The organism is Paenibacillus amylolyticus, from assembly GCF_050990605.1.
GTDB lineage: Bacteria > Bacillota > Bacilli > Paenibacillales > Paenibacillaceae > Paenibacillus > Paenibacillus amylolyticus_H.
The window spans coordinates 2,766,179-2,881,521 of sequence record NZ_CP158832.1 but is presented as its reverse complement, the minus strand read 5'-3'; the positions used below and the strand labels follow the sequence as shown (position 1 = coordinate 2,881,521).

The following is a 115,343-nucleotide window of genomic DNA, read 5'->3' as shown; positions in this document are numbered from 1 at the left end:
CGCATTCAAGCTCGATGTCGGCCGGAACCGAAAAGCTTGTCCCTTTTTTGAGCTGGTGAATGACGGTTAGTTGGACTTCATGCCTCGCATGACCCCAGGACGCCGTACCCATGGCCATTTCGCAATCCAGCCATTCATTACCGTCGATATCTGTAAATCGGGATTTGTAAGCCTCTGCACAACATACGGGTGTATGCCCTGGAAATAAACGTTCAGGTGCTTTGGCTAAAGTGCTGCATCCGCTCGGAATTACCTTTTCGACTTGCTCCAACCACTCCAGATTACGGCTAAATCGTACGGCACGATCGAGCGTGCTCTCTTTTTCTTTCACCTTAAGTACCTCCCTGTTTATTGACGTTGTGCGTGAATTACCGAACTTTGGTTCCAGGCCAGCATCCATCGTAGATGCGATCCATCGTGATTACATTGCCATACAGATCGATGATCAGATCCTTGGCCCGATGAGCGTGTCTCATCTCAATCCAGTAACGGTTCTCCAGCAAACGGGCGAAATTGTCCACCAAGAACAGTAACCGATTCTCACTATGGATCAGTTCCTTGCCCAGTACCTGTGGCAGCCAGATGGCTCCGTTGGAATTGAAGCGATTGGAATAGTCGCGTACTTCGGCTATATTGGCAAATTCGGCTTCTTCCAGCTTGGTCCAGAACGTATCGGCATCACTACGAACTTCTGCAAGATCAATGCCCACAATCGGAAGATGCTGATATTCCCCTTGGCTTTCCAGCTGCGCTTTCAGATGACCGAAAACGAAAGGCCACACATCCGCCTCAATTTGACCGCCCCACTTTTTCCAGAAGCGTGCCAGATTGTTCTTGCGGTTGAAATTGCGGTGAATACCGCTGCTGCGTTCCCAGTGATAGGCTTGAATATTCGGGTTAATGACCGTATCGTATCCTGCAGCTCGTGCCCGCATCTGATAATCAAAATCCTCGTACCCGTTAAAGAATTTCTCATCGAGGTTGCCAATGGTTTCGTATACTTCTCGCTTCATGCCGAACATGGCGAACACCACCAGTTGAACGGAGAACGTTTCTTTCGGGATATCATCAGGGGATGCGTTCAGGAACAGGTGGCGGCCGATGGTGTCTGCAAAAGCAATGCCGCAATGCTGCACCCCTCCGGTTTGCGGATACAACAGAACGCCTCCAATCATGCCAATCGTAATATCACTGTCCAGTGTCTCTTTCATCATCGGTTGCCAGTTCGGCTCTAGAATCGTGTCAGAATCCAGGAAGAAAATGTACTCTCCCTTGGCTAGACTCAGTGCGCTATTAATCGACACGGCGCAACCGAGTGGAAAATCATGCTGAAGAATCTCGATGGTCACACCTTCTTTTATTTCTTGCTTCAGTTTATCCAGATGTTGAAAGACTGCTGAGCCGGAACCGTCGTTGATAAAAATAATCTGAGTGGATGGGCTTACCGTCCGGAGCAGCGAATCTGTGAACAGGTTCAGAATGTTATAGTCCTGGTTGACTGGCACAATAATGGTGTAAAGCATGGAATCCCTCCTGATTTGGGTTGATGGAATGAGTACTTGAACTGATTTTCAACTGCACCATTGCAGGTCGTTCTGCCTGACCTCCTCGCTTGAATATTTTGTCTTTATTTGGTAATGATTTGAATCTACTAGAAATTTATATCATTTTTTGTAAACTTGAAATCTTAAATTCTGAACCCTGTTAATATTTGAATATTAGTAAAAATCAAGTCCATGATGCCTGTACACTGAGAAAAGCTGTTGCAAACGCAAAAAAAACACCCTCAAAGAGTCTGTGTACCTAACGATACGTTTGACTGTTTTGGGGTGTTTCCCTATTAAAATCTAATATTTTTCCTTTTGGGGCTGACCTAGTGTTGCTTAAATCCGTGATAAAACGTCTCTACTACAAGCGCAGGAGCTGCTTTTCTCGCGATATGACCACTTACAACCTGCTGCCACGTCAGGAACATGATGGAATACAGCACATCGACAATCCAGGTTTTATCAAGATCGGAGCGGAAATAACCTTTCTGTTGTAACAGACCGACCGCATGCAGTACCGGTTCTCTCAGCTTCAGATCTGCTCCCTCAATCTCTGGATTATAGTTAATGGTGGTGTCATGAGCCAGAAAATATATTTTGTCGCCTAATGGAATTAGCGCCTCGATCAGCTCGGGTATGTACTTTTCACAGTGCTCTTCATCCAGTTGAATTTGTTGCATGGTCTCACTGACCACCTGGATTGCGCGTAATCCCAAATGAACCATGAGCTGTTCGCGGCTTTCCACATAACGATGTAATGTAGCGATCCCGATTTTGGCAGATTCAGCAATTTCATTCATGGAAGCATTCGGCTTTTCAATCAGCAACTTGGTGGCCTCGTCCAAAATGGAATGAAGCCTGGTTTGTTTAATTGTAGTCATTTCTTTTTTCATTGTATTACACCTCTTGGCGAGTATAGTTCAACAATTGATCTGTTTATCCATCATATGATTGGATTAGACTATAAAATTATAGCATACTTCCTCACGAAATCGCATTCTGAACGTAACAAGCCACCTCTTACATATGTGCTGAAAACATAAAGCTTAAAAGTCCTTCTTCCCATCGCAGGGTTCCAACTTCTTTAAGCATTAACCATCCACCTTCTGAGTCCCTACTCCTAATACGTTTAATTAAATTCAGACAGGAACATAGGCATCCTCAACCTCAACTTTACGTTCATTCCCCATCGTAATATATCTTACGTTAATGACATTTCCTTTCTGAAAGTGGGGAATATGTGTGATAGGAATATAGGTCTCTACAATTGTTGGAAAGGTTCGGCCGTCAACTTGGGTTACAGTCAAATCCAGTCGTACGCCAGGCCTTCCATCCATACTGGATGAAGTCTGTACAATATCATGAATGATTGCTTCTGCTGGAATTCCGTCCATCAGAATGCTCTTGCGAAGGTGATATTTCTCTTTATTGCTGCGCAGCAGTTTAAATACCATAATCGTAGTGATTGTACCTGTGATAAGCCCAAAGATAATAATAGCAACTATGGCAATGAGTGTGACTGTCATAATGACCTCCTTTTGTTAAGACTTATGTTAACTACTTCTTGTTTAGATCTCTTATTCCTGCCAATTTGCTTGAATGGGAAAGCTTTAACGTCAAAAAAGCCGCCTTAAAGGCGGCTTCCTGCTGTGTATGTTCAACTCAATCTACTTTCGCACCATACGAGCGTACAAACAGAACGGCTTGTTCACGATCCAAACGTACACCTTTGATATCCAGTGACTTTAGATCGATCCCTTCCAGATTAGCTCCTCTAAGATCAGCCCCTTGCAGCTTGGCTCTGCTCATAACGGCTCTTGTCAGATCACAGTCTCTCAAATCCGCTTTGGTGAAATCCGTGTCCGTAAAGTCAGCTTCAAAGAAACGAATTCCTCGCAAATCCTGTTTGCCTAATCGGGTATGTCTCAGATTTGTATAAGACCAATCGCCGTGACTTAATGTGATGCCATCCATTTGCGCACCTGAAAAGTCTGAGCCTGTCATCTTGCAGGAGCTGAATTTGGAAGCAAAAAGATTCGCACCACCGAAGGTGCAGTTCTCAAAAGCCGATTCCGTATGAATCGAACCATTCATGGAAGCGCCTTTGAAGTCACACTCAATGAAACGGCAGTTACTTGTTTCGATCTCTTCCATAGAAGCGTTCATAAATGTACACTGTTTAAAAACACAACTTATGAGTTCTCCATAGCGCAGATCACGCCCCTCAAAATGTACTGCTTCATATTCCTGATCCTTATATTGATACACTGGTCACACCCCGCATTGTATATTTCTCCGTCTTTCTTCATTAAAGAACTTTTTATACTATACCACACCCCTGTCAAGTACCTGCTTAATCACACACAAAAGTCAAGTTACTTTTTTTATGAGAATAATCTGAAAACTAAAAAAGGGACGCATAAAGCGGCCCCTCCAGCTCACACTTTTAACTGTTCCAATGTGGGCTTATATATGTGAAACTCTCCAGTTAGCTGCTTGTTCTATTCCCATCAGAAAGCATTACACCAGTATTTTGGACATTCTGTACAGGGATAGCGAAGGTTTATTGATTTCCCCTACTCTCTGGTATCCCAAACGTTCATACAGTTTAATAGCTAGTAGATTTTCCTTTTTAACCGTAAGTGAAGATTTGGACAGACCTTGTGTTATAGCTTGTTCCTCAGCAAAATGAATGAGCTGTGTTCCTACACCAAGTCCTCTGCTTTCTGGCAACGTAGCCAATGTCCCGATGTGGTACTCGTCGTTCTCCGCTTCTTTTAATGTCACCATGGAGTAGAACTCTTTCCAATGTTGGAGATTATACTTAATCAGGCTCCATTTACGAAGTTCAAACAGCTTGGAGAACGTTGGCAAAGCAAGTTTGTTCATTATAGTGGTCGGATAACACATGATCATGCCCAGCGTTTGGTTACCCATTTTAGCTTCATAAGCATATTGGTGACTGAATCGGTTCTGATTCGAACGCCATAACTTGTTAAATGTTTTCTCTATAATGCCTTTATCTTTGGTACCTGCAAGCGAATAGGCCATATATTCAAGTGCCATCTGATTTAGTTGCCCGCCGACTAATGATTGTGGACTGGCTTTTGTTATGGAAATCTTATTCATCGCTGTCACTCCTCTAGTTAGCTGAAATTGAATTAAAGCTGGGAAGCAGGTTGGTTGAATGATAACCCCTCAACGATCACATTCACCGTATCAATGGTTAATCCGGTCAGCTGTTCCACATGCAATCTCACATTGTTTTGCAATTCCCTGCAGACTTCATGCACTTTCGTTCCATAACAAACGACAACCTTTACGTTTATCTCCAGTCTTGATTCTACCTTGCGGATATATATGCCATTTTGTAGACTTTTCCCGCTCCACTTTTTGGCGATGCCTTCTACAAGTCCTGTCGACATGGAGGAAATCTCACTGGTAGTGTTCGCGATCTTGCCGACAATTTTGGAGATCACATCATCCGATATTTGAATTTTTCCCAAAACATTTTGAATGGACATCCTAGGTCCCCCTCTTTATACCCGCATTTTTGATATATTATAATATCATTTAATATAAATATAAATCATATAAAGTCCGATTTCAACTTTTGAATTCAGTCGTCCTCATTTCTACCGGTACATAGCAAAAAAACCGCGATCATCGCGGCTTCTTCTGGTCATACTATGGGAATTTCAATTGAATAAGGACAGGAATGTGGGAAGATGACTCGCTATCTGTTCTGCCTTCTTCTGCTGCCTCTGTTTCTTCTGCTTGTACGATCCACTGCCTGCCAATTAACGATTGTAGCAGTTCAATCTCTTGTGTGGTCAGACGAATATGCTTCAGTGACAGTTCATCTTGAACGTAATCCCGATCCACCTTACGGTCAAACCGGAAATCGAGCAATCGTTTCAACCCGTTAATATGCAAAAATTTGAACTCATAACCCTGACGTATCGCCATTTCCCAATCGTCTCCGATATCAGCTGCTGTCTGCAGTCTCTCATCAAAATCCATCCCGGGTTCCTTAACCAGAGGGAGCAACCGGGAAAAGTCTCCACGTTGTAAACAATCAATAATCACTTCTTTTGGTTCCCCACTTGTCAGAACATTCTCTACAAGAAGCCCTACAGGAATGGACAACTGAGTTCGACTCATTTCTCGCCCTCCTCATTCCCGAGATACTGATTGAACCAGGCATTCACCTGTTCGAAGCTATCAATCCGAAGTGAAGGTTTACCGCTTTTCAGCAAACTGTGGTTGGAACCTGGATAACGAATCAGTTTGGTCTTTTTGCCATATCGTTTTAACGTCGTATACAATTCTTCCGCTTGTGCAATCGGTGTCCGATAGTCCTGCTCTCCGTGCATGATCAGAAGTGGCGTCTCAATGTGATGTGCATGGGCAAGAGGCGACCGGGACCACAGAAATTCAGCATTTTCCGCCGGATTACCACCAATGACTCCCTCGACATAGGAAATTCCGATATCGCTCGTTCCATACATGGACAGCCAGTTGGAGATGCAACGCTGGGTTACAGCCGCCTTGAAACGGTGAGTATGCGCTATAATCCAGTTGGTCATTACTCCGCCATAACTGCCACCCGCTACACCCAGACGTGATGCATCAAGGAAATCATAGGTAGCCAGGGCATAATCAACGGCTTCCATCAGATCCCTGTAATCCCCTCCGGCAAAGTCACCTCGGCAAGCTCTTGCAAACTCCTGACCGAATCCAATGCTTCCGCGAGGGTTGATCCACAGCACAGCATAACCTTGTGCAACGAGTGTCTGCATTTCATGACTGTATGTTCCCGTATACATTGCGTGAGGTCCACCATGAATCTGCAAAATTAATGGCAGATTCCCATTGGTGTCACGTGTTTCCGGTGTGGCTAACCAACCTTGAAGTGGCCATCCATCGGAGGACTTAAACTCTACACGAACTGGCACATTTACGGCCAATTCAGCCATGAATTCATCATTTCTGCGGGTAAGTCTAAACATTTCCCCACTGTTGATATCCACTCGATATAACTCCCCAGGGTGTTCAGCAGTCAACGCAGCGACTACCAGCGATGAACCATCTGGTGTTAAGGTATACTGATACACATCCTTTTCACCAGCGCCCGTTACCATTTGACAAGCTCCATCGTCTTGAATGCGGTACACGTCCACATTCCCGTAATGCGTTCCGAGTACATACACACCACGTTCCGGATGATGGATATCCGAGATTGGAGAAGGTGATGCACCTGCTGACTTCATATCTCCCAGTGCTGCGTTACCAATGTGCATATCTAACTGTGGTGCAATTATCCTGGGTTCCCCCCGATGAACAGGGACAGCATATAAGCTGTTGTGGCTCCCACTCCCGTATTCGCGATCACTGGCGATCAGGATCAGCTGCTGCCCGTCGGATGAATAGGAGAACTGGCTTATCGCCAGACTGGAATCTGTCACTTTGAAGAGATCACGTTCTCCCAATCGAACGCTGTATATATCCGTAAAGTACAGCAAATCTGCATCAAGCTGCTCATCCTCTACTTGCTTCGAAATGAAAGAAAGCTGCTTGCTATCTGGCGACCATGCCGGAGCGCTGATATTCCATAGCCCGGAAGTCACCTGTGTGATCTCCCCGCTTCCGATCTCGTATATAAACAAATGGCTGTATTGACCGTCCCACCAGCCAGCCCCCTCCGCCTTCGGCGTTGTGCGCTCAAAGACTTTACCTCGCAGCAAAGGTGCTGGCTCCTGGTGGGCTTCAGCTTTCTTATGTTGCTCCTCCGGTTGCACCTTGCTGGTAAATGCAATATACTGCCCGTTTGGCGACCAGATATAACTCGAAATTTTACATGCGGGAGAGATCAGCATGACAGGTTCTTTTTTATCCGAATTGAGTCCCCATAGTCCCTTCCCCCCGTCCACGGAGCGAATGAATGTGAGCTGTGTGCCATCCGGCGACCAGGCAGGTGAAGAGTCCTTTGTACCATCAGAGAGTGCAATATCTTCATCACCATCCAGCGAGATTCCTCGAATTTGCGTGTTATATTCGTTTTTATCCTGATCTATGGTCTGTTCCACATAAGCCACTTGTCCGTTCGGGCTGACAACAGGCTGACTTATGCAACGGTAGTGACTCAGATCCTCCGGCATAATTGATCTTTGATTCATATTGACGGCTCCCTTCTCCATTTATTTATGGGTTGTATCCGTACGTGGATCAAGCACATCACGCAGCCAATCTCCAAGGAAAATAACACCGAGTACGGTAAATGTAATCGCTAGTCCCGGGAATGTAGCAACCCACCAGCTTGTAGCAACATATTGTCTGCCATCACTGAGCATACCTCCCCAGGATACATCAGGTGGTTTGATGCCCAGACCCAGGAAACTGAGTGAAGCTTCCATAATAATCGTCGTGCCGACATTCATCCCACAGATCACGATAAAAGATGAGAGGATATTTGGCAGAATGTGTTTCACAATCAGTCTTCCATTCTTCGCACCGATCGATCTGGCCGCATGAACAAAATCCCGCTCCTTGATACTTAGAACCTCACTTCTTACCACACGGGTGAATGGAACCCAGTTGGTCACCCCAATGACAAAAATCAACGTTGTAATACCCGGGCCAACAATCGCCATCACAACAAGCATGAACAGAATAGTCGGAATTGCCATGAATGCATCACCTACACGCATAATTACGGCATCCAGCCATTTCCCGTAGAATCCGGATACCAGCCCCAGAATTGCGCCAATGATGCCTGATACAATCACGGCACCCATCCCCACGATTAAGGAAACACGAGCACCATATACAATTCGACTCCACATGTCTCTGCCGAGATTATCGGTACCCAGCCAGTATTCGGCCGTTCCGCCCTCAAGCCATGCTGGTGGTTTAAGTCGGCCCAGCGGATTAACCGCCGCTGGATCATGACTCGTCAATAGAGGTGCACCTATGGCAATTAACACAACCAACAATACAAGCACAGCACCAAACATTCCGGTCTTGCTGATGATCAGTTGTTGCCAGATATAACGAAACCCCGTTGGTGCACGCCCATTGTCCTGTTCCTGTTCCTGTTCTGTACCCGGAATTGGCATTTCGTTGCTGCCTGTCATATGATTGCACCTCCTTCTAGTCGTATTTGATGCGCGGATCAAGTAACCTGTAGGCTACATCCGTCAAGATGTTAGTTAATACAACGATAACGGCAATGACAAACACCGCTGCCTGTACAATCGCCATATCATGTGTGTTGACTGCAACGACCAGCAATTGACCCAGTCCTGGCCAGGAGAATACCGTTTCCGTAATCAATGTTCCCCCGATCAGACTTGTAAATTGCAAACTCATAATCGTCACAACCGGAATCAATCCATTCCGAAATGCATGTTTTACAATGACAACCATTCGGCCAAGCCCCTTGCTGCGGGCTGTTCGAATATAGTCCTGGTTGAGAATCTCCAGCATGCTTGAACGAATCAGTCGAGTCATCTGGGCAGCCAGTCCAACACCGAGTGTAAATGCCGGCAAGATCAGATGTGATATTCCTCCGCGACCAGATACCGGCAATACGCCCAGCATGACGGAGAACAAGAGGATAAGCATAATCCCCATCCAGAAGTTTGGCATTGCCTTACCAATGACGGATATTCCTGAAATGATGAGATCGGTAAACGTGTTACGTTTAACAGCTGAAATGACCCCAAGTGGCACAGCCATAAGTACGGCAAAAAACATCGCGGCTACGGCCAGTTCAAAGCTGGCAGGCAATCTCTCCAGCACAAGCTCTAATGCAGGTTGATTGTAACGGAAAGACTGACCAAAGTCTCCCTGGATCGCACTGCCCAGAAACTTCACGTATTGCGTATATAAAGGCTGGTCCAAACCGAGTGCCTGCGTCAAGACAGCACGATCTTCAGCGGTAGCCGTTTCGGGCAACATTAGCGCAACCGGGTCACCGGTAACTCGAACCAAAATGAACACAATTATTGAAACAATGAACAACACCGGAATGATCTGTAGTAATGACTTAAGTACGTATCTGCCCATTCCTTGTTCACCTCCCTTGTTAAGAAAAAGAACGGCAGGAACATGGTTATCCAGTCCCTGCCGTTCACGGCCTTATCTTTTCAATGACCGGTTATTATACCCGATGTTACTGTGCAACAGGTGTAATCTCGTCAGCATAGAACATCTCGTCACTGCGCGGCGCGAAGTTCACTTTGGCATTGGTTCCGTAGACACCTTCCATCTGGTACAAATATACCGCTGGGCGTTCTTCAGAGAAAATCTGCTGCACTTGCTGATACTCTTTCTCCCGAACCGTTGGGTCCATGTTCACCAATGCAGATTGAAGCAGTTTTTCTACTTCAGGATTGTTGTAATCCGACTCACCTTTGGCTTCTTCCAACATATAACGATTGTAGTTATTCGAAGCATCGAACAAGGAGTTACCAATACCGATCATGAAGATTTCTTTGAATGATTTGGAGCTGTAACGTTCACTGAATGCACTTGCTTCCAGGACATCCAGATTGATTTTGAATCCGGCTTGTTCCAGCATCGCTGCAACAACTTCAGCCTGTTCTTTATACTGAGCGGAAACGGAGATGGTCATCTCGGCTTCACCTTCAGCATAGCCAGCTTCTTGCAGCAATTGTTTTGCTTTTTCTTGATCATAGAGTGACGTTTTGTACAATGAAGGATCAGCACCGAAGTTGCCTGGTGTTACGGATGTGCGGGTTACGATACCTGCACCGCCGGCAATGCTGTCTACAATGCCTTGTTTGTCGATAGCCAGATCAATCGCTTCACGGACTTTCGGATCAGCCGTGATGCTACCTTCTGTCTGACGGAAGATCAACTGAAGCACACGCTGGATTGGCGCTTTGACAATCTTTTTGTCTGCTTCACCTTCAATCCGGGCAATGTCAGTGGATGGAATGGAAGACGCAACATCTACACCACCAGCAAGCAATTCGGATACACGGGTGGAGGCTTCAGGAATAACGCGGAATACCACTTCATTCCATTTGGGTTCACCGTCGAAGTAGCTCTCGTTTTTCACCAGTTCCACACGATCATCTTTCGTCCATTTACTGAACTTGTAAGGACCTGTGCCTACCGGTTGCTTCAGGAATGCATCGAATCCTTTATCCGCAATATATTTTGCAGGCAGAATGCCAGCACCCATTTTGGACAAACGATTCAGGAGCAACGGATCTGGACCATCCGTGATGATGTCTACGGTATAGTCATCCACCGCTTTAACTTCTACAATATTTTTGAAATAACTGTTTTGTTTCAATGTCTCGTCCTTGGCTACGCGCTCCAGCGTGTATTTTACATCTGCTGAAGTGAATGGATCGCCATTGTGGAAGGTCACACCTTCACGCAGCTTAAATCTCCATGTTGTATCATCAACCTGATCCCATGAGGTCGCAAGTCCTGCAACTTTTTTCTGTTCACTGTCATTTTTAATCAGATAATCAAAAACGTTGACCAGTACCGCCTCACTTGATGTGTTGTTATTGTTGTGCGGATCAAAACTCTCAATATCTGTTGCCGCGGCAACGGTCAAAGTTGTACTTGCGCTTCCACTGCCCGTTCCTTCGGATGCCGAATCATCATTCGTGCTTGTCGTTTTTCCACCGCAGGCGCTGAGCACCATTACGATCGCCAGTAACGTGATCCATAAGCCTGTCCATTGTCTTTTTTTCATTGTGATTGCTCCCCCTCAGAAGTTGTATTCCGTGCCAAAAACTCAAGTGCTACTGCAGACAACATGCCCACTCCAAAAGGCATCGCTGTCTCATCAAGATCAAACATGGGATGGTGGAGTGGATAACGAGTACGTTCCTCATCATTACCAGATCCTAGTCTGAAAAACACACCTGGAACCTGTTCACAATAAAAAGCGAAATCCTCGCCCCCTGTGGAGGGTTTGATATAGGTCCATCCCTTCTCCGCATTAACCTCATCACAAATCTCTGTTAGCAGGTCAACCATGCCGAGATCATTGACGACAACAGGGTAACCATCGCCGTAGACGACTTCGCATCCTGCTCCGAAAGAATCACAGACCCCTTTGACAACCTGCTCAATCAAAGCTGGCATCCGTTCACGAATGGCAGGTGAGAGTGTACGAACCGTACCGATCATCTCCACTTCCGGGGCGATGGCTGTTCCCATGTAACCTCCGTTGATTTTGCCAATCGTGACTACAGCGGGTTCAAGCGGATCGACCATCCGACTGACGATATTTTGCAATGCGGTGATGACCTGAGCGGATACCGCAATCGCGTCAATGCCCTCATGCGGACGAGCTGCGTGGCCACCCTTGCCGAACACCTTGATAATCAAGGGATCTGCTGACGCGAACGCCACGCCCTGACTTACGCCCAAGGTTCCCGTGTTCTGTCCGGGTGTCATGTGTAACCCTGCTATCGCATCGACCTTCGGATTCTCCAGAACACCGTCCTGGATCATGGCTCTTGCACCTGCAAGTCCCTCTTCTGCTGGTTGGAAAATGAATTTGATGTTGCCTGATTTCGGTCTTCCAAGGCCAGTAAGCAGTTGGGCGGCTCCCATCAGGATAGAGGTGTGAGCGTCATGTCCACACAGATGCGCTTTGCCTTCTACTTGCGAGCGGTATTCCACCACTTTCTGATCCTGGATGGGCAAGGCATCCATGTCTGCGCGCAAGGCAAAGGTTGGTCCATCTGTCTCTCCGCGAAGCAGGCCTGTAACCCCGGTCTGTCCGACATTGCGCGTAACTTCCAGGCCCAAGCTTTCCAGATGCTCGGCTACGATAGCGGATGTGCGATGCTCCTCGTAGCCGATTTCAGGATGCTGATGTAAATCTCTGCGCCAAGCACTTAACTGGGCTTGTAGTGGCTGAGCCTTCTGTATTAGTTCTGAACGATTCATTCGCTGTCATTCCCTTCATTTTCGTCCGATTCAGAAACCAAACGGGCATAGATTGCATCCGCCGAGAATTCGATATGTCTTTTCATCGTCTCCTTAGATTTGATGCTATCATGGGCTTTCAATGCTTCAAGAATCTCCATATGTACACCGTGGTTGACAGTACGTATCCGGTCATCATAAGGCATCAAGTCGAGCGCCGGATTAATTTTGGTCCGGATCTGTCTGACGGCTCTCTCGCAGTATGGATTCCCCGAAGCCTTGGCGATGATCAGATGAAATTTCACATCCAGCGCCCTGAACCATTCCCTTGTGCAGTCTGGCTCTATACTTTGTTCCATGTAACCCTCAAGCAGCTCCAATTCGCCTGCGGTGATCCGCTCAGCAGCGAGATATGCTCCCTCCGGCTCGATAATGGTTCTATATTCAAACACCTTCAGCATTTGTGACCAATCCCGTTTAATTTCTTCTCTGGTCCGTTTATGCGAATTGGCTGTCAGAGGCAGTACAAATGTTCCGCCTTTGGCACCCACCCTTTTCTCAATCAAGCCTTTCTCTTCCAGTGAAGAGAGTGCCTCACGGACGGTTATACGGCTTACGTTAAAAATCTCTGCCAGATCTCGCTCGGCTGGAAGCTGTTCTTCACTCATCAATTCTTTCAAAATAATGGCTTCTTCCAGTTGTTCTCTAATGAATTCACTAACCTTTTTGGTGGACACTTTCTCAAAACGAAATGAAAACGTACTTGACATCTAAGCACTCCGATCTGTATATGGTCTAGACCTTATACCATTAATATAATTCCGACTAAACTTATATGCAATACTTTTTTTCAAGTAAATTCAACTTTTTTTCTCACCACCACCAAATTGAAGCATTTTACCAAAAAAAAGACGCATCTGCACGCAACAGATACATCTTCCCCTTAGTTGATTTACACCGTTCACTACGATGACAGAACAACCTTCCGATCGCTGTTATCCCCGGATTTCTTTGAAGCCCTTTTTGAAAGGGGGAAAATCCGGGGATAGCGTATGCTTCCGATGTAGCTTTCTTTCAGAAAGCTTGTAGGCGAACACTCCGCTTCTTCAGGTTTTTTCTGTCCTCTATAATTTCTTGTTAGCAAAGGGTCTGAAATCCTCCGTAACCGCAAGTTTATTGCTTCCCTTCAGGTAAAAGCTGTCATCCGCTTTCCAGGTATGGCTCTTTTTGTTCTGTCTGCGGTGATAGACATAATTGTAAGGAGAGGTCGCGTACGCTTTGAATCCTCTTTTCCTGCATTGTCTCAGGAAGGTCACATCTTCCCCTATGGAACGGTCTGTGAAACGGACTTTTTTCAATATCTTTCTTTTGAATAAAATAGTGCCCCCTTGTACAAATTCAACCGGTTTGTTCTTTTCAGCCGGAGATCTGACCAACAGTGTCTTGGACGCACCCAAGTAGACCAGGCACGAATGTTTGCCCACAATATCACTTTTGGTCCGCCTAAGTTCTCTCACCTGTTCTGTTAAATAATAAGGCGAATAGTAGTCATCATCATCAAATTTGGCAATCAACGAAAAGCGTGCCCTTGTCATGCCAGCGTTAAGGCTTTGTCCTAGAGAAATGCTCTCCGGAACTTGATATACATGAACGTTGGCAAGATTCCGAACCCTGTTTTGGTATAATGCCAGATTCATACGGTCATGATTCAGGACAATGATCAGTTCTTTGCTTTTATAACGCTGCCGACTGTAATTTTGCAGGATGTTGTCAAAAAATTGCGGCCGATTGGTACATACCACAATGGAAACACCATGACTCGTTTTGTGTTTAGTCAAGACATACCCTCTTTTCAGCTCATTTTTCTCTCATCATATGTGCCGAAATAGAGTCTGGTATGGGCCAATAGCTAGTAGCCATAACACCAAAAAACCCTCTGTCTCCAATAACGGGACAAAGGGTTCTGTAATCTGTTGGTTTATGTCTGTTCTATGCTTCGCTACCGTTATTCAAGTACACAGCCTTGCCTGTACGAGCAGATTCATAGAGTGCTTCCAGGATCTGAGATACAACCAGTGCTTGTTTCGGTGTGACCACCGGCTCTTGATCGTTCTCAATCGCTTCAATCCACTTTCTCATCTCCACATCTGGTGCGCTCTCGCTTTTACCATCGTAGAAAGCTACCCCACCTGCACTAAGTTCAATCTCGTTAGTATATAGACGGCTGAATTTCTCGCCATTGATGCGCAGTCCGTTCTTCATATCCGCACCCGCTTCGCTGCCACTCAAGCTACATTTGGCTTCATCCACCTCCAGTGAATTAAGTGCCCAACTGGATTCCAGCATGATCGTTGCTCCATTCTCCATCACAATCATGCCAAAGGCCGAGTCCTCTACGGAGAATTGTTTAGGGTCCCACGGGCCCCAGGCATTTGCTGCATCTTCACGTTGCGAAAGCTCATGATAAGTCGTGCCCAGAACAACTTTGGGTTGATAGTTATCCATCATCCAGAGCGTCAGATCGAGTGCGTGCGTACCAATGTCAATCAATGGACCGCCACCTTGTTTCTCCTCATCCAGGAAAACACCCCAGGTCGGTACCGCTCTACGTCTAATCGCATGTGCTTTGGCAAAATAAATATTACCCAGTTCACCAGCTTCGCACACCTTCTTCAAATACTGACTGTCTTCTCTGAAACGGTTGTTGTATCCGATGGTCAGTTTCTTGCCGGTACGCTCTGCCGCTTCCAGCATGAGCTGTGCTTCAGCAGATGTCTTTGCCATTGGCTTCTCACACATGACATGTTTGCCTGCTTCCAGGGCAGCAATGGAAATCTCGGCATGAGAAATATTCGGCGTAAGCACATGCACAATGTCAAGAGACTCATCCTTGAGCAATTCCTGATAATCGGTATAGACTTCAGCATCCGTAGAGCCATATTTCTGCTTGGCTTCATCTGCACGTTCCTGAACGATATCACAGAAGGCCACCAGTTCAACATTATCCAGTTTACTCAGACTCGGCAGATGTTTACCATTTGCGATTCCACCACAGCCAATAATTCCGATACGATATACTCTACTCATGTATATTCACCCTCACTTAAGTATTGGTTGTTTCATTTTGCGAAAAGCCGACGGGGTCATCCCCAGACGTTTGCGAAATACAGCATGCAAATAGTTGGCGTTATTGAATCCTGAAGCAAGAGCGATCTGTTCGATGGATACGTTACTTTCCTCCAGATTGCGGCACACGGCGCGCAGACGAATATCCTCCAGTACGCGGCTGAACGGCATCTCCGGTTGTACTTGGTAGAAGATTCGCTGCAATTGTCTGCTGCTAATATGAAGTTTCTCAGCTACATGCTCCAGCGTGACCACTGTAGGATGATTCGCTTCCATATACTGCACTGCATACTCATAACGATACGCCGACATGTCCCGTACAGGGGCTTCCGGCCGATTGCCTCCGGTGTCGTATGCTCGCACGGTTTTGAGTAATATGCTGATAACCAGTTGCTTGATCGACGTATAATAACCTAACAATTTCTGATCACATGCCTCATAGGCATCCAAAAAACAATGCATCGCCCGATGATAATCATTCACCGGAGTAAGCGGAAGCGTTCTTAGCTTTTCAATCGTTTCCTCGGATTCAGCTGCTTCCCAGGGATCGACATGTTCTCTTGGCTTGTGAACGATATCCACATGAAGACATAGTTCATCCATATCCTCTTTGGCGTCCGCCTCCTGATAATGAACGACACCCGGTCCAGTCAAATACAGCATACCTTCCGAAAGCGCATGTGACTGATCATCGAGAATAACTTTGCCTTTACCTCTCGGGATAAAATGAAACTCGAATTCCGCGTGATTATGGAAATCCACAACTCGGCCCGCTGGAAAAGAAGTCAGATGAAATCGCATCACGCGAATCTCATAATGTCCCCAAACCATTAGAATATCCAGTCTCTCCAGGAGATCCTGCCGCTCAAGCATTTTCTCATAAGGATACAGGCTCAAGATTGCACACCTCCTTGTATAACCTATATAAACTGAACTACAGAATATTTACACTTGCCACTACGATGACAGAATAACCTTCCAATCGCTGTTATCCCCAGATTTTTTTATTTCACTTTTTAAAGGGGAAATCCGGGGATAAAGGCGACCGCTCCGCTTTTTCAGGTTATTTCTGTCCGTTCATGTGTAATGTTTAGTTCAATTTATATAGTCCTTCAACATTGAAACTATCCCTTTAACTCACTTAGTGTAATTCTGCGCCTTTCCTTGGCAGAGAGATTCGCAGCTTCCATCAAACGGGTCAGCTCCATAGCAATCTGCACGTTTTCAGTTGCATCCGTATCATTTTGTATATGTGCGACCCACTGATTGAATGCGCTTTCTCTTTTGTCTGCCAAAGGAATTTCAGTCCAGTCATCATATTGTCCCTGCGCTGCTTTCGTGCGAATCAATAGCTTTTCTTCGGGTGTTCCGTACAGAAGCGAACCTTCCGTACCATGAACCTCAATCGTAAATGGAGAATGGCTGTTCACAAAACCAGCTTCGACAACGCCGACTGCTCCAGAATCCGTAAACAAGGTTGCGACAGCATTATCTTCCACGTCTTTGCCTGTAATATATCCAAAGTTCGCATTAACCGCTGTTACTTCCTGACCCAAAAACAGTTTGGCCAAATACATTGGATGGCAGCCCAGATCAATCAGTGCACCGCCCTGACAATCCTTCAGATCATAGAAGTGTTCAGGCAACCAGTTCGAAATCGCTCCATCATGGGATAACCGTGCTCTGACATACGTCACTTTGCCAAGTAATCCTTGGTTAAGCACATCCTGAATCGTTAGCGTATATCCTGCATTCAGGCGTGGTAAGGAGACTGTCATCTTGACTTTGTTTGCCTTTACCTCATTAAGGATTACATTGGATTCCGCCTGAGTCGAAGCAATCACTTTCTCGGTGAAAATGTGTTTACCTGCTTTTGCAGCAGCAGTGATCACCTCTTCATGAATGCGGGTTGGCGCATCTACAATAACGGCATCGATGTCATCCTTGGCCAGCATATCTTCGAGTGAAGCATAGAAGGGTACGTTTAAACGTTCAGCGGCTTCTTGTCCGCGCTTGGCATCTTCATCCCACACAGCGGCGATGACTGTATCCTCATGTTCCTGTGCCTGCTTGATGTAATCCCATGCGTGAACATGCCACAAGCTAATTTTCCCAATTCGAATGGTCAATGTATCTTACCTCCATACTATATAATATTCTGACATTTATCTATAAGTTATCACAGACTTAATGTATTTTTAATAGAAACTTACGACAATAAATGTATAAAATCACGACATGAGTATCATTAGGTATGTATGCAGTTTCCCATAACACTTTGGTGTGGGTGCACTTAACGGGCACATGACAAAACCTCCTGTTTCACACTACGGTGAACAGAAGGTTTCTATAGTTATAATGTTCAAAATCAACTTAACGCAACGCATACCCTTGTGTAACAATCTTGAACCCGGATACCGTCTGGCTGTCCTCTTCCAACGTATCCTTGACCCGTTCCAGCACATCGCTCTCATAGACAGAGGCGCACTCGAATCCAGGCTGAACGTCCAACTGAGCAGCTTCGGAATTCAGATTATACCAGCGAGCAATCACATCTCCGGTTTCCTCTGCGATCTTCAGTGTGGAGAAGGCCAGTGTCGAACCTTGTGCATTCCACGCCAGCCATTGCTTCGACAGAGGAAGGTCAACCTTGTGCCCATCAGCTTCGGCACGACCTTCCCGCTCAAACGTACGTGCTAATGCCCCTAGCTGTACAGTCGTCCACGGGATCGGATACACGTATGCGGATGCACATGCCCCTGACTGTGCAGCATCACCTGCAAATGGGATAATCGCATATTCCATGCTCTGAGGTCCCAGACATTGGGCTTCCGGTGTTTCAAACACACCCCAATCTCCCAGTTCCGAAGAGGCGCGCAGCAGCGTAATCGCAATCGTACTACCTTCTTCATGCTGTAAAATCTCGTATTCATTCAGCCCTTTGTTTGCAATCATTAATCCATAATCACCATTGGTCACATGTACAAATGCTTGCTGATGCTGCGCATTACTCGGATTCACCCATTCTTTGGCCGGTGTATTGGAACGTTTGGCAATTTCAAAGATGGAATCTGCATAATGATCCTCTGTCACCAATCCCGATGGAAAGAGTGCCCGCAGTCGATGATCCTTGGCCTGATTATTAAATTCAGATTTTACTTTAACCATATTACTGCCTGCTTCCAGCGTATACGTTGTCGTAATTACCAGCGGAACCGTGTTCTTCACCCGCTGTGCCTTCCGTTCTGTAAAAGGAACCATTTGGCGCTTCTCCAACTCGAACAGTTCATCTGCTCCAGCAGGAATGCCCCAGTGTAATACACTCTCCATGACTGCACGATACGGAGATTGCTCCACGATCCGCAGGTCTGCCTTCAGATGCTTCGTGGTCAGCGTCATCTCTCCGTCAGGCTGACGATAGACGTATTCATTGCCGATATCACCGGTATTTTCATATGAATTCAAGCCCCTGTATACAGCACCGGAGACCTTATCTTCAATCGTTGCCGTACCATTCTCTTCAATCGTCACCCGCAAATGACCGTTCTCCATCATCATTCCCTGAACCTGAACGAGTTCGCTCGTATCGGGCACTTCAACACTCTCAACAATCTCTGCTTGTTTCTCTACTGGAATGAGAGCATAAGTCTTATAACCCAGCGAAGGGACATCCAACGCCTGGAAGGTCACCCTTACTTTACGAGCCATATAAGGCTGTCGGAAGCGATCCTTCGGAAGTTCATAGCCGAAATGTGCACCCAAATCCTTGATTTCTGCCGAATACGTGTGTCCATCCGAATCGACCAGTTGATATGCCGGCAGTGCAGCTTGCTCCACTTTCTGCGCAAGTGCCTGGGGATTAGGACCTTCTGGGAAAAAGGCTTTGTCCACAATCAGATCCATTTCAATGATTCCATTTCGATTCCAACCACTCGTGTTGAACACGGTAAACGGCACCGCTTCCTCTCCCCAAGCCTCAGCAGGTTGCGCACGAATGGTTTCAGCAATCGCTTGCGCGCTCTGGGAAACCAATTTCTCTGCAAGCTGTCTGCTCTTGGCGAAGCGGGTCACCATCTCACGGTGAACCTCATCCACACTACATCCGCAGATGCTAACATGCGGGTGGTTCTGCATCAGCATCTTCCATGCATGTGTCAATAGATGATGAGGATAATCTTTAACCCCGGCTATATGGGCCATGGCGGCCAGTGGTTCGGCTACTTTTTCGAGCAACGTCTGCCCCTGCTGATTCAACTGTTTCAGATATACCCGGGCCGATGCCGTATTCACCAGAGTTCCCAAACCATCCGTGTGCTGACTGCGAAGTTCGCCTTCGATGGTCGCCAGATGTTCAGGGACATCTTTCGTAACCGCCTCAATGTAATTGTCAAAATTGGAGTGGATAAATTCCACATCAGGATACAGTGCAGCTGCCGTACGTAAAGCCTCGGGCAGATCCGTCTGGATCGGCTGGTGATCACAACCATTCATGAACAACAAATGCGGGGTCGAGGCGAATTTCTCGGCATCCTCCAGATTTTTATCCCAGTATACTTGAGCTTTCTCCGGATCAACCGGAACTTCCATCCCATTACAGTACCAATTCGCGAACAAAATACCGAGCACTTCCGAACCATCCGGTGAGCGCCAGATCATCTCGGAATAGGGAGATTCGTAACTGTCTGCATCAACCACCGCATTATTAAATCCCGTAGGCTTTACTCCGCGCCCAAAGATCGCGTTATGAATATCCGCCTGTTGCAGAATCTGCGGTGCCTGTCCCATATTTCCGAACGAGTCCGGGAAGTACCCCGTCTTGGATATCACACCGAATGGACGAGCATCACGATGCCCGATGAGCAGATTTCGCAAGTTGGCCTCGCTGCTGGTCAGAAACTCATCCTGTAACACATACCATGGGCCAAAATGAATGCGCCCTTCACGAATATAATGGTCAAGTCTCTCCTGCTGTTCGGGTCGAACCTGCAAATAATCCTCACGAATAATCGTCTGCCCATCCAGATGGAAATAGCGATATTCCGGGTCCTGATCGAGCGTATCCAGCAGTTTATCCATCAGCTCAATGAGAAGAACATGATGGTGTTCATAAGGCATATACCATTCACGGTCCCAATGGGTATGCGAGATGAGATGTGCCGTCTTTTTGGTTGTCATGTTGCGTACCTCCTGTCATTAACCTTTGGTTGCCCCGCCCATGCTGAAACCCTTGGACATGTAACGCTGGGAGAAGATGTACAGCACAACCGAAGGCATCGTATAAAGTAGTGAAAATGCAGCCAATCTGCCGTATTCAACCATGCCGTGGCTGCCGAAAAATTGATAAATGGTGACCGATGCCGGAAGTTTCTCCGGTGTCTGGAGCAGGATGTATGGCACAAAGAAGTTGCCCCAACTTCCCGAAAAGGTAAATATCGCTATCGTTGCAATACCCGGCAACATTAGCGGAGCCACAATTCGTCTCAAGCCATTCCATACGGACGCGCCGTCAATCCATGCCGATTCTTCCAGATCAATCGGCACCGAATCCATGAAGTTTTTCATCATCCAGATGCCATAAGGAAGTGAGGATGCGGTCAGGAACAGCATTGTGGCAATGATGCTGTTTTGCATTTTGAAGAACAGAAACATCTGAAATACCGGAACCATCACGGCCGTAATCGGAAGAGCTGTCATGAACAGAATGGATAACAGGAAGCTTTTTTTGAATCTCATTTCATAACGGGATAAAGGATACGCAGCAAGCACCGATACCAGAACAACCAATACCGCTTGCCCTCCCGACAGAATCAGGCCGACACCGAATGAACGAAGATTGCTCGCATCCCCGAGTACATCCTTGAAATTTTGAATGGTCCAGGTACTGGGCATTTTGATGCCCTGCTGTGCGTTCGGATCAAATGAAGCCAAGATGATCCAGAGCAGCGGCAATAAAAAACAGAGCCCTAGAAAAACTAGAATCCCGTATTGGATTTTGTGTTGAAGCCCATGTTTGACCATAGGGATCGAACCTCCTTCATGGTTACACTTTCACTTTCATGGATCGCATGTAGAACAGGCTGGCGATAATACCAATGAACAGCAGAACCAACGATATGGCTGTGCCGTATCCAAACTGATAGTTCACAAAGGCCTGGTTGTACATGAAGATTGGCAGGGTTTGTGTCGAAGTACCCGGGCCACCACCAGTCATCGTATAGATCAGCGTGAACACACCCAGTGTCTGTAGGGTAACCAACATCATGTTGGTCACGATGGACCCTTTTACCATTGGAATCGTAATGTGTCTGACAATCTGGAACCCGGTGGCACTGTCAATAATTGCAGCTTCTTCAACTTCCTTCGGAATATCATCCAGAGCGGATTGATAGACCATCATCGAGAAGGCTGTACCGTGCCAGATATTCGCAATAATGACACTCACCATAGGGAAACTGAATAACCAAGAGATGGGATTTGCCCCAAACCAGCCGAGAATCTGATTCAATGAACCATTGTCACTGAAAAAAGCAACCATACAGAATGCCACCACAATCTCGGGTGTCACCCAACCGGCAATGACGATGATGCCGATAACCCGGCGGAACGTCATATTTTTCTCTTTCATGAGAAGAGCCAGAATGAACCCAAGCAATACCTGACCAATCACTGCGGAGAAGATGAGAAAGACCAGCGTGCGCCAGACGCTTATGCGAAAGTCCGGATCATGGAACATATTAATGAAATTCTGGAATCCGACAAACTCCAGACTCTTGGCTGCCGCCCCGGTCAGAGCCATATTCGTAAAGGCAAAGCAGATCGTCAGAATGATGGGAACAATGAAAAACACAAGTAATAACAGTACGGAAGGCATGAGAAACAGAAATGAACCTGGTGCTTTCCTTTTCATAAGTCACTCTCCATTCGAACCGGAAAAAGGGGAGATTATGCCTCCCCCTCCGAATATATCGATATCCTTATTTCTCTTCGATGCTGTCCGCGCCAAGGGAACGGGATACGTTGTCCTTCAATTGCGTAATTCCGTCTTCCGGCGTCAGCTTGCCAGAGGCAATGCTCTCAACAATGCTTTGCAATTGGGCGGATACCGCTGCATATTGATCGTTCGCTGGACGGAAGTGGGCCACATTCAAGAGTTCCTGTGCTTCTTTCGTATATGGACGATCGGTATACCCTTCAACTTCTGTGGAATCATTACGTGGACTAAGGCTACCTTCCGCTATTACACGTGCAGTCGCATTTTCCTTATTCATCAGGAACTCGATGAATTTCCAAGCTTCTTCCTTGTTCTTCGCTTGTGCAGGAACAGACCAAGCCCATCCTCCAGACATTGTCGTTGCTCCAGGTTCTTCCCCATTTTGTGTTGGGAATGGCGCAAAGCCTATTTTCTCTTCGACGTTGGCAATTGGAGCAGCACCGTTCTCGGCCCATGTCGAACCTGCCCAGCTCCCATCAACTGCCATCGCCAGTTTATCCTGTGGGAACTGTTGCTGGAATGCAATACTGCCAGCTTGTCCATTCAGGGCAACCTGCATGGTCGGACCTGTTTTATCCGTGTTAAACACTTGATCTATGAATTTGAAGGAATCCAGCAGCCCAGGGCTGTTAACTACCCATTTTTTGGTAGTGTCGTTATACAGCGTATCCGCCGTACCATAAAGCAGCATTTCCAGCGTTTGCATGGTAACACCCTCACCGTTTGCTTTACCCACGATCATATTAAGCGGTGTCACACCTGGCAATTTTTGCTTGATGGTACGTGCTGCTTCGAGGACTTCTGCCCAGCTTGCAGGTTTGAAAGGAACTTCAAGTCCCGCCTGTTGGAACAGTTCCTTGTTGTACCAGATCCCGCGTGTATCCGAGGTAGCCGGAACGCCGTACACTTTGCCATCTTCGCCAGTAACCCCTGCCTTCAGGTTGTCGATGATGTGCTCTTCCCAATCAGGCCATCCCTGAACCTGTGTATCCAGTGGCTCCAGATATCCCGCAGCAGCGTCCGATTTGATGATGGATGTATCTTCGGCAATGACATCAGGCGCCGTGTCAGGCGATTTCATCTGCAAAACCATTTTGGACGTATAATCACCCTCACTAGCCAGTACAGGTGCAATGTTAATTTTGATATCCGGATTTTCTTTCTCAAATTGATCCACCAAACCTGATTGGAAGAATTTTGTAAGTGTATCTTCAGATCCTGAAGAACGGAACGAGACGGTTACTTCCTTCTTACCGTCACTGGTTGTGCCTGTGCTTGAGCTTCCGCCCGAACAGGCTGTAGTAAGAATGAGCAAGGATGTCATAACTGCTGCTACCGGCATTTTCAATGATATTTTTCTCATGATTCGCTCTCCTCTTGTCGGAATTCAACGAACTCCGAACGATATGATGTACTCGCAGGTTATCTCTTGCTTCCCTATCCTATTTCTGTACGCAACCCTATTTCTCTACGCGGAATCCGCAATAATCCATCATCAGTTCACTAAAGAGCATGTTGGACCATGAAAACCATGGGCGGGTATACTCATGTGGATCGTTAGCCGAAAAGCCTTCATGGGTAAGTCCGGTGCCCGCATCCGTCTGTTGGATAAGCTGGAGCAATCGCAGTTTTTCGTTGCGATCCGCTGTAGTCAGCCCCTGCATCGATAAAGCGATATGCCAGATGTACCCATCCGGTGTATGTGGACTACCGATTCCAGCTGCTGCTGTTCCCTCATAGTAATACGGGTTGTGTGAGGATAGAATGAATCGGCGTGTATTCTGATACACCTCGTCGTTCTCCTCCACATATCCGAGATAAGGTAAAGACAGCAGGCTTGGTACATTGGCATCATCCATCAAATTGTGATTGCCCTTACCATCCGTTTCGTACGCATATATGGTTCCATATTCCGCATGTTCAACGGTGCCATAATCCTGAATACCTTTGTTGATCTGTTCCTCCAACTGCTGAGCAGTCACTGCCAGCGTTTCATCTTCGAACACAGCTTCAGCAATTTCCTGTAGATATCGAAGCGCCACAACGGCGAACATATTGGATGGAATCAGATAACCATATTCACAGCGATCGTCGCTGGGACGGAATCCCGACCAGGTCATGCCTGTGTAGGCGGTTTCAGTACCTCGTCCCTCTCGGCTGAGCGTATCGGTTTCGGGAGCATCCAGACGCTGGAATGTATAGGGTGATTTTGTCTCATGATGCTGCTCCACTTGCCATAATTGCATGATAATCTTGGCTGCTTTGCGGAACGTATCGTTGAATTGAGTTGTTCTGCCCGTATTCTTCCACAAGAGGTAACTGAGCTGAATCGGATAAGCCAGAGAGTCGATCTCATACTTGCGTTCCCAGATCCAATCATTCATCTGCGTCAGGTCTTGCTGATGTCCTTTTCCACTCTCCGTCTCATTAAAAGCGTTTGCATAAGGGTCCAGGAGAATATAATTCAGTTGACGTTCAACCAGTCCAGCGATCATGTCGGCGATATCTTCATCCTCTGAAGCGAGAACCAGATAAGGTCTGACCTGAGCGGCAGAATCACGTAACCACATGGCAGGAATATCTCCCGTGATCACAAAAGTAGTTCCATCTTCTTTGCGCTGAATCGTGGTCAGCATCGTATTGGTAAAACAATTTTTGAACATTTGATTAAGTTCCGGATGATCTGGCATACGTTTGTTAACCTGATTAATTATGTCGTATATTGAAGGGGAAATTTCTTGATCATCTCTGGGTGTAAGCATGTTGTCCTCCTTATGTAATCCATTTTATTAACCGCTTTCATCATCCTAAAACTAACATAATGTTATGTCAATATATTTATTTGTATATTAGCATGTTTCTTTTATTTAAAACTCGGAATGGTATACCATTTAAAATGATTATCTCCTTTTTATACGCACAAAAAAGAGACCTCGTTTACACGAAGTCCCTTCTTGAACACAATTAAATACTGGCAGCTAAAATCAACCCTTTTGTTTCACCGTACTCGTCGATTTCCCCTTCACCAAGTGGGCAGGCAGAATGACTCTGTTCACTGCCATTTCGTTGTTCTGCATATTTTGAAGCACCATCTCGAATGCCTGTTTTCCCATATCAAACTGGCTTTGTCGCATATGTGTTACACGGCTTCCTTCGGCAGCGTTTGGACTGTCAAAACAAATGATGGACAAATCTTCCGGAATCCTCAGACCAAGCTGATCAGCCGCTTGTTCTGCAAGTAAAGCAATATGGTACTCCGCAGCAAAAAGTGCTGTAATCTGCGGGTATTTCTGTAAATGTTCCACCAGTGTTTCCACATCGCGGACCTCGACTTGAGGATCGAACACACTTGGCAATGTTGAAAGAAAAGATTCTAACCACAATTCCCTGTTCACCAGTACACCTTGATCATGATGTGCCTCAATGATGCCTTCAATTCGTTCTTCAATCGGTGTAGTGTTCGCCGGAGGCTGTGTCAGAAAAGCGATATGTCGGTGCCCGAGATCGAACAAATAATTCATCCCTTCTCGCGCCGCGCCTACATTATCCGTACTGACAGATGAAGCCGGGATGCCTTTCAAGTACCGGTCAATCAGGACAAACGGGAATTTGTTAACGACCAGTTTAAGAATCTCATCGCTGAAATACTCACCCTGTGCCGGGAAAATAATCAATCCGTCCACACCCAGTTCCAGCAGTTCCTGAATGCTCTGTTCCTCCTGCTCCGGAATCCCGAAGGATCTTCTAAGTACGAGAAAACAATCATGCTCTCGCGAAGCTTCTTCCATACCATATAACAGTTCTGTACCATACATATCACTGAAGTTAGTAATGACCAGACCAATGAGCAGTTTCTTCTCTGAATCTTTAACCGCAGCACGCGGAGCAGGTCTGTTAGATCTTTCTTGTAACACATCTGCTGTGTCGGCTACAAAAGAACCCCGTCCCGGTTGACGAACAATTAATTGTTCACTCGCCAGCATCTCAAGCGCCTTTTTCGTTGTAATCCGGCTCACTCCGAATTCATCACATAATTCCTTCTCCGAAGGGACTCGCTCACCCACTTGATATTGATGAAGCTGTATCCGTTCACGCAAGGATTCAAAGATCTGTTCATACATCGGCTTGGATGCCGAGTCTTTCCCCAATACAAACACCTCCATAAATACCCATACTTCTCATGTTCTACATCCTAATATATCATGTTATATTATTAAGTTCATTATTAAATTTATTTGGCGTAAATAACCATAGCCAAGTAATCTTAGATGTCAGAGTGATCGTGATACAACAAAAAGCCGACAAGCCCTGATACCTCGGCTTATCGGCTTCTTGCTTAGATGGTCAAAACGTATTAATCATCCCTATCATTCTCTGCATAATTAAGGTTGCAGACTCTCAGCGGACGGTGGACCTACTTCTGTTTCAGTCTCTTCAGGGCTCGAATCTGGTTCTGGAACGGATTGTTCTTGTGCTGCGCTGACGAACAATCGTCCAGCGGCTTCGGCTTCTACTTTGTTGCCAGCTGCATCCTGAGCACGAATTACAATGACTCCTCCCTCAAGAACAAGGGATGAAGGCGTTGTGTACGTACCCGTGTAACGACCTGGCTCAGTCTCCACCAATGGAATCTCTCCTGCCCCTTGGGCATTCAAATTCAGCGGTAACTGAATTCGAAAAGATGCTTGCAGACCAGGTTTACTGTCGAATGAAACAGTGACACTCTCCCCTGATGTGATTCGAACATCTTCAGCTGGCGTAATATTCGTAAGTTCTGGTAACGCCGTTTCCACATAGACGGTACGGGTTACGGTTGTTTTATTACCAGCAATATCGGTTGCTGTAATGGTAATCGTGTTCTCGCCTTCATTAACCAATACGCGGTGACTGAAGCTTCTGTCTTTACCCACTTGTACGGTTTGTCCGTTGACGGTTACCTTATCGAGGAATTGTTCCACGACATTCCCCGTTACGTGAACAACTTCTGCATTAATGCGATCCCCTTGAGCTGGCGTCACAATCGTCAACTGTGGTTTAGTCTGATCCAAAATGATGACAACGGGCAGTGAACGGTCGGTTGTTTTTCCGTCCACCACTGCCTCGGCAGTAATCGCATTGATGCCAGAACGGAGTTTCACACCGTATGAGAACTTCCCATTTGCCACAGTTGTTGTACCAGCCAGATCTTTGCCGTTGTAGATCTTGATCTGAGCGCCGGATGCCGGAGATGTTCCCGACACGGTGAAGGTTGATTGATTCGTATATGTGTTCGCTGGTGCTGTGAGCACAGGTGCATTTACCGGATATCTCACAACTGCACGAATCATGTAGTTACCTTCTTCGGCAGGTGAAGTGCTCCACGCTCCACCTACTCGCTGCCAGCTTCGTCCTGCATTTGGACCATCCTCATCGGTAGCGAGTCCCGGAGCGCTGGTTCCAGCTAGAGTCTGTACATACACGATATAGAAGTCACCCGTTACAATGACCGGTTCCGGGAATTCAACGGTTGTCCATTGATCGTTACGAAGTGCAGTACCGTCAAATGGTCCGGCCAGTTGTCGTCCCGGAGCTCCGCCAGCACCCGATGCATCATAGACGGCATATTGGAACGCTGTACCTCCAGGTACAGGCCATTCGGTGTTCCAGAAGCGGAACGATGCACCCGTCAGTTGAGCGGTCTCCAGCTCTGGTGTCATTCGAACTGCCCAAGCGTTATCCGCTGCGTTAAAAGCTCGTGCGTTCTCTGCTGTTCCATCATCATAAGCAATTTCCCCTGGAAAACCGATGAATGGTTTCAAAGCAACATTCGCCTCTGCCGTACCATTACCAGGTACAGTCACAGTGACGGTTTTACTGTAATAATCCGCAGCCCGGATGGATAAGGTATAGCTTCCTTCCAATACCTGAATAGCGAAGCTGCCATCTGAACCTGTGCGAACTTCACCTACGTTGGCATCCTCCACCACGAGAACGGAAGCATCAGCCAGTGGTTGTCCTGTCCGCTCATCCGTTACGACACCTTCAATCTGTCCATGCGGGATTGCCTCCAGATTAAAGTTGGCTTTGGCTCCACTGCCATCGGTGATCGTTACCTGCTGAGTTCGAGGATAATATCCATATGCCTCAGCTTTTAACGTGTAATCACCTGCTACGTGTGTGAAGCTATACTTGCCTGTAGCTGAATCCGTCTTCACCGAACGTCCGGTTTCCAGTACGGTAACCGTTGCACTTGCAGGCAGGCTTTGTGGATTAACCGAACCTGTTCCTGGCTTTTCAGCTTCCGGTTGTTGCTGTTTCGTTTTGTTGAACTCCGCTTTGTCTGTCCGCGTAATTTTGTACCAAGGGTTATCATAGGACGGTTTTGGTTTATCGCTGTTAAGCACAACGGCACTGTCCTCTGTGACCGTCTCCGCAGCAACACCCAGCACACGGAAATCATCAATGAACCAGCCTGTCCGCACAACACTGTTGTCTGAAGTCAGACGGAACCGGAATTGAACTGCATGACCGGTAAGTGCATCCAGATCATAAAATACCGGTGCCCATTGTTTACCGTTTGTACTATGTGAGAATTTGCCCAGTTCTGACCATGTCGTTCCACCATCTTTGGTGACTTCCACATATCCGTAATCATATCCGCTCTCAATCTCGTACCAATGATTAAACGTAAGTGTTCCTTCGGATACATCCGTCAAATCGATGACCGGGGATACGAGCGAATAATTGGAGCCATTCTCGTACGTATTGTCGAGATCAGTCGCCCACACATTCGGCGGAGAGACGGCGCTGGCAGGTCCCGTTACCGGAATGCCTCGTTCCCACTCATCTTTGGTTCCCGAATGCGTCCAGCCATGATCATCGCTGCCGTCGAAATGATCGATATAGATATCTTGAGGCACCTCTACTGTAATGGAGACCTCATTCGACTTGTCACTTTCATTGCCACTATAATCTAGTGCCGCAACGGTATAGTAATAGGTCGAATCCGTAACCGTAGCTGTATCCGTAAACGTTGTTCCAGTTGCAGTTCCAATGGATTCATAACCTGCACCGGCGGTTGTGGAGCGATATACCACATAGGATTCGAGATCCTCATCGCTCGGACCAGTCCAGCTCAAGGCTACATTGCCCAGAATATCAGCGGTTGCAGTCAATCCCGCAGGAGCTCCCGGTGCAAGATCATCCAATTCTTCAACTGCAAAATCATCAATATACCAACCAGCCTTTTGCACCGAGTTATCACTGGTCAGATTGAATTTGATAAATACCTGCTGTCCCGCGTATGCGCGAAGGTCCACATATTGTTTCTTCCAGTTCCCCCCCGTACCTGTGAAGCCTAACAACTCTTCGAACACATAATCGCTATCCTCGGAAGCGATATATACCTTGCCAAAGTCGATGTTATTCTCCAGATCATACCAGTGTTTGAAAGATAATAACGCACCTTCCGGACTCTCAGTAAGATCAATTGGTGGCGCAAGCAGATAGGCATTGCTATTCGCCAGATAAGTGCCTTGCAAGTTGGTTGCAATCACTTTGTCACCGGAGTGTGCACTTCCAGGACCACTGCTTGGTGCTCCCCATACCCATGTACTTCCGGTACCGCCAGTGGTAAAGCCCAGCTGATCTTCTTCAAAATCCTGAAGATATCCTGGTTGAACACCATTGGAGACAGCCACTTTGTATACCTGACTATCAAATCCGTTGTTGCCATAGTCATTCACGCGGATATAATATTCTACACCTTGTGGCTCAATGAGAAATGCCGGAATGGTTGCTGTGTACGTACCATCTTTGTTATCCCCGGCAATCCGATTCATCGGCAGATACACATACTGGTTGGTACCTGTCGTTTTGGCAAAAGCCTCAACCGAGACTACCGCGACATTATCTGTCACATGAGCCGTTAGTGGAATATCGATGCCTGTAAAGGCTGAATTGACAGGGGTGTGCGCCAGTACCGGCTCTTCCAGATCATCTCCGGCTGTAACGACTCTGCCAGAAACTGTGCCGATCCCTTCGAGTACAGAACCCACTGCATCAAGAGCATTAATAATGCCGTGACCATAGCCGTTATTAGGAGATGTTGGATACTGACTATCTGTTCTCGGCGTGGCTGTATCTGTAATGATTTGCTCCAGCTGATCCACTGTAAGGGAATGATTGGCCTGAAGCAGAAGGGCAGCAAGCGCAGTTGTATGCGGGCCTGCCATCGACGTTCCGTTCCAGCCTCCCTCATATACACCGCCTGGAACTGATGAACGGATATTCACACCAGGGGCAGATACTTCCGGTTTGATCTCGTCATATGGAGATGGACCCAGCAACGAGAAGGATGCCAAGTTACCATTGATATCTGTGGCTCCAGTGGCGAAACTTTCGGGATAGTTGGCCGGGTTCGCAACAGATCCAGGTCCGCCCGGGTTACCCAGTCTCACATTTCCGGCGGAGAATTCCGGGAAAATCTGAGCATCACGCCAGGCTTGCACCATTGGTCGGAACCATTCATCCAGTCCTGCGCCTCCGCCCCATGAGTTGTTGACGACATCCGGTGCAAGTTCAGGATGCAGATTACCTTCCGCATCCACCGGAGCAATCAACCATTGTCCGCCATCCAGAATAATGGCATCCGTTGTTTCCGGATTGAATATCCGCACACCAATCCATTTCGCACCGGGAGCAACTCCGATCTGATTGGTGCCATCTGCTTCAGAGCCAACCATCGTACCCATCGTGTGTGTACCATGCCCATCTCCATCCGCAGGAAGTGAAGCATTACTGTGCGGATCATACCAGCTCAGTTCGGGATCAACGATATTGCCCGAAGAATCCAATCCCCGCCATTTGCTGCGAAGCGCAGGGTGGGTATAGTCCACACCGCTGTCCAGATTGGCAACGACAATCCCTGTTCCATCGATGCCCCGATCCCACACGGCTGGCGCATTGATGTAATCCAGGTTCCATTCCACGTTCTCTGTCGCAAGCTTCTCCTTTGCAGCAGGCTCTTTGTCTTTGACTCCGACTGAAGAGTCTTTAGCTGGCGTTTGGACAGCATCTTTGCCTGGTGCCGCATTCGCCGGTTCTTTACTCACTTCAGCTTTCTGTAAGTATCTCGTCTCATTCGGTAGAATCTTCTCCACCTCAGGCAGCAGCGCAATCTGTTCCATGACTTCTTTGGTACTCGTTACTGCCAGTGAATTGACGATAAAATAGCTTTTATATTCTTTGACCTTGCCCAGGTCAACTTCCTTTTCCAGATAAGTTTCCAATGGATACTGTGTACGTGAGGCTGTTTCTCGCAGAGAGCTGACGACCGAATTCCGAACGGACAGCTTTGTGGCTGAAGCCGTTTGTTTGGCGATGGTTGCCTTTTCAAGGGCCTGTTTGGAGACTGCTGCTGTATCCACCTGTTCTTTCATTTTCACCAGATAGGTCACATATTCACTACCCTCAAATTCTTTGGTCAACTTGGCGTTTACTTTGGATTCCGAGACTTTGGCGAGTCCAGATTTCATATCCAATTTGGATGATGTGGAGTTTTCAGCTGAAACCGGATGAATGATCGAAAATGCAAGGAGAAGCGAGAGCCCCATGGAGATGGGCTTGCGTAACCGATTAATCTTTATCAAACTTTTCCACTCCTTTTACCCGGTTTTTTAATTTAGTCTGGTACATATGCCCTTCTCTGCAGAATAAAACGGTAAAACAACCTTTATTGCGGACGAAATAGATGCTCTGGATTTCACATAAAGCCTCACCTCCTTTACAGGTTGGGTTAGGGAACAATATGGATCAGAAGAGATAACAGATCAGTCTATGAATTTTCACTTGGAAGTTTAGGAGATTGAGTGTATCGGATAAATCATGAGAGTGAATGTCTATAAGCATTCATGTGGAAGGGTAATCAGGAGCGTTAGCAGAACGCTTGCAAAGGAGTAGTGAATATGAATTTTGATCGTAAATCGAGTGAGTGGAAAACCATTTAAATTACATATAATACTAATTAGGAATTTAATTGGATTTTATTGGTATAGTATAAAGTCATTTTTCGAGATATACAAGCACTTTTATTGAAAAATATAGAAAATAAGCATTTTAAAGGCTTTTATATATCTAATGTCTCTACATGTTTCTCTTTCTTTTCACAATTGCGAACAATTAGTAATTTCAAAAGGTTAAAGCAGTTCTTTATAACTATATCCCCTCTTTCACTTTGTGGTTGCTATCTCCAAAAAATTCAGTTCAGGTTACTCTAATATGGAAGATATGGTATTATATTAGATGCAGTTTTCAGAGGCATTTGAAAATCAAATGATATTATCTTTTTGCAGGAGGTATCCCTATGCTTAACAATCAATCCTTGCATTTTACGAAAAGGAAATGGAAAATGCTCACAACCGTTGTTCTTGCAATGCTGTTATTTGGTATGTCTGTTCTGCCTGCAATGGCCGCATCTCCCGGAAAAACCGTAAACGCATCGGCAAAACTGGCCTACAACCTCAAAGGACTCAAGTATGACCGTGTGGTGCAAAAGGCTTACATCGCAGATAAATACGTGTATGTTACTCAGCGTGTGGGCGGGACTTGTCATCTCTCCAGATTGCTCATAAAGGGCAGCGATGCTGTATACGTAGATAAAATGACCATCACAAACAGCGGTCATTGCCAAACACTGGATATGTATACGTACAATGGGGCCAATTATTTTTATTTTAGCTCAAAAGCCGATCCTTCCAAACCAGAGAATTGGTCACTCCAGGTAGCCCGACTGCAATTCGTGGCAGGCAAAACTGTGGATTATACCGATCTCCATCGGTTCACCTATATGAATTATGCCAACAAAACCGGTTCGAAACTGGGTGAAACCTATCGTGTGGATGGCGGTGGCAACAGCAACTACACCGTTTTTCGTATACAAACGAAGGAGAAAACCGTCACCTGGTCCATTTATGATACGGTCGCATTGAACAAGCTTCTGGATCATAACAAGCAGGTTCGAATGGACAGCGCAGCTGCGGTGAAGGCTGCTGTTACCAGCTTCACACAGTCGGGCAATGCCATTATCAGACCCAACGGATCTTTCCAGGGGGGAGACCTGCTGGGCAAAACGCAAATATTTACATCGGGCGGGGGCGAAGGGCAAACGCCTCAGATTGCCAAAATTTCAAGCTCAGGAGCATACCAATCCCTTGTAAAAATAACGAATGTCGGCAAGCATGAAATCGAGGGCGTTCAGACGAAGAACGGCAACGTATACTTCACCATCGTTTCCGATCCGGGAAACAAAGCGAACGGGCAAAAAATATACTACGTTCCCGACAGCACTTTCTAACACTCTCAGAACTTGAAGCAAACCAAAGAGCGCTATCCGGTGAGTAATAATACTCCTGGATGCGCCCTTTTCATATTAACTGTAGTAACAATTAACCTGGTTCCTTCATCCCTTAATCCAATTCTATCCTAAAAACCACAGGTGATTTGCTTTGCACTTTTGTTGTTGTAATGGTCAGAGCATCTTCTGTTCTTATCCATTCGGGTTTATCCTCGAAACCCAAAACTTCGATGTTCTTAATGATGCCTTGAAAATGATGAGAATCTTTCTTCAGCGATTTAATGTGGATCACTCCGTTATCCGGGTAGGCAAGAACCGTGGCATACAGACTGCTATCTTTTAACGTAAACCGTATATCTTCACTTGTAAATATCTTCGTATCTCCATCCGTGAATTGCCCTTCCTTCACCTCTGTTGGACCTTCGCCAAACGTCCGCCAGAATGATGTATCATAGATCGCTTCCCCATTCACTTCCAGCCACTTGCCAATGCTCAGCAAAATGTCGCGATCTTCTTCCGGTATGCTGCCGTCTGCTTTTGGTCCAATGTTCAGCAGCAAATTCCCGTTTTTGCTTACAATATCGACGAGATCCCGAATGATCTCCTCAGCCGTTTTATAGTTATTATTTTCCGTATAACACCATGAGTTTTTAGCGACAGCCGTATCGGTCTGCCAGAAATAAGGCTTAAGCTCAGCGAACTGTCCCCGCTCCACATCCGGAACGGCACTTCCAAACATATAAGCCTCATGTTTATAATTGATAGCTACAGGCACGCCCCATTCTTCACCTTTGTTATAATAATAGGCTGCAAATTTTTTAAGATAGGGTTTGAACGCAACCGTTTGAATCCACCAATCGAAATAGAAGACCTTCGGCTGATATTGATCCACCAGTTCACAGCATCGAATCAACCAGTCTTCCAGATACTCCTCGGTTGGAGGCGAACCATACAGATCATGATGATCCGGCTCAGGCATGGCTGGCCAATAGAAATCCCCGCGCTCCAGGGGTTCCTTAATATCTGAATCAAATTCCTTCCCGTGAGACATGAAGAACCAGTGCTCCGCGCGGTGAGACGATACACATAAGGTCAGCCCCTGCTTCTCATACGCAACCTTCATCTCACCCAGAAGATCCCGTTTGGGGCCCATTTCATATGTGTTATAGTGAGAGATAGAGCTCTTGTACATCTGAAATCCATCATGATGCTCAGCCACGGGCATAACATATCTGGCTCCAGCCTGTTTGAATAACGTTGCCCATTCGTCTGCATCAAACTTCTCTGCACGAAACATTGGAATGAAGTCTTTATATCCAAACTCCTTATGGGGTCCATACACCGCAAGGTGATGTTCATAAGCTTTTGTGCCTTGTATGTACATATTTCGCGAATACCATTCGCTATCATAGGCCGGTACAGAATACAGTCCCCAATGGATGAATATGCCGAATTTCGCTTTGGGGTACCATTCGGGAACTTGAAAAGCGCTAAGCGAACTCCAGTTGTCCTTGAATCTACCGCTCTCAATCGTTGCTTCGATCTGTTGCAAATATTCGTTTTTGTCCATGTGATGTTGTCATCCCTTCTGTTATCGTCTGTAGTTGTATTGTAGTGTTACGACCGAAGGATAAACATGCAGAACACTAACTTTTAGATGGACAATAATAACCTTGTATGGAGATGAAAAGTATGAATCATCAAACTTTGCTTACGAACTACCTGTCTAATCTCCAAGTCGAATTATTCATGGTCAATTACAATCGGTGCGATACGGATTGGAAGGATCTGGATTACACGCCCGATTACAGCAAGTTTTATTTCATATGCGAAGGTGAAGGTTGGCTCAAAATTGGGAATGAGGAGTATTATCCTGCGCCTAATCAGCTTATTTTAATGCCAGAGGGGATCAAACAGTCCTACTCTGCCATAAATGACCGGCCTTTTCTCAAATATTGGTGTCACTTTAGCGCGAAGGTTGGGGGAATCAATTTGTTTCAAATTCTTAAATTCCCACACATCTGTACGATAGATCAACCTGAGTTGATTCAAGCAATCTTCAGCAGTATCCTTACATATGCAAAATCCGATGAAGTCTATGCCCATATGATGGCCAAGAGCAAACTGACCGAGTTACTATCCCACTATTTGATGAATCTGGATCTGGATCAGATTTCTTTTATTAACGTTCCTGTCATGGAGAAACTGTCCACCATTCTGGCTTATATTGATTCCAACATCGAAGAGAATATTTCGGTTCAGGATCTGGCCCAGATCGCCTACATGCATCCAAATTATTTCATTCGATTCTTCAAGCAGCAGATCGGAGTTCCTCCGATCCTCTATATTGCTGGTAAAAAAATCGATAAGGCCAAGGAGTTGCTGGCCTGCACCCCGAACACAATAACTGCCATCGCCGAACATCTGGGTTTTAGTGATTTGTACTATTTCTCCAGACAGTTCAAAAAGCACACAGGGCTCACGCCAACGGAATACCGCAAACAAAAAACGGTACTGACAACGAAACATAGTCTATAAATAAGCTCAAATCAGAGAGAGTTCCCTCATTCGGAACTCCCTCCCACAGACTTGTTTCTGTTCGATAGTTCGTGCTGAGTTACTTTCTTGAGTTCTCTCAAATAAGCGTAACCATAGTTTTGATCAGGCTCAAGATATGCCCCTTCCGCCCACTCATTCCAGGCGTTAACAAAAAGATATTCACTTTTGTACAGCGTCCTCGCTCGTTCCATCTGTCTGGACAGATACAGCCCAAACTTCTCTGGGGTAGAACCAAGCGTACTCTGTCCATCAACACCTCTCCGCGGGGTATTATCCCAATTGACAAAAGCACCTGGATAGACAATTTCTCCGTTACGGTGTGGTGTTCGTTCGAGAATGGAGGACCATACCTTGTCGTAATTCACAGCAATATGCTGCTGTCCCTTGATGTTCATTTCGATCCAGATTCCATTCATATGTCCATGTGCAAACGTGTAATGCGGTTCGAATTCCATGCTTGCATCAAAGATCTGATGATTACATGTAGGGAACCCGCCAATGGTCTGCACAAAATGGATCCCTTTCAAGCCGTGCTTCAAAGCCAATTCACGCCAAAACTGAATCATTTCCTCGCATTGAGGAATACTGGCTGGCCGATAGATCAGAAACAACGGCTTACCTTCCACTCGAATATATCGTTTGTCCTTAAATACCTTAACCAAATAATTAAAATGTTCTTCCCAATCATCTTGATCCCCATAGTTCTGGGCCATGAGAATATCGGATTCCTGCCCATCCCATTTTCTTGTCCATGTTTCATTGGCCCAAGACAAACAAAATGGAAAATCAGGCTCCCCACTGTTCAATATTTCATCAACCGGTTTTTCCAATAAACGTTTACCTTTGAACCAATAATGATAATAACAGAATCCATAAACGCCATGATGTTTGGCTGTTTCTGCTTGCCACTTTCGTACATCTGGATCGGAAAGATCATAATAGTTCCCCTGAAATGGCTGGTTAGGCTGATGGTGACCCGAGTATAAAGGAGTGGCTTTTTTTACATTGGTCCATTCTGTAAAACCGTCCCCCCACCAACGGTCATTCTCCTCAATCCGGTGAAATTGGGGTAGATGCAGAGCAATAACCTTCAATCTGAACGCCTCCAATGCAGCAACATAATGCAGCCTGCACGCCTGTGATTTTTGATGGTTTATATAAAAATGATATCCAGCAGTCGCAGTGTTTTTTGCAGATGGGACTGATTGTATTTCATGTATGCCAAGGCATGACTGGCTGCCAGTCTTCTTGCATCAATACTCTGCCAGTAATGTTCAAACTTCTGAATGAGTTCTTCGCAGGAGGTGAATTGTTGGAAAATATTAAGGTCTACCACGTTACTTTGATTCGCCGATGGCCCTATGAGCTGAAACGTCCCACATGTGGCAATTTCCATCACGTGTTTGATCGATTCTCCACTATGAATAACGATTTTGCTTCCGTTATACAGCATCTGGCGAGCTTCATGACTGTGAACTGGGTAGAAATCTCCAAACTGAGTCCAACCCTTCCCATCCACCCGAACTATTTTGTCATTCAGAAGACCGGATGTGGCAAAAGTCGTTAGGATACTATCCGGTTCCGCATCTCCGATGATATAAACATCTGATTCGTACTCCAGGGGAACAGTTTGCGGACAGAATATATGGGGATCAGGCGGCATGAACAGTTCATACCGAGCAGAGCCTGCCAGATGTGGCTGAGGGTCACTCATTGACCATGAATTCTGCACAAACACGTGATCCAACCACGGCAGCATGGCATCGCTTTGACTTCCAGTTTGATTCGGAGACAACCAGATTACTTTTTTGGCGGTTGATGTTTTTAACGCTGTAATATTCTCATTTGGCAATTGTTCATCACTTCCAACAATCAGAATCAGGTCAACCTCCATAGCAGACAGACTGGCTGAGACGGATTCTATATATTTAATCTCATTTACATGCCTCACGAGATGTTTAAGGCTTTGTTCAATCAGTACACAGTGTGATGACATCTCCCGGTCATTACACGGTGTAATCAGAAGCACATTTAACTCCTTATAGAACACTTTGGACTTTACTCGGCTAGATGCATGTTCCTCCTGCATCATTTTCAACCATTGTTGCTTGAGATCCAACTGCTGTACTGCCATGTGTTTGCGCATGGATTTGAGTTTTCTGTTCAGTACGGCATGCATCTGTCTCAGAAATAACTGGTTTGCATCATGAACTGAACGATTCTTTTTTATGGACTTCACCTGCATTTTTGACTTCTTTCGGATAACAAACCCTCCCGTTCCATACGAAAACATCCTCTGCCTACAATATGCACAAAATCGTGGCATGGTTTCTTCTATTGACCGCTTCACTCGCTCTTCATCGCAAAACGGGCTTTATCTCGTACATATAATGTGTGGTCACCCGGGTCGGTTCAAATCTTGTCCTCATAGAATATAAGAATACTATATAGGAGATGATGTCATTGCCAACATTTGATAGTATTCTTGTCACCGGCAATCAGACGATAAATCAGGATTTACAGGTTAATGGTAATCAAACCGTTGGTGTCCATCTAAATGTCAATGGCAGTCAGACCATAGCAGGCAGCCTGCAAATCAACGCGAGCTCCTCGATTGTCAATCATTTGGGTGTAGGCGGAGTAATCCAAGCTGGAGATAGCGTTAAGGCTACTACACAATTAATGGCACTCAATCAGCCTACTCTTCCCGTGTCTCTGCCAACTCTACAACAGTTCAGATATTACAATCCTGGTGTTGCAGGTCAACCCGGTCTGGTCTTAACAGGAACCGCTGGCAACCAATATATTCTGTTCGTTGATGAGAGCAGTGGAACACCCCATCTTGCCATTCAGCCGGTATAATGCGATCCATCCACAGGCAATATCACCAAAAGAAGCGATACCCGTCTACACTCCGGATATCGCTTCTTTTGTTTTCTTTTCTGATAAAGCCTAGTTTAAATTCTTCGATTTATACATCTGTGATCAATACGGATAAGACACTCTTACTTTCAAGCTGGAACTTCACCAACACATTCTCGCACAGCTTAACCTCTACGTTGTCTGTCTTCTCCCCGTCATTGAAGAGGACTAATGCTACGGAACCATCGAGATTTTTAAAAGCCACAGAATAAATTCCATCATCACTGGACGTTGATTCAATCCGAACAGCCTTGGGACGGATCAAAGCACTAAAATGTGCCAGGGCATAATAATCAAGTGTATACGTAAGTTCCTTGGTTTGCTGATTCACCTGAACGATCCCACGACACGTACTGCGGCCAAATCCCGGAACGGTTGGCCCATTGTTCTCGTCCAGTGCCATATTCCAAAGTACCAACGACTTGCTGTAATTGCGCAGAATCTGAATCCCCGTTCTCATCACATTCGAGAAAGCCTGTTCAAATGGCGGGATCCACTCCCCTCCTGAGCCTTCGGTGAAATGCACTTCTTTGCCTGCAAAGGCTTCGTATACCTTCGTTTGAGCAGATGCATCACCCCCATACCAATGCCAGGCTACGCCATCTACTTCCTCTCCCGCTTGTTCAAGTACGGTCAGGGGATAGTCCGGTTGGTCCCAGTTGTGATCGTAACAGAGAATCTTGGTTTGTATATCGTTTTGCACAAAGGCTGGTTTAAGATGATTTTTGATAAAATCTGCTTGCGCTTCGGCTGGCATCAACATACTAGGATAATGTCCCGGTTCATAAAGCGCCTCATTCTGTGGTGTGATGGCATGGATCGGTAATCCATGCGCTGTATACGCTTGAATGTATTTCACAAAATATTCGGCATACACGGGATACCATTCCGACTTCAATTGTCCGGTAATCATGGAGCCACTCGTTTTCATCCAGCCGGGTGCACTCCATGGTGAAGCAAACAGCTTCAGTTCAGGATTCAATGCCAACGCCTTTTGCGTTAAAGGAATAACGTCCTCTTCATCGTGCGCAATGCTGAATTGGGTTAGTTCCGGGTCCGTTTGCTGTTCTGGCATATCGTTATAACTGTATACCGTTCTCGCATAGTCCGAAGCGCCCATCGGATTACGGATGACTGATAACCCGATCCCTTTCTCCGGATGGAACAGCCGGGACATGAGCTCATCCCGCTGCTCCTCATTCAAGATTTGATTAATCAGATAAGCGGAAGAATCGGTAAAAGAAGCACCAAATCCGTCCATCTCCTGATACGTTAGCTGATCATCCAGAAGAACGGTCGTTGTCTCAAGATCAGGGTCATGAGGTAACAATTGATCCGAGGACACGGGTACGAATAATTCATCTTCTCCTGTTGATTTGTACATTTTGAATGTAGTCATAGGATTCTCCTTTGTATTTCTATTATTGGATGCCCAGTTTCTCTTTGTTCAGTTTCATCTTTTCACTGCGTACCTTCACAATCTCTTCCCAACGGTTCTCACCTAAAAATGACTTGTAAGCAGCCAGTGCATTGTCATACGAGGCATCATCCTTGGAACGTACCATACTGACCAGTGTTGTATTCCACTTCGTATTGATTGCTGACAACGCACGAGCTTCAGGTGTACCTTGATCCGGGCTAATATTCTCCAGAATGAAGTGTGGTTTCAGCTTGCCTTTGCCCCACTCCTGCATCTGTTTAATCGCTTCCGGAAAAGCATCTGCACTGAGTGCTTTGTGGCGGTCATGACCGAAGAACATAAATTCACCCATCCGATAATCCTTTTTGAATTGATCTGCGTTATTCAGTTGCATGTCTTTCACTGCTGGCAATAATTCTACACTACCGTCGGCTTTGGTTTGGTAGGTTTCCCCCTCGATTCCGTAATTCATTAGCGTCTGTCCTTCTTCACTCAGCAAGTATGTGAATATCTGAATGGCCTTGGCCGGATCTTTACAGTCCTTGGAAATGAAATTAATCATCCACCCGGTTATTCCGGATTGATTCAATGTTGGTGCATTGCCTTTGGTGCTCTGCGGTCCATCGATAGCAACATATTCTTTGCCTGGATTGGCACTCATGTAGATTTGCAGGTTTCCTCCTTGTTGAGGTGTACCGTCAAGCAGCATGGTTGCATATTTACCGGACTTCACTTTTTCCTCAAAAGCCGTCCCATCATCGGCAAAACTGTCATCACTGATATTGCCATCTCGGTACACGGTGTTCAACGTTTTCAACCATGCGAGGTAATCTTCATCCAGATTGCGATCATAGAATTCTCCTGATTCGGTCTCCAGCGGGACGCCGATGAAATCTTGCAATGTATCCCCGAGTGAACCCGTTCCTTCACCAATGGAGTTGAATCCAAACGGTATCAGCGCAGGAAACTCCTGCTTAATTCGTTTCATCACACTCTGGAATTCCTCTGGCGTTCCAATGACCGGACTACCCAAAGCTTCGTACACGTCCTTACGAATGATAAATGCCGTTTTGGCAGGAATGTTACCGCTATCATAATCCTCCTGTGTATTGGAATAGTTCGGGTAACCATAGGTTTTACCATCCGCCAACTGGAACCAGTTCAATGTATCGGCAGCCGCAACTTTATTGAAGTAAGGATCATATTTTTCAGCCAGATCGTTCAGCGGCATCGCCCAGGTTGCAGCTTTTTGTACCACAGGAGAATTGGAGTCAAATACGGTCAGCAAGTCAGGCATATCTCCACCTGCGAAAAAGGTATTTAACTTGGTATCATCACCCGTGATGAATTTAATATTGATGTTCAGATCCTCTTTGATTTTCTTGGTGACAATGTCCTTGCCAAAATCGGTGTTCCACCAGTCTGCATTGACGTACCAGGTCAGATCGGTAGCCTCTTCTTTTTTATCCAACTGCCAAGCCGGCTTTTCCGGGTCTACCGTATAACGATCTTCTATGGACACCCAGTTGCCTTCACTGGAGCCCCCCGATCCACCGCTGCAACCTGTAATCATAATTACGGCTGTGAGCAGTGTTGCGAGCAATTTAATCCCTTTTTTTCCTGATGCCTTGTTCAACTTCAACATGTTTTGGTTCCTCCTCAAAATGGGGTGTGTGTTGCGCCTATTCCTTGACCGCTCCGAGCATCATTCCCGAGATAAAGTATCTCTGAACGATGGGATAGATCAGTACAATAGGTAATGTGGTTATGACAATGGTGGCTAACTGCACGCCTTTGGTCGTTGTTTCAATAACAGCCGAACCCCCGACATTTTGCATTGATTGTGTCTGGGACTGAACGATAATCTCGTACAACATCATCTGGAGTGGATACAGTGACTGATCGGTAATGTATAACTTGGTTGTCATGAAGTCGTTCCATTGCCCCACCCCATTAAATAGCGCAATTGTAGCCATGGCAGGCATGGAGAGTGGAATGAAGATTTTCAGGAAAATATGCCAATCCCCTGCACCGTCAATCTTGGCCGATTCTTCCAGGGAATCCGGGACATTCCGGAAGAAATTCATCAGAATCACGACATCATAGAAGCTGAACAACGCCGGAATAATGTACACCCAGAAGCTGTTTAATAATCCAAGTGATTTGATTAACAGGTATGTCGGGATCATGCCGCCCGAGAAGAACATTGTAATAACACCCATGGCAACGTATAATTTACGGCCTCTTATGTACTTTTTGCTCAAACCGTATCCAACCATGGCACAGAAGAACACATGTGTAACAACACCAATCGTTGTTTTGGACACCGATATGAAGAAGGCCTGCCAGATCCCCTGATCGTTGAATACCGCTCTGTAATTCTCCAGCGAGAATTCCGGTGACCAGAAGATGAATCCACCTTCCGCTAACGCTTTGCCTGAACTAAAGGAAGAGATGATGACATTCCAGAGCGGAACCAGAATAACGATTGTACAGATGATTAGCAATATCCTGTTTAACGTATCAAAGATCCGACTATCGAGATCTTCTTTTGCCACCTTTCCATTCACGCGGGATGCCTCCTTCTTACAACACAGATTGATTATCGTTTAATTTGCTTGTGATTTTGTTCGCCGTAACGAGCAGAATGACAGAGATGATTGAGACACCCAAGCCAACGGCCGTTGCATATGAAAAGTCACCCTGTGACATCCCCATACGATAGACATACGAGTTAATCACTTCCGCTTTATCGCGGTTTTGGGAGTTCATGAGAACCAGGGTCTGATCCAGATTGGATCCCAATAAACCGCTTACAGTTAGAATCAGATTTAGGCTGATGATGGATCTCATGTTAGGCAATGTGATATTCCAGATCTGTCTGAGACGGCTTGCACCATCGATTTTGGCAGCTTCATAATACGTAGGATCAATCTTTGCCATAATCGCCAAATACAGAATGGTTCCCCAACCTGCCTCTTTCCAGATATCCGATAAGGTAGCAATCCACCAATACTTGCCTGCATCCAGCAAAATGTTCTGCGGTTGCGAGATCACTCCCAGACTAAGCAACAACTGATTAAATAACCCCGTTGTTGAAAACCAGGTGATCAGCATTCCCCCAAGTACGATCCAGGACAAAAAGTGAGGTAAGTATGAAACCGTTTGCACGAACTTTTTGAAGCGTCCGCTGTTTAACTCGTAGATCATGATCGCGAGAATAATCGGAATGACAAACCCAATCCCCAGTTTCAAAAAGCTGATCCCCAGTGTATTAACAACGGCATCCCAGAAGTATTTGTCTGACAAAATGATTCTGAAATTATCCAGCCCCACCCAAGGAGCAGTGGCCAGCGTATCAATGACCGTGTAATTTTTGAAAGCAATCGTCAATCCGTAGATCGGGATATAACAGAAAATAATCATAAAGATAATGCCAGGGATAATCATCGATTGAATCTCCCATTGTCTCCGATAATCGACTATGAATTCTTTAATCCGTTGTCCGATGGGTTTCTTCCCATTGGGACTGATCGCATTTTTACCGGTTGATGTCTCTACGGCTAATTTATCCACGTTTTTTACTCCCCTCCGCCTTACATTTATTATAAAAACGTTTTTATTTTTCGCCATAAAAACCCCCTTTTGCTCACATCTATATATGTTTAACTGTACTTTTACACAAGAACGAAGAGGACAGAAACAACCAGAAGAAGCGAAGTGTTCGCCTTTATCCCTGGATTTTCTCCTTCATATAAGGAATTCAAAAAAATCTGGGGATAACAGCGATCGGAAGGTTGTTCTGTCATCGGAGTGGCAGTGTAAATCTTTTCAGTCGAACATATTTGTACGATAGTCTTTCCGGTCGATCTTCACATGGCTTGAACCTCTAACCACCAGCTCACCCGCCAATTTCTGTGCAGCCCCTTGTTCTTTCTCCTTGATCATACCCACCAGTTGATTGATTGCCAGGATCCCCTGTCTTGCAATTTGATTTCTTACCGTTGTGAGCGGTGGAGAAAAATACTGTGCAATATCAATATCGTCAAAACCCACGACACTAACATCTTGAGGTACTTCAAAACCCTCAGATTTCAACGCATGCATACAGCCAATTGCACTCAAGTCATTCCCTGCAAGAAATGCATCAGGCCGCTTGCCGGGGTGCAAATGAAGAAAAGATTTTATCGCACTATACGTGCTCTCCTCCTCAAAGTACCCTTGTATAATGTAATCTTCATCGATTGGAAGCTGGTACTCCCTCAAAGCAGCCAGATAGCCATCTCTACGCTGCACACTGTCAAACATCGTGTCCACGCCCGAAATATAAGCAATTTTCTTGTGCCCCAGTCCAATTAAATACTTGGTTGCTTCGTAAGCAGCCACATACGAGTCAAAAATGACACTTCCCATCGTATCGCTCTGATAGACCCGATCCAGAAAAACAGCCTTGATCTTGTCTTTCTCCATGGCGATAATATCTTGCTCATCGATCCGAAGCTCTTCGTAGATAATGACACCATCCACCCGCCGACCCAGAATATTACTCATAATAACGTGTTTATCCTTGGTCACAAATACATTCAAACCATATCCAAGACGATCACATTCACGAGACATCGACTCGACCAGCTTATAGAAATACGGACCCGATACACTTGTGGTGAAAAAACCGAGCATTTTGGTTTGACCGGACTTCAACAGCTTGCCATTCAGGTTGGGAACATAATTTAACCGCTCTGCCACTTTGAGAACATGTGATTTTGTCTCCGGATTCAAGACATCTACACCATTTAAAGCGTTGGAGACTGTAGATATGGATACCCCAGCTTCCCTTGCTACATCTTTGATCGTTATTTTTGCCATAAGTTTTGTTCCTTTGCTATAAAAACGTTTTTATAATGTTTAAATTATCATAAAACCGTTTTCATGGCAACACTTTAATTTGTGAGTTCAGACATCACATCGAGTAAATCTGTTGCAATTGCTCTTCCAGACGTTCCAAGCGAACAAAACGATCCTCTCGAATGTACTCTTTCTGCTCCACTATCATGAGCATGGTTGGAACAGTAAAAATAAGAAACTTGGACGCAACATCTTCCACTTCATTAGCATTAATGTGACCCAGGTATATTGCTGGATAAGGTTCAAGCAACGCCCTGATCTTTGGGAGTAAAGCGTGACATACACTGCACTCTGGACGAGATACATACAAAAAAACCAATTTATGTTGTTGAATAGCTTCTTCAACCATTTCTATGGATGTTAACTCATAAATATCTTTCATATAAGCTCAACCCTTTCAGTCATTCAATAGCTTGCTCATTTAAACTTCTTCTTTTCAAGTATAGCCTTGGTGCGTTAGAATCAAATGGAATATATCACCATTTATATTGATTTTTATTTCCAATTTCTCTTCCGAAGATAAGATTCAAATACAAAAGTTCCAAACGGCAGTAGACCGGCGAGTCCACCCATTAACCAGCGTGTTATCTTCCACTTTTTGACCAGAGCCAAATGTACTAGCGCAATAAGGTATAAAGGAAACAAAATACCATGAATCATGCCCATTACGGCTACAGCGGAAGAGATATCTGCAAAATATTTCAGAGGCATAGCAATAAAAATCAACAGAAGTAAGGATACACCCTCCCATATGCCCGCAATTCTGAATCGGCCTGTCACTGTCTTCATAAAGTCCATTCTCACCTTTCCCGCTAATCGTTTGTGAAATATGTAACTTGTAACATGATACATGCACCTCACGCCACATCTCCGTACAGATCTGTCGTTCTGAAGCTCATCTTCAGTATAACGTATGTGTCCGATTCGAAGATGCTTCAAATTTGAATAATTATTGAATCCATAAAACCAGATTTCCCTTTTCGGCCTTACGGATTCAAGTCGTCTCACGCTCAATCAGCTGGTATGTTAGCTGCTCTGTCTTCAACTCTGTTTTACCCAATACAGCCCACAAGTGATGGAAAGCCTGGGTAGCTTGCTCCGCAATCGGATTGTGTATGGTCGTGATTCCAAGAACACGGGAAAGCTCGATATCATCAAACCCCACAATGGCGAGTTGTTCCGGTACCTGAATATTCCGTCTCCGTGCTTCACTCAGAATGCCAATGGCTGCATAATCATTCGAACATAATACGGCCTGTGGAAGTTCTGGCTCCTCAGTCATTCTTTGCATCGCTTCTTCGCCATCGGAGGAGCTAAATATCGAATATTGATACGCTTCAGTCCACACAGCCATACCTCTGCTCTTCATGAAAGATTCATAGGCTTTACGGCGGCTCTGGGTATTCAGACTTTCAGCCCTGCCAAATGCATTGGCAATTCGATTGTATCCTCTTGATACCAGATGCTCCAGAGCTAACTTATACCCTTCTGCCTGATCCATCGCGACAGACGGAATCTCGTCGTTCCCCATTCGCTGCCAGGAGACAATCGGGCCGTATTCCATATACGCTTTTAATTTCCGAGGATCATTAACACAGGTAACAATTAGGAGTCCATCCACCCGCTTGCTACGCAGATCTTCAAATCCTTGTAATTCAATTTCCTTATTTCCACGGGAAGTATAGACGATCGTCTGAAACCCGAAATCCATCGCTGTTTCCATAAACTGATTCATGAAGGTGAGACTGAGATCGTCAATGGTTGACGTTATGATGCCAATTTGTTTGGTCTTGCCTGTAGATAATGATACTGCATTCCGGTTCGGAATATAATTTAACTCCTTCATAATATTCGTTATGATATGTCTTGCTTCGTCACTAACATGTGGGGAATGATTGATTACTCTCGACACTGTCGCTCTTGAGTAACCAGATCGTTTCATAATTTCATCGAACTTGGACATCGGAGACTCCCTTCTTGTTAACGAACTTTAGAATAATAGTATGCCTTAGATTGGGGTTGAAAGTAAAACTTGACGTGTAACCCGTTACAACGTTTAAGCTTTTCTTATGCCAAGCATAGTGAATAGAAAAATAAGACGAATGGAGCGATACACATGAGCAAAGCTCTGAATCAATATCAATTCCCGGAAAATTTCCTGTGGGGTGGCGCAATTGCAGCCAATCAGGCTGAGGGTGCATACAATCAAGGCGGCAAAGGATTATCTACGCAGGATGTAGCTCCTAAAGGTATCATGGGGCCAATTACGGAAGAACCCACCGAAGATAATATGAAACTGATCGGCATTGATCTGTATCATCGCTACAAGGAAGATGTGAAACTGTTTGCAGAGATGGGCTTCAAAGTGTTCCGTACATCCATCGCCTGGTCCCGAATCTTCCCGAAAGGTGACGAGCTCGAACCGAATGAAGAAGGATTGCAATTCTACGACAACCTCTTTGACGAATGCCATAAGTATGGAATTGAGCCATTGGTTACGTTGTCCCATTACGAGACCCCTCTTCATCTGTCCAAAGAATACGACGGCTGGGTAAACCGGAAGATGGTTGGTTTCTATGAGCGGTATGCAACTACCGTCTTCAATCGGTATAAGAACAAGGTGAAATACTGGCTGACTTTCAATGAAATCAATTCCATTCTTGAAGAACCATTCATGAGCGGAGGTATATACACACTCAAAGAGAAACTGAGCAAGCAGGATCTCTATCAAGCCATTCACCATGAATTTGTAGCCAGTGCTTCTGCCGTTAAACTCTGTCATGAGATTATTCCCGATGCTCAGATTGGTTGTATGATGCTCAGCATGCCAACGTATCCACTGACGCCGCATCCAGACGACATGATCCAGGTAATGGAATTCGAACATAGCAATTATTTCTTCGGTGATGTGCATGTTAGAGGCCGCTACCCAGGATACATGAAACGCTACTTCCGTGAGAACGGAATTCAGATTCATATGGAAGATGGCGACGAAGAAATGCTGCTTCATACGGTAGACTTTATCTCCTTCAGCTACTATATGAGCCTGTGTCAGACTGCTGATCCAGCTAAACAGATTGCCGGTGAAGGGAATTTGCTTGGTGGTTACCCTAATCCATATCTGGATGCAAGTGAGTGGGGTTGGCAGATTGATCCGCAAGGATTGCGTTATGTACTCAATATGTTCTATGACCGTTACCAGAAGCCGCTGTTCATTGTGGAAAATGGCCTTGGAGCAGTGGATGAGTTGATCACCGGTGCGGATGGCGAAAAAACGGTTGAGGATGACTACCGGATCAAGTATTTGAACGATCATCTGGTTCAGGTTGGCGAAGCCATTGAAGATGGTGTGGAGATCATGGGTTATACCTCATGGGGCTGTATTGATGTGGTCAGTGCGTCTTCTGCCCAGTTGAAAAAACGGTATGGCTATATCTATGTTGATCGTCATGACGATGGATCAGGAACACTCGAACGTTACCGTAAAAAATCCTTCCATTGGTACAAAGAAGTGATCAGCAGTAACGGAAAAAGCTTGCAGCCTTAAGGTTTTTTAGCAAATATACATCTAACAGATACATCCTTCTATCCCCCAGCAAATCACATGAAAAAGTGTCGATTATACGATACTTTGGCATGTGTTCTGTGGGGGGATTTTATTAAAACACCCGATGATAAACATCGGGCTTTGTCATTGGCTAAATACTATTCCCCACCGCTTCCCGTCTTCAATCTGTCAATAAGTTAAAGCTCTATCTCTCTAATGATTCTAGCAGGATTGCCGCCCACGATCATATTATCCGGTACATCCTTCGTAACCACCGACCCAGAAGCAATAACGACGTTATCCCCTATTGTAACTCCTGGATTAATAACGGCTCTACCACCAATCCACACATTGTTTCCTATCGTGACTGACTTGCCATACTCTGCACCCGTATTACGTTCATGCGGATGGAGTGGATGAGTAGCCGTATAGATATGTACATCCGGTCCCATTAAGCAATAATCTCCAATACGAACTTCACACACATCTAATATCGTACAGTTAAAATTGGCATAGAAATGGTTACCCACATGAATGTTATATCCATAATCCACATAGATATTAGGTTCCATGCTCAAGTGTTCCCCGGTAGTTCCCAACAATTCCTTCAATAACTTGATGCGAAGTGCACCGTCTGTTTCTGTCGTTTGATTGAATATTCGCGTCATTTTCCTTGCGTATTCCCTGTCCTGAGACAATTCGAGATCTGAAGCCATATACAACTCGCCATCCAGCATTTTTTGTTTCTCCGTCTTAGTGGTCATGATCACCGCTCCCTTGATACACATCATTTATTCCAACATTAGATAATACTTTTTAAAACTATTTTAATTATAAAGATTACAATGAATTAAGCAAGTCCTGCTTTTATGAAAATAGTTTCTACTACTCTCGCGAACTCTCGTAGATAACAAAAAACCTCTACACCCAATGAATATTGAATGCAGAGGTTCAAGCTATTTGTCTAATTTCTTTATTCTAAGCAATCGCTTGAACACTTTTTTCCTTAACACTAATGGCATAAATGGCAGACACCAAACCAAGCAAAATCAGTACAGAACCAACCCATCCAGTGTTCAGAATTGATGAATGATCAATAACCATGCCGCCGATATAGGTACCCAGTGCAATACCTGCATGTGCAATACCTGAGTTGGTGCTGATTAGCGTTTCGGCTGTTTCCGGCGAAGTTTTGATAATGAGACTATTCTGCACAGGCGTAACGGTCCAGCTTAGTGCACTCCAGATGCTTAACAGCAGCAGGAAGGCGATCAAAGGCAATCCCACACTGAACGGAATGACAGCCATGCTCACAATAAAGGGAATGAGCACAATAACAATGGCTTTAGCGGGGTGCAGTCGATCAGATAACATGCCACCGATGCCCCCACCTGCGACAGCCGCGATCCCAAACATCATATAGATAAAGGTGACCATCGTCGCGCTGGCACCCAGTGTTTCTTGCAAGAATGGCGTGAAATACGCATATAAAGTCAAGTGACCCGCGAGTACTAGCAAAGTCGTAGCATGGATTGCCAACATTTTTGGATTCCACAGAGCCATAAGCTGTTTCTTCAGAGATACGGCAGGAATTGGCTGCACACGGTCCATTGCAATCCAGATGGCTACCATAACCACTGCAGTCAGAATGGCAATCAACATAAACACCTCACGCCAGCCTGCCAAGTTGCCTACAAAGATACCAAGTGGAACACCCAGGATGAGTGATGCACTGCCTCCCATGGTAATGGTCCCCACGGCGCGTCCTTTATACTGTGGTTCCACTATGCGCGCTGCAAGGGTCAGGGAGAGCACAAAAATAAGGGAACCCGTTGCGGCTCCGAGTGCTCTGCCCGCCATCAGCATATACAAGCTGGTACTGAACGCGGAGATCAGATTACTGATCAAAAATACAAACAGCGTACACATATATACTTTTTTACGCTCGAATCTGGCCGTCATATTTAATAAAATCGGTGCAGACAACGCATAGACAAGTGAGAAAATAGAGATTAAATACCCGGCTTTCGCCAGGGAAAGATGAAGATCCGTAGCAATCAGGTCCAGAATTCCGCCCAAGATCAGTTCAACGGTTCCGACCACAAATGCTGCGATAGCAAGCACATATACTTTCTTATTCATGTTGAATCCTCCTCAAAAAGTTACAACTACGATAGTAACCTATAAAAATGAAAGTTTCAATAGTTATTTTCATGATTTTTTCAAACAAAGATATAACAAAAAAACTATCCTCCAAGAGAATAGTTTAATAGATCAATCTGGTGAGCAATTTCTCGATTTCAGTATCCTGTAACAGCTGGTCACCGTATTTTTTGGTAATTTGAGTAAGCGCAACATCATGGTAGAAATAATCAGTCATCGCTTTAACAATCGGTTTGGACATCGTCTTGATCGCTCGCCATGAATCATGCTCCACACCAGCAAACAGCAGATATGCATGATCCACAATAAGCAGCTGTGAAGGTTCCGGCGCATCAAGCAATGGAATCAACGAGTATATCCGGTTTAAGGATGCCTCCATTCCCCCAACGGCGAGCACTTCAACGTACACGCCCTGCTTTTCCTTCTGCTCCAGCAGTTCACGATATTTCTCCATTCGCTCATTCCAGGCCAGAAAAAGAATCGACGAATCTGCTTCCTCGATAAGCTGTTCGATATTCGATGCGATGGACGACTCATCTTTAAACGTCCAGATATGTTCATCCGTAAATGTACGTTTGATTTTGTAACTCTTCAATTCCTCAATATCCTTCTCAAAATCAGCCTTGATTTTATGAATAATAGACTGAAGATCCACAGCCATATATAGTTTTTTCTTCCCATCCATCGTTGTCAGCACTGTTCCCTTTTCGATCAGGCGATTAAGTACTTCATAGATTTTGGCTTTGGGAACGTTGGAGTAATTTACAATCGATGTGGCATCAAGAGGTTCATCCTGCGCGAATATAGCCTCGTATACCTGACTTTCATATTGTGTAAACCCGAATTTCTGCAACATGGTTTGGATCTGCGCATCCCTTCTTAGTTTGTCTGGTCTATCTAGTTTAGACGCATGAACTTCCCATGTCCAGTATGTCCCAACGGACCTAGGAATGTGGAATCCAAATTAAATTTAGCGATGCCCCCAAAATAAAATCACTTTCCAGTGGTTATATTAACAATTGGGATACAAATTTCACTTGTGGAAGGAGCTGTAATTTTAAATGGAAAGCACTCAAGATTTTGTGAAGAAACTTAACGAAAATGCCGAAAAAGAGCGTCACAATAAAAACAACGGCAAGGGAACGCCAGGGGACAAGTTGCCATCCAAACAGCACTCAACAAATAAGTAGAGTCTATTTACTAAACAGCATGACTTCCGTCTAGCACTCCTTTCCTCTACTTTTCATCTACTATTAAGAACCTTTAATAGAAAAGAGATGATTAGTAATGGCTCGTGTAAATGCTGTTCGACAACCGGATCTGGTGTTAATCTATTGGTCAAGAAATCCGCTCGTCCCTGGTTCTGCGCGCAGAATCCAAAGTGTACGTGTGATTGGCAACACAGCTCCGTGTACCTTCACACTGGTTCCCGGCGCATTACTGATTAATGCATTAAACTGTTTGTTGGACAATGATATTGGATTCAAAGTGGTGTACCGCCAGAAAACGTCAGCAATCAGTGGAGTTCTGTTATTAAAACGTAGATAATCAGACCTCAAAAAATGGTGCCTCTCCTTATGGGAGCGCACCATTTTTCTTTTTTTGAAATTAAACAATTTATCCCCAAAAAGAAATGAATCAGTTGCAATTCTATTCTTAAGCCATTAGAATGAAGTCTTTTGGAGATATGCACAGACATAGCGAATTTGGGTTATATCACCATGGATCGCTAACTACGACATGAAACCTTACAATCCTGTATACGTAATGTAATATTTACCTATTACGATATAGAGGAAACCATTATTTATTTTGATTACAATGAGGGATATTATGAAAAAACAGTTTATGGTACTTGGTCTTGGACGATTCGGTTCAAGCTTGACACACACACTCATTAAAAATGGACATGAAGTGCTCGCTGTAGACAAAAGCGAAACTCTTGTTCAGGAGATTTCAGCGGTGGCAACCCATGCGGTACAAGCAGATTGCACTGACAAATCAGTCCTTATCGAGCTTGGAGCAAGCAACTTTTCACACGCCATTGTCGCAATCGGCGAAGATCTGCAAGCAAGCATACTGACCACTCTTTTATTGAAAGAACTTAATGTTCCCAAAGTAACAGCCAAGGCTAAAAATGACAACCACGGCAGTGTGCTTAGCAAGATTGGTGCTGATCAAATTGTTTACCCAGAACGTGATATGGCCACGAGGCTGGGGAATCAGCTTAGCTCAGACAACATTATTGATTCCATTGAATTATCTTCGGACTATAATCTGGTCGAGATCAAAGCTCCCGAAAGTATGAATCAGAAGACACTTCTGGAACTCAACATTCGGGCTGAATATGGATGTACCGTTATCGCCATCAAAACGGGGAATAACTTAAATATCTCACCCATGGCAGAAGACATAGTCCGTGCGGGAGATATGCTCCTGTTAATAGGCAGTAACGATGACATTCGGAATCTGGAGAGTGATTATGAACCAAAAAAATAAACGCGTAATGAGAACTTCGGCCCTAACGAACATTGAATCCATTGTGAACAAATTGAAAAATAATATGAGCCCTCCTCAACTTATCATGATCATCTTCTTCGCTCTCATCTGGATCGGAGCCTTATTACTTGCCCTGCCGGTATCTTCTAGTACCGGTACATCCATTGGTTTACTTGATGCCTTGTTCACAGCAACCTCTGCTATATGTGTAAACGGGCTGATTGTTCTGGATACAGGGACTGTATTTTCTACATTCGGACAGGTCATCATCATGATTTTGATTCAGGTTGGCGGGTTGGGGTTCATGACACTAGGTGTAATGGTAGCCATTATTCTGGGGAAACGGATTGGCTTGAAACAGAGGCTTCTTATCCAACAAGCCACCAATACATCCTCTGCTCAAGGTCTGGTTAAGCTATCGATGTATATTGTGCTGATAGCCTTTGCTTTTGAAGCTCTGGCTACAGTGGTTCTTACATTGCGCTGGCAGAGCGATCTGGGATGGGGACAAGCTTTATATTATGCCGTGTTCCATTCCATCTCTGCCTTCAATAATGCAGGTTTCTCTCTTTGGACTGACAGCCTTACTCCATTTGTTGGCGACCCGGTTGTTAATCTTACCGTCATTACGCTCTTTGTCATTGGCGGTTTGGGTTACATTGTGGTTGTGGATATATTCCGCAAGCGTTCATGGAGAAAGCTCTCCTTGCATTCAAAGATAGTATTAATCGGCAGTTTTTCTCTATACTTGTTCGGTTTCATCACTATCTTCTTAATCGAGAGTTGGAACCCTTCTACGTTCGCTGATTTATCTTTCGGTGAACGCATATGGGCTTCTCTTTTTCAGGGTACTGCTCCTAGAAGCTCTGGGTTCAATACCATTGACATTGGTAGTATGTTGGCCACATCCCAATTTTTCATTATTATCCTGATGTTCATTGGAGCTTCTTCGGGCGGAACAGGTGGAGGAATTAAAATCAATACTTTTGTGGTCCTTGTTCTTGCGACCATTCAAACATTTCGAGGCGGTGGGCAAATTCATGCTTTTGAGCGTAAAATTGCAGAAGAAACAGTGATGCGCGCATTGGCTGTTGTCTTAAGTGCCCTTGCCTTTGTACTTGGAATCTCCATTTTGTTATCCATATCCGAAGGCATTCTTGAAAATCATTTTTTGGATGTTCTGTTTGAAGCCACTTCAGCTTTTAGCACCACAGGACTATCAATGGGTCTGACAAGTGAATTGAGTGTTGCGGGTAAAATTATCGTCACCATTACCATGTTTGCAGGACGATTGGGACCACTAACACTGGCTTTTGCATTGGCGCAGAAGAAACGCACATCCAAGATCGGTTATGCAGAGGATCATGTCCTCATTGGTTAACATAAGGACTAAGGTCTTGTTAATTCTATTGCGGACAGTGATTGCTTTTATTTCAAAACAAGTTCCATTGCAAAACGCCCCCTTATCGCAAACGACAGATATGTCTGCTTAAGGGGGCAATATTTATATATTTTTCTTATAGAAGATCCATAATGAGAACATTTACCGAATTAGCGAGCAAACCAACGGTCGCTGATTCACCATTCAGCTGTATCTCCTGTTCTTGGGGAACCACTTTCTCATCATTCTTCTGATTCACATTCGGAATATGCACCAAATGATCTTCTCCAGTAAGTGTGATCAGTCTGGCTGAAGCATCAACCTTCAGATCCTGAAGGCAAATCCGGGTTGATTTATCCACACCATCTGCATTGACGAGTTTCACATATACATGCTTCGCGTCTCTCGTAACGGAGTGGAATACTTCCCGGTTGTAAGCTTCCAGCTTGTAATCCAGAACCTTGCTGGTATTACGTCCGTCTGTATAGGAGCAGATCAGATTCTTTCCTGTATCCCCACCATAGTTAACCGTGATTGTATAATCAGTCCCATTCTCGAGTGGTTCATAGTTGGCCGCTCTCAGGTTACCTGCTGCCGAACTGGATGAATAGTCTCCCAATGTGTAACCTTCAATCCCTTGTTTATATACCTTCACTCCTGTGGCATTTCCCCCGTAACTGATAGCGTACTCGATGACATCCTTGTTCTCGGGTGAGATATCCGTCAATCCCACGCCGATATAAAAACCTTCCTCACCTGAAATTCTTTCAGCCTCAACGTGCACCTTGTAGTTAGTCCATTCGTCATTCAGCAGGTACAATCCATTCAATCCACTTGATTGTGCGCTCAAGATGAGCCCTTTCCCTGCTGTTAACGTATATCCTTCCGATCCGGGAATCTGGCTCCATGCCTCGCTAAGCTCTGTACGTTCTCTGAAATCTTCATCAAACATCAAACTGCCATCCACATTGGACGTGACCGTGACTCGTTTCACCACGATATCTGCATGACCTGTTGCAATCTCGATGCCTCCACGAGGAATGAGATTCAACGGTTTGCCTTTGCTATAGATGGAGAACGAAGTTTCAAGCACCTGATCTCCTACATGTTTTGCAAAAAGCTGTTGTACATAATAATTCGGTGTATACCACACGGTTTCATCATCAAACCAGATGCAGTCTGGCGTCCAGCGGTAAGTACCGTCCGTTAGTACTTTGTTGAACAATGGCGCATAGGCAGCCAAACGAACAACGTCCGCATTATTTTCAAATCCGGTCATGATCGCAGCTTCTGCGACCGCTCCTGCCAGCGTGTTTTTGTCCGTGGACGCATATTCTCCAACAAATACTTTGGATGTTTCTTTCCAATCGATACTTCCATCTTCATGATAAGCCCGGTCATAATAGTTGTACCGATCCACGTTATTCAGCAAATATTCGTTGGATCGGTAGTAGTGCTCATCTGCGATGGTATCCATATAATTGTCCTGGTTCTCATACCAGGTTACCGTCTCCTCAATTACCTCTGTGCCATCTGCAAAAGCAACCTGAGCTGATCCCGTCAGATTCCCGCTGAGGAACTTCCATCCTTCCTGGTACGCATCATCATCTGCCTGAGCACCAACCGTCGAGATAATGTGCAGCTCATGATCAGGGTAGTTCTCTTTCATGTACTCATCTATTGAACGTTTGAATACTTCGAAGTTGGCAAAAAATTCAGTGCCCCAGTTCTCATTGCCTACGCCCAGATAACGAAGATCAAACGGTTCAGGATGCCCCATCTGGCTTCGTACCGCCGCCCATTCGTTGTGTTCAAAGTCTGTACTGAGCGCAAAGTCGATCAGATCTGTAAAGTTGCGGATATAATAATCCCTTAAAGCGCCACCCGCAGGGTGAGCATAATCCGAGCGTGCCTGACATAACACACCGCAAGCCATGACTGGAACTGGAGCGGCATTCAGATCTTCCGCGAGTTGGAAGTACTCCATATAACCGAGGCCCATCGTCATCATGTAGCCCCAGACATTATAATTTTCTTTGCGCAGCTCAACCGGACCCACAGAATCCTTCCAGTCATATACGTTATCCCAGATAAAAGACCCTTCCGAGATACATCCTCCCGGAAAGCGCAAGAACTTCGGATGCAGATCTGCGAGTGCCTGTATTAGATCTTTTCTCAATCGATAGTTCGGATTACCTGTGTAGTTGGCATGTGCTGTAGCCGATATTCCTTCTTCTGTCGGATTAGCTCCCCATACATTCTGAGGCACCAAGGACACCATATCGATGGAGATGTCACCTGCAAACGTAAGTGCAAGTTGACCAAGTACAGTCTCCGTTCCGTTCAGAGGCACGCCGTATTTCTTCCATGTGTTCCCGCCTTCAACATGTAGTGTCACCGAATTACTGATGGAAGTGTCCCTTCCATCCTGCAATTGAACGGTGATTGTTCCTGCCGATTCTGCTTTTGCCCATACGGTAAAATCATAGGATTCATTCTGCTTGATAGACATGGCACAGTGCTGGTTGGAGTCTGAGAATCCACGATTTCGAATCGTTGCCCCATCCTGAACCGTTACATAATAAGCATTTACTTCAGGGTCTTCCACGTTAAAGTGAACGTTCAATCCATCCGTATGCTGCACAAGCATTTTCCTCGTATCGCCTGACCAGGCAAACAAAGGTTCACGATTTCGACCTGTCGAACAACCACATTCTCCAGAGTCATGGGAGTACGTATCAAATGCAAAGGATTCAAATGATCGATTCTGGACAAGCTCCGCATAGATTCCGCCATCTGCCGCATTGTTAATATCCTCGTAAAAAAGCCCATACATGACTTCACTGATGTCTGCCACCTTCTGATCTCCATGGATGGTAACCGTATAAGGCGGTAGATGCGCTGGCACAACAGACACGTCAAAGCTTTGGCTCAGCTTACTGTCACCTCTGTTCAGAAGCGCACGGAGCGTAACCTCTTGTGCTGATGTGATCACCTGAACTTCTCCGTTCTCGGACAAGACTTCCGGCTTACTGGAACTCCATTCAACAGACACTTTACCACCCAGCAAGTCTGCGGGTAATGATACATCCTTGGTGATGATTCGGTTGGGGAAGGACAAGTACTTGTCCGCCGCAAGCTTCACAATCGCTTCATCTGTCAGTGACTCACACATCACTTCAATGACTTCATCCATGGTGAGCGCTGCCCCATAGATCCGAAAGTCGGATAATGAACCTGCAAAATCCACATCCGCTGCATACTGGGAACGTCCAATATAATTCTGGCTATAGTTCTCAGGGTCCTGGAACGTATCAAACCATTTGCGCAGTTTGGCATAGTTGCCACTGGACGTCTGACTGATCGAACCGTCTGCGGCCTTCTCCCCGTTCACGTACACAATCGGGCCCGCACTGCTGAGCGTCCCACCTTGACTGCCTGTCACGGAAAGTGCAATATGCATCCATTCTCCACTTGCAACGCCTCGACTTGGGTGGACAACCAGATTGTCACCAGCATATAACGTACCCAAGAGTTGACGTGTCAGGAATAGATATGGTCCCTTCTCCCCTTTGCCAAAGTCAAAAATGCGTTCCCACACATTAGACCCCTTGCCCAGAAACACCCAAGTAGCAATCGTAATCCCTGTGTTATCGCTTACATCACGAAGCAGATTCGAGGGTAATTGCAGATAAGAAGTTCCATTCGCTCCCCCATTGAAGGTTACCGCTGTTCTGCCTTTCAACTCGGATATTATAGGGGGTAACTCGCCTTTTGCCAAACTATCATGCCCGTTCCCGGAGCTGTCTTTCCCGATCTGAACGGTATCTTCGAACGCGTATTGTGCGATTAATTGATTTTGATATGTCCTCATGTTCGTACCTCCTATGTAATTGGGGGATTGCCGGTTTACGTCTTTAATTCGTATAAACATGAAATGATTAATGAATATATAAACATATGATCTAAACGTAATAATATCTTATTCCAGATGCAGATTTCAATCCTAAATTTGAATATAACTACTGTTTTATGGTTTACAAACATATAAATCAATTGATAATATAACAAATGAAAGCGCTTGATATGTTGAAATACCCAAAGGAGGTCTGCCGAACCTTATATCGTGTGATGCCAAGTATCGGTTTTTTTTCATTCCGGGATTAGGAAAGGGGAAACGTATGAAACGTTATTGGGTACGCGTACTTAACATTTCTGTACTAAGCACCACTTTACTTACTGCAACAACTTTGGCGCCGGTCTCGGTGTTCGCAAATGATTCAGGGGCAACCGTGGGTAACTCGCAGACTTTCACCACACCTATCGCAAATCCTGCTCCATCATTCAAAAATGTTTCCGTTCATGACCCTTCCGTCATTAAGGTAGATGATACGTTTTATATTTTTGGTTCACATCTGCAAGTAGCTAAGTCCAAAGACTTTTTGAACTGGGATCTCGTCGCATCGGGTGTTACGGATAACAACCCTGTTGTCCCCAATGTAACCAAGGAATTCGCTGAAGCGCTAGAATGGGCACAGACGGATACGTTATGGGCCGCAGATGTCATTCAACTGGCGGACGGCAAATTTTATATGTACTACAATGCTTGTAAAGGGGACTCTCCGCGATCAGCGCTCGGCATTGCTGTCGCAGACAATATCGAAGGGCCTTATAAGGATCAAGGCATTCTGTTGAAATCCGGCATGTGGGATCAGATTAGTGAGGATGGCACCATTTACGATGCAACGATTCATCCCAATGTGGTCGATCCTGATGTCTTTTATGATAAAAACGGCAAGTTATGGATGGTATATGGCTCCTACTCCGGGGGGATTTTCATTCTGGAGATGGATGAAACGACAGGCAAACCACTGCCAAATCAAGGTTATGGCAAGAAGCTGACCGGAGGCAATCATAGTCGTATTGAAGCACCTTATATGCTCTACAGTCCCGAAACCGATTATTATTATCTGTACCTGTCTTACGGTGGACTAGGTGCTGATGGAGGATATAACATTCGCGTTGCCCGCTCTCAAACACCGGATGGACCTTTCCTCGACGCAGAAGGAAACGATATGATCAACGTTAAAGCGGATAAGGATAAACCGTTGTTTGACGATCGTTCGATTGAGCCTTTTGGAGTCAAATTAATGGGGAACTTCCTGTTCCAGAGACAGATTGGTGATCCGGGAACCGGTCTGGGAACCGGTTATGTATCGCCAGGACATAACTCTGCTTACATTGATGAGGAGACTGGCAAACCATTTCTCATCTTCCATACTCGCTTTCCGGAGCGCGGCGAAGAACATGAAGTTCGCGTACATGAGATGCATATGAATGCAGCTGGTTGGCCTGTCGTTTCTCCGTATCGCTATGCAGCTTTGGAAGAGGATACCACGCAACTGACAACTCAGAAGATCGCTGGTCAGTACCAATGGGTGAATCATGGTAAGGACATCACAGCGGACATCAAGCCATCCCAGACGGTTCAGTTCACAGCAGATGGGCAGATTCATGGTGCCGTGACAGGAACATGGAGTCTTGGTGCAGACAACAAGGTTCAGATCACTTCGAATAACGTTGTCTACAAAGGCGTCTTCACACATGAATGGAATTCGGAATCTCAAAGTACGGTTCTGACCTTTAGCGCCCTCTCCTCCTCCGGGATTGCCATCTGGGGAAGTCAAGGTGTTGAACGGAATGATCAAGACATTGTAGATGCGGTGAAAAAGGATCTGACCATTGGTAATACGGATCACGTGTTCTTCAATCTGTCTCTGCCTACCAAGGGAACAAGTGATGCAGACATTACGTGGAAAAGCTCCAACACTTCGGCTCTTTCCGCTACAGGGGTAGTGCAGCGCCCACGCGCTGGCAAGGGCGATGTCAAAGTAAAATTAACTGCAACCATTCGTAAAGGAACTGCGGTAAGCTCCAAAACGTTTAACGTTATCATTCCACAGCAAGCGGTAAGCCCATTGCTTGGGGAGTATACTTTTGAACACAAGAAAATTGCAAAAATCGCACAGGATGACAGTAAGAACAAGTATCATGGACAAGCCTATAATGTGGTGAGTTCTGCTGCAGGTGGCAAAAATCAGACTGCCGCATTTAACGGAACCGACAGTTACATGCAGTTGCCTGGACTCCTTACAGATACAACGGATTTCACGTTTAGCGCTTGGGTCAATTGGGATGGCGGCGGGTCCTGGCAGCGTATTTTCGACTTTGGGAATGGCTTGACCAGACACATGTTCCTTACTCCCTCCCAGCATAATGGAGCTTTGCAATTCACCATTCATAATGAGAGTCGGGATCAGAGTCTGATTGCTGCAGATCCGTTGCCTTCCAAAAAGTGGGTTCATGTGGCTGTAACCCTTCAGGGTGATGTAGGCACTCTGTATGTAGATGGTACATCGGTTGCAAGCAGCTCTGAGATTACTTTTAACCCGAAAGATCTTCAGGTAACGGAAGCTTATGTGGGCAAGAGTCGTTATACGGCTGATCCGTTCTACAAAGGCAGTCTGGATAACGTACGAGTGTATGACAAAGCATTAACAGCCAAGGAAATCCAGCGTCAGGCCAAAGAAAAGCCTTAAATCAGAGCCCACTATCGCAAACGGATAGGCTTTATAGTGCATACATCAATAAAGCAGCCAATGTTTTGAAATGAGGCCTTTGTTAGACACGGCTAACAAGGGAGTTGCAGTTCATTACATCAGGCTGCTTTATTTTCACTTCGAATAATGAATAACCATGCTTAACTTGTTGGCCGAAGCTCCGGGATTAATATAGGCATGGGGCTTGTCTGCTCGAAAACGGATCGACTCCCCTTGCTTCACCGTATATTCTTCCGTCCCAACCTGAATCATGAGTTGTCCTTCAAAAACCGTAATAAACTCTTCAGCCCCTTCGATGTGTGGTTCAGCACTTAAAGAAGACTCCACATCCATCTCCATCATGTACATTTCAAAGCGCCGTCCTTCTTCAAAAGAGAAATGCGGATATATGCGAACCCTGCCCTCGTCTTCCATCAATACCTGAATATCATCCCCCGTTACAACGGTAGTATCTGACTTCGGCTCGTGGATCAAAGCAGTGAAGGAGGTTTTCAGACCATTAGCAATCTTCCATACGGTTGCAATGGATGGATTGGATTCACCACGTTCAATCTGACCAAGCATGGTCTTGCTAATGCCAGACATTTCGGCGACCTTGTCCAGACTAAGTTTTCTTTGTTCCCTAAGCTGTTTCAGGTTCTGAGCAAGAATTCGATTAATGTTTTTCAAAATCTATTCCTCCTCATTTTATAATTATATTGTGCTATATAACGCACATATTGTACAATAATGGATATCGTGCGCTATAACGTACATCTAAGTTCATTATATCACACAACTAAGAAAACGTGGAGGGATCATGAACATTATACCTTTAGTGACCTATGCAATCATCGCTTCATTTACACCCGGACCCAACAATATCATTTCCATGACGCATGCCAGAAATCAGGGTTTCCGCAAGACCCTTCCGTTTATTAGTGGAGTTGCAGCCGGCTGCCTGCTAATTATGTTTCTGTCCAGTTATTTCAACCTTATTCTTCATCAATACATTCCTAGGATCACACCCGTCTTAAACGTGTTAGGATGTATGTACATGCTCTATCTGGCGCTCAAAATCATGCGAAGTAAACCTGCAGATTCGCAAGAAAACAAGGTCAATCATTATTCATTTCTATTCGGGTTCACCCTGCAATTCATCAATCCCAAAGTCATTCTGTACGGGCTTACTGCCATATCCGTTTTTGTTCTGCCTCTTGGGCAGTCTCATGTTCAATTAATTGTATCTTCCTTTTTGCTCACCTTCATCGGCATAAGTGCCAATATGACCTGGGCGTTCGGTGGCATGTTATTCCAGAACTTTATATTAAGATACGAGCGTCCTGTTAATATCGTAATGGGTATGTTGTTAATCTACAGTGCACTATCAATCCTGATGTAAAATGTAATAGAAAAAGCGTCCACCCATTCGATGAGCTGAACGCTTTTATTTTTATCCTAATTCCGGTCTCCACCATGGATGTGTAGGGTAATCCTCCGTATGAAGTACAACCTTCTCGCCGATTTTGGGAGTTGCAACCTTCACATTCATAGCATGTGCGGCCTTCGTAATTCGTTCAACCGGTTCATTCCAGGCATGATAGGCCAGCGTAAATGCAGCCCAATGAATCGGGATAAGCAACTTGCCCCCTACATCCAAATGCGCTTGCACCGTCTCTTCGGGCATCATGTGAATGTTGGACCACCGCTCGTCATATTGCCCACATTCCATCAAAGTGAGGTCAAATGGACCGTATTTCCTGCCGATCTCCTTGAAATGAGGACCATATCCGCTATCTCCACTAAAGAATACCTTCGTATGTTGTCCAGAGATAACCCACGAACACCATAAGGTAGAATTACGGTCGAATAATCCTCTGCCTGAGAAATGGCGCGCAGGTGTACAAGCGAATGTTAAACCTTTGAAGGATAACTCATCCCACCAGTTATGCTCAGTAATCTGTTCTGAAGGCACACCCAGGTGAATCAGTCGACGACGGACGTCAAGCGGCACGATAAATCGCTTTGTTTTATCCTTCAATCTGCGAATGGAGTCATAATCCAGATGATCATAATGGTCATGCGATATAATGATTGCATCCAGAGCCGGGAAATCCTCTGGTTGAATCGGTAGATTTGTGCTGTAACGTTTGGTACCCACCCAGGACACAGGTGATGGACGATTACCCAGCATCGGATCAAAGAGCAACCTGTGCCCTTCAATTTCTAGCAAAAAAGCCGAATGTCCGAACCATGTAACCTGTGGATTATCGGATGCATTGAAGGTTTCAGCAGGTTCACATATCTCCATGGGCATCGTACCTGATGGCTTCCGCTCCACATCTCCACGCATGGAATCTCTCAATATACTGATCAGAGACTTAAAGTTCATGCCAGCAGATGTCGGGATCTGATTTTCGTATTTTGTCATTATACATACCTTCTGTTCTATATAATCGTTCTGTGATTCAACATTCGGATAGGAACTATTCATATCGTAACTTTATATTAATTCATTGGCTGTTGATATTCAATTTTCGGTTAATTAAGATAGAATTAAGACTCTGTTTTCTCCCGTATAAGACTGCGCATATATGATAGAGAAAATACATTTGAAAGTATGTGAGAGAACATGAAGAAATGGCGCAAAAGATTAGTTAAATTTTTGATATTCGACCTGGCGGTAGTTCTGTTGCTACTGGGTACTGGCGTGATTTACCAACAAGTGGGTTTAAGGCAGGATGCCAAAATACTCGTACCCCCTGGAAAACTGTACAATGTACATGGTGAAAATATGCATTTATATACCGGTGGAGAAGGCGCTGTAACGGTAGTGCTCGCCTCCGGCTGGGGGACCGCTAATCCCTATGTAGATTATTATCCATTATATGAAAAGCTTGCTCCCAACACAAAATTCGCTGTATATGATCGATTTGGCTATGGATATAGTGATCAGACCGATAAGAAACGTGATGTCGATACCGTGGCAGAGGAATTACACGAGTTGTTAAAGGTATCTGGACAGAAGCCCCCTTATGTATTGGTTGGACATTCACTCGGCTCGTTGGAGACCATCCGTTTCGCGCAAAAATACCCGGATCTCGTCAAGGGTATTGTCATGATTGATGGTGGAAGCCCAGAATATTATTCGAATGACGATGACTCCTTGGCGGATACAATTGGTGGGTTTGCGAATAAACTCCGTATCCAAACCGGACTGTTCCGCCTGTCCATGCAATCTGACTTGGTTGTCGAAAATTCCAATGCCAATCGTAATGAACTAAAACTTGTACCCGACGATCTGAAAAAATTGGATACGACTGCGTTGCTGCACAACTATGGGAATGCGAACACGTTGGATGAATTACGTGAAATAGCTAAAAATGGCAAAGTGGTCGTAGATCACAAGCAAACCTTGCCGTTTCCACTCACCATACTGACGGCTGATTACTTCGGTGCAAGTGAGCCCGAATGGGATAAAACACAAGTAGAATTCAAATCTTGGTCAGATGATTCAAAACAGGTAACCATTAAAGATACCGACCATTACATCCATCAATATCATCCTGACCTCGTTGCTCATGAAATATTGGCCCTGGTGAATAAATAACTTACACTCTACTAAAAGTAAGGTTAGCTATATCAAGAAAGAAACCCCAAAGAGTCTCCAATATCTTTGGGGTTTTGGGTCTATTCTTCGTCTCCTTCCTGTTCACTGCATCCCCCTATAAATGGAACACATAATCCCGTATCAGGACAAAACCCCGGGTTATCCGTGCATAATACCTCGGTATAACCAGGATTCTGCCGGCTGAGGAATTTGAAATAGCATACAATCTCATGATTGCGAACGGGTAAACTGTTCAGCTGGAACGAGAGCGGAACCTTTGTATTCACATGACGATATAATAATCCGTTTTTTGTAAGTGGAGGCGGATAGGTCTTAGCTGGCAAAGTCGGAATAATGTCGTGCACATTCACTATACGAAAACTGTTTTTTACCGTTTGGTTGAAAGAGGACGCAAATTCCGGGTCTGCGACACGTGGACTGCCATATGTATACACGATCGGATGTTTGAACCTGGTGTTCACTGCAATATCCAAAGCCGTCAATACGGCTAAAGCCCCTCCCAGGCTGTGCCCTGCAACAAACAGTCTTTTGTTCATAGAAAGCTTGTTCAATTCCTCGATCAATTTTTCTCTTGCTGATTGGTAAATACATGTAAATCCACGATGAGTCTTTCCAACATTTCTGACAAAAGGATACGGAATCTGAAAAAGGTCTTGATCTGACTCATTGTCCTTAAAGGTTCGGGTTCCTCTATAAATGATTACAACCTCGTCTTTTGACTCAGCGATAAAACCGAATACTTCTAGTTCTGGCTCCTCGACACCAGCAAGCGCGAGAATGTTGAATCGAAGAGTATAGCCTTGCGGCAGAACAACCTTTTCATTCTCAAAAAGTCGGTACGCTTGATTGAGCATGGCCGCAAGCAATATCGCGTCTTCGATATTGTACATTCCTGGAATTCCCATAAATGTAGCTCCTCCTTATATTCAAGGCTTCAAACTCTAACATCCCTGAAACGGAAAGCACATGCCGGCATCGGGACAGAAGCCCGGATTTTTGTTGCATAGCGCTTTGGCAAATTCAGGATTCTTTTGGCTGAGCTTGTTAAAATAGCAAGCAATCGAGTCGTTGCGCGACACATTGTTCAGTTGAAAAGAGATGGGTATTTTCGTTTTTACATGCTGATAGGTAATTCCTCTCTTTGTAAAGGGAGGCGGATACCTGCAGGCCGGGAACGTCGGGAAAGTGTCATGAATGTTGACGATTCGCGTACTGTGCTTAACTGTACTGTTAAAGCGGGAGACGAAGTTGGGGTCTCCGATGCGCGGACTGCCGTACGTATAAACGAACGGATGTTTGAACCCGGTGTTTACCGCAATATCCAAAGCGGCAAGCGTAGCCAAAGCTCCGCCGTAGTTGTGGCCCGTAATATACAGCTTTTTTGCTGGCGAAAGTTTTTTTAATTCACGGATGAAGTTGTTTCGGGTGGATCGATATAAGCATGTAAAGCCACGCGAGGTTTTCCCTCCGTTTCGGACGAAAGGATACGGAATCAGAAAGATATCATATGAGGCAAGAAGGTCTGACGGATACGAAGCGTACCCTCTAAACGCAACAACGATTTGATCCCGTGACTCGGCAATAAATCCGAATACAAGCTCCGTTGGATTCTCGACGTCGGCAGAAGCGCGGATCGTAGAGCGGAGCTTAAATCCTTTCGGTAAGACCAGCTTTCCCTCAAAAAATAACAAGTACGTCTGATAGCTCATTGCCGCGAGGAATATGGCTGTTTTAATGTTAAAAACAGTTGTTTTATAAGCTGTACCCATCTGTACAACTCCTTTCCCCATGAGAGCTTATTCTTCGTTTACTTCCTCTGCTTGAACAATCTGTGACGTATCGACAGCATTTAAACATTTGTGCTGGGAGCTGTTCCTTGATTAATAATATGAAACTCATGCCTATATGATGTCACAGACTGACGAGATGTGAGTATATCAGCATAGCATGTGTTACAGAACAGTAGAGCTTCAGGATGATTAAATACGAAAAAAACGATGCGTCCCCTTAATTAGGGAACACATCGTTCTTATTCGATATCAGGTAGCTTATGTCAATTAATGCATAGAACCTTGTTGTCCTGGCGTTGATCCTACTTTGACCCGTTTCACGAAGAGTGAAGTAATCAGACCGATAATCGACAGAACTAATGCGAATACAAATGCATTCTGTACACCTGACGTGAAACCTGCCAGTTGATTTTCCGGACTTTCCGGATTCGCCACTCCACTGAGATAGCGGGATTGTCCTGCGCTCAGTATACTTACGGCAACAGCGGTACCGATTGCTCCGGATACCTGCTGTAACGTATTCATGATGGCAGTACCGTGAGGATAATACTCACGTGGCAATTGGTTCAGACCATTCGTCTGTGCAGGCATCATAATCATCGAAATTCCGACCATCATGAACACATGCAGCGTAATAATTTTGGCCAGGGTCGTTGTTGGTGTAATGCCAGTGTACATGAAGAGTACAACCGTTACGATAACCAGACCAATGATTACAAGCCACTTCGGACCGAACTTGTCGAACAGTCGACCCATAACCGGAGACAGTAGACCATTCAGCAAACTACCCGGCAATAGAACCAGTCCAGCGGTTAGCGCTGTAACGGCCATACCTTGTTGCAGATACATCGGCAGAATCAGCATGGATGACAGCATCATCATCATACAGATGAAAATCAGGATCAAACCAATCGTAAACATCGGATATTTGAACGCTCGAAGATCCATCATCGGCTGCTTCATTCTCAACTGACGGATGCTGAATAACAACAAGGACAGTGCGCCAATGACGATTGTCGAGATAACAACTGGACTTGTCCAGCCACCGCCAGATTCTCCATGTCCTCCTGCACTACTGAAGCCGTATACGATACCACCAAATCCAACTGTAGATAGAATAATCGAGAGTACATCAATTTTGGGCTTGGTCAATTTCGAAATATTCGGCAAGAACAGCAAACCACATACCAGTGAGATCAGGAAGAACGGCAAGGAGATCCAGAAGATCCAGTGCCAGCTCAGATTAGCCAAGATCAGACCAGAGATACTCGGACCACTTGCTGGTGCGAACATGATAACCAAACCGATTAATCCCATGGCAGCACCACGTTTTTCAATCGGGAAAATAACCAATATCGTGTTAAACATCAGTGGCAATAACAGCGCTGTACCTATCGCCTGTAGTACCCGTGCCACCAACAGAATTTCGAAGCTAGGTGCAAGTGCAGCAACAAATGTTCCTGCAATCGAGAAAATCAGAGACGTTGTGAACAGCTGTCTGGTAGTAAACCACTGCAACAGCATACCGGATACCGGCACCAGGATTCCCAACACAAGCAAGTAACCTGTGGTTAACCATTGAATCGTTGTAGGTCCTACTTCAAGCAGACCCATAAGTGGTGTCAAAGCCACGTTTAATGCCGTTTCCCCAAACAGACCAATAAAGCCGCTCAGCAGCATTGCGAACAAAATCGGAAATACCTTGTATTGCTTCGTTTCTTGTTGATTCTGTGCAGAATCAGCCTTCATGGAAACCTCCACGATCCCATCCTCCTCAAACGTATCAAACTTTCTTTTTCTCTGTCTCTTGCTATAACTCATTGAATCTGTTTGGCGTTCTTCGTCACAACCGACAAATACTCGGCAGCCGTCAGCAGAGGCTGTTTATCCTGATTCGTCAGGCTGATAATCAGTGCTCCCTCCATCAAAGAAATGATCAGAAGTGCCGTCTCCCGCGCCTTCTCTTCACCAACGCCATCCAGAATCAGATGTTTCTTAATGACATCCTGCCAATCTGCAAATACACCCTGACATGCAATACGCAACTGCTGACTAATACACGATGTCTCTACAGCTGCCCAGAAGCTGAATGGCAAAAATCCGGTAAACCCGGCTGATTCTGTTTCATGAGCCAAATCATAAATAAATCTCTGAATGGCGTCTCCTGTATTGTCATGGGCTGCAAATGTTTTCTCAAATGTCTGCAAGATATGTTCATTGGCTTTTTGAATACACTCGTACGCAAGCTCTTCCTTGCCTTGCGGGAAATAATGATACAACGACCCTTTCGGCGTACTACTCTCTTTGATGATCTGATTCAGACCGGTCGCATGATATCCTTGTGAAAAAAACAGTCTCGCTGCTGTGCTGACAATGGACTCTCTAGCATTAGACTTTTCACTCAACGAAAGCCACTTCCTTCAAATAATTATAACAATCGGTCTATATAATTAAACTCGCTTAGATCGGTACTGTCAATCATAATATTTCATTTTTTATTTGAAAGCATTTTCATATGAGAGTTATCATCACATCCTCTTTTTTAATTATTACCTTTTATACATTTCATTCTGAGAAAGTAGGGAACTTTTCCCTGTCTTCGAATAAACATACATCAGTGTGAATCACACTTAATTCGATTTTTGAGAAAAGGAGTGAGAAAATTGGCAATCCTGCTAACTGGCCCTATTGATAATAGCCCCGTGAATGGGGTAAGGCCCACCCAGACCGTTTCAATTAAAATTGAAAATCAGAATGCCGTGAACGCCGCAACTGTACTTGTCCAGGGATATTCATTAATTACAAGCAGAGCTTTATATGTAAGTGAGCAATTCACAATCTTACCAGATGCAGTAGCTACACATAGTTATTTTGCCGATATCAGCAGCTTCGAATACGTTATCACAGTTACAGGAGCATCCCCTGAAGATACTTTAGTTTCTGTTTGGGGGAAAAACAGTGCCGGCTCTTTAGTCGCTGCTCATCGACTTGTTTATTCCGAATTATTTGGCAGTGAGAATTTTAATGGAGCTACCGGGGCTACAGGAGCTACAGGAGTCACTGGCTCCACCGGTACTACCGGTACAACAGGCGCTACCGGACTTACAGGCGCGACGGGTGACACGGGTGACACGGGCGCGACAGGTCCTACAGGGGCTACAGGGGCTACAGGCATTACCGGCTCCACTGGACTTACCGGAGTCACAGGCACGACAGGAACAACAGGTGCCACGGGTGACACAGGACCATCGGGCGGTCCAGAGGGCCCTACCGGAGCTACAGGTGCGACGGGGGTTACGGGCAATACAGGTGCCACGGGAGCAACTGGCCTCCCTGGAGCAACTGGTGTTACTGGCACCACGGGTGCAACCGGAGCCACAGGCACAGTCCAGCCCAATCCCTTTGATGTATATGTTTTACAAGGCGCGGTGGGTGGAAATGGAACACAGGCCAGTCCTTTTGGAACGATTCAACAAGGCGTAACCGCGGTATCTCCAACAGGAACCGTTCATATTCTTGGTGGCACATACCCAATCACTGCGAACATTACCATTAATAAAGCAGGAATAACTCTAAAAGGCTATCCTAATTCAATCATCCTGTTACAAGCTGCTGTTATCCCGTTCACCATCATTGGAAGTGGAGTAACTGTAGACGGATTAACGATCACGAGTGACAACCCTTATGCTGTTGAGTTCATTCAATTAGGCGGAACCAATCATACCGTAATAAATAATACGATATTCGGTCCTCCGCAAGCAGGTCCCTCTTCAGGTTGGGTTGTTAATCGGGGCCTCGTGACCCAGACTGGAAATATGACTGGATTGATTGTAAGAAATAATATTTTTTATTCCTTGCGTCAACCAGCCTACTTTAACCCTAACACGACTGGAGAAATTATCAGCAATGTGGTTTATAACACCAGAGGATTTGTGAATGACCGGGCCGTCATGGTCTACTCTGGGAATTCATGGGGCAGTCCGGAAAATGCAGTGGATATTGCATTGCTTGTAGGAACAATAACAGGGCCTCCTTTTGACCCGATTACAGAGCTGAGCGCCAACAACAGTTCTGCAACGATTCAGGATTCCAGATAAGAGTCAGTTCTCGTTCTTACAAAGCGCCTGATCAAAATAGCCGCCGATTTGGATGTGAACTCCAGATCGAACGGCTGTTTTTGGATGAGTAGCATTATTCCATTACTACTTAATGTTACCTGCCCATACGTCTTGCACATAGCGCCCTTCCGCCTGAAGCTGAATAAGCCAGTCTTTCGCTTGCTGCATCGTTGCTCCCTGCACATCCTGATACGCTTGCCGCAGAGTCTCTTCCACCGCAGGAGCCATCTGGCTACCATCTCCGCATACGTAGATTCTTCCTTTGTTTGTAAGCATCCGTAGCAACTGTTCAGAATTCTTTTTCATTAGATGCTGTACATACGTTTTGGGCTTGCCATCCGCACGAGAAAAAGCAGTGTGTAGCTTAACAATCCCTTCTCGTTCGTATTGCTCAAGCTCCTGACGATATATGAAATCTGATTCATTCCTGCACCCAAAGAACAAATGCGCCTCACTCAGTGGCAACCCTCTCTGTTTCATGACAGCTCTTGCCTGGAGGAAACCTCTGAACGGTGCAATCCCTGTCCCCGGTCCCACCATGATCATGGGTACGTCAGCCTCTTGCGGCAGATAAAATTCGTCTTCCGGCGTACGTACAAACATCAGAATTTGTTTGCCCGCTGGACAACCGGCCAGGTACGTTGAAGCAACACCCAGATATTCGCCTTTGCCACTCCATGCAGGCTCTCTTACTACCGACACAGTTATGCTCGCTTGCACGGAATTCAGGCTTGGCGAGCTGGATATTGAATAATATCTGGGCTTGAGTGGCGGCAATAATTCAAGGAATTTTTCGAATGGCAGCTCACACGCCTCATACTTTTCTAGCAGGTCCAACATGGTGATTCGATTGGCAAGAATATAATCCCTGTAGATGTTTTCGTTCAACATGCCTTCCAGTTCACGCTTATGAGGTGGACATACCGTATGATTAGCTAACTCCTGCAACTGTGTTCTGGTAACAGGTGTCTGCAATTCCACACAGTGAGTGAGCAACTCATGAATCTTGACGGGTCTGTTCAGCGGAAGGTGTGTAAGATGGCTGACCTCCGAAGTTAATTGGATCTGAATATCCCCACTTAGTCCGAACCGACTGAGTATCCGATCCACATTCTGATTCTGATTGCTAGGCAACACACCGAGATGGTCGCCTTCTCTATAACTTATGCCTTCAGGTAGTAACACTTCGATGTGACGCGTGCTTCTTCCACTTCCCAACGTCTGAAGCTCTTTATTGACTTCAACCGTGGCATAGCTGGCATCATAAGTTTGTGCAAGTGGCATCTCTGCTTTCTCGTGGACAAACTCCATTTGAAGTCTGCTTGTGCTTGGCTTGGAGGATTTGATTGCTTCCTCACTAATCTCCAAGACACTCAACACCTGAGGCCACAACATATGCTGCCACGCCTCGACTTGTTTCTCCATATCACCTCCGGCATCGGCTTCACCGCGGGATAACAGTCTTTTACCTCCCAATTCTTCAAGCTTCTCATCCATCAATCGCGGAATGCTCTGATACGTCCCGGACCAGCTCCGATCTCCACAGCCCAGAACGGCATAGTTCACATCCCGTGCTTCCTCTGACTCCGCTCCCTTCAACCAGTCTACAAATGCCTTAGCATTTTGCGGTGGTTTGCCGTTATATGAAGCAGTGACGATGAGAACGACACCCTGTCGGGGTAACCGGCCAACCCACTCATTCAGAGAGGCTGCTGCACTCGGGATTCCATACGAACGCCCTTTCTCCGCAAGCTCTCGGGCAATGCCTTCTGCCGTTCCCAGATTGGAACCATATAACACCAGAAGCGATGGGTTACTATCTGCTTCAACGGCCAGGGTATCTCCCGTCTGGCTATCGCATGCCATATTTTTATGAACAACAGGAGCAGGTTTCTGTTCTGTATATACGCTAGCTTTATTCATCGTTTGCGAAGTCGTGCGCGCTTTCACCTGGATTCGGAAGTCTCCCGGCTTCAACGTTAGCGTCTGTTTAACATCCAACTCATAGTTGCTATAATCGATCAGGGCAAAATGTTTGAGGACCATGCCAAGCACAAGTGTTGCTTCATATAAAGCAAACTGCATGCCGATACATGCTCTCTCCCCATTACCAAAAGGTTTATACGCATGATGAGGTACTTTCGTCGTATCTTCAAATCGCTCCGGACGGAAAAGTTCCGCATCCTCTCCCCAGGCCTCTCTGTCACGGTGAAGCTGGGGCAGAAGAATACTGCAGCTTTCCCCTTTCATCAAGGGATATTTGCCACCTATGACGGTGTCTTCTTTGGCATATACGTCAAATCCCGGAGCGGTTGGCCAAAGACGTAGCGATTCACTAAGAATCATGCGAATATAGGAAAGCTGAAGAACTTCCTCATACTGTGGTGAGTCACTGACCAATATCTGATCCACCTCGTCATTTGCCTTTTGAAGCGATTCCGGATTTTTCAATAAAAAATATAGAGCAAAGGATAACAAACCACTCGTTGTTTCATGTCCGGCAATGAGAAACGTAATAATCTGATAACGAATGTTCTCATCATCCAGCATTTCGCCAGTCTCCGGATCTTTGCCATTCAGCATACGTGCGAGCAAGTCGATCTCTCCAGGTGCTGAACTCGCTTTACGTTCCTCTATAATCTGATCTACCAGAGAGAACATCGTCTGAATATCTTCCTGGAACTGTCGTTTGGTTTTCACCATAAGCAGATTCTGAATTTTCAAACGTGAACTCTTCTGCATCGCTTCATTCAGTGCCCGAACCATGCTTTCAATAAAGGGACTGTGGTCCTGTCTGTAAAAACTGTTAAACCGATAATTGAATCCACACAGTCCAATGGTATCCAACGTAAGGCGTGTCATATCGTCCGCAACATCAATCGGTTCGTTGGAATTGAGGCGTGCCCATTTGTTCATCAACTGTTCGGCAATATCGACCATCATGGGATGATAACCTTTCATGGCCTGCTTGCTAAAGGTGGGCAGCAGAATGTTATGGGCCTTTTTCCAGTTGGGCTCAGATGTTCTACTTGTAAATAAACCATCGCCTCCAAAGGCACGTACATTTTCGAGTTCGTTATATACAAACTTGTCAAAACGGGACACATCGCATAACTCAGCGACAAGATTTGGCCCCGATACAATTAAACCGGAATAACCGGGGACGGTAAGTCGATATATCGGTCCATACTGTTCAGCCAGTTCGCCTAGCGACAACGTTGGTTTATTTTTATCAATCAAAGGCAGATTTCCAAGCGGTCCATACATTTTGGGCTGTGGTATGTAAGCTGCATCATTCATGATGATCACCTCTTATCTGTATGTCGTGGAGCAAGGTATTCGCTAACCAAGGGATGGCTCCTCTGCTTTCATTCATAAGTGATCTCTCCTTTGATCATAATATAATTGATAGTTAAATATATCATTTGATAAAACAATAAACCAAAACAAACTTAATATCAAATTTTCTTCCGGCTACATTACTTCATTGGCATCGTTCAACGTTTGGGTTGTAACACTACAAATAGAGGATTGCATATGCAATCCCCTACTGTATGAACCGATGACGCTATGGTTCTATGGCGCTTCTATCTAATCTAATGACGACTTGGCTCATCCCACTTCTCGAAATTCAATTCAGTATTAATACTTACCGCAGATAACGCCCCCAGAGAAGCAGCCGTAATTGCCTGATATAACTCGGAAGCTGCATCACCAGCACTGTATACACCCGCTACGGATGTTTTACCAGAGGCATCAACGATCACTGTTCCGGACTCTGTGATTTCACAACCGATGGCCTTCGGCAGTTCTGATCCGGTAAACAGTTTCGGTTGGAAGAAGACGCCTGTGCATGGAATCGCTGTACCGTCACTCAATACAACTTGCTTTACCATTCCGTCTTGCGAGTCAATGGATTGAACCGGTGCATCGAAAACAGTAACCTTATGCTTCTCCAGCTCTTCACGCTGCTCCTCGGTTAAGGACTCTGTTCCATTTGTACAGATCGTATAACGTTCTGTCCATCCGGATATGACTTTTGCCATATGTAATGCCTTATCTCCGCTAACGATGATGACCAGCGACTGGTCTCTTAACTCCCAACCATCACAATATGGACACACAAACGCACTTTTGCCGTAAACTTCTGTTAATCCGTTAATGTCCAGAGGCAGATCTTTCTTACCTACTGCAAACAAAATCTTTTTCGTGCGATAGCTTGTGCCCAGAGAAGTCGTGACCCTAAAATCGCCATCTTGACCTGTTATCGTTGTTGCCGTATCGGATGCGAATTGAACGGAAGGGTACGCTGCCATCTGCTCTTTGGCGGCTTTGCGGAATTCACGTGGACTAGCCCCATCTCTTGTCACAAACCCATGGGTCTCCCTTGTGACCCAGTTACGCGGTGTCTCATCATCGATGACAACAACGTTCTTACGGGCCCTGCCGAGTACAAGTGCTGCATTAAGCCCAGCTGGTCCTCCACCAACAATAAGTACATCCAGTAGTTGATTCATATTACTCATATTATTCACCCTTTCAAGATATTTAATATCTCTAATTCTGCTTTAAAAATAACCTCCCGTTTTCTCTTAAGGAAAGTAATTCGGAGATTGGCGTAAAATCATTCGAACAAAACCATTAAAGATATCTTATATCCACAATATACAAATCCCAGGCATTTTGCAACATATATCTTTGTTTACATTCTTAAATCCAGCCAATGTGAGTTGAACAAAAGAACATTTACACTTACACTACAAAGACATAACAAGCTCCACATCGCACGTTATTCTCTGACTTTTTTGATGCTCTCCTGTAACACAGAAATAATTATTTAACAATTAAAAAAAACCTTGTTTTTAAATTGTTCACAATCAAATGACATTATTTTAAATACTAAAACGTTAATTAAATCACATAGTGTATTGAATGGTATAATAGCAACATAATATATAAGTATAGATATAGGAAGTGAGTTCTTGAAAACATTGAATAATGGTTCACAGACCAATATCAGCCTGGAGTATAGCTCGATTCCGAAAGTTTTCTTCGATACAATCAAAATCGGAATCATCAAGTCCAACCTGATTGCCATGTTTGCGGGTTTAAGTTTGGCTTTATATGTATTTGATGCTTCAATTTTAGCTAATATTGTACCAATCATCCTTTCTTTTATCGGGTCTTCCCTTATTATTGGGGCAGCAGGGGTGTTTAACAATCTGTATGATCGTGATATCGATGCGATCATGGAACGTACGAAGAAACGTCCTACCGTTACGGGACGTGTAGATACCAAGTCGGGTCTAATTCTCGGTATTGCAATCACCATCATCGGGGGCATCATGCTGTACATCGCTTCCCCATCCGCTGCTGTATTTGGTATTTTGGGTCTGTTGCTTTATGTGTTCCCTTACACGATGTGGACCAAACGTACAACCATTTACAACACAGAAGTGGGAAGTCTTTCGGGTGCTGTGCCTCCACTCATCGGGTGGGCAGCCATTTCACCGGAACTTGGTCATTTCGAGATCTGGGCATTGGTCGTTACGATGCTCTTATGGCAAATGCCTCACTTCTACGGGATTGCGATTCGTCGTTTTGACGAATACAAAGCTGCTGGTGTTCCCATGCTGCCTGTCGTTAAAGGTATCAGACGGACATACATTCAAACGAATGTGTATCTGATACTGTTATTGATCTCCAGCTTTTTATTCTGGCCGATGAGTCCATTTGTTGCTATTGTGGCATTTTTGGTTAGCTTGGCCTGGCTCGTTCTTAGTGTAGCTACCTTTGATAAGAAAGAAACAGAGAAATGGTCCAAACGGATGTTTATCTTCTCCATTAACCATATCACTATTATCTTCCTGGTCATCATTGCGTATTCCCTGATTGCTCAAATGATGAGATAAACATATTCCATCGTTCCACTCGTTATAACGAAAAAGCCCTACAGACTGTACTCTTTCAAAGAGTCGTCTGTAAGGCTTTTTTTGTGTTTTACATGGTTGTGTATTATCTTTTTTTTCTAAATCTGCAAAGCTACCCGACTTTGGCGGGAGTCTGTTCTCCTTGCCAGAGCAGCTGCATCTCTTCATTAGTGGCGAGCAATTCGGCCAAGCTCCCCTCAGCTTCAATACGTCCATCTTTCATAACGATAATAAGATCTGCTTTGGATAGTGCTGCCCTGCGGTGAGAAACTGCAATGCAGGTGACATCCGGCTCTTGGAACAGCCCTTCCCATACTTGTTGTTCTGTCTCCACATCCAGTGCACTGGACAGATCGTCAAAGATAAACAGGTCCGCCTCCGTCATTAACATGCGTCCTGTAGCCGCCCGTTGAATCTGCCCGCCTGACAGCATCACCCCTCTTGGACCAACCGGGGTCTCAAGCCCCTGATCCAGATGTTTGATATCTTTATCCATCACAGCCAGACGAATGGCTTTTTCAAGCGCTTGCTCCATGTTACCCTGTTTGCCCTGGACGATATTTTCTTTCAACGTATCACTGAACAGTCTAGGCACTTGTGGAGTATACGCTGCTCTAGGCGGCATCAGGAACGTGGCTGGATCAACAGCTGCTCCATTCCAGTGAATGTCCCCTTTTTGCTTGGGTAACAGTCCAAGAAGTGTTCGTACGAGCGTTGATTTACCTGATCCGATCCGTCCCGTAATGACCAGAAATTGTCCGCGTTTCAGACGGAAACTGATCTCTTCTATGCCATTTGCAGAATTCGGATATTGATACGTCAGATTTTTAACCTCGAGAGATTGCAATTTCTCCTTAGGGTCTCTCTGTTCACTTACAAGCTCCGGGGGATCTTCATACAGGTAGATTTCTCTCGAATCCATGATCTGGTCTTCTTCCCCTGGGCGGAATAGCTTACGCATACGATCATAGGATACTTTGAGCCTTTTGTGCTGAAACACCATATAACCAAACAGTGAAATGCTAAATCCGATATTAGCCAGATAACTGGTGAATAAGGCAAAATCACCTACGGTAAAGTTCCCTGCTTTCATCTCAGCGGCACACATCAGGAGAATCAGTCCGGTACAGATACTTAGCACATGCTGATTCATGGATCTCATCCACTGCTTGAACAGATTGTCTCGCAGTGCAGCCTGGCGACGATCTTCATTTAACTGATTAAAACGTGAAGAAACATTCTTTTCCGCCTGACCCAGTTTCAGGGCTTGCACAGCTCCAAACGTTTCCGCAATAAAACTGGTAATTCGCCCAGTCGCTTCGCGATTAACCTGAGCATACTTCCGGGCCCGGTTCCCGGAAAGGTTGTTGAGCAAGGTCACGACCACCAATGGTAACACAGCAACCAATGTGATCTGCCAATTAATGTTTGCCATAATGACGATGGACACAACAGCAAATACAAGCCGTCCCCAGAAGTCTACCCAAGATTCTACATACTCGACGACTTCATCGACATCATCCCGAAAGCGACTCATCGCCTCTCCTGGTGAAGCCGGAAGATTACGCCCAGGCCAGCGCATAATCGCTGCGAGCATGTTGGTTCGCAAAATCGCCTGAACATGATACAGATACGTAACCCATGCATAGAAGGCTACAAAAAATGTGCCCACCCGTGCCATTCGGACCAAAGCAATAAAGATCAGTGGCACAGCAAGCCATATGTAGTCATTTGAGCCCACTGTTGTGCGATCAAAAAACCACTGCATCCCAATACCAATGGCTAGCGGTAAGGAGTGAAATATACACCATAACAATCCGTTGATTACAAATAACAAAGGCCTAAATCGAAACAAACGGCCTATAAATCCTGCTACAGTCATGCCAATTCCTCCTCTCGGCCTGTAATGAGCAGTCTGGCATAGTGAGATGCCGGGTTACTGGCAAGTTCTTCTCTCGCTCCAAACTCCAGTACCTTCCCATCACCGAGCACCATAATCCGGTCCACTTTCTCCAGCGTAGCCAGTCGGTGAGCAATAATCACTCCGGTGGAATGTTTCATTAACTGATCAATTGCAGATTGCAGCATACCTTCGGTCGCAGCATCCAGACGTGACGAGGGCTCATCAAGAATAACCAGACTCGGCTCGGTCAGGAATACGCGGGTTAAGGCGAATAACTGTGCTTCCCCTGCCGACAATGAAGCTCCACCTGCTGCCAGATACGTATCAAGTCCTTCTGGTTGTGAATTAATCCACTGGCTAAGTCCAAGCCGATCCGTCGTCTCTCTAATCATATGATCCGATACATCCCCATTGAACAGGGTCAGATTGTCACGCAGCGTGCCATCAAACAATTGCACATCCTGTGTCACCATGCCAACGCGGCGATAAAGCGCTTGTAACGAAAGCTTTGTGATATCCGTTCCGCCTACACGGATCGTACCCCGATCCAGATTGTACAGGCGGAGAAGAACACGACTAAGACTCGATTTGCCGCTACCTGTGCGACCGATGATTCCCAGACGTTCTCCAGGTTTAATAGCAAAATTAATATCCTGTAAAACGGGTTTATCCTTGTTATAACTGAAGTGAACCTGACTGAATTCCAGACCAAGAGGTCCCTCCGGCAATCGCTGCTCTGTCCCCTCTTCAATCACACTTTGCATGGACAACAGCTCTCTGGAGCGAAGCATGCCTGATTTTGCTTTTTGGAACTCCTGCACCTGATCTCCAAGCATCTCAATCGGATCATTCAGCATCTGCGTATATTGGTAGATCAGAAATAATGTTCCGATACTAATTAGACCTTCCATATAGTAATGCACACCCAGCAAGAGCACCGCAGTGACCGCGAGAGCGAACAGAACTACCGTGGTATTCCACGGAATAACCCGTATCAGCCAAGCCTTTCTCCCCTTACGGAATACCGTGCGCATCGTGCGGTAAAAGCGGTTCATTACATAGGGCACATGACCATTTGCTTGCACATCTTCAATCCCGGCAATACGTTCTTCAATTAATCCGAACAGAGAGGCACTTGCCGCCCGTTCATTTTTGGAAGAGTCCACGCCCAAATTTCGGATGAAGACCATGAACAGGATTGATAATAATGTGAACACGGTCATAACCAAAGCAATGGGCACATTGACACTGAACATGAACCCGAGAATTCCGGCCAGCAGTACAAAACTCCCGATCACTTGCACAATAAACATCGCGAAAAAATTGGAGATACTCGTTACGTCACCATCTACACGTTCAATCATCTCACCAGGTGTTTTCACATTATGAAAACGCATATCGAGACGCAGACAGTGCTTCAGCAGATCTCCGCGCAGTTGATTTGTAGCCCGCCAGGCCACATCATTCCCCAAATAACTGACCGCTACCGTGATGAGTTGATTAAACACGGCAACAACCAGAAATATTCCTGCAAGCTGAACAAGATTGGTGAGGACTCCCCCACTTGCTGCTGTATCAATAAATCGTTTGATAATCTGTGGATTCAAAAGTTGAAGCCCCGTTGATGTGAGCAACATGATTAAAAGTAAGGCCAGCCGCCCTTTGACTGGTTTTAGATAGCGCAGCAGCCATGACATGGAGCGTTTCTCTGTTTTGGGCACAGGTCCCACCTCTTATCGGTTTATTTATATAAAATGAACTAAAGAACATTACACTGTAACTACGATGACAGAATAACCTTTCGATCGCTGTTACCCCCACTAGGATGAGTCATACATAATGACATTAATATCGGGATTTCCAACCCATAGTTGATATGTAGAACATATGTTGACCATTGTACATTCTCCTTTTTAACAAGTTAGTTTTTATGAAATAACGCTCCAAACGCTCCTTTCCATGTGAACGGATTGGTGGAATGCATGCAAAAAAGCCATAGATGAACTAATGTTCATCTACAGCTTGTAGCCAAAAGAGACCAGATGAAATGCAAAGCATTTCCCGTATCTCCTCTGCATCGCAATAATGATGAGCGTCCACGACAGAGGTGCACAAACATGACTGTCCCAACGCGATCATTGCAAAAAAATTGGATTAATGTCACTATGCTCATGCGTATTCAGTTATCGATTCGAAATCTGTATAGGCATAAACATAATCATCATCCCACCCGTTTCACATATTTGTTGTTTATTGTATTCGCTGATTCAAAATCCGTCAAGATAATTTTAACTGAATTGTTATTTAATTCATGTCATTAAACTTTTCAATTCTCGCTACATACTCAATGATGTAGGTTCTGTTTGCTTCTCTCTAACAACAAAACGTCTATGTGCGATCAGAAGAAAAGGCACTCCAAGTGCAGTTGTCAGCGCAATCGGTACAAAAACGGCCAGCCCATTCTCCGCTCCAAATTGACTTAACAACAATCCTCCCATGACAGGAGCAATAACACTACCGATATTGTTGAATCCAATGGTACCGAAATACGTTCCTTTCCATTCCGGCTTCGCAATCCGGTCGATGAGCATATCCATCATGGTGAACAACAGCACTTCCCCAATGGTAAATAGTATGACACTCACCATCATCATGAGTACACCTTCAGCGATTCCGAACATCATCAGACTGGTTGCAACCAGCAGGTTCCCCACAATCAGAGGAACAAGCGGTGGAAAGTTTCGGAATGTTCGCACTAGCGGATACTGAATAATCAATACGGTCACCGCATTCAGGGAGAGCATGTACGAGAACATCTGGCTTCCATTCTCAAAGATCGGGCTTCTCGCCAAGTACTGTGCCAACGTAGAACTAAAGTGCCCGTAACCCAGCACACAAAATGTGGTACCGATTAACACTGGAAGAAATACCCTGTCCCGACCAGTGGTCATAAGTGCTTCACGCAAACGTGGTGCGGTCGCCTGATGAGGCTCTGGCAGATTGGCATGCTGTAGCTTGAATTGCAGAAATAATACAAATCCATATGCTATGTATACCAAGCCGGAAATCACAAACGGAAACGTTGATTCAGATGATCCCAGTTGAAATCCGATAATTGGCCCAAAGACCACACCAAGATTAATGGCAGCATATCTGAGATTGAACACCAGCAATTTGTTCTGCGGAGAAGTAATATCCGATAACAGCGCTCTGGAGGTGGGCTCAAATACTGCACGGCATAATCCGTTTAACGTATTGGCAACAAAGAACACCCATAGATGCTCTGCTGCTGAAAAGATGAAAAACACACCTGCCCAGCTAAATACCGAGATTAACATCACGATTTTGCGACCGATCCGGTCCGAAATATAACCTCCATAAAAGCTGACCATTACACCTGCCAGCGAGCTTACGGCCACAGTAATACCGGTCTGGGTCGGTGTAGCCTCCAGTACACGTGTCAAATAGATGGATAGAAACGGGATACTCATTGACGTCACAAGACGTCCAAACATGGTTCCGATAATGATCGTCCATGCCAAGGGGTGAATTTGCCTTAAATATTGCTTCATGCGAACTTCTCCTATTCTTTCTAGATGCTTCAAAAGCGGACTTTTTGAAGTACTCTTCTAATACGTGTTCAAAAAGTTCGGTTTTCAGTACCGAGAAGATGGGATGAAGCTAGAAATGGAGTAGCGGAGCGTAGGGAAAACTACGTGAGCAACGGACATTTCGGCTGAATTCCATATTCGATGCTGATGATGCCTTTAGGCATCTTTCGTAATCAAAAGCGGACTTTTTGAACTACCTCTTCTAATGTATAATTGTAAGGATAAAAGGGGGAAGTAAAAGTGTAAACATATGATCACACTTTTCACCTTTAATAGAGGAGTCATGACCATGGATACCCTGCACACACACTTTATAAGGCTTGCCGGGGCCGAACAACTTTCATTCAAGCTCCATGAACCTGTAGCGGTAACAATCGATAGCCTGTCTGCCGCCTTATGCTGCACCCCTCGCAATGTGAAATTCATTCTTAGAAAATTGGAGGAACAAGGCTTCATCCACTGGCAACCCGGTCGTGGTCGTGGACACCATTCGGAGTTAACGATGCTGCGTAGCATGAATGAAGCGCTGGAAGCAAGTTTTACCGAACTTCTGGCTAAAGGCAAAATGAAAGATGCCATTGAACTCATCGGAACCGTTCAAATGCATGATTCACTACGAGAACAGCTCATGCTCTCCCTCCACCAACAGATGGGATTTCACGGCCACGATGAAACTGCCTCAGGTCAGGATATTTTGCGCATCATGAGGTCACGTCAGTTAGGTGATCTGGACCCAGCCTTTGTTTATACTGCATTTGAAACCTATCTGCTGAGCCAGGTCTGTAATACATTAATCACATATGATGCCAAGACGGAATCATTCCTGCCAGCATTGGCTCACATGTGGGAGTACAGTGAAGATCATCAATTATGGACCTTTTACCTCCGGAAAGGTGTACGTTTCCACAACGGCCGTGTCATGACATCCCGGGATGTCCATGCAACGTTGCAGCGATTAATTGATGTGCAGAGTCCGTCCATCTGGTTATATCGGGATATCGAACGTGCGGAAGTAGCTGGCGATTACTGCATCAAGTTTGTTCTACAACGTCCTAATCGCTTCTTCTTGCATCTGTTCAGTTGTATTCGTATGACGATCTTGCCCTACGATTACAATGTAGCCAGTACCTTGATAGGTACCGGTCCTTTTCAGATTACAGAGCAGAATGATGATGTGCTGGAACTTGCCGCTTTCGATGCATACTACGGCATCCGCCCACATCTGGATCAAGTGCATTTCTGGTTTGTGCCTGACCTGAGTCCGAATGATCGCTACTATGAGCTACCGGGCACAGACCGATTGAGCTTGGCAACAGGCTGTGATCAAACCAACAGCATCAATTATCCGGCGCTGGGTTGTCAGTATATGCTGTTTAATTTTCACAAGGAAGGCATCCATCATCATCCCCTCTTTCGGCAAGCCCTGCGTATTGTCTATGATTCGGTCGCACTTGTCAGAGATCTCGGCGGGAATCGGATTACACCAGCCAGCAGCTTCCTTCCCTGGAGAAGTGCAGCCCAAGACTGGTCAGCTGTCTCTCTTGAGCATGCTAGTGAATTGCTGCGTAACTGTGGATACCAGGGTGAGAAGATAACATTATCGTATAAGCATAATAAGGATTCAGACGTTGCGGAGTGGATTCAGTATCGTGCAGAGTCCATCGGTCTGAACATCAGCATGCGGGCCGTTGTGGATTATTTCAACTCTGAGGAAACCACGAACGCACAATTGATCCTCGCTGAAGAGATATTGGAGGAAGACTGGCAATACGGCATGATTCATTTTTTCAAAAACCAGTCCAATCATTTTCATATGTGTATGTCTCCTGCATTCCAATCTTTACTGGATGACAAACTGGATCATTTCGCAAAGCTTCATCGGGCAGAGCGTACAGTCCTCCTGGATGAAGCCGAAGCCTTGCTTCGTGATCACTGCTGGATCTTGCATGGCTGTCATATGAACAAACAGGCTGAACTGGATCAGAGCATCTTCGGCATGCAGATCGCTGAATTCGGTTATCTGGACATCTCCAAATTGTGGATCAAAAATCCGTAGAGATTTGTGCATAAACGCATCTCTGGAAGCAAAAAAAGCCGCTAGCCTATTTACGATAAGCTAGCGGCTCTATTGCCGATCCATTTTCAGTGCACTCAGAGATTATATTTGATGTAATAGGTCTCCAACGCTTGCATGATGGATTCGATTTTAATCGGTTTGCTGACATACGCATCCATGCCTGCCTTCAAGCATTTATCCATATCTCCTCTTAACGCATTTGCAGTTACCGCAATAATGTATGGACAACTCTCGGGGGGCAAAGAATTTTTAATCACTTTTGTTGCTTCGAATCCATTAAGCCTTGGCATGTGCACATCCATGAAGACAATATCATATGAATTGTGTTTGAGCGCCTCGACTGCCTCAACACCGTCCGCCACACGATCCACGAAGTGCCCTTTTTTCTCAGCGATTCTGCTAAGGACGAGCTGATTCACCTCATTGTCTTCTGCAATTAAAATCCGTAATGCTGATGTTCTGCTTTTCTTCTGCTGTTGATCCAACCTGTTGCTTTCTTCACCATTCTTTAATTTAAATTGGGCGGTAAATATAAATATTGTACCCGGTTCATCCGATTCCTCGATCCAGATCTCTCCATGCATAAGCTCCACCAATTTCTTACTAATGGCAAGACCAAGACCGGTACCTTGAGGTTTACGGGCCATAAAATTCTCCAGTTGGTAGAAAGGTTCAAATAATTGTTGTTTCCTCTCAGCCGGAATGCCAATGCCCGTATCCTTCACCCGAAAATAAAGCTGCACGTTATTGTCGCACTGCTCCTTAACTCCCACTTTAACTTCCACGCCGCCTTCTGAAGTGAATTTGACCGCGTTGCCGATGATATTGGTAAGTACCTGTTTAAGACGATAAGCATCGCCATACACCGGAATTGGAATAGCATCTTCTACGCACATATGAACATCCAGCTTTTTTTCACGAGCCAATGGTTTTACAATTTGCACCGTCTCGGTCACGATTTCAACGAGATCAAAAGGATCTTCTACCAGATCGGTTTTGCCTGATTCGATTTTGGAAAAATCAAGAATATCATTAATGATCGCGAGCAAGGAATCTCCACTCTTCTGGATGATTTCGATATATTCCTTTTGTTCCCCGCTAAGTCCAGGAGTATCCAGGAGCAAATCCGTCATCCCAATTACACCGTTCATCGGTGTGCGGATTTCATGACTCATCATCGCCAAAAATTCACTTTTAGCCTTATTCATTCTCTCCGCTGTCTCTTTGGCTACAAGCAGTTTTTTCTGCTCCGTAATATCCTTCGCAATCAGGTAAAACCCGACATTGGATTTATTAATAATGATTGGAGCAAGCGTAGCCAAGACTTCTGTTTCAGATCCATCCGTGTGCCGAACAGCGTTGATCTCCTTTTCAGCCATCTCATAATTACTGCCCAGAATCAGACCCAGATTACTGGCTCCGATAAATCTGCTAATGCTAGTGCCGATCATTTCAGCCACGGGACACCCTGTCATGTTCACCGCTACTGGATTTGCATTCATAATGTTACCATCCATGTTAAACGAGATAATGGCGTCATGATTGTATTTCTTAAGCGAAGTGTATCGCTCCACAGATTCCTGCAATTTAAATTCGATGCGTTTGCGTTCAGTAATATCCTGTAGTGTTCCGTTTAGCTGGATTGGCTGAAGATTCTCATCGAGCGTAATCAATCCGCGCAAGTGGAGATACTTCTCATTTCCATCAGAGCTGATGTGTTTGTATTCAAAATCGAGCGGTTCACCCTGTTTTACCCCTGTAATATGTTTTTGTAAGAAGGCTACATCTTCGGAATCCATAACATCAAAAACATCACTTACTTGATATGGCTTGCAGGTGCGTTCAAGTTCGAAAATCTCAAAGATCTGGTCTGAAAATGTAATGTGGTCTTTGACCATATCCCATTCCCAACTACCAATTAAGGCAATACGTTCAGCCTCAGCACTAATATCCTTTTGTTTTTTTCGCTCTGATATATCTCGTCCAATCGAAAGAATCTGCTGTTCATGGTCTGCATCACCAAAGACCTTGTATGTGGTTTCAAACCAAAGATAATGCCCGTCTTTATGGCGGATTCTAATATTCAACAGATTACCTTTCGTCAAGTCCATCTGAGAGATCCGTTCCAGATCTTGTGGGTGAAAATATGCATCATTATTTTGACCAATTACTTCTTCTGGCGAATAACCCAGTAAACCTTGAACTGAAGGTGAGCAGAATCGACAAACACCCTCCTGATCGGCAATATAGATGATCTCCTGAGCATGATCCGTAATAAGTTTGAACATCTCTTCAGTATGCAGAAGCTTTTGTTCAGACATTTTACGGTCAGTAATATCAACAATGTGGCAAATAAAGTAAATAGGTTCATCCGTAATTTCGCTACGAACTAATGAAACATGAAATGACGTCCATAAGATATCACCATTTCTATTGATGTAACGCTTTTCGTATTGATTCTCTTTTGAGTTCCCTTCAAGTAGTTCGTAACTACAGATCACATCTTGTGGTGAATCCTCCGGATGCGTAATATCCTGGTAACTGAGATCCATTAATTCATCACTTGTATACCCTAGCATACAGCAAAAAGCGGGGTTCACTTTCATCCATTGTCCTGTCGGAGCAACGAGTGCAATTCCAATAGGCGCTTGGTAATAGATCTGCTCGAACAATTCATGATGATCGACCTTTTGAACCTGCATTGTAAGCTCTCCTTTTGGTATATATACTTAGATAAAGATTGTCGAAATATAAATTTGAACTAATGTAATTTACTTCATAACAATTAATTCGTTTTAAAACCACAATACCTGCTTAGTACCCAGAAATTTAGCCGATGAAACAAATCTTTTCAAGAGATTTGTGTCTATACAATCAAACAAGGCCCGGAATCCATTCATATGGAATCCCGACCTTCGTCTTTATATATCATTATAAGTCATATGTTGTACGGAATCGCTAGAAAATTGAGTCAGCGCTCCCGCCCAACGAGATAATCCAATAGATGTCTCAAAAATGGAATAGTCTTCGGCATCTCGTTCAATGCTTCTGTAGCAAGACAATAATGCTCCCACATCGCTTTCTTCGCGCCTTCATCACCAAGAATAGACACAAAGGTTGAATTGTTGTTCCGCTCATCCTGACCTGCAGGTTTCCCAAGAATGAGGTGATTTCCCTCGAAATCCAGCAAGTCGTCCTTGATCTGGAAGGCGATCCCCGCATGATAAGCGAACTTTTTCAGCGTAGCCATCTCAGGTTCCTTCACTTGGGCAAGTATGGCTGGCATGATCAGGGCAGCTTCAAAGGCAATGCCTGTTTTGTAAAAACAGATCATGTTCAACTGCTCCAGCGTTAATGCCTTGCCTTTGGAGTTCAGATCCATCGCCTGCCCCATACACATATCCTCTGCTTTTTCAGCCGAATACTGAATGAGTTGGAGCACGGTCGCCGCATCAAAACGATCCAACGAGGATTGCTCTCCAATTGCCTTCTGAATGAGAAACAGACCGGTAAGCTCTGCTGTGGCGCTATTGTGTACCTGGTGCAGCGTGGATCGTCCACGTCTTGTCGATGCATTATCCTGCGTAGGCAGATCATCAAAGATCAGGGAAGCGGTGTGCATGTACTCCAGTGATCGTAGCAGCGGAACGATAGATGATTCAGGTAGACCATACTCGCGCACACCCATAACCCAAGTTAATATGGGGCGTAGCCTCTTTCCGTCTCCCTGCAAACTATAATTGGCTGCATCGATTAGCGTTTCTTTCATCTCATGCAGTCCGCCAGGCTTCGCAATCTGCAACTCCACATTAATCTGTTCGCGAACCGTTCGAATGGTCTGCTTGAACTCCTCTTTCTCCTGCTTATCATTTTTCAATTGAAGCACGACCTGATCCCGCAGCAATTTGTCGAGGAAATCAACGTCATCTGCTTTTCGCACCATCTGTTGAACCAGTTGATGGAATTCAGGCTGCCCTGAGGCAAAGATTGTCATCACTTCATCATATTTCTGCTGTCCCAACCGTTCTTTACAACGCTTCAGACCGTTTATAGCACGATCCAGTATGACCTCACGGGTCTTGGCGTCCGAGTTGTATACATCATGGATTAGGTAAGAGATGACTGCCCAATACAATTCATATGGATTAATCAGATCAGGGCGCAGGTCTCGGTACTTCAAATAGTACGTATACGGAGTTACTGCCCCTTCTTCCATATCGTCAAACATATCGGCAAAATCATCGGCCAGTTGATTATATATCCCGTAATAGAACGTCCGCAGATCAAATCCTTCATCCACTGGTGCACTGAGAACAGACCGGACGATTAAGCGGGAAGAAGAAGATTTGATAATAATCGGAATGTACAATTCTTCATTGCTATAATTCGCATTGGCTAATTTCTTGTTGCGATCGATCTCCTGAGACTGAAAGAACACATAGGATTGCTCTAAGAACATGCGCTGTTTCTCTGGATGCTGGTAGTCCTTAATGTACTCAAATGCTTCCCGAAGTTCGGAATGTACATATTCAATCACTTCAAGATTGCTGCCTTTCCACTCTCCCAGATCAGGGACGATCCCGGTAAGAAGTGCATCGCGTATCATCAGGGAATACTGTTCTTTTTCTTGATCAGTCAAAGCCTGTGAATCCAGCAAGTCATCCACAAATGGATATGTCAAACCATATGAATAACCAAGTCGGATCGCCGCATCAAATCTCCGGGCACGCTCTTCAGGTGATGTCTGCTCGTTCATCTCATCGTCCACATGAAGGACCACGCCGAGAATGATTTTGATGAGCTTTCGCTGTGCCTGCTCTGCATCCAGCTCCTTCGGGATGTTGGATGCCACGTTTTTTAATTTGTTCATCACCCAGATGACGGCCGTTTCAATGTGCTCCTTCTGTCCCCACCGGTACAACGCAGCCAGGCTGATATAATCAGACTGTCCTTTGCGCCCAGCGGCAGAGCCCATAAAGTATTTTTTGGTATTCTGGACAACGTGCTGAATCCGGGCCTGCGTATCTGGAGAATCGAGGGCTTGCCCCAGATCTCGCATATAAATATAGGAGATACTCCGATCAAGGTAATCATCCAACTTACCAGTCGTATTCAGCCAGTGGATATATCTATGAGCATCCCGGGGATCCGGTTTTCTTTTGCCAGGTGATAAAAGAGAAAGCCAGGCAAAACGATGAATATGTTTTTTTTGCCATACATGAATATCTTGAGTAAGTGCTGTCGTATACGTATTATCCATAAGCTGCTTACGAAGAGAAGTAAAATACTGAGATGCTTTCTGCTCAGCTAGCCGATATCCTGCATCAGCCTGTTCTGTAAGTACGTTATTCATAGGGTGGATACCTCAACTTCTATTAATGTTAAACATGTATCCATGAAAAGAGATGAGGTGCTCCATGGACGAAAACTGAACTCATTTGATGGTGTATCCAACGCTTCAGCTCATGTTCATAACCTTTATACGGTAATCCAACCGTTTGGTTACGAAATCGTCATTGTTCATTCCCATATACGTGATTTTACAAAATGGATGACCAGACTTTGACCGCTGTGATGGCGATAAGTGCGATTAAGGCATATCGAAGTACCCTCACATTGATCATCGAACTAACCCGTGAACCAAGGGATGCCCCCAGCAGGCTTCCGATCACCGTATAGATGATGGGTTCCATCGGAATGTCTCCACCTGTAATTTTCCCTATAACGCCGCCAATGGCGGAGATAAATACAATCGCCAGTGAAGAAGCAATCGTTGTTCGTACGGGGATGTTGAGAATCGTCAGCATGATGGGAATAAGGATAAAGGCACCACCCGCACCAACAATTCCTGATACAATGCCTACTGCAAAAGCAGTACCTGCTGCAATCCATCGGTTAAACACCAGTGGAGCTGAAGTATCAAGCTTTCCCTTTCCAGGAATCAGCATAAGCACAATCGCCATGATTGCCAGAATGCCATAGATCAGATTAATAACCCTTCCGTCCAGATGACCGGATATGAACCCGCCGATCAGACTGCCAACAAGAATGCTGGAGCCCATGTACAGCACTAATCCGCGGTGAACGATCGCCCCGCCACTTCTACCCTTTTTTACTTTTCTGCGGAATGCAATCACACCGGCAAGTGAAGCGAAAAACACTTGAAACATACTAATCGAAGACACCTGATGTGCTGAGAATGGCTCCAGTCCCATCCAGGATGGAACATATAACAGTAGCGGATAATTGATAATGGCCCCACCAATACCCAACAAACCGGAGAAAAATGAACCGACCAGACCCAGTATAAACATGATGATAAAAAGCAGAAGATCCATCGGTTATGCACTTCCTTTCGTGCAATATAAATCTCATCTCGATACCACTCAAAAGTGCTATACAAGGAGAATATTATCCGTTATAATAAAAACCAAGTAAATTAATCCGAAATGAGTGATTAAGCATGTTTAACGTGTTGAAGACTCTTTTTGAAAATAAATGTCCACAGTGCAACGAAAAATTACAAGTTCATAACGATGCGTTATGCTCGACCAAAACCTGTTCTCAATGTCATTACAAAGAAGAGAGTTATGGCTCTCTCGGCATTGTAATTGTCTATGACACCACAAAATGATAAAAAGCTGAAGCCTTGTTAATTGTATCACGATCTCTGGATTTTCGGGATAATTCGACAAACTTATTTCCATCTCATATGCCACGATTACTTTATAGAAAATACAAAAACGGTGCAAAACGAATAAATCGTTCTGCACCGTTTTTTTCTGTTTTTTGAGATGAGTTCCCTTCATCTTAAAAGGGTTACTTACTTTATTTTATTTGGTTTTGAAGCTGAGGAATCCATCATCTACAGCTACGGTTGTCCCGTTCACTGCACTTGCTGCATCACTGAACAGAAATGTAACCACACTGGCTACCTTTTCTGGTTGAATGAGCTCTCCACGCATATGTTGAGTAGCTAGTGCATCCTTCATGACTTTGTCATCACCCAGAATCGGTGTTTCGATAAAACCAGGGGCTACACCAACCACACGAATTCCATGCTCAGCAAGTTCCAATGCACCGGATTTGGACATCATAACAACAGCAGCCTTGGCTGCATTGTAGTTAAAGCTGCCTACTGCAGCAACACTTCCATAGATCGAAGCTGTATTTACAATGGTACCTTGTACATTCAATTCAACCATTTTTTTCGCGCTATAATACATACCGTAGTATACACTGTGCTGATCTACATCAATGACTCTATGATAGGATTCCGGGTCCATCTCCAAAAATGGCTTGACAAGTCCAATGCCTGCGTTATTGAAAATACCGCTTAACGTACCATATTGCTCTACGGTCCAGTCGATCAGGGCTTTGATCTCGTCCCCTTTGGATACGTCCACTTTGTACGCGCCCGCTGTTCCGCCTGCTGCTTCAATCTCTGCCGCAAGCTTCTTCGCTCCGTCTTCATTATAATCAGCGATAACAATAGTCGCACCTTGATCCGAAAGTTGAAGTGCTGTCTCTTTACCAATACCACTAGCTCCACCTGTAATAATGATTACTTTTCCATTGTGCTCCGTCATGACTCAGTTCTCCTTTAGTAAAATATATTTAGGTGCAGTTCTAAACTTATTCACCCTGAAGTCCGCTAAGCGGATCTCTCAGGTTGTTGATGTTGTTGATCAGTTCAGGAATGCCTGTCTTCTCCCAATTTTCTGCCGTAAAACCTTGCTCTGCAATTGTGTTCTCGAAATTGTCCACGACTTCTGTTAATTGCGTATTATAACTGACCAGATTCTCATGAATGCTCTCTCCTATTGCAGGAGCAGTCAACTGAGAAAATTCACTTGCTTCTGCTTGAATCAGATCGATTTTCTCCTGAATCTGAGTGGTTATCTCCGGATTGTTCACCGCACCCGATGCGAGCTCTTGCAGATCAGCGCCGGCGTTCGATACCTGTTCTATATAATCAGTAGCCCCAGTCACATAATTTAAACTTTGATTCGCTTGTTCCACGACAGAACAGGCCGAAATCAAAAGAATACTTGATGCGATAAGGCCTGTCATCATTAATGTGTGCTTTCTTATTCTTATAAACATGATCATCACCCCTTCTCCTATTCGGAATCCTTGTTCCAAGTCCATGATACCTGTTCCGACTGCTTCATTGCAAATGGGTCTGCAGCCAGCCTGATTAACATGTATAATAGTAAAATCACACGGTAAAGGGATGTCATGATTATGCTTCAAGCCCTGAATCAACGCTTGAACCGCATCATGCCACTGATTACCCCAATCAGCATTATTATTGGCGTGTTATGCGGGAGTTTTCTTTCTTCTTATACCTTTTTATCCCCTTGGCTCTTTGCGTTCATGACGTTCGCTGGAAGTATCAGTCTTGGGATACGGGATTTTGTAAACGTGCTGAAGAAGCCGTTTCCCTTGTTTGTATGTCTGTTTATTTTGCATTTGGCGATGCCTCTAATTGCTCTCGGTATGGGTCATCTGGTTTTCCCTACAGATGCTTACACCATAACGGGCCTTGTTCTGGCAGCCGTGATTCCGACAGGAATAAGTAGCTTCATCTGGGTCAGTATCTATCGGGGAAATATCGCACTTACGCTATCCATCATCCTGATTGATACCGTGCTTGCTCCTTTCGTAGTGCCGGGGGTGTTATCCCTGTTAATCGGCACCAGTGTTACACTGGACACAGTAGCCATGATGAACAGTCTGTTCTGGATGATTGTTGTGCCATCCCTGCTCGGTATGCTGCTGAATGAGTGGACTAAAGGCGCCATTGTCCCGGTCTGGGGACCAAGATTGAATCCATTATCCAAATTGTTCATGGCATCTGTGGTCGCGATTAACGGATCCGTCGTTGCGCCATACTTGGCTGATTTTAACTGGAAGCTCGCTGGACTTGCGGTCATCATTATTTTTCTGGCATCCTTCGGTTATGCACTAAGTTACTTCATTGCTCGATTGTTGGGCTGGAATGAGGCCGATCAGGTAGCTTTGGTGTTCAATGGAGGCATGCGTAATATCAGCGCTGGCGCAGTACTCGCTGTATCGTATTTCCCGCCACCTGTTGCCGTACCTGTCGTGCTTGGCATGGTATTCCAACAGATGCTTGCTTCCCTGACAGGTTACCTGCTCGGTCGTCGCTCGCAGCTTCTGCAAAAGTCGGATAAGACATCCGCGGCCTAACAACATACCGGAATGTAACAAACGCCGACATAACTGTCGGCGTTTTGCATTGTGTTGCTCTATTATTACTATTATTACTACAATGCTGCTGCGTTTCGTAAACCTGGTCCTTCGTTTCTGGTTTTACAAATCCACTTTCATATTACCGAGCATTTTGGCAACCTCCGGGTCATCAATCTTCATGAATAGACTTTCCTTGGTATCCAGCGTGGAAATGGTTGCGATCTCTTCCGAACTCAGTACAAAATCGAAAATATCAAAGTTCTCGATAAGCCGCTCTTTGCGTACCGATTTGGGAATAACAACGACGTCCCGCTGCACAAGCCAGCGCAGTACAACCTGGGCGATGGATTTGTTATGTTTACCCGCAATGGAGGCCAGCACTTCGTTACTGAATAGATTATTGCGACCTTCAGCGAAGGGTGACCATGACTGGTGTTGTATGCCCTGTTCTTTCATGAAAGCAGCACTGTCGACCTGTTGTTGAAAAGGATGTGTTTCGATCTGATTAATGGCAGGCACAATTTCGTTATGAACAATAAGGTCCATCAGACGGTCTGGCAGGAAGTTGCTGACGCCAATTGCCTTGATCTTGCCCTCGCGGTACAGTTCTTCCATAGCACGCCATGCGCCATAGTAATCACCAAAGGGCATGTGAATGAGGTACATATCCAGATAATCGAGCTGCAGCTTACTTAACGATTTGGCAAACGCCCGCTTGGCACTTTCATATCCAGCGTCCTGAATCCATAGCTTGGTCGTGATAAACAGTTCTTCCCGAGGAATACCACTGCGCTTGATCGCGCGTCCAACCGCTTCTTCGTTCAGGTATCCGGCGGCCGTATCAATTAAGCGGTAACCTGCCTTCAATGCTTCATATACCGTGTTCTCGCATTCATCAGCATCGGGAACTTGATACACACCAAAGCCGATGATCGGCATTTCCACTCCATTATTTAAAGTTACAGTTCGCATATTAACGCCTCCTAAGGTTCAATTGTGAATCGCAAGTCTTCGCGTATTGCTGAAATTCAGCAAAAAAGCAGTTATTCCACTTCCGTCCGACTTGCGTTACAATAACCCTAGCTCCTTCGTGTTACACGAAGTCAAGCGGTCTCCAATATTTTTTACAAGGAGGATTACATATGTATACGGTTCAGGATGCTGCCCAGCTTACGGGACTCACAGAGCACGCGGTACGATATTACACGGATAAAGGTTTGGTTCCAAGCATTCAACGCAATAAAAATAACATTCGTTTGTTTGATGAGGAATGCATCAACTGGCTACATGGCGTCAAATGCCTCAAACAGACTGGCTTACCGATTGAGAACATTAAAACGTACGTCGATCTCTGTCTTGAAGGGGATTCAACCGTTGCACAGCGATTCGCACTTATGATGGAGTACAAGGGAGCAGCGCTGATTCAGCTTGAAGAAGCCAAGAATCGTGTTGCTCATTTGGAAGAGAAAGCACGTCAATATCAGGCCATTTTGGAGCAACGTATCCCGGATATGACCAATCCTATTAATTGGGAGACCAAACGCAACGAAGAAGATAGTTGTCCAGCTTCTCGGTTAAAAAGTCGCATCCTACCTGAAACCGAAGCTTCGGGTCAATGCCCGGCAGCTGCTATGAAACAGCAAACGGGCATCGTATCTTAATCCTAAAACGCCGAAAATAGAAAAAACCATCAACAAGTGATGGTTTTCATCTCATTCTTCTTTTCAGAAATCTGTTGCTGCTCATAAATCTTTTAACTTATTTCGGTTGAATATACCCTTCAGCTTTGAGCAGTTCTGCGATCAGAACCGCACCACCTGCCGCTCCGCGGAGCGTATTGTGGGACAATCCAACGAATTTGTAATCATAGAGTGAATCTTCGCGAAGTCGGCCTGTGGATACACCCATTCCGCGTTCGATGTCACGATCCAATTTTGTCTGTGGTCTGTTCTCTTCTTCAAAATACGTAATGAATTGTTTTGGTGCACTTGGCAGAGCCAATTCCTGTGGGCGACCTTTGAACTGCAACCAACGCTCCAGAATTTCGTCTTTGCTTGGTTTTTTCTCGAAGTTTACAAACACGGTCGCCAGATGTCCATCCGTTACCGGAACACGAATACACTGTGTTGTAATTAATGGAGCAGAAGCTTTGACGATCTGATTGTTTTCAACGCTACCCCAGATCCGCAGTGGTTCCTGCTCACTCTTCTCTTCTTCGCCACCGATGTATGGAATGACATTATCGAGCATATCTGGCCAGTCCGTAAAGTTTTTACCTGCTCCCGAGATTGCTTGATACGTGGAAGCGACGACCTGAGTCGGGTTGAACTCACGCAAAGCGTGCAGTGCTGGCACATAGCTCTGAATGGAACAGTTTGGTTTTACGGCAATGAATCCGGTTTTCGTACCCAGACGGTTGCGTTGAGCTTCAATCACATCCAGATGTCCCGGGTTAATCTCAGGGATTACCATAGGTACATCTGCCGTCCAGCGGTGAGCCGAGTTGTTGGACACGACAGGTGTGCCTGTTTTGGCATAAGCCTCTTCGAGCGCTTGAATCTCATTTTTTTTCATATCAACCGCGCAGAAAATAAAATCAACCTGACTGGCAAATGCTTCGACCTGGGAAGCATCCTGAACAACGATTTTCTTCACAGCTTCCGGAATAGGAACTGCGAGTTTCCATCTGCCTTGTACGGATTCTTCATATGTTTTACCTGCCGAATTGGCGCTTGCAGAAATAGCTGTTACTTCAAACCATGGATGTTGATCGAGCAGGTCCACGAAACGCTGACCTACCATTCCCGTTCCTCCGACGATACCAACTTTCAATTTTGCTGACATTCAATCATCATTTCCTTTCGGTGTGAATTCCCTCTTATTAAACACTATTCAGGCGTTTCCAAAGCGTGTAGTCACTGCCCCGGAAAAACCAAAAAATCCCATCCCCAAGACAATAGTCTCAGGGACGAGATTGAACTCTCGTGGTACCACCCAGATTCGCCAATATGTCACCATATCCGCCTCTTCAAGTAAAGGTTTACAACCATTTTGCAAGCTGTAGACCATTCATACTCTAGCTCTGTAACAGGAGCTCCTGTCACACCATCCCTTAATGCTAAGTTCCGATGTGCTGCTCTGAGTCTTTATTCAATAAAAGATTCTTTACTCCTTTTCAGCTGCCGGAGCTCTCTTTGAAAGAATGATTTTTATCTACTCGTCTCTTCGTCGCATTTGATATTGCGATTATAATATCAAAATTACCGTGATGAAGTAAACACATTTTTTTTGGATATTGAAATTTATACGCTATTTCCTTACTGTTTGTTGGCAATAAACGCATACGTTCCTAGTGGACTTCCAAGCCCCGAGGCATGATGTGTCCTAAGTAATTTCAGTTCGGAAAGAAGAAGTGTCTTTACTTTGTCCGGGATCGGAAGCAGTTTTAATTCCACAGGCGCTTCTGCCAGTGTCATTTCAGTTTCCCAGCGACCGTCCTGCAGCTCAGGAGAATGGATTGAAGCCTCTTCCTTTATCGTCCAGCCTGCCGCAGAGACAAGTTCTTGAATATCCTCCGGTGTAAAGAGCGTGCGCACATTGGAGAAGCTGTTCTCCTTGTAACATTCGACCTGGGACTGAATCAGAACGGATAACCAGTGTGAGAGCTGGCTCACATCTGTTACTTGTGCATCCCATTCGGCAAAACATAGCTGATGTCCCCATATCCTAACCTTGCTAAGAATCTGGGCGAGTTCATCAAACGATTTCAAGTACCAAGAACAATGGGATAGCACAATCACATCAAACTCATTCTCGGAGAATTGGGCTTGATCACTTAAAATGTCAAAATCATAATCCATTCGAATTCGATCACCCAGCGGAGATCTCCGCAGCTTGGCTGCCGCTTCACCTACGGTCAGCGGTGAACCATAATCCTTCGGTGCAATATCTACACCATGAACGTACCCATGCTCCCCCACCAGGTGTGCAAGCACAGCTGTTGTATCTCCCTGACCACACCCGATTTCCAGAATACGGCTGCCTTCCTGTATCCCCCAAAAGAGTCCCAGTTTCATCCGATGCTCGGTCTGAACGTACTGAATGGCAGCGTTGTCCTCTGCGTCCATATACTTAATAAGGTCATTGATGACAGACTCATTCATGATTCCTCACTCCTCAAAGAGCAACTTGAACTTCTTGCTCATTGTAGCGTTACCTCTGGTACATGACAATGCCTATGCCCATTGGGTAGTAAGCTTCTGAAGATAGGGTATCAGCATGGGCTCTAATTCCTTGCGCATTAGTCCGATCTCCAAGATCGCCTGAATATATCCGAATTGATCACCAATATCGTAGCGGAGTCCCTCCAGTTCAAGGGCCAACAGTTCCTCCACTTGACTCACTTCTTTCAAGGCATCCGTTAACTGATATTCCCCTCCAGCTCCTCTTTCGATCTGATCCAGAATGGGAAATATGGATGGTTTCAGAATGTATCGTCCCATTACAGCTGTTCGGGATGGTGCTTCTGCAAGGGAAGGTTTTTCGACCAGATTGGTGACTCGATGAACCCGGTCCTCTGCACCATCCGAATCAATAATGCCATATTTGCTCAAATTTGCCGCGTCTACTTGACGGACACCGATGATCTGGTTGCCTGTCTTTTCATAGAGATGAACCATCTGTGCAAGTGCTGGCGGATCAGACACCATAATGTCATCGCCGAGCAGTACTGCGAAGGGATCATCCCCTACAAACTGCCGTGCACACCCAATGGCATGCCCCAGACCCAGCGGTTCTTTTTGACGAATAAAATGAATATTGGTCATCTCGCTGATCGCTTGCACCTCTTCCAACAAAGACTGTTTGCCCTTGGCGTATAAAGAATGTTCAAGTTCAACTGATTTATCAAAATGATCCTCTATGGATTTTTTGTTGCGTCCGGTCACAATGAGGATATTCTCAATGCCTGACTGCACTGCTTCTTCAACAATATACTGGATAGCCGGTTTATCCACGATTGGTAACATCTCTTTAGGCTGTGCTTTGGTTGCTGGCAGGAAACGGGTTCCGAGACCCGCTGCCGGAATAACTGCTTTTTGAATTCGCATTTCATCATACAATCCTTTCCTTTACTTCATATAACCCATATTGCACGCTGCGTGAGCTAAGTTGCCATTCGAAACACCCAATATCTGCTGGCCATATAGTTCAGAACCATCCCCATCAAGGTCGCCAGGATCTTACTCACCATGAGACTCCAACCCAGCATATCGTGCAAAGTCATCAGAATGAGGGCCGATACCGCGAGAACCATGAAATTGGTGATTAGAAAACGAATAAGTTTCGCTCTATCGCCACCCCCTCCTACCGCATCTCGAAAAGTCCACCTGCCATTCAGCCAATAACTGTTCGTAACGCCGCAGCTGTACGAGATTACTTGCGCTATTAGAACCGGCACACCGACCACAGCGAGTATAGCAAATACCACCGCATCCACTGCCGTATTCGCAACACCCACAATACCGAACTTGAAGAGTGTCACCAGACGCTTAGTCATGATGAGCAACTCGGGCTGTCAATCGGGATTGCGCTTGCTGGCCCTCGGCTTGAACCACATCTCTCACAATATATAGCGGACGCGCCTTCGTCTCATCATAGATTCGACCAACGTACTCGCCCAAAATGCCCAGCATGATCAGGATGAACCCGTTAAACATCAGCATAATACTCACAATGGATGGCCATCCTTTAATCGTTGAATCTGTAAAGATGGCTGAACCAATAACCGTTAACATATAGATGAATCCGCCTAGCGACAGGATCGCACCTACATAACCTGCAAGCTTGAGTGGTTTATACGAAAATGACGTAATGCCATCCAGACTTAGCTTCAGCATGCGCTTCAGCGGATATTTTGTTTCGCCTGCCAGACGTTCATCACGTTCATATTCAATAGCAGTCTGACGAAATCCGATCCAACTGACCAATCCGCGCACGAACCGATTTTTTTCCGGAAGACGTTTCATCTCATCACATACTTTGCGGTCAATCAGGCGAAAATCTCCGGTATCTACCGGGATATCCGTATCCGTTGAGGCACGAAGTAGACGATAGAACAGACTGGCCGACCATTTCTTGAAGCGAGTTTCCCCACTTCGTCTGGTGCGGCGGGCATACACGACTTCATAACCCTCTTTCCATTTGGCAATCATATCCGGTATCAGTTCGGGAGGGTCCTGCAGATCCGCATCAATAATAACGACCGCATCCCCCACTGCATAATCCATACCCGCTGTTATCGCAATCTGATGTCCGAAGTTACGGGCAAAATCAATCAGTTTCACACTCTCATCCCAACGGGCGTAATCACGGATCATCTGTGCGCTTCGATCCACGCTGCCATCATTGACAAACAACAGTTCATAGCTCTCTCCTGTGCTGCCCATGACCTTTTTCAGACGCCGATAAGTCTCCTCGATCACCGCTTCCTCGTTATACATGGGAATAATAATGCTGTATCGATACGCGTGAGCCATGTTTGTCCCCTCCCTTTTCCAATGGACTTGTTTGAGATTTTCACTCTATATAAATTGAACTAGAGAATATTTACACTGCACACTTCGATGACAGAACAACCTTCCAATCGCTGTTATCCCAGATTTTTTTGATTCCCTTTATAAAGGGAAAATCCGGTGATAGCGTATGCTACCGATGTAGCTTTCTTGCAGAAAGTTTGTAGGCGAACGCTTCGCTTTTTCAGGTTTTTTCTGTCCTCTCCGTTATCGTGTAAATGACAAGTTCAATTTATATAGCTACAATTTCACTTCATACAAGGTGGTCTGTCCGCCGAATCCAAAGCCAGCATTGTTTCCGGCGTCTCCGTTATCCATAGATCCGCTGTCGGTGCCTGTCTTCCATTCTGACATTGGGATCTCGGTTCCGTGCTCTTTGATCCAATCGCTAATTTCCGAGTTTCCTCCGCGGCCACCCATGCCACCAACCATGAAGTATTTCACTTGTCCGCTCTTGACGAGCTGTTCCAGTTCCTCTGTTGTGTACACTGGATCTGAGCCGGAGAAACCTCCAAGCGTAATCACAGCTGCTCTCTCATCGATGATATAGGGTGCTGCCTGATTATAGTCCGTAGTGGCAAAGAGATACGTTTCGCCTGTATTGTGCTCTTTCAGATAATTCAGTGTGGTTGTATCCACTTCTTCGTTACGGTTACCCATTCCGCCACGGCCACCCGTCGTCGGCATTTCTGTGTCTCCCGCACCGTTATCCATCGGCATGCCCATTCCGGCTCCACCAAACATGCTATTGGAACCTGTAGGTCCTGCTGCCGGAATCATGCTGTTACCACCATAAGTAATCGGGGTGAATGCCCAGTAGACCGGACCGATCAGCATGACCACGAATCCCGCGATAATGAAGCCCTGTTTCCATCGGTGTGTGCGGTGAAGCATAACGACCAGGATGACCGTGATCAGAATGCCTGCGATTAATTCACTAATGGACCAGCCTGCACCGATCGTATCGTTATACACCTGCATGATATACCAGCCGAACAGAGTCGTCAGCAGCACGGACACCGGAAGCAACCATGCCTGCCAGCCATTGCGATCACGATATGACTGCCACATCGCTACAAATCCGGCGCCAGTCAACGCTGCAATTGGAGGTGCAAGCATGATCAGATAATACTGATGGAAGAAACCTGCCACACTGAAAAAGGCAGCAACCGGAAGCAGCCAGGCCAACCAGAATAAAGCCTCCTTGTGCTTGTTGGTTATATTTCTCCGTCTTAACCCTGCAAATATGGCAATGCACCCAAGCAGCACAACTGGAAATAGCCAACTTGCTTGACCCGACAGTTCAGTCTGAAACAGACGCAGAGGACCTTTCTCTCCCGTACCAAACATTCCCCCCATGCCTCCGCCACCATTACCGCCAAAATTTCTTCCGTTTGGCATTTCCATATCATTCGGCATCTGTCCGTTCGGGAAATTACCATTGGGCCCATTCATGCCGCCCATGGCGTTTGTGCCGTTTGAAGCATTTGGATTATCGTTATCCAGTGCATTGACATCATGCCCAGCGCCAGGAACACCACTGCCTGTCTGATTAGGGCCTGAAGACAAGTTTCCTCGATTGCCACGATTATTCCCCTGTCCCATCCCATTTGGCATACCGGCGTTACCTGAAGTATTTTGTTGACCGGTTAGCCGTGCCAGGCCGTTGTATCCAAATGCCAATTCCATGACCGAATTCGTTTCACTGCTTCCGATATAAGGCCGCTCGTCTTCGGGAATGGAATCCACAGTGACCGCCCAGGATACTGAAACCACCGCAAGAATGGCTGTGCTGCCGATCATCAGGATGATCTTCCTTCTCCATTTCGCCTGAAATGCGAGCAAATAGAACAAATAAAAAGCCGGGAGAATCATGTAGGCTTGAAGCATTTTCATATTAAAAGCTAAGCCGATTAACCCAAAGGCAACCAGAATGCGCCAAGCACTGCCTTGTTTGCTGCCTCTGAACAAAAACCATGAACCCAGCAGTAGTGTAAACACCAGCATGCTGTCAATATTGTTGGTCCGGCTGACTGCCGCCACGACAGGCACAGTCGCCATCGCAAGTGCCGAGATTCGGGCTGCTGCAGGACCATATGTAGGTTTTACCATAAAATAAATCAGGAGCACCGAACCGATTCCCGCTAATACCTGCGGCAAAATTACGCTCCATCCGTGCAATCCGAAGACATAGGCAAAGGCCGTCTGAATCCAGAAGACAACCGGTGGTTTATCTACAGTGACCGAGCCTGCCGAGTCGAGTGAAGCATAGAAAAAGTTATGGAAGTTACTAAGCATACTTCCAACAGCAGTCGTATAGTAGGAATTGGCATAATGATCGTTCCAAATGCCGTACCCATTCAGAATTGCCGCCAGTAATACAATCGGCAGAAGGACAAGATCCATCCTTCTATTGGTGTTATTCAATGTTATTCACTCCTTATTCGTTCTTCATGTCTAATATTGTGACATGCCAAAATAAAGCTGGGATGAGTGCCCGCTGAATGTTGTCTGAGGATAATTCACATTCTTTTCAGCTAAATTTCAGTTTTGCAAGCGATAATACTACATACCGTCCCTCCGAAGTGAGGGAGAAATCTAGATGAATCAAGTAAGGAGAGACCGCACATTATGAAGCTTAGCAGCGGAATTAAAATACTTTTGGCTGATGATGAACCGCATATTTTACAATTTCTGGAGCTGGGATTAAGCAATGAAGGCTTCGATGTGCGTACCGCCCCCGATGGAGCAGCTGCACTTGAGGTGGCGCTTGAATTCAAGCCACATATGGCTATTCTGGATGTCATGATGCCAGAGATGGATGGATTCGAAGTGGTCGAACGTCTGCGCAAGACCGGAGCCCAGGTTGGCGTGATTATGCTGACAGCGAAGGATGAGGTCGAGAATCGGGTTAAGGGCCTTTGGCTGGGTGCTGACGATTATATGATCAAGCCCTTTGCCTTCGACGAGCTGCTCGCCCGAATTCAGGCCAGACTGCGTAATCAATTTCCTTTATTAATAGGAGCCGTCACCCACGGTCCCTTCCGAATTGATGATCAGCGCAAAGAAATCACCTATCAGAATCAGGTCCTGGAGCTATCTCCAACCGAATACGAACTGTTAAAATTTATCGTGCTAAATCATGGGATTGTACTTAGCAAAGCGACCATTCTAAGCCGGGTGTGGGGGTATGATTTTGGCGGAGAAGAAAATATTGTAGAGGTGTATGTTCGCTCCTTGCGCGACAAACTCGGGGATAAAGAGCATAAACTCATTCGAACGCTTCGGGGTGTCGGTTACAGGGTGGATCTCTGATGAACTCGCTGCCTAAGAAAAATAAACTTCGTTTAGGACGTCTTCGCCAATGGATTTGGCCTCGTTCATTGCGTACTCAATTGCTCTCACGTTCTCTGTTCGTGCTGGCGGGGTTACTATTGTTAATCGGTATCCTGCAATTCTGGATCATGGAAAGCTTCCTCTACCGAAATCAGGCAAAAACCATGGAAGAACAGCTCATGTCCATGCCCCCGGTTTGGCTCGGAATCCAGTCACGTAGTGGCTCTTCCAACAATCCTTTTGGTGGACAGGCAGGAAACGGGTCTGGCAATCGGGTGCTGTTTATTCCGGACCGTTCTCTGGCCCTGTTTGATAACCAAGGTACGTTCGAGGATGTTTTTGGAGAAGACGGTCTGAAAGCCCCTCACCTATCAGCCATTGAATATCAAGACATTACAGATGAGTTAAAAGAACAAAAGCATATTCCCTACCGGGTCGTCACAGATAGCCAAGGGAATGAGCAATTGATTGTATTCGCCTCACCGGGTCCTCGCAATCGCGGCTTACCAATGGTGCAGATGGGCACGGCTACGAAGCCACTGAGAGATTTGATTATTAAACAGCTTCTTATCTTCATCATGTTATCACTGTTAGCCATGGTAGCCGGGCTTATTCTATACACCAAGGTATTACGCCGGACCCTGGTTCCCTTGTCCAATATGGTGAATAAAGTACAGCAGATCGATGCAGGCAGCCTCGCAGAGCGCCTTCCCGTCGTTCAGGGACAAGAGGAAGTGGATCAGCTCGCAGTTTCATTTAATGGTATGCTTGAAAGGCTGGAGAACTCGTTTGAAGCGGAGCGGGAATCGAAAGAGCAGATGCAGCGTTTCTTGTCTGATGCTTCCCATGAGCTTCGTACTCCGCTCACCTCCATTCACGGCTTCATTGAAGTTCTACAACGGGGTGCAGCGACCAATCAAGATCAATTGTATAAAGCGCTGGACAGCATGCACGGCGAATCTGTACGAATTAACAAGCTCGTTGAAGATTTACTGTTATTAACCAAACTGGATCAGGCTCCACAGCAGGAGCGGGAGGTCATTCAGCTTGACAATCTGCTGCTCGAAATGCAACCACAACTTGCCATGATGGCTCAGCAAAGATCCGTTCATCTCGATCTGACGGCTGAAGTATATGTACTGGCTGACCCCTACAAGCTGAAGCAGGTTGTGCTGAATCTGTTCCATAATGCGGTGCAGCACACCGATCCCGAGCATGGAGCCATCTCCATAACGTTGTATGCCACGCACTATCAGGCTGAATTATCGGTGAAGGATAACGGCGCAGGCATTGAACCTGCACATCTGCCCCATATCTTTGAGCGATTTTACCGCACAAGCAGTTCTCGTTCTCGCAAACAAGGGGGCGCCGGTCTGGGTTTAGCTATTACCCGCTCGATTGTGGAGTCATATGGTGGGAAAATTACGGTACGAAGTCAGGTAGGTTTGGGAACGGATTTTATGGTTTTGATGCCGCTGTATAAGACTGATGTCTGAATTGAGGGTAGACTCCGGCGTTTCATTGCATGAGGAATCCCCCATTCATTTCGGTTAAGAAACGAATGAGGGATTCTTTTTTAATCTGATGGACAGAGTGTGGAGTAGTAGTCCAATTGATTTGAGGCATTCAGTCTTTCAGGCTAACGAATCTGAGATTTAAGGCTTTGAAGCTTATAAATGCTTTTCATAAAATACCATTGTCATTTTGTCGTTAATTGCTTTTGTTGCACCCGTTTTTTTATAGCCTATCTTTTCATACAAATAACAGTTTCCCTTCTCTTGCAAGATGGTACCCAGTTTCCATGATTTTGCATCCTCATATATCTGCTCAACTATTGTAAAGACTTTTTGAGCAATTCCTTTTCCTTGATGTTCTGGCAGTATAAAAATTGGGCTAACACTGTAGATTTGATTTTCTTTTTTCACGACTCTTATTCCACCAACAGCAATTTCAAGCTGACGAATTATGAAATAATCTGTAAAAGATTGATTGATTTGAGTAATAACTCTTTCTACGGTTTCATTAGCAGGGCTTGTTTCAAAATCCTGATATTTTTCCAACAAAGGCATAAATGATTTAACTTTCATCTCATGAATAGTCACTGCATCTGTTAAACATGCTTTATCTAATGAAACCCCCATTAAATATATACCTCCGATTGATACACTTGTTAGAAATATGATTTTTCAGTACATGCTCTCTTAACCTGGTACAAGAAAGATGTTCGTCTACGTTTATGTTTATGTTTATGTTTGTTTCATATACAACTAATAAATTAGAACTAACAAACACATTTTTCTTATTCGACGTTATATTCTCATATTCCTTGCTATTCAAGTGACAAAATCAGTCAGAATGAAGCTCAAGACTTTTTAGCCCCTCATACCCGTCATCTTATGGATTACCAAGGGTATACGCCATTCTCATCAAGGAACTCCCCATTATGGCGTTTACCATCTGTCGCATAACGCACGATAATCGCAGCGCCGGCTTCTTTGGATTTACCGCCTTCGGCATTGCCGTTAAGATCTGTTGATGTGAATCCGGGCGTGACTGCAAAGACTTGAGCTCTGCTGTTTCTGACTTCATAGGCCATGGAAAGAGTCATGGCACTGTTGGCCGTTTTGGATGAGTTATAGTCGAAGGCATTTAAAGTGAATTCCGCATTTTGCATATGGTCCAGAGATGCCATGTCGGTCGAAACATTAATGATTGTGCCCTCATTATCTTTGATTAACGGGAACAAGCGCTGATTCAAACGGAACGTGCCGAAAAAGTTCACTTCGAAGGCGTTCCGCAGGTCTTCCTCTTTCGTATCCGTGAAGGAATGAGAGAATGCACCAGGCATACCTGCATTATTGATCAGAAGGTTTATTGAGGGATACTTCTTATAGATCGTATCAGCTGCCAGTTCGATACTCTTCATGTCGATCATGTCGATCTGCACAAATTCTACATCCAATCCCCTGGAAGTTAACTCCGAAACAGCTGCTTCCCCCCGTTCGACACTACGTGCGCCAAGGATAACTTTCCAACCAGCTTCACCCAACTGCTTTACAATTTCATATCCAATTCCTTTATTTGCTCCGGTTACAAAAGCAGTCTTTTTCATGATAATCCTTCTTTCCATAATTTGATTTATATTTAACAATGTATAAGTTACTATGCTACACTTAGTGTAGGTCAAATCTTTTTTTATAAAAGGGGATTAACATGTTAACCATTGGAGAAGTAGCGAAAAAAGTTGAAATCTCAATCGGAGCGATCCGCTTTTATGAGAGAAAAGGACTGCTGAAACCTGCTGTACGAAATGAACAGAATAACCGTCTTTATTCGGAGGATGACCTGAACTGGCTGGTTTTTATCAAATGCCTTCGCGAAACCGGGATGAGTGTGGAAGACATCAAAACGTATTATGATCAGGTCAATGAAGGAACCTCCACGTTGAAAGAAAGAACCAGGCTAATTGAGGATCAAAAGCAAAAGTTGCTGAATGATATCGAGGAGAAAAAAGCGCAGCTTGTTCATTTGGATAACAAACTGGAGCGCTATTATCGCGGAGAAAATTTTTAAAATAAGCCTTGTCCTATAAATTAAATGAAAGAAAAAGATCAGGCAGCCAGCAATAACTGTCTAGCCTGATCCAAAATGTTAATGTTATAACGATTCTACATGGGACTATGTTCTATTAAAAATGACCTTCATGCTTACACAGTTGATAATGGTGATAAGGTTCATTCTCGATCTCGATCAAATTTAACCGTTCAAAATTACATTTCTGTATCACCTTATTGGATGCTTGATTGGTAATCAAAGCGATGGCATTTAATATTTCAACGTTTGTATGTTCAAACAAATACCGTGTCATCCCTTTTACTGCCTGCGTTGTATAGCCACGATTCCTGAAGTGTTTCGAAATACCGTACATAATCTCCCGATTGGGTGCTGGCAGTTCGTCCTTGGTCCCTGAGCAGCACCACCCTATGAACTCGTCATTTTCTTTAAGTACGATAGCCATACGTAAATATAACTCTCCGATATTGCCTCCCGCCATCACTGCTTGTTTAAAACGCTGATTCTCAGGAATTTCATATTCGGTGAGCCACAGGGTTCTCTCTTCCATTGTAGCGTTCCATCCCGGTAACAATTCATACACCTCAGGTTGCCACGTAATTTCTTGCAGTTTCTCTAAGTCCTCAAGTCGATACTCGCGCAAATAAATATCCTTGCAATCAATGATTAATTCATCAATTTGAATGGGTTGGTTCATAAGGTCGCCTCCACATATTAATTTACATTACATTATTATAGAGCCGTGTACCATTGCCGTAAAGGCAATGCCTTGATATGTATCGCGTCAGGGTCTTGGGTTTTTTCAAGTTGGGGAAAACACTCTGGATATTGAGCCAAATATTCGCTAACACACCATCGAACCGACCAGTTAATATCTGTTGACCATTTTATCCAATCATGTATTTCCTCCTTTGGAGCATTTTGCAATAATCCATGCATATACCATCCACGCACTCCTCCTTCTGTTTCATTCATTAAATACATCCAATACAACTTTCGCTCTCGTTCGTTGATCGGTTGGCCGAGGGTCGATACTGCAATTTTACGAACAATAGCGGATGAATCCTTCGTGAAGCTCCACAACTCTTCACGTGATAATCCTCCCCTCTCCACTAAAACTGTTAAAGAGAGCGCTCTTTCGATATCATCCATTGAATGAATTTTGTTATAGAGATTTTGATTTTTTATACTTACCATGGGTAAAGTTTTTGTTATGTACCTTGGCTTATCTGCCTTGTTCATATAACGAATTGTATTCTCAACGTTAATTCGAGGAGCTAGGTTATCATCACCCTCCAGTGGTTCTCCATGCTCGACTAATAAGTATCTTAGCATCTCAGAACTTAAACTCGGAAATCGGGAGAATAGATGAGCCGCAACACCAGCAACAAGCGCAGCCGCTCCAGATGTGCCCCCATAAAAAGATACACGCCGAGTAGATTCTTCAATTTCACAAAAGGGGATCGTAAGGTCTAGTCTGGGCGCTAATATATCTGGTCTATAGTGACCATCTCCATTTATGCCATAAGGTTCATCAGGGAAAGGAGCGTGTAATGAACGATCGGCCTTTCCTCGATCTACATAACCCCCTACTGCTAAATACTGTATTGGAGGCATGATATTATTTAAACGTGTATTCCCATTCGAACAAATAACCAAAATGCCCTGCTGCACAGCTGTCGACAATGCTTTAACCGTTGAATTTTCACTCGTATTTTTAAGATGAACTTCATTATCTAATGCCTGCCAACCAGTACTTAAAATAATTTTTATATTCCATTCGACCCCATGTTCAAGAATCCATTCCATTCCTTTTTTCAGACGTTCTCCTTCTCCAGTTGTAAATGCCCCGTGATCTAAAACGATAAATGTTGCTGCTGGTGCAATCCCGACATGAATCTGCCCCTCGAATTGAAACGGTTCATGGGCCAAAGCTAGTACACTCATAAGGCCATGCTCACCTTTCCAATTCCCTTCCTCCCTGTTGATAGAAGTTACGTCTCGCATAGTGACAGTCATATTTTCATGTACGGTAACACATTTAATTCGTGTTTTTAAGTGATCTACGAGATAATGTGGTTTAATTGAATCGATAATTACAATTCCCACACCCAGACCAGAAGTATGAAAATCAGGCTGTTCACCAAAACCTAACCTTTTCCATGTCGGATCGGGTATCGCTTTATCCACACGATCACCTCAGATTTTGATATCATTAGAATATACTCTCACCTTTATCGTAATGTACATTACCATTTATCCAATGAACATTGGCAAACTTCAAGCACCTAGTGATCTTATTTATGTTGGAGTCAAACAAGCCCCTCTTTTGCCATAAACTCGTCTTTTGTTAATCCAAAGAGAATCAGATCCTGGTATTTTCCATCCGTATAGATCACCTGGCGGCGCACACCTTCCTGAACACATCCTAGTTTTCTCATCATGGCTGCGGAAGGTTCATTTCCTTGGAGTACATAATCATTAAATTTATTGAGCCTGCGCTCGAAGAAGGCATAGTTCAGCAAGATCCGAACGGCTCTGGTTCCGTATCCTTTTCCTCGATGATCCCTGTCAATCTGAATGCCAATGCTAAAGGTACCGTTTCTCTCATCAATGCTGTTCAGATTCACTCCTCCGACATTTTCACCATCCATATTTACAATTGTAAACATGATCCGTCCTTTGGCTAAAGAAAAATCAGAGAAGTTTTCCGTGAAACTCTTCGCTTCAACATGGGTTGGCGGCAACTCTACTGCGCACTCGATCTCTCTCATTCCGAATCCTCCGCCTATTCAACAAAATTTTACTCCGAACTACAATTATAATAACCCATAATGTGGAATTGGAGGAGATTTGTTTTCATTAGACACAACGAAAATAACCCCCGATCAGGACCAAACCTGTCGGAGGTTACGTTCTATTTTATATCCATATCTCATTACGATTCTTCCGGGTATTGAGGCTTGGACACGTTATCCGGTACCGTTTCGTCAAAAACATCCTGACCCGGATAATCCCGTATTTCTCCTTCATGAAGCTCATGATTTTCATAATCAAAACGATGTGCTGACCTCTGATCCACCCGCCATGGGGAACTTTTCCCGAGAGACTCGGATAACAGAGATGAACCGTAAGGACCCTCAGGGAATTCTTCGAGTGTGATATCGTTTCGCTGCGACTCCACCGTAGACACATCGGTATATTCTTGCCGTTCCTCACGCAAAAACTTATCTTTCATCGTTCGTCCCTCCTGATCCATTTCCAGATGATCCACGCACATTTATTGTGAGCGAGCGCTCACGAAATTATGCATCATCATTGGCGAATCCATACTAATAGTACAAAACCAGTGAGGCCAACCATACTAATCCAAGTATCGCGCTTGGACCATACCAATAACGAAGACCGTGCTCCAAGCAAAGAATGTTCTCTAACTTTACGCATTTCCATCGCAATAGTCATATCCTCTGCACGTTGAAACAGCGCCATTAACAAGGGAATCACCATCGGACCCAGGTCACGAATCCGCACGGTATTTGGTCTTAAAGCTACCTTTCCACGTGCCCGCACAATCAGTGAGAACCGTTGCCACTCACTCCAGATCATCGGGATAAACCGAAAGATTAACGATACAGCCAGAGCAAACGAAGCGACAGGCAGTCTGAACTTTTTACCGATACCGAGTACCCAGTTCAGCCCTTCTACCATTCGCCCATAAGGCGTCGTCAGTGAAAACCAAAGGCTTGCCAATGTGACAATAAACAAACGATACACATTCAGCAAAGTTCCCTCCGCCTGCACCAGGGAAAAGCCAAAGTGCAGACCTCCTCCTTCAGTTGAAAGAGTTGTCCCAGATAACGCCGTTGAGATGATGAAAAAGAATAATAATGGCTTCATTAACTTCATACATCCAGCCAAAGTCTGACGCGGGAGCACGGCAAGTGCTGCTACCACCGGCACCAGTGTTAACGACAATCCCAGCCAGCGCTGTTGAAGCATCGCTGCGGTGACCAGCAAAATATACAAAATCCATTTCAGACGCGGGTCCATAACACCATATAATCCGCCTGAAGGAGTCCATGTGTTCGGAAGAAGCTTCGGATCGTGCATTTCCATGTTCTCCATTGTCTCTCTCTCTGCCAGGTAAATCGCTGGTCCGGATGCCACTTTCGCTTCGTTCTGAACGCCCACCTCAACGAACGTAGACTGAACAATACTTTCAGCCATCTCTTCTGGCGTCATCGCGATAGAAGACAGCTCAAGACCCGCAGCCCTCATCTGCTGTGCTAGTCGCATCGAAGGTGGCAGTCCGATCCCTGTCTGCTCCAGCAGTTCAGGCCTATCGTGAAGTTCTCTCGGAGTAAGATCGGCGATTAGTCGACCTTCCTGCAATAACAATACCCGATCAGCACAAGGCAAGAATGTATCCAGATCATGGGTTGCTACCACGCCCCCACCACCTGCCTGACGATGTTGATCCAATGCATCCAGCAAAAGCACGACACTTTGCGCTTCCAAACCAGCGCTCGGCTCATCCAGCAGAAGCCAGTGTGGGTTGGTCACCATTCCGAGAGCAAGACCTAGTCTGCGCTTCTCTCCCCCACTCAGAGCAAATGGCGACCTGTCCAGATGAAAACGTCGTTCCAAGTTCGAGGATACTGGTGGGTCCCATTGGTCCAATGCTTTTGTGATCTGCTCTTGTTGTTGTTTCTCTGAATATCGATATGGACGCAATGAATATGTGAATTCACGCTGAATGCTCCGGGCAAACAGTTGTTGTTCCGGAAATTGAAACAATAGTCCCATTTGCAATAAAGTCGACTGCGGCACTTTTCCTTCTTTCCAGAAAGGTGTGCCATCCAATGTGATACTGCCTGCATCGGGAGGTCTCAGACCAGCCAACGTCTGTAGCAAAGTCGTTTTTCCTGAACCCGTACAGCCCAGCAACAACGTGATTTCCCCACTGTTCAATTGCACTGTCACATCTTCAAGCAGAGCACGTTTGCTCGATTCCGATGCTTCAATACGTATATTGGTTAGCTCGATCTCCAACGTGCGACCTCCTTAGCCAGTTGCTCAGGTCGCAGTGGCATAGCTTCTAGCATCATACCTTTTTGCTTGAGCAATAACGCAGTTCTTACAGTGAAAGGTGGGTCCAACCCTAACCGCTTACAGGGGGACAGCTGCTCATTTTCCTTAGTAGCCTTCTCGTTCAACTCTGTTTCATAGAAAAAGGACCCAGGCTCCCCGTCGTACAAACAACGTCCCCTCTCCATAGCAATGATTCGATCACACAGGGTTGCTTCCTCCAGATGATGCGTAATCCAGATCACCGTTGTCCCCCGCTGGGTAATCTTCTGAACGATGGCCTCGATACGGTCTCTTGCTTCGGGATCAAGCATGGCTGTTGGCTCGTCCAGAATCAATACATCGGGTTTCGCGGCAAGCGCTACAGCAATATTAAGCAGTTGTTTCTGTCCACCGGATAATTGTGAAATGGCCTTCTCCGGGGGAAATTGAAGTCCTACGGTATGTAATGCATCTTGACTGCGCTCCGATTGCTCTTCTACAGCATTCATTAATGGCGACAACGCAAAATGAAACTCCTCTTCAATGGTATCACCCAGTACCTGTGCATCAGGTTGCTGCAATACACCCCGAACGGTAAGTTCATCCGAGATATCCCGTACCCCTCCCGATAGTGGAATGAATCCAATCAGTAGTCCAGCGAGCGTACTTTTTCCACTGCCATTCGCCCCTACAATACTAATCCATTCTCCTTGGTGCAGCGTAAATGAGACCCCATCCAGTGCTTTCCTTACCTGACCACCTTCGGAAGCATAATGCACTCGAACATCTTCTAATGTAATTATTGGCAGGTTGCCTTGCATCGTAAATTAGTCCTTTCCCTTTCTGTTGTTATGTGGTACGATCCTAATCGTTAACCACATTTAATAACTTGGTTAACAATCATATTACCAAAATAGAGAGGATTGTTCAAACATGAAATTATCTTTGCGAGGCATTGTATTCAGCGCTCTTATGGCCGCAATATTAGTACTTTTTGGTTACATAAGCATTCCCATTGGCTTCTCCCCTGTACCGATCACATTACAAACTTTGGCTGTCATGCTGGCCGGTGGGTTACTTGGCCCACTCTATGGTTTCTTAAGTATTGCTCTCGTCGTTGTGCTAACAGCGTTGGGCTTTCCACTTCTACATGGAACAGGCGGTCTTGCTGTTCTATTAGGTCCGACCGGGGGATATGTTGTAATCTGGCCCTTGTCCGCACTCCTGATCGGTTTGTTCCTCTCCAAAGTGAGGATCCAAGGATTTAAGGGTTTTATTTTTGCGTTTATCATCATTGAATTATTTGGTTCACTATTGAATTATGTCTCAGGCGTTCCCTGGCTGGCTTATGCATACAAAATGTCCTTGCCCGAGGCCATGATTCAAGGATTCTATCCTTACATTATTGGTGATGTGATTAAAGCTGTATTTGCCACGATCATCATTGCACCTGTGCGCATGGTATTCCCACCTCAACGTCTCACAGGTAACATGCATTCAACGGTTGTAAAAATCGATTCTTAATGAATCTACATAAGGTGTCCGATTTGCCTATCTTTGAAAAACAGCAAAACCGCCAAAATCACTTTGGCGGTTTTCGTAACTTCTCTTCCTCTATAGATTTATTATCTATATAAATTGAAATAAACATTTTATATATTCACCTGAATTAATTGACGCTCCGTAATCTGAAATTGTTGATCCGCTGTATTTTCGATAAACCTCTGATCATGAGATACATACAGAATCGTTCCTTCATACGCCTTAATAAAACGCTCCAACGCCTCCAATGCATACATATCAAGAAAATTCGTCGGCTCATCTAACAATAGAATGTTATATTGTCCAAGAAACAAGTGACATAATTGAAGACGAATCGCTTCCCCTCCACTTAATGCCCCAACATTCTTCAGTAAGTCATTCCCTTTGAACTGCATTGCGTGCAACGCACTTCTAAGTTCTGATTCCTCATATTCCGAACGATTTTTCAGGAATTGTAATACGGTCTCTTTTGTCGTGAAACGATAGCTCATTTGCTGAAAATAACCAAGCTTCGCTTTTGGAGACATTGTGATGTAATCTCCACCATGAAAAACATGGTTAAGCAATGTGCTTTTTCCACTGCCATTGGCTCCGGTTATTGCTATCTTTTGTTTTAATGGAATTTGAAAACTTACATTCTCCAACAATATGTTTCCATCCACCTCAAGCGTAAGGCGATCTGCCATAATTGGAAATCGATTGTGCAGCTCCAATATCTTCGGTTGACGGAAGAGGATAGGGCGTTCCTCCTGCACTGGTTTTACCTCATGAAGCTGTTGCATCCGCTGTTCAATCGCTTTGGCTGCGCGGTACACCGCTTTTTGGCTGGTGCCTTTGGATTTTGTCTCAAACATACGGTTTGCTTTTGCCTTGGATTCTTTTTTGGACATGCTTCCGGCCTGTGTTATTTTCTCGGCTTTCTTCATCTTCTCCCGGGCGGCCAGCTCCAATCGTCTTTTCTCCTTCGAGAACTGTTCATGGGCCTGGTTTTGCTGTTCACGCTCCAGCCTCTTCTGAGCCTGATAATCACTATAGTTGCCGGAATATACGC

At 45.2% G+C, this 115,343-nt stretch carries 92 protein-coding genes and 1 other annotated feature (2 of these 93 running past the window's edge); of the genes, 20 read left to right on the top strand and 72 right to left on the bottom strand.

The window, feature by feature from the left end:
• The 25 genes from ABTV53_RS13100 to ABTV53_RS12980 all read right to left on the bottom strand — a co-directional run.
• Window positions 1–331, bottom strand: the beginning of a protein-coding gene (locus tag ABTV53_RS13100; RefSeq protein ID WP_433753485.1) for an aminotransferase class III-fold pyridoxal phosphate-dependent enzyme. It extends 977 nt beyond the left edge of the window; only the first 331 of its 1,308 coding nucleotides appear in the window; it begins with the start codon at window positions 329–331; its stop codon lies beyond the left edge, outside the window.
• A gap of 37 nt (window positions 332–368) precedes the next feature.
• A complete protein-coding gene (locus ABTV53_RS13095; protein WP_433753484.1) occupies window positions 369–1,523 on the bottom strand; it encodes a glycosyltransferase family 2 protein in 1,155 nt (384 codons plus the stop codon).
• Between the two features lie 350 nt (window positions 1,524–1,873).
• Window positions 1,874–2,440 carry a TetR/AcrR family transcriptional regulator gene (locus tag ABTV53_RS13090; RefSeq protein WP_433753482.1) on the bottom strand — a complete coding sequence of 189 codons (567 nt, stop codon included), beginning with the start codon at window positions 2,438–2,440 and terminating at the stop codon, window positions 1,874–1,876.
• A gap of 246 nt (window positions 2,441–2,686) precedes the next feature.
• Window positions 2,687–3,073, bottom strand: a complete 387-nt coding sequence (locus tag ABTV53_RS13085) for a hypothetical protein (protein WP_433753480.1) — start codon at window positions 3,071–3,073, stop codon at window positions 2,687–2,689.
• 136 nt (window positions 3,074–3,209) lie between these two features.
• Complete coding sequence (locus ABTV53_RS13080; RefSeq protein WP_433753478.1) at window positions 3,210–3,815, bottom strand: pentapeptide repeat-containing protein; 606 nt, start codon at window positions 3,813–3,815, stop codon at window positions 3,210–3,212.
• A gap of 252 nt (window positions 3,816–4,067) precedes the next feature.
• Window positions 4,068–4,676: a GNAT family N-acetyltransferase gene (locus ABTV53_RS13075; protein ID WP_353884116.1), complete on the bottom strand. Its 609-nt coding sequence runs from the start codon at window positions 4,674–4,676 to the stop codon at window positions 4,068–4,070.
• Window positions 4,677–4,708: 32 nt separating this feature from the next.
• On the bottom strand, window positions 4,709–5,071 hold the full coding sequence (locus ABTV53_RS13070; RefSeq protein WP_433753476.1) for an Asp23/Gls24 family envelope stress response protein: 363 nt from the start codon (window positions 5,069–5,071) through the stop codon (window positions 4,709–4,711).
• Between the two features lie 163 nt (window positions 5,072–5,234).
• Window positions 5,235–5,711 carry a hypothetical protein gene (locus ABTV53_RS13065; protein ID WP_433753474.1) on the bottom strand — a complete coding sequence of 159 codons (477 nt, stop codon included), beginning with the start codon at window positions 5,709–5,711 and terminating at the stop codon, window positions 5,235–5,237.
• Window positions 5,708–7,726: a prolyl oligopeptidase family serine peptidase gene (locus tag ABTV53_RS13060; RefSeq protein WP_433753472.1), complete on the bottom strand. Its 2,019-nt coding sequence runs from the start codon at window positions 7,724–7,726 to the stop codon at window positions 5,708–5,710. The genes ABTV53_RS13065 and ABTV53_RS13060 overlap by 4 nt, the downstream gene beginning before the upstream one ends.
• 21 nt (window positions 7,727–7,747) lie before the next feature.
• On the bottom strand, window positions 7,748–8,683 hold the full coding sequence (locus ABTV53_RS13055; protein WP_433753470.1) for an ABC transporter permease: 936 nt from the start codon (window positions 8,681–8,683) through the stop codon (window positions 7,748–7,750).
• 16 nt (window positions 8,684–8,699) lie between these two features.
• Window positions 8,700–9,617, bottom strand: coding sequence for an ABC transporter permease (locus ABTV53_RS13050; protein ID WP_433753469.1), 918 nt, complete (start codon window positions 9,615–9,617; stop codon window positions 8,700–8,702).
• Window positions 9,618–9,723: 106 nt separating this feature from the next.
• Window positions 9,724–11,289 carry an ABC transporter substrate-binding protein gene (locus ABTV53_RS13045; RefSeq protein ID WP_433753468.1) on the bottom strand — a complete coding sequence of 522 codons (1,566 nt, stop codon included), beginning with the start codon at window positions 11,287–11,289 and terminating at the stop codon, window positions 9,724–9,726.
• The gene (locus ABTV53_RS13040; RefSeq protein WP_433753466.1) at window positions 11,286–12,497 is read right to left on the bottom strand and encodes a M20 metallopeptidase family protein; all 1,212 of its coding nucleotides are present in this window, start codon (window positions 12,495–12,497) and stop codon (window positions 11,286–11,288) included. Before ABTV53_RS13040 ends, ABTV53_RS13045 begins: the two co-directional genes overlap by 4 nt.
• Window positions 12,494–13,246 (bottom strand): FadR/GntR family transcriptional regulator, encoded by a 753-nt coding sequence (locus ABTV53_RS13035; RefSeq protein ID WP_433753465.1) that lies wholly within the window; start codon window positions 13,244–13,246, stop codon window positions 12,494–12,496. Before ABTV53_RS13035 ends, ABTV53_RS13040 begins: the two co-directional genes overlap by 4 nt.
• A 354-nt stretch (window positions 13,247–13,600) precedes the next feature.
• The gene (locus tag ABTV53_RS13030; protein WP_433753463.1) at window positions 13,601–14,314 is read right to left on the bottom strand and encodes a glycosyltransferase; all 714 of its coding nucleotides are present in this window, start codon (window positions 14,312–14,314) and stop codon (window positions 13,601–13,603) included.
• Between the two features lie 151 nt (window positions 14,315–14,465).
• Window positions 14,466–15,563, bottom strand: a complete 1,098-nt coding sequence (locus ABTV53_RS13025) for a Gfo/Idh/MocA family protein (RefSeq protein ID WP_433753461.1) — start codon at window positions 15,561–15,563, stop codon at window positions 14,466–14,468.
• 12 nt (window positions 15,564–15,575) lie between these two features.
• Complete coding sequence (locus ABTV53_RS13020) at window positions 15,576–16,499, bottom strand: AraC family transcriptional regulator (RefSeq protein ID WP_433753459.1); 924 nt, start codon at window positions 16,497–16,499, stop codon at window positions 15,576–15,578.
• 227 nt (window positions 16,500–16,726) lie between these two features.
• A complete protein-coding gene (locus ABTV53_RS13015) occupies window positions 16,727–17,731 on the bottom strand; it encodes a Gfo/Idh/MocA family protein (RefSeq protein WP_433753457.1) in 1,005 nt (334 codons plus the stop codon).
• A gap of 244 nt (window positions 17,732–17,975) precedes the next feature.
• A complete protein-coding gene (locus ABTV53_RS13010) occupies window positions 17,976–20,777 on the bottom strand; it encodes an alpha-mannosidase (protein WP_433753455.1) in 2,802 nt (933 codons plus the stop codon).
• An 18-nt stretch (window positions 20,778–20,795) separates the two neighbouring features.
• Entirely contained in the window at window positions 20,796–21,620 is an 825-nt protein-coding gene (locus ABTV53_RS13005; RefSeq protein WP_433753453.1) for a carbohydrate ABC transporter permease, read from the bottom strand.
• Between the two features lie 22 nt (window positions 21,621–21,642).
• Complete coding sequence (locus ABTV53_RS13000; RefSeq protein WP_433753451.1) at window positions 21,643–22,509, bottom strand: carbohydrate ABC transporter permease; 867 nt, start codon at window positions 22,507–22,509, stop codon at window positions 21,643–21,645.
• Window positions 22,510–22,576: 67 nt separating this feature from the next.
• On the bottom strand, window positions 22,577–23,956 hold the full coding sequence (locus ABTV53_RS12995) for an extracellular solute-binding protein (RefSeq protein WP_433753449.1): 1,380 nt from the start codon (window positions 23,954–23,956) through the stop codon (window positions 22,577–22,579).
• A gap of 97 nt (window positions 23,957–24,053) precedes the next feature.
• Window positions 24,054–25,355 carry a glycoside hydrolase family 125 protein gene (locus ABTV53_RS12990; protein WP_433753447.1) on the bottom strand — a complete coding sequence of 434 codons (1,302 nt, stop codon included), beginning with the start codon at window positions 25,353–25,355 and terminating at the stop codon, window positions 24,054–24,056.
• A gap of 222 nt (window positions 25,356–25,577) precedes the next feature.
• Window positions 25,578–26,750 (bottom strand): GntR family transcriptional regulator, encoded by a 1,173-nt coding sequence (locus ABTV53_RS12985; RefSeq protein ID WP_433754181.1) that lies wholly within the window; start codon window positions 26,748–26,750, stop codon window positions 25,578–25,580.
• Window positions 26,751–26,975: 225 nt separating this feature from the next.
• Window positions 26,976–32,222: a S8 family serine peptidase gene (locus ABTV53_RS12980; protein WP_433753446.1), complete on the bottom strand. Its 5,247-nt coding sequence runs from the start codon at window positions 32,220–32,222 to the stop codon at window positions 26,976–26,978.
• A 713-nt stretch (window positions 32,223–32,935) separates the two neighbouring features.
• Here ABTV53_RS12980 and ABTV53_RS12975 point away from each other — a divergent pair.
• A complete protein-coding gene (locus ABTV53_RS12975) occupies window positions 32,936–33,925 on the top strand; it encodes a hypothetical protein (protein ID WP_433753444.1) in 990 nt (329 codons plus the stop codon).
• Between the two features lie 112 nt (window positions 33,926–34,037).
• Here the strand turns inward: ABTV53_RS12975 and ABTV53_RS12970 are convergent, their stop codons facing one another.
• A complete protein-coding gene (locus ABTV53_RS12970; RefSeq protein WP_433753442.1) occupies window positions 34,038–35,495 on the bottom strand; it encodes an alpha-L-fucosidase in 1,458 nt (485 codons plus the stop codon).
• 122 nt (window positions 35,496–35,617) lie between these two features.
• Between ABTV53_RS12970 and ABTV53_RS12965 the strand changes: the two genes are divergently transcribed.
• A complete protein-coding gene (locus ABTV53_RS12965; RefSeq protein ID WP_433753440.1) occupies window positions 35,618–36,463 on the top strand; it encodes an AraC family transcriptional regulator in 846 nt (281 codons plus the stop codon).
• Between the two features lie 26 nt (window positions 36,464–36,489).
• Here the strand turns inward: ABTV53_RS12965 and ABTV53_RS12960 are convergent, their stop codons facing one another.
• On the bottom strand, window positions 36,490–37,578 hold the full coding sequence (locus ABTV53_RS12960) for a glycosyltransferase WbsX family protein (protein ID WP_433753438.1): 1,089 nt from the start codon (window positions 37,576–37,578) through the stop codon (window positions 36,490–36,492).
• Between the two features lie 59 nt (window positions 37,579–37,637).
• Window positions 37,638–38,723 carry a hypothetical protein gene (locus ABTV53_RS12955; RefSeq protein ID WP_433753437.1) on the bottom strand — a complete coding sequence of 362 codons (1,086 nt, stop codon included), beginning with the start codon at window positions 38,721–38,723 and terminating at the stop codon, window positions 37,638–37,640.
• 218 nt (window positions 38,724–38,941) lie between these two features.
• Between ABTV53_RS12955 and ABTV53_RS12950 the strand changes: the two genes are divergently transcribed.
• Entirely contained in the window at window positions 38,942–39,346 is a 405-nt protein-coding gene (locus tag ABTV53_RS12950; protein ID WP_421889274.1) for a hypothetical protein, read from the top strand.
• A 109-nt stretch (window positions 39,347–39,455) separates the two neighbouring features.
• On the opposite strand, the gene ABTV53_RS12945 is transcribed toward ABTV53_RS12950, so the two are convergent.
• The 8 genes from ABTV53_RS12945 to ABTV53_RS12910 all read right to left on the bottom strand — a co-directional run bounded on the left by ABTV53_RS12945 (window position 39,456) and on the right by ABTV53_RS12910 (window position 47,694).
• On the bottom strand, window positions 39,456–40,805 hold the full coding sequence (locus ABTV53_RS12945) for a glycoside hydrolase family 30 protein (RefSeq protein ID WP_433753436.1): 1,350 nt from the start codon (window positions 40,803–40,805) through the stop codon (window positions 39,456–39,458).
• Window positions 40,806–40,827: 22 nt separating this feature from the next.
• Complete coding sequence (locus tag ABTV53_RS12940; RefSeq protein ID WP_433753434.1) at window positions 40,828–42,471, bottom strand: sugar ABC transporter substrate-binding protein; 1,644 nt, start codon at window positions 42,469–42,471, stop codon at window positions 40,828–40,830.
• 37 nt (window positions 42,472–42,508) lie between these two features.
• The gene (locus ABTV53_RS12935; RefSeq protein ID WP_433753433.1) at window positions 42,509–43,396 is read right to left on the bottom strand and encodes a carbohydrate ABC transporter permease; all 888 of its coding nucleotides are present in this window, start codon (window positions 43,394–43,396) and stop codon (window positions 42,509–42,511) included.
• A 16-nt stretch (window positions 43,397–43,412) separates the two neighbouring features.
• A complete protein-coding gene (locus ABTV53_RS12930) occupies window positions 43,413–44,402 on the bottom strand; it encodes an ABC transporter permease (RefSeq protein WP_206099103.1) in 990 nt (329 codons plus the stop codon).
• A gap of 255 nt (window positions 44,403–44,657) precedes the next feature.
• Window positions 44,658–45,692, bottom strand: coding sequence for a LacI family DNA-binding transcriptional regulator (locus ABTV53_RS12925; RefSeq protein ID WP_433753431.1), 1,035 nt, complete (start codon window positions 45,690–45,692; stop codon window positions 44,658–44,660).
• A 94-nt stretch (window positions 45,693–45,786) separates the two neighbouring features.
• On the bottom strand, window positions 45,787–46,113 hold the full coding sequence (locus tag ABTV53_RS12920) for a thioredoxin family protein (protein ID WP_433753429.1): 327 nt from the start codon (window positions 46,111–46,113) through the stop codon (window positions 45,787–45,789).
• A gap of 113 nt (window positions 46,114–46,226) precedes the next feature.
• Complete coding sequence (locus ABTV53_RS12915; RefSeq protein ID WP_076212121.1) at window positions 46,227–46,520, bottom strand: DUF3817 domain-containing protein; 294 nt, start codon at window positions 46,518–46,520, stop codon at window positions 46,227–46,229.
• A gap of 205 nt (window positions 46,521–46,725) precedes the next feature.
• Window positions 46,726–47,694, bottom strand: a complete 969-nt coding sequence (locus ABTV53_RS12910) for a LacI family DNA-binding transcriptional regulator (RefSeq protein WP_433753427.1) — start codon at window positions 47,692–47,694, stop codon at window positions 46,726–46,728.
• Between the two features lie 153 nt (window positions 47,695–47,847).
• Here ABTV53_RS12910 and ABTV53_RS12905 point away from each other — a divergent pair, with 153 nt between their 5' ends.
• The gene (locus tag ABTV53_RS12905; RefSeq protein WP_433753426.1) at window positions 47,848–49,278 is read left to right on the top strand and encodes a glycoside hydrolase family 1 protein; all 1,431 of its coding nucleotides are present in this window, start codon (window positions 47,848–47,850) and stop codon (window positions 49,276–49,278) included.
• Window positions 49,279–49,475: 197 nt separating this feature from the next.
• Here the strand turns inward: ABTV53_RS12905 and ABTV53_RS12900 are convergent, their stop codons facing one another.
• The 3 genes from ABTV53_RS12900 to ABTV53_RS12890 form a co-directional block, all read right to left on the bottom strand.
• A complete protein-coding gene (locus ABTV53_RS12900; protein WP_433753424.1) occupies window positions 49,476–50,042 on the bottom strand; it encodes a sugar O-acetyltransferase in 567 nt (188 codons plus the stop codon).
• A gap of 214 nt (window positions 50,043–50,256) precedes the next feature.
• Window positions 50,257–51,420: an MFS transporter gene (locus tag ABTV53_RS12895; protein ID WP_433753423.1), complete on the bottom strand. Its 1,164-nt coding sequence runs from the start codon at window positions 51,418–51,420 to the stop codon at window positions 50,257–50,259.
• Window positions 51,421–51,544: 124 nt separating this feature from the next.
• Window positions 51,545–52,297, bottom strand: a complete 753-nt coding sequence (locus ABTV53_RS12890) for a TrmB family transcriptional regulator (RefSeq protein WP_433753421.1) — start codon at window positions 52,295–52,297, stop codon at window positions 51,545–51,547.
• A 205-nt stretch (window positions 52,298–52,502) separates the two neighbouring features.
• Here ABTV53_RS12890 and ABTV53_RS12885 point away from each other — a divergent pair, with 205 nt between their 5' ends.
• The 4 genes from ABTV53_RS12885 to ABTV53_RS12870 all read left to right on the top strand — a co-directional run bounded on the left by ABTV53_RS12885 (window position 52,503) and on the right by ABTV53_RS12870 (window position 55,321).
• Window positions 52,503–52,631, top strand: a complete 129-nt coding sequence (locus ABTV53_RS12885) for a DUF4023 family protein (protein WP_433753419.1) — start codon at window positions 52,503–52,505, stop codon at window positions 52,629–52,631.
• A 97-nt stretch (window positions 52,632–52,728) separates the two neighbouring features.
• Window positions 52,729–52,989, top strand: a complete 261-nt coding sequence (locus tag ABTV53_RS12880; protein WP_339242352.1) for a hypothetical protein — start codon at window positions 52,729–52,731, stop codon at window positions 52,987–52,989.
• A 285-nt stretch (window positions 52,990–53,274) separates the two neighbouring features.
• A complete protein-coding gene (locus ABTV53_RS12875; RefSeq protein ID WP_433753417.1) occupies window positions 53,275–53,940 on the top strand; it encodes a potassium channel family protein in 666 nt (221 codons plus the stop codon).
• Window positions 53,924–55,321 (top strand): TrkH family potassium uptake protein, encoded by a 1,398-nt coding sequence (locus tag ABTV53_RS12870; protein ID WP_433753415.1) that lies wholly within the window; start codon window positions 53,924–53,926, stop codon window positions 55,319–55,321. The genes ABTV53_RS12875 and ABTV53_RS12870 overlap by 17 nt, the downstream gene beginning before the upstream one ends.
• A gap of 136 nt (window positions 55,322–55,457) precedes the next feature.
• Here the strand turns inward: ABTV53_RS12870 and ABTV53_RS12865 are convergent, their stop codons facing one another.
• A complete protein-coding gene (locus tag ABTV53_RS12865) occupies window positions 55,458–59,195 on the bottom strand; it encodes an alpha-L-arabinofuranosidase C-terminal domain-containing protein (protein ID WP_433753414.1) in 3,738 nt (1,245 codons plus the stop codon).
• Window positions 59,196–59,502: 307 nt separating this feature from the next.
• On the opposite strand from ABTV53_RS12865, the gene ABTV53_RS12860 reads away from it, so the two are divergent.
• Window positions 59,503–61,920, top strand: coding sequence for a family 43 glycosylhydrolase (locus ABTV53_RS12860; protein ID WP_433753412.1), 2,418 nt, complete (start codon window positions 59,503–59,505; stop codon window positions 61,918–61,920).
• Between the two features lie 135 nt (window positions 61,921–62,055).
• Here the strand turns inward: ABTV53_RS12860 and ABTV53_RS12855 are convergent, their stop codons facing one another.
• Entirely contained in the window at window positions 62,056–62,610 is a 555-nt protein-coding gene (locus ABTV53_RS12855; protein WP_433753410.1) for a helix-turn-helix domain-containing protein, read from the bottom strand.
• Between the two features lie 130 nt (window positions 62,611–62,740).
• Here ABTV53_RS12855 and ABTV53_RS12850 point away from each other — a divergent pair, with 130 nt between their 5' ends.
• Window positions 62,741–63,322: a LysE family transporter gene (locus ABTV53_RS12850; RefSeq protein ID WP_433753408.1), complete on the top strand. Its 582-nt coding sequence runs from the start codon at window positions 62,741–62,743 to the stop codon at window positions 63,320–63,322.
• A gap of 51 nt (window positions 63,323–63,373) precedes the next feature.
• Here ABTV53_RS12850 and ABTV53_RS12845 read toward each other — a convergent pair whose 3' ends face one another.
• Complete coding sequence (locus ABTV53_RS12845; protein WP_433753406.1) at window positions 63,374–64,351, bottom strand: MBL fold metallo-hydrolase; 978 nt, start codon at window positions 64,349–64,351, stop codon at window positions 63,374–63,376.
• A 201-nt stretch (window positions 64,352–64,552) separates the two neighbouring features.
• Here ABTV53_RS12845 and ABTV53_RS12840 point away from each other — a divergent pair, with 201 nt between their 5' ends.
• Window positions 64,553–65,530, top strand: coding sequence for an alpha/beta fold hydrolase (locus ABTV53_RS12840; RefSeq protein ID WP_433753404.1), 978 nt, complete (start codon window positions 64,553–64,555; stop codon window positions 65,528–65,530).
• Between the two features lie 80 nt (window positions 65,531–65,610).
• Here the strand turns inward: ABTV53_RS12840 and ABTV53_RS12835 are convergent, their stop codons facing one another.
• The 4 genes from ABTV53_RS12835 to ABTV53_RS12820 form a co-directional block, all read right to left on the bottom strand.
• Window positions 65,611–66,456 (bottom strand): lipase family protein, encoded by an 846-nt coding sequence (locus ABTV53_RS12835; protein ID WP_433753402.1) that lies wholly within the window; start codon window positions 66,454–66,456, stop codon window positions 65,611–65,613.
• A 36-nt stretch (window positions 66,457–66,492) separates the two neighbouring features.
• Window positions 66,493–67,320 (bottom strand): lipase family protein, encoded by an 828-nt coding sequence (locus tag ABTV53_RS12830; RefSeq protein ID WP_433753400.1) that lies wholly within the window; start codon window positions 67,318–67,320, stop codon window positions 66,493–66,495.
• A 288-nt stretch (window positions 67,321–67,608) separates the two neighbouring features.
• On the bottom strand, window positions 67,609–69,090 hold the full coding sequence (locus ABTV53_RS12825; protein ID WP_433754179.1) for a DHA2 family efflux MFS transporter permease subunit: 1,482 nt from the start codon (window positions 69,088–69,090) through the stop codon (window positions 67,609–67,611).
• Window positions 69,091–69,158: 68 nt separating this feature from the next.
• Window positions 69,159–69,746, bottom strand: coding sequence for a TetR/AcrR family transcriptional regulator (locus tag ABTV53_RS12820; RefSeq protein ID WP_433753398.1), 588 nt, complete (start codon window positions 69,744–69,746; stop codon window positions 69,159–69,161).
• Between the two features lie 258 nt (window positions 69,747–70,004).
• Between ABTV53_RS12820 and ABTV53_RS12815 the strand changes: the two genes are divergently transcribed.
• Window positions 70,005–71,438, top strand: a complete 1,434-nt coding sequence (locus tag ABTV53_RS12815) for a collagen-like triple helix repeat-containing protein (protein WP_433753396.1) — start codon at window positions 70,005–70,007, stop codon at window positions 71,436–71,438.
• A gap of 105 nt (window positions 71,439–71,543) precedes the next feature.
• On the opposite strand, the gene ABTV53_RS12810 is transcribed toward ABTV53_RS12815, so the two are convergent.
• Window positions 71,544–74,759 carry a bifunctional cytochrome P450/NADPH--P450 reductase gene (locus tag ABTV53_RS12810; protein WP_433753394.1) on the bottom strand — a complete coding sequence of 1,072 codons (3,216 nt, stop codon included), beginning with the start codon at window positions 74,757–74,759 and terminating at the stop codon, window positions 71,544–71,546.
• 296 nt (window positions 74,760–75,055) lie between these two features.
• Window positions 75,056–75,976 (bottom strand): NAD(P)/FAD-dependent oxidoreductase, encoded by a 921-nt coding sequence (locus tag ABTV53_RS12805; protein ID WP_433754177.1) that lies wholly within the window; start codon window positions 75,974–75,976, stop codon window positions 75,056–75,058.
• A gap of 465 nt (window positions 75,977–76,441) precedes the next feature.
• On the opposite strand from ABTV53_RS12805, the gene cyoE reads away from it, so the two are divergent.
• Window positions 76,442–77,371 carry a heme o synthase gene (gene cyoE / locus ABTV53_RS12800; RefSeq protein ID WP_433753392.1) on the top strand — a complete coding sequence of 310 codons (930 nt, stop codon included), beginning with the start codon at window positions 76,442–76,444 and terminating at the stop codon, window positions 77,369–77,371.
• Window positions 77,372–77,501: 130 nt separating this feature from the next.
• On the opposite strand, the gene ABTV53_RS12795 is transcribed toward cyoE, so the two are convergent.
• The 3 genes from ABTV53_RS12795 to ABTV53_RS12785 form a co-directional block, all read right to left on the bottom strand.
• Entirely contained in the window at window positions 77,502–79,271 is a 1,770-nt protein-coding gene (locus ABTV53_RS12795) for an ABC transporter ATP-binding protein (RefSeq protein WP_433753390.1), read from the bottom strand.
• On the bottom strand, window positions 79,268–81,013 hold the full coding sequence (locus ABTV53_RS12790; RefSeq protein ID WP_433753388.1) for an ABC transporter ATP-binding protein: 1,746 nt from the start codon (window positions 81,011–81,013) through the stop codon (window positions 79,268–79,270). Before ABTV53_RS12790 ends, ABTV53_RS12795 begins: the two co-directional genes overlap by 4 nt.
• Window positions 81,014–81,628: 615 nt before the next feature.
• Complete coding sequence (locus ABTV53_RS12785; RefSeq protein WP_433753386.1) at window positions 81,629–82,864, bottom strand: MDR family MFS transporter; 1,236 nt, start codon at window positions 82,862–82,864, stop codon at window positions 81,629–81,631.
• 328 nt (window positions 82,865–83,192) lie between these two features.
• Here ABTV53_RS12785 and ABTV53_RS12780 point away from each other — a divergent pair, with 328 nt between their 5' ends.
• Window positions 83,193–84,959 (top strand): ABC transporter substrate-binding protein, encoded by a 1,767-nt coding sequence (locus ABTV53_RS12780; RefSeq protein ID WP_433753384.1) that lies wholly within the window; start codon window positions 83,193–83,195, stop codon window positions 84,957–84,959.
• 95 nt (window positions 84,960–85,054) lie between these two features.
• Here ABTV53_RS12780 and ABTV53_RS12775 read toward each other — a convergent pair whose 3' ends face one another.
• The 5 genes from ABTV53_RS12775 to ABTV53_RS12755 all read right to left on the bottom strand — a co-directional run bounded on the left by ABTV53_RS12775 (window position 85,055) and on the right by ABTV53_RS12755 (window position 93,086).
• Entirely contained in the window at window positions 85,055–87,682 is a 2,628-nt protein-coding gene (locus tag ABTV53_RS12775; protein ID WP_433753382.1) for a PAS domain S-box protein, read from the bottom strand.
• A 269-nt stretch (window positions 87,683–87,951) separates the two neighbouring features.
• Window positions 87,952–90,333 carry a polyprenyl synthetase family protein gene (locus tag ABTV53_RS12770; RefSeq protein WP_433753380.1) on the bottom strand — a complete coding sequence of 794 codons (2,382 nt, stop codon included), beginning with the start codon at window positions 90,331–90,333 and terminating at the stop codon, window positions 87,952–87,954.
• Between the two features lie 187 nt (window positions 90,334–90,520).
• Complete coding sequence (locus tag ABTV53_RS12765; protein ID WP_433753379.1) at window positions 90,521–91,318, bottom strand: sulfite exporter TauE/SafE family protein; 798 nt, start codon at window positions 91,316–91,318, stop codon at window positions 90,521–90,523.
• 495 nt (window positions 91,319–91,813) lie between these two features.
• Entirely contained in the window at window positions 91,814–92,569 is a 756-nt protein-coding gene (locus ABTV53_RS12760) for an SDR family NAD(P)-dependent oxidoreductase (protein WP_433753377.1), read from the bottom strand.
• A 46-nt stretch (window positions 92,570–92,615) separates the two neighbouring features.
• Window positions 92,616–93,086, bottom strand: coding sequence for a DUF6376 family protein (locus ABTV53_RS12755; protein ID WP_433753375.1), 471 nt, complete (start codon window positions 93,084–93,086; stop codon window positions 92,616–92,618).
• A 141-nt stretch (window positions 93,087–93,227) separates the two neighbouring features.
• On the opposite strand from ABTV53_RS12755, the gene ABTV53_RS12750 reads away from it, so the two are divergent.
• On the top strand, window positions 93,228–94,196 hold the full coding sequence (locus ABTV53_RS12750; protein ID WP_433753374.1) for a bile acid:sodium symporter family protein: 969 nt from the start codon (window positions 93,228–93,230) through the stop codon (window positions 94,194–94,196).
• Between the two features lie 123 nt (window positions 94,197–94,319).
• Here ABTV53_RS12750 and ABTV53_RS12745 read toward each other — a convergent pair whose 3' ends face one another.
• Complete coding sequence (locus tag ABTV53_RS12745; RefSeq protein WP_433753372.1) at window positions 94,320–95,171, bottom strand: aldo/keto reductase; 852 nt, start codon at window positions 95,169–95,171, stop codon at window positions 94,320–94,322.
• A gap of 170 nt (window positions 95,172–95,341) precedes the next feature.
• Between ABTV53_RS12745 and ABTV53_RS12740 the strand changes: the two genes are divergently transcribed.
• A complete protein-coding gene (locus ABTV53_RS12740; RefSeq protein ID WP_433753370.1) occupies window positions 95,342–95,860 on the top strand; it encodes a MerR family transcriptional regulator in 519 nt (172 codons plus the stop codon).
• 97 nt (window positions 95,861–95,957) lie between these two features.
• Here the strand turns inward: ABTV53_RS12740 and asd are convergent, their stop codons facing one another.
• The 6 genes from asd to ABTV53_RS12710 all read right to left on the bottom strand — a co-directional run bounded on the left by asd (window position 95,958) and on the right by ABTV53_RS12710 (window position 103,177).
• Complete coding sequence (gene asd / locus ABTV53_RS12735; RefSeq protein ID WP_433753368.1) at window positions 95,958–97,043, bottom strand: aspartate-semialdehyde dehydrogenase; 1,086 nt, start codon at window positions 97,041–97,043, stop codon at window positions 95,958–95,960.
• A gap of 117 nt (window positions 97,044–97,160) precedes the next feature.
• Window positions 97,161–97,437, bottom strand: a binding site (T-box leader).
• 79 nt (window positions 97,438–97,516) lie between these two features.
• Entirely contained in the window at window positions 97,517–98,362 is an 846-nt protein-coding gene (locus ABTV53_RS12730; RefSeq protein WP_433753366.1) for a class I SAM-dependent methyltransferase, read from the bottom strand.
• 72 nt (window positions 98,363–98,434) lie between these two features.
• Window positions 98,435–99,307 (bottom strand): UTP--glucose-1-phosphate uridylyltransferase GalU, encoded by an 873-nt coding sequence (galU, locus tag ABTV53_RS12725; RefSeq protein ID WP_433753364.1) that lies wholly within the window; start codon window positions 99,305–99,307, stop codon window positions 98,435–98,437.
• 56 nt (window positions 99,308–99,363) lie between these two features.
• Window positions 99,364–99,756 (bottom strand): GtrA family protein, encoded by a 393-nt coding sequence (locus ABTV53_RS12720; RefSeq protein WP_433753362.1) that lies wholly within the window; start codon window positions 99,754–99,756, stop codon window positions 99,364–99,366.
• A complete protein-coding gene (locus ABTV53_RS12715) occupies window positions 99,749–100,735 on the bottom strand; it encodes a glycosyltransferase family 2 protein (protein ID WP_433753360.1) in 987 nt (328 codons plus the stop codon). Before ABTV53_RS12715 ends, ABTV53_RS12720 begins: the two co-directional genes overlap by 8 nt.
• A gap of 276 nt (window positions 100,736–101,011) precedes the next feature.
• Entirely contained in the window at window positions 101,012–103,177 is a 2,166-nt protein-coding gene (locus tag ABTV53_RS12710) for a glycosyltransferase family 39 protein (RefSeq protein ID WP_433754176.1), read from the bottom strand.
• Between the two features lie 225 nt (window positions 103,178–103,402).
• Here ABTV53_RS12710 and ABTV53_RS12705 point away from each other — a divergent pair, with 225 nt between their 5' ends.
• Window positions 103,403–104,086, top strand: coding sequence for a response regulator transcription factor (locus ABTV53_RS12705; protein WP_433753358.1), 684 nt, complete (start codon window positions 103,403–103,405; stop codon window positions 104,084–104,086).
• Window positions 104,086–105,603: a sensor histidine kinase gene (locus ABTV53_RS12700; RefSeq protein WP_433753356.1), complete on the top strand. Its 1,518-nt coding sequence runs from the start codon at window positions 104,086–104,088 to the stop codon at window positions 105,601–105,603. The genes ABTV53_RS12705 and ABTV53_RS12700 overlap by 1 nt, the downstream gene beginning before the upstream one ends.
• A 174-nt stretch (window positions 105,604–105,777) precedes the next feature.
• Here ABTV53_RS12700 and ABTV53_RS12695 read toward each other — a convergent pair whose 3' ends face one another.
• Window positions 105,778–106,248: a GNAT family N-acetyltransferase gene (locus ABTV53_RS12695; RefSeq protein ID WP_433753354.1), complete on the bottom strand. Its 471-nt coding sequence runs from the start codon at window positions 106,246–106,248 to the stop codon at window positions 105,778–105,780.
• Window positions 106,249–106,508: 260 nt separating this feature from the next.
• Complete coding sequence (locus ABTV53_RS12690) at window positions 106,509–107,219, bottom strand: SDR family NAD(P)-dependent oxidoreductase (RefSeq protein ID WP_433753352.1); 711 nt, start codon at window positions 107,217–107,219, stop codon at window positions 106,509–106,511.
• 101 nt (window positions 107,220–107,320) lie between these two features.
• Between ABTV53_RS12690 and ABTV53_RS12685 the strand changes: the two genes are divergently transcribed.
• Window positions 107,321–107,680, top strand: coding sequence for a MerR family transcriptional regulator (locus ABTV53_RS12685; protein ID WP_433753350.1), 360 nt, complete (start codon window positions 107,321–107,323; stop codon window positions 107,678–107,680).
• Between the two features lie 115 nt (window positions 107,681–107,795).
• On the opposite strand, the gene ABTV53_RS12680 is transcribed toward ABTV53_RS12685, so the two are convergent.
• The 6 genes from ABTV53_RS12680 to ABTV53_RS12655 form a co-directional block, all read right to left on the bottom strand.
• Entirely contained in the window at window positions 107,796–108,377 is a 582-nt protein-coding gene (locus ABTV53_RS12680; protein WP_433753348.1) for a GNAT family N-acetyltransferase, read from the bottom strand.
• Window positions 108,378–108,412: 35 nt separating this feature from the next.
• Entirely contained in the window at window positions 108,413–109,870 is a 1,458-nt protein-coding gene (locus ABTV53_RS12675; RefSeq protein WP_433753346.1) for a S8 family serine peptidase, read from the bottom strand.
• A 122-nt stretch (window positions 109,871–109,992) separates the two neighbouring features.
• Window positions 109,993–110,454, bottom strand: a complete 462-nt coding sequence (locus ABTV53_RS12670) for a GNAT family N-acetyltransferase (protein ID WP_433753344.1) — start codon at window positions 110,452–110,454, stop codon at window positions 109,993–109,995.
• A gap of 164 nt (window positions 110,455–110,618) precedes the next feature.
• Entirely contained in the window at window positions 110,619–110,918 is a 300-nt protein-coding gene (locus ABTV53_RS12665; protein ID WP_278295395.1) for a hypothetical protein, read from the bottom strand.
• 77 nt (window positions 110,919–110,995) lie between these two features.
• Window positions 110,996–112,732 (bottom strand): ATP-binding cassette domain-containing protein, encoded by a 1,737-nt coding sequence (locus ABTV53_RS12660; RefSeq protein ID WP_433753342.1) that lies wholly within the window; start codon window positions 112,730–112,732, stop codon window positions 110,996–110,998.
• On the bottom strand, window positions 112,717–113,571 hold the full coding sequence (locus ABTV53_RS12655; protein WP_433753340.1) for an ATP-binding cassette domain-containing protein: 855 nt from the start codon (window positions 113,569–113,571) through the stop codon (window positions 112,717–112,719). The genes ABTV53_RS12660 and ABTV53_RS12655 overlap by 16 nt, the downstream gene beginning before the upstream one ends.
• Window positions 113,572–113,683: 112 nt before the next feature.
• On the opposite strand from ABTV53_RS12655, the gene ABTV53_RS12650 reads away from it, so the two are divergent.
• Window positions 113,684–114,274: a biotin transporter BioY gene (locus ABTV53_RS12650; RefSeq protein ID WP_433753338.1), complete on the top strand. Its 591-nt coding sequence runs from the start codon at window positions 113,684–113,686 to the stop codon at window positions 114,272–114,274.
• Between the two features lie 128 nt (window positions 114,275–114,402).
• Here the strand turns inward: ABTV53_RS12650 and ABTV53_RS12645 are convergent, their stop codons facing one another.
• Window positions 114,403–115,343, bottom strand: the 3' portion of a protein-coding gene (locus ABTV53_RS12645; protein WP_433753336.1) for an Msr family ABC-F type ribosomal protection protein. 529 nt of this gene lie beyond the right edge of the window; only the last 941 of its 1,470 coding nucleotides appear in the window; its start codon lies off the right edge, out of view; its stop codon occupies window positions 114,403–114,405.

Coding starts and splice junctions, on each gene's coding strand:
- ABTV53_RS13040 (WP_433753466.1), bottom strand. CDS start 12,497: ATGAATCGTTCAGAACTAATACAGAAGGCTCAGCCACTACAAGCCCAG.
- ABTV53_RS12910 (WP_433753427.1), bottom strand. CDS start 47,694: ATGTCCAAGTTCGATGAAATTATGAAACGATCTGGTTACTCAAGAGCG.
- ABTV53_RS12850 (WP_433753408.1), top strand. CDS start 62,741: ATGAACATTATACCTTTAGTGACCTATGCAATCATCGCTTCATTTACA.
- ABTV53_RS13090 (WP_433753482.1), bottom strand. CDS start 2,440: ATGAAAAAAGAAATGACTACAATTAAACAAACCAGGCTTCATTCCATT.
- ABTV53_RS12865 (WP_433753414.1), bottom strand. CDS start 59,195: ATGAGGACATATCAAAATCAATTAATCGCACAATACGCGTTCGAAGAT.
- ABTV53_RS12950 (WP_421889274.1), top strand. CDS start 38,942: ATGTCATTGCCAACATTTGATAGTATTCTTGTCACCGGCAATCAGACG.
- ABTV53_RS12995 (WP_433753449.1), bottom strand. CDS start 23,956: ATGAGAAAAATATCATTGAAAATGCCGGTAGCAGCAGTTATGACATCC.
- ABTV53_RS13070 (WP_433753476.1), bottom strand. CDS start 5,071: ATGTCCATTCAAAATGTTTTGGGAAAAATTCAAATATCGGATGATGTG.
- ABTV53_RS12765 (WP_433753379.1), bottom strand. CDS start 91,318: ATGGATCTTCTGCTTTTTATCATCATGTTTATACTGGGTCTGGTCGGT.
- ABTV53_RS12780 (WP_433753384.1), top strand. CDS start 83,193: ATGGATACCCTGCACACACACTTTATAAGGCTTGCCGGGGCCGAACAA.
- ABTV53_RS12665 (WP_278295395.1), bottom strand. CDS start 110,918: ATGAAAGATAAGTTTTTGCGTGAGGAACGGCAAGAATATACCGATGTG.
- ABTV53_RS12730 (WP_433753366.1), bottom strand. CDS start 98,362: ATGAATGAGTCTGTCATCAATGACCTTATTAAGTATATGGACGCAGAG.
- ABTV53_RS12770 (WP_433753380.1), bottom strand. CDS start 90,333: ATGAATAACGTACTTACAGAACAGGCTGATGCAGGATATCGGCTAGCT.
- asd (WP_433753368.1), bottom strand. CDS start 97,043: ATGTCAGCAAAATTGAAAGTTGGTATCGTCGGAGGAACGGGAATGGTA.
- ABTV53_RS12870 (WP_433753415.1), top strand. CDS start 53,924: ATGAACCAAAAAAATAAACGCGTAATGAGAACTTCGGCCCTAACGAAC.
- ABTV53_RS12795 (WP_433753390.1), bottom strand. CDS start 79,271: ATGACTGTAGCAGGATTTATAGGCCGTTTGTTTCGATTTAGGCCTTTG.
- ABTV53_RS13025 (WP_433753461.1), bottom strand. CDS start 15,563: ATGAGTAGAGTATATCGTATCGGAATTATTGGCTGTGGTGGAATCGCA.
- ABTV53_RS13065 (WP_433753474.1), bottom strand. CDS start 5,711: ATGAGTCGAACTCAGTTGTCCATTCCTGTAGGGCTTCTTGTAGAGAAT.
- ABTV53_RS12690 (WP_433753352.1), bottom strand. CDS start 107,219: ATGAAAAAGACTGCTTTTGTAACCGGAGCAAATAAAGGAATTGGATAT.
- ABTV53_RS12920 (WP_433753429.1), bottom strand. CDS start 46,113: ATGAAAGATATTTATGAGTTAACATCCATAGAAATGGTTGAAGAAGCT.
- ABTV53_RS12905 (WP_433753426.1), top strand. CDS start 47,848: ATGAGCAAAGCTCTGAATCAATATCAATTCCCGGAAAATTTCCTGTGG.
- ABTV53_RS13005 (WP_433753453.1), bottom strand. CDS start 21,620: ATGGTCAAACATGGGCTTCAACACAAAATCCAATACGGGATTCTAGTT.
- ABTV53_RS12875 (WP_433753417.1), top strand. CDS start 53,275: ATGAAAAAACAGTTTATGGTACTTGGTCTTGGACGATTCGGTTCAAGC.
- ABTV53_RS12835 (WP_433753402.1), bottom strand. CDS start 66,456: ATGGGAATTCCAGGAATGTACAATATCGAAGACGCGATATTGCTTGCG.
- ABTV53_RS12785 (WP_433753386.1), bottom strand. CDS start 82,864: ATGAAGCAATATTTAAGGCAAATTCACCCCTTGGCATGGACGATCATT.
- ABTV53_RS12810 (WP_433753394.1), bottom strand. CDS start 74,759: ATGAATGATGCAGCTTACATACCACAGCCCAAAATGTATGGACCGCTT.
- ABTV53_RS12975 (WP_433753444.1), top strand. CDS start 32,936: ATGCTTAACAATCAATCCTTGCATTTTACGAAAAGGAAATGGAAAATG.
- ABTV53_RS13075 (WP_353884116.1), bottom strand. CDS start 4,676: ATGAATAAGATTTCCATAACAAAAGCCAGTCCACAATCATTAGTCGGC.
- ABTV53_RS12970 (WP_433753442.1), bottom strand. CDS start 35,495: ATGGACAAAAACGAATATTTGCAACAGATCGAAGCAACGATTGAGAGC.
- ABTV53_RS12890 (WP_433753421.1), bottom strand. CDS start 52,297: ATGTTGCAGAAATTCGGGTTTACACAATATGAAAGTCAGGTATACGAG.
- ABTV53_RS13010 (WP_433753455.1), bottom strand. CDS start 20,777: ATGACAACCAAAAAGACGGCACATCTCATCTCGCATACCCATTGGGAC.
- ABTV53_RS12885 (WP_433753419.1), top strand. CDS start 52,503: ATGGAAAGCACTCAAGATTTTGTGAAGAAACTTAACGAAAATGCCGAA.
- ABTV53_RS12895 (WP_433753423.1), bottom strand. CDS start 51,420: ATGAATAAGAAAGTATATGTGCTTGCTATCGCAGCATTTGTGGTCGGA.
- ABTV53_RS13055 (WP_433753470.1), bottom strand. CDS start 8,683: ATGACAGGCAGCAACGAAATGCCAATTCCGGGTACAGAACAGGAACAG.
- ABTV53_RS12755 (WP_433753375.1), bottom strand. CDS start 93,086: ATGTTTATAAGAATAAGAAAGCACACATTAATGATGACAGGCCTTATC.
- ABTV53_RS12880 (WP_339242352.1), top strand. CDS start 52,729: ATGGCTCGTGTAAATGCTGTTCGACAACCGGATCTGGTGTTAATCTAT.
- ABTV53_RS12825 (WP_433754179.1), bottom strand. CDS start 69,090: ATGAAGGCTGATTCTGCACAGAATCAACAAGAAACGAAGCAATACAAG.
- ABTV53_RS12710 (WP_433754176.1), bottom strand. CDS start 103,177: ATGGATCTTGTCCTTCTGCCGATTGTATTACTGGCGGCAATTCTGAAT.
- ABTV53_RS12685 (WP_433753350.1), top strand. CDS start 107,321: ATGTTAACCATTGGAGAAGTAGCGAAAAAAGTTGAAATCTCAATCGGA.
- ABTV53_RS12740 (WP_433753370.1), top strand. CDS start 95,342: ATGTATACGGTTCAGGATGCTGCCCAGCTTACGGGACTCACAGAGCAC.
- ABTV53_RS12845 (WP_433753406.1), bottom strand. CDS start 64,351: ATGACAAAATACGAAAATCAGATCCCGACATCTGCTGGCATGAACTTT.
- ABTV53_RS13085 (WP_433753480.1), bottom strand. CDS start 3,073: ATGACAGTCACACTCATTGCCATAGTTGCTATTATTATCTTTGGGCTT.
- ABTV53_RS13095 (WP_433753484.1), bottom strand. CDS start 1,523: ATGCTTTACACCATTATTGTGCCAGTCAACCAGGACTATAACATTCTG.
- ABTV53_RS13060 (WP_433753472.1), bottom strand. CDS start 7,726: ATGAATCAAAGATCAATTATGCCGGAGGATCTGAGTCACTACCGTTGC.
- ABTV53_RS12900 (WP_433753424.1), bottom strand. CDS start 50,042: ATGACCACTAAGACGGAGAAACAAAAAATGCTGGATGGCGAGTTGTAT.
- ABTV53_RS13035 (WP_433753465.1), bottom strand. CDS start 13,246: ATGTCAAGTACGTTTTCATTTCGTTTTGAGAAAGTGTCCACCAAAAAG.
- galU (WP_433753364.1), bottom strand. CDS start 99,307: ATGCGAATTCAAAAAGCAGTTATTCCGGCAGCGGGTCTCGGAACCCGT.
- ABTV53_RS12945 (WP_433753436.1), bottom strand. CDS start 40,805: ATGACTACATTCAAAATGTACAAATCAACAGGAGAAGATGAATTATTC.
- ABTV53_RS12915 (WP_076212121.1), bottom strand. CDS start 46,520: ATGAAGACAGTGACAGGCCGATTCAGAATTGCGGGCATATGGGAGGGT.
- ABTV53_RS12830 (WP_433753400.1), bottom strand. CDS start 67,320: ATGGGTACAGCTTATAAAACAACTGTTTTTAACATTAAAACAGCCATA.
- ABTV53_RS12775 (WP_433753382.1), bottom strand. CDS start 87,682: ATGCAGGTTCAAAAGGTCGATCATCATGAATTGTTCGAGCAGATCTAT.
- ABTV53_RS12680 (WP_433753348.1), bottom strand. CDS start 108,377: ATGAACCAACCCATTCAAATTGATGAATTAATCATTGATTGCAAGGAT.
- ABTV53_RS13000 (WP_433753451.1), bottom strand. CDS start 22,509: ATGAAAAGGAAAGCACCAGGTTCATTTCTGTTTCTCATGCCTTCCGTA.
- ABTV53_RS12655 (WP_433753340.1), bottom strand. CDS start 113,571: ATGCAAGGCAACCTGCCAATAATTACATTAGAAGATGTTCGAGTGCAT.
- ABTV53_RS12720 (WP_433753362.1), bottom strand. CDS start 99,756: ATGACTAAGCGTCTGGTGACACTCTTCAAGTTCGGTATTGTGGGTGTT.
- ABTV53_RS12650 (WP_433753338.1), top strand. CDS start 113,684: ATGAAATTATCTTTGCGAGGCATTGTATTCAGCGCTCTTATGGCCGCA.
- ABTV53_RS12750 (WP_433753374.1), top strand. CDS start 93,228: ATGCTTCAAGCCCTGAATCAACGCTTGAACCGCATCATGCCACTGATT.
- ABTV53_RS12860 (WP_433753412.1), top strand. CDS start 59,503: ATGAAACGTTATTGGGTACGCGTACTTAACATTTCTGTACTAAGCACC.
- ABTV53_RS12670 (WP_433753344.1), bottom strand. CDS start 110,454: ATGAGAGAGATCGAGTGCGCAGTAGAGTTGCCGCCAACCCATGTTGAA.
- ABTV53_RS12805 (WP_433754177.1), bottom strand. CDS start 75,976: ATGAATCAACTACTGGATGTACTTATTGTTGGTGGAGGACCAGCTGGG.
- ABTV53_RS12700 (WP_433753356.1), top strand. CDS start 104,086: ATGAACTCGCTGCCTAAGAAAAATAAACTTCGTTTAGGACGTCTTCGC.
- ABTV53_RS12695 (WP_433753354.1), bottom strand. CDS start 106,248: ATGGGGGTTTCATTAGATAAAGCATGTTTAACAGATGCAGTGACTATT.
- ABTV53_RS13045 (WP_433753468.1), bottom strand. CDS start 11,289: ATGAAAAAAAGACAATGGACAGGCTTATGGATCACGTTACTGGCGATC.
- ABTV53_RS12990 (WP_433753447.1), bottom strand. CDS start 25,355: ATGCTTACACCCAGAGATGATCAAGAAATTTCCCCTTCAATATACGAC.
- ABTV53_RS12715 (WP_433753360.1), bottom strand. CDS start 100,735: ATGGCTCACGCGTATCGATACAGCATTATTATTCCCATGTATAACGAG.
- ABTV53_RS12705 (WP_433753358.1), top strand. CDS start 103,403: ATGAAGCTTAGCAGCGGAATTAAAATACTTTTGGCTGATGATGAACCG.
- ABTV53_RS12745 (WP_433753372.1), bottom strand. CDS start 95,171: ATGCGAACTGTAACTTTAAATAATGGAGTGGAAATGCCGATCATCGGC.
- ABTV53_RS12965 (WP_433753440.1), top strand. CDS start 35,618: ATGAATCATCAAACTTTGCTTACGAACTACCTGTCTAATCTCCAAGTC.
- ABTV53_RS13050 (WP_433753469.1), bottom strand. CDS start 9,617: ATGGGCAGATACGTACTTAAGTCATTACTACAGATCATTCCGGTGTTG.
- ABTV53_RS12940 (WP_433753434.1), bottom strand. CDS start 42,471: ATGTTGAAGTTGAACAAGGCATCAGGAAAAAAAGGGATTAAATTGCTC.
- ABTV53_RS12760 (WP_433753377.1), bottom strand. CDS start 92,569: ATGACGGAGCACAATGGAAAAGTAATCATTATTACAGGTGGAGCTAGT.
- ABTV53_RS12840 (WP_433753404.1), top strand. CDS start 64,553: ATGAAGAAATGGCGCAAAAGATTAGTTAAATTTTTGATATTCGACCTG.
- ABTV53_RS12925 (WP_433753431.1), bottom strand. CDS start 45,692: ATGGCAAAAATAACGATCAAAGATGTAGCAAGGGAAGCTGGGGTATCC.